The 111422-nt window shown below is 71.6% G+C and carries 103 protein-coding genes, 8 pseudogenes and 1 riboswitch (1 of these 112 cut by a window edge); of the genes and pseudogenes, 48 read left to right on the top strand and 63 right to left on the bottom strand.

Features of this window, described 5'->3' with window-relative positions; translation table 11 throughout:
- A protein-coding gene (locus AC07DS_RS28895) for a helix-turn-helix domain-containing protein (protein WP_004002281.1) crosses the window boundary here: on the bottom strand, window positions 1–65 show its beginning. 157 nt of this gene lie to the left of the window's left edge; the window shows 65 of its 222 coding nt (coding positions 1–65); it begins with the start codon at window positions 63–65; the stop codon falls past the left edge of the window.
- 335 nt (window positions 66–400) lie between these two features.
- Window positions 401–1999, bottom strand: coding sequence for an ABC-F family ATP-binding cassette domain-containing protein (locus AC07DS_RS28890; protein WP_479149913.1), 1599 nt, complete (start codon window positions 1997–1999; stop codon window positions 401–403).
- A 282-nt stretch (window positions 2000–2281) separates the two neighbouring features.
- On the opposite strand from AC07DS_RS28890, the gene AC07DS_RS28885 reads away from it, so the two are divergent.
- Entirely contained in the window at window positions 2282–2692 is a 411-nt protein-coding gene (locus tag AC07DS_RS28885) for a VOC family protein (RefSeq protein WP_479149911.1), read from the top strand.
- Window positions 2693–2722: 30 nt separating this feature from the next.
- Here AC07DS_RS28885 and AC07DS_RS28880 read toward each other — a convergent pair whose 3' ends face one another.
- The 3 genes from AC07DS_RS28880 to AC07DS_RS28870 form a co-directional block, all read right to left on the bottom strand.
- Entirely contained in the window at window positions 2723–4141 is a 1419-nt protein-coding gene (locus AC07DS_RS28880) for a hypothetical protein (RefSeq protein ID WP_479149909.1), read from the bottom strand.
- 178 nt (window positions 4142–4319) lie between these two features.
- Window positions 4320–5447: an alpha/beta hydrolase gene (locus tag AC07DS_RS28875; RefSeq protein WP_479149907.1), complete on the bottom strand. Its 1128-nt coding sequence runs from the start codon at window positions 5445–5447 to the stop codon at window positions 4320–4322.
- A gap of 123 nt (window positions 5448–5570) precedes the next feature.
- Window positions 5571–6245 carry a class II aldolase/adducin family protein gene (locus AC07DS_RS28870; protein ID WP_479149905.1) on the bottom strand — a complete coding sequence of 225 codons (675 nt, stop codon included), beginning with the start codon at window positions 6243–6245 and terminating at the stop codon, window positions 5571–5573.
- A gap of 188 nt (window positions 6246–6433) precedes the next feature.
- On the opposite strand from AC07DS_RS28870, the gene AC07DS_RS28865 reads away from it, so the two are divergent.
- The 10 genes from AC07DS_RS28865 (at window position 6434) to cobI (ending at window position 20274) form a co-directional block, all read left to right on the top strand.
- Window positions 6434–7195, top strand: a complete 762-nt coding sequence (locus AC07DS_RS28865; protein ID WP_479149903.1) for a lysozyme — start codon at window positions 6434–6436, stop codon at window positions 7193–7195.
- 142 nt (window positions 7196–7337) lie between these two features.
- Window positions 7338–8585, top strand: a complete 1248-nt coding sequence (locus AC07DS_RS28860) for an inorganic phosphate transporter (protein ID WP_479149902.1) — start codon at window positions 7338–7340, stop codon at window positions 8583–8585.
- A gap of 28 nt (window positions 8586–8613) precedes the next feature.
- Window positions 8614–8841, top strand: a complete 228-nt coding sequence (locus AC07DS_RS28855; protein WP_145874756.1) for a hypothetical protein — start codon at window positions 8614–8616, stop codon at window positions 8839–8841.
- Between the two features lie 341 nt (window positions 8842–9182).
- A riboswitch (cobalamin riboswitch) is annotated at window positions 9183–9322 on the top strand.
- Window positions 9323–9423: 101 nt separating this feature from the next.
- Window positions 9424–10368 (top strand): cobalamin biosynthesis protein, encoded by a 945-nt coding sequence (locus AC07DS_RS28850; RefSeq protein ID WP_479149900.1) that lies wholly within the window; start codon window positions 9424–9426, stop codon window positions 10366–10368.
- Window positions 10365–11897 carry a cobyric acid synthase gene (locus AC07DS_RS28845; RefSeq protein WP_479149898.1) on the top strand — a complete coding sequence of 511 codons (1533 nt, stop codon included), beginning with the start codon at window positions 10365–10367 and terminating at the stop codon, window positions 11895–11897. The genes AC07DS_RS28850 and AC07DS_RS28845 overlap by 4 nt, the downstream gene beginning before the upstream one ends.
- Window positions 11894–15547 (top strand): cobaltochelatase subunit CobN, encoded by a 3654-nt coding sequence (gene cobN, locus AC07DS_RS28840; protein ID WP_479149896.1) that lies wholly within the window; start codon window positions 11894–11896, stop codon window positions 15545–15547. Before AC07DS_RS28845 ends, cobN begins: the two co-directional genes overlap by 4 nt.
- Entirely contained in the window at window positions 15544–17556 is a 2013-nt protein-coding gene (locus tag AC07DS_RS28835; protein WP_479149895.1) for a putative cobaltochelatase, read from the top strand. The genes cobN and AC07DS_RS28835 overlap by 4 nt, the downstream gene beginning before the upstream one ends.
- On the top strand, window positions 17556–18155 hold the full coding sequence (gene cobO, locus AC07DS_RS28830) for a cob(I)yrinic acid a,c-diamide adenosyltransferase (protein WP_479149893.1): 600 nt from the start codon (window positions 17556–17558) through the stop codon (window positions 18153–18155). Before AC07DS_RS28835 ends, cobO begins: the two co-directional genes overlap by 1 nt.
- On the top strand, window positions 18149–19528 hold the full coding sequence (locus AC07DS_RS28825) for a cobyrinate a,c-diamide synthase (RefSeq protein WP_479149891.1): 1380 nt from the start codon (window positions 18149–18151) through the stop codon (window positions 19526–19528). Before cobO ends, AC07DS_RS28825 begins: the two co-directional genes overlap by 7 nt.
- A complete protein-coding gene (cobI, locus tag AC07DS_RS28820) occupies window positions 19525–20274 on the top strand; it encodes a precorrin-2 C(20)-methyltransferase (protein WP_479149890.1) in 750 nt (249 codons plus the stop codon). Before AC07DS_RS28825 ends, cobI begins: the two co-directional genes overlap by 4 nt.
- Before the next feature lie 11 nt (window positions 20275–20285).
- Here cobI and AC07DS_RS28815 read toward each other — a convergent pair whose 3' ends face one another.
- On the bottom strand, window positions 20286–21017 hold the full coding sequence (locus AC07DS_RS28815; protein WP_479149888.1) for a ZIP family metal transporter: 732 nt from the start codon (window positions 21015–21017) through the stop codon (window positions 20286–20288).
- Between the two features lie 118 nt (window positions 21018–21135).
- Here AC07DS_RS28815 and cobM point away from each other — a divergent pair, with 118 nt between their 5' ends.
- The 6 genes from cobM to cobC are packed head-to-tail and all read left to right on the top strand — an operon-like array spanning window position 21136 to window position 27465.
- Window positions 21136–21954, top strand: coding sequence for a precorrin-4 C(11)-methyltransferase (cobM, locus tag AC07DS_RS28810; protein ID WP_479149886.1), 819 nt, complete (start codon window positions 21136–21138; stop codon window positions 21952–21954).
- A complete protein-coding gene (gene cbiE / locus AC07DS_RS28805) occupies window positions 21951–23183 on the top strand; it encodes a precorrin-6y C5,15-methyltransferase (decarboxylating) subunit CbiE (RefSeq protein ID WP_479149884.1) in 1233 nt (410 codons plus the stop codon). The genes cobM and cbiE overlap by 4 nt, the downstream gene beginning before the upstream one ends.
- Window positions 23180–24895: a precorrin-3B C(17)-methyltransferase gene (cobJ, locus tag AC07DS_RS28800; RefSeq protein WP_479149882.1), complete on the top strand. Its 1716-nt coding sequence runs from the start codon at window positions 23180–23182 to the stop codon at window positions 24893–24895. Before cbiE ends, cobJ begins: the two co-directional genes overlap by 4 nt.
- A 5-nt stretch (window positions 24896–24900) precedes the next feature.
- Entirely contained in the window at window positions 24901–25488 is a 588-nt protein-coding gene (locus tag AC07DS_RS28795) for a precorrin-8X methylmutase (RefSeq protein ID WP_145875651.1), read from the top strand.
- Window positions 25485–26420, top strand: coding sequence for a sirohydrochlorin chelatase (locus AC07DS_RS28790; protein ID WP_145874776.1), 936 nt, complete (start codon window positions 25485–25487; stop codon window positions 26418–26420). Before AC07DS_RS28795 ends, AC07DS_RS28790 begins: the two co-directional genes overlap by 4 nt.
- Complete coding sequence (cobC, locus tag AC07DS_RS28785; protein WP_479149880.1) at window positions 26410–27465, top strand: Rv2231c family pyridoxal phosphate-dependent protein CobC; 1056 nt, start codon at window positions 26410–26412, stop codon at window positions 27463–27465. The genes AC07DS_RS28790 and cobC overlap by 11 nt, the downstream gene beginning before the upstream one ends.
- A gap of 16 nt (window positions 27466–27481) precedes the next feature.
- Here cobC and AC07DS_RS28780 read toward each other — a convergent pair whose 3' ends face one another.
- From AC07DS_RS28780 to AC07DS_RS28760, 5 genes are all read right to left on the bottom strand, one after another.
- The gene (locus AC07DS_RS28780) at window positions 27482–28384 is read right to left on the bottom strand and encodes an SCO1860 family LAETG-anchored protein (RefSeq protein ID WP_479149878.1); all 903 of its coding nucleotides are present in this window, start codon (window positions 28382–28384) and stop codon (window positions 27482–27484) included.
- 143 nt (window positions 28385–28527) lie between these two features.
- Window positions 28528–29619: an amidohydrolase family protein gene (locus AC07DS_RS28775; RefSeq protein ID WP_479149876.1), complete on the bottom strand. Its 1092-nt coding sequence runs from the start codon at window positions 29617–29619 to the stop codon at window positions 28528–28530.
- Between the two features lie 42 nt (window positions 29620–29661).
- Complete coding sequence (locus AC07DS_RS28770) at window positions 29662–30456, bottom strand: amino acid ABC transporter ATP-binding protein (protein ID WP_479149874.1); 795 nt, start codon at window positions 30454–30456, stop codon at window positions 29662–29664.
- Entirely contained in the window at window positions 30453–31286 is an 834-nt protein-coding gene (locus tag AC07DS_RS28765; RefSeq protein WP_479149872.1) for an amino acid ABC transporter permease, read from the bottom strand. The genes AC07DS_RS28770 and AC07DS_RS28765 overlap by 4 nt, the downstream gene beginning before the upstream one ends.
- A 4-nt stretch (window positions 31287–31290) precedes the next feature.
- On the bottom strand, window positions 31291–32136 hold the full coding sequence (locus AC07DS_RS28760; RefSeq protein ID WP_479149870.1) for a transporter substrate-binding domain-containing protein: 846 nt from the start codon (window positions 32134–32136) through the stop codon (window positions 31291–31293).
- A gap of 148 nt (window positions 32137–32284) precedes the next feature.
- Between AC07DS_RS28760 and AC07DS_RS28755 the strand changes: the two genes are divergently transcribed.
- The 5 genes and pseudogenes from AC07DS_RS28755 to thpD form a co-directional block, all read left to right on the top strand.
- Window positions 32285–33388 (top strand): pyridoxal-phosphate-dependent aminotransferase family protein, encoded by a 1104-nt coding sequence (locus AC07DS_RS28755; protein WP_479149868.1) that lies wholly within the window; start codon window positions 32285–32287, stop codon window positions 33386–33388.
- Between the two features lie 329 nt (window positions 33389–33717).
- Entirely contained in the window at window positions 33718–34233 is a 516-nt protein-coding gene (ectA, locus tag AC07DS_RS28750; RefSeq protein WP_479149866.1) for a diaminobutyrate acetyltransferase, read from the top strand.
- Window positions 34234–34246: 13 nt separating this feature from the next.
- Complete coding sequence (ectB, locus tag AC07DS_RS28745; RefSeq protein WP_479149864.1) at window positions 34247–35518, top strand: diaminobutyrate--2-oxoglutarate transaminase; 1272 nt, start codon at window positions 34247–34249, stop codon at window positions 35516–35518.
- Window positions 35519–35538: 20 nt separating this feature from the next.
- The gene (locus AC07DS_RS28740; protein WP_145874792.1) at window positions 35539–35943 is read left to right on the top strand and encodes an ectoine synthase; all 405 of its coding nucleotides are present in this window, start codon (window positions 35539–35541) and stop codon (window positions 35941–35943) included.
- A 5-nt stretch (window positions 35944–35948) separates the two neighbouring features.
- Window positions 35949–36833: pseudogene (thpD, locus tag AC07DS_RS28735) on the top strand (ectoine hydroxylase); the annotation flags it as partial.
- 144 nt (window positions 36834–36977) lie between these two features.
- Here thpD and AC07DS_RS28730 read toward each other — a convergent pair.
- The 5 genes from AC07DS_RS28730 to AC07DS_RS28710 form a co-directional block, all read right to left on the bottom strand.
- Window positions 36978–38039 carry an aminotransferase class V-fold PLP-dependent enzyme gene (locus AC07DS_RS28730; RefSeq protein ID WP_479149862.1) on the bottom strand — a complete coding sequence of 354 codons (1062 nt, stop codon included), beginning with the start codon at window positions 38037–38039 and terminating at the stop codon, window positions 36978–36980.
- A gap of 97 nt (window positions 38040–38136) precedes the next feature.
- Complete coding sequence (locus tag AC07DS_RS28725) at window positions 38137–38853, bottom strand: DsbA family oxidoreductase (RefSeq protein WP_479149860.1); 717 nt, start codon at window positions 38851–38853, stop codon at window positions 38137–38139.
- 75 nt (window positions 38854–38928) lie between these two features.
- Window positions 38929–39432, bottom strand: a complete 504-nt coding sequence (locus AC07DS_RS28720) for an N-acetyltransferase family protein (protein WP_479149858.1) — start codon at window positions 39430–39432, stop codon at window positions 38929–38931.
- Between the two features lie 58 nt (window positions 39433–39490).
- Window positions 39491–40099: a DUF1349 domain-containing protein gene (locus AC07DS_RS28715; RefSeq protein ID WP_479149856.1), complete on the bottom strand. Its 609-nt coding sequence runs from the start codon at window positions 40097–40099 to the stop codon at window positions 39491–39493.
- A gap of 45 nt (window positions 40100–40144) precedes the next feature.
- Window positions 40145–41674 carry an aldehyde dehydrogenase (NADP(+)) gene (locus AC07DS_RS28710; RefSeq protein WP_479149854.1) on the bottom strand — a complete coding sequence of 510 codons (1530 nt, stop codon included), beginning with the start codon at window positions 41672–41674 and terminating at the stop codon, window positions 40145–40147.
- Window positions 41675–41814: 140 nt separating this feature from the next.
- On the opposite strand from AC07DS_RS28710, the gene AC07DS_RS28705 reads away from it, so the two are divergent.
- From AC07DS_RS28705 to AC07DS_RS28685, 5 genes are all read left to right on the top strand, one after another.
- Window positions 41815–42585: an IclR family transcriptional regulator gene (locus AC07DS_RS28705; protein WP_145874802.1), complete on the top strand. Its 771-nt coding sequence runs from the start codon at window positions 41815–41817 to the stop codon at window positions 42583–42585.
- An 86-nt stretch (window positions 42586–42671) separates the two neighbouring features.
- Window positions 42672–43619: a hypothetical protein gene (locus AC07DS_RS28700; protein WP_479149852.1), complete on the top strand. Its 948-nt coding sequence runs from the start codon at window positions 42672–42674 to the stop codon at window positions 43617–43619.
- Window positions 43616–44860 (top strand): sensor histidine kinase, encoded by a 1245-nt coding sequence (locus tag AC07DS_RS28695; protein ID WP_479149850.1) that lies wholly within the window; start codon window positions 43616–43618, stop codon window positions 44858–44860. The genes AC07DS_RS28700 and AC07DS_RS28695 overlap by 4 nt, the downstream gene beginning before the upstream one ends.
- 17 nt (window positions 44861–44877) lie before the next feature.
- A complete protein-coding gene (locus tag AC07DS_RS28690) occupies window positions 44878–45537 on the top strand; it encodes a response regulator (protein ID WP_479150021.1) in 660 nt (219 codons plus the stop codon).
- Window positions 45538–45592: 55 nt separating this feature from the next.
- On the top strand, window positions 45593–47047 hold the full coding sequence (locus tag AC07DS_RS28685) for a peptidoglycan D,D-transpeptidase FtsI family protein (protein WP_479149848.1): 1455 nt from the start codon (window positions 45593–45595) through the stop codon (window positions 47045–47047).
- Between the two features lie 45 nt (window positions 47048–47092).
- On the opposite strand, the gene AC07DS_RS28680 is transcribed toward AC07DS_RS28685, so the two are convergent.
- Window positions 47093–48544, bottom strand: coding sequence for an NCS2 family permease (locus AC07DS_RS28680; protein ID WP_479149846.1), 1452 nt, complete (start codon window positions 48542–48544; stop codon window positions 47093–47095).
- A 245-nt stretch (window positions 48545–48789) separates the two neighbouring features.
- Between AC07DS_RS28680 and AC07DS_RS28675 the strand changes: the two genes are divergently transcribed.
- Both AC07DS_RS28675 and AC07DS_RS28670 read left to right on the top strand, forming a co-directional pair.
- Complete coding sequence (locus tag AC07DS_RS28675) at window positions 48790–49356, top strand: SigE family RNA polymerase sigma factor (protein ID WP_479149844.1); 567 nt, start codon at window positions 48790–48792, stop codon at window positions 49354–49356.
- Window positions 49353–50198: a hypothetical protein gene (locus AC07DS_RS28670; protein ID WP_479149842.1), complete on the top strand. Its 846-nt coding sequence runs from the start codon at window positions 49353–49355 to the stop codon at window positions 50196–50198. The genes AC07DS_RS28675 and AC07DS_RS28670 overlap by 4 nt, the downstream gene beginning before the upstream one ends.
- Window positions 50199–50412: 214 nt before the next feature.
- Here AC07DS_RS28670 and AC07DS_RS28665 read toward each other — a convergent pair.
- A pseudogene (locus tag AC07DS_RS28665) lies at window positions 50413–51054 on the bottom strand (right-handed parallel beta-helix repeat-containing protein); the annotation flags it as partial.
- Window positions 51055–51294: 240 nt separating this feature from the next.
- Between AC07DS_RS28665 and AC07DS_RS28660 the strand changes: the two are divergent.
- Window positions 51295–52338 (top strand): annotated as a pseudogene (locus tag AC07DS_RS28660) (glycoside hydrolase family 43 protein); the annotation flags it as partial.
- Between the two features lie 9 nt (window positions 52339–52347).
- Here the strand turns inward: AC07DS_RS28660 and AC07DS_RS28655 are convergent.
- The 12 genes and pseudogenes from AC07DS_RS28655 to AC07DS_RS28600 all read right to left on the bottom strand — a co-directional run bounded on the left by AC07DS_RS28655 (window position 52348) and on the right by AC07DS_RS28600 (window position 64628).
- A complete protein-coding gene (locus AC07DS_RS28655) occupies window positions 52348–53145 on the bottom strand; it encodes an HAD family acid phosphatase (RefSeq protein WP_479149840.1) in 798 nt (265 codons plus the stop codon).
- An 85-nt stretch (window positions 53146–53230) separates the two neighbouring features.
- Window positions 53231–57736 carry a caspase, EACC1-associated type gene (locus tag AC07DS_RS28650; RefSeq protein WP_479149838.1) on the bottom strand — a complete coding sequence of 1502 codons (4506 nt, stop codon included), beginning with the start codon at window positions 57734–57736 and terminating at the stop codon, window positions 53231–53233.
- Complete coding sequence (locus tag AC07DS_RS28645) at window positions 57733–58128, bottom strand: effector-associated constant component EACC1 (protein ID WP_479149836.1); 396 nt, start codon at window positions 58126–58128, stop codon at window positions 57733–57735. The genes AC07DS_RS28650 and AC07DS_RS28645 overlap by 4 nt, the downstream gene beginning before the upstream one ends.
- A 140-nt stretch (window positions 58129–58268) precedes the next feature.
- Window positions 58269–58406: pseudogene (locus AC07DS_RS28640) on the bottom strand (pectinesterase family protein); the annotation flags it as partial.
- A pseudogene (locus AC07DS_RS28635) lies at window positions 58373–58897 on the bottom strand (carbohydrate ABC transporter permease); the annotation flags it as partial. The pseudogenes AC07DS_RS28640 and AC07DS_RS28635, both read right to left, overlap by 34 nt.
- 97 nt (window positions 58898–58994) lie before the next feature.
- Complete coding sequence (gene araD, locus AC07DS_RS28630; protein WP_479149834.1) at window positions 58995–60725, bottom strand: L-arabinonate dehydratase; 1731 nt, start codon at window positions 60723–60725, stop codon at window positions 58995–58997.
- The gene (locus AC07DS_RS28625) at window positions 60713–61624 is read right to left on the bottom strand and encodes a dihydrodipicolinate synthase family protein (protein ID WP_479149832.1); all 912 of its coding nucleotides are present in this window, start codon (window positions 61622–61624) and stop codon (window positions 60713–60715) included. The genes araD and AC07DS_RS28625 overlap by 13 nt, the downstream gene beginning before the upstream one ends.
- The gene (locus AC07DS_RS28620; protein ID WP_479149830.1) at window positions 61621–62286 is read right to left on the bottom strand and encodes a GntR family transcriptional regulator; all 666 of its coding nucleotides are present in this window, start codon (window positions 62284–62286) and stop codon (window positions 61621–61623) included. Before AC07DS_RS28620 ends, AC07DS_RS28625 begins: the two co-directional genes overlap by 4 nt.
- 130 nt (window positions 62287–62416) lie before the next feature.
- Window positions 62417–63178: an MBL fold metallo-hydrolase gene (locus AC07DS_RS28615; protein WP_479149828.1), complete on the bottom strand. Its 762-nt coding sequence runs from the start codon at window positions 63176–63178 to the stop codon at window positions 62417–62419.
- Window positions 63179–63323: 145 nt separating this feature from the next.
- Window positions 63324–63605, bottom strand: coding sequence for a hypothetical protein (locus AC07DS_RS28610; RefSeq protein WP_479149826.1), 282 nt, complete (start codon window positions 63603–63605; stop codon window positions 63324–63326).
- Between the two features lie 11 nt (window positions 63606–63616).
- Window positions 63617–63922 (bottom strand): antibiotic biosynthesis monooxygenase, encoded by a 306-nt coding sequence (locus AC07DS_RS28605; protein WP_145874826.1) that lies wholly within the window; start codon window positions 63920–63922, stop codon window positions 63617–63619.
- A gap of 118 nt (window positions 63923–64040) precedes the next feature.
- The gene (locus AC07DS_RS28600) at window positions 64041–64628 is read right to left on the bottom strand and encodes a TIGR03086 family metal-binding protein (protein WP_479149824.1); all 588 of its coding nucleotides are present in this window, start codon (window positions 64626–64628) and stop codon (window positions 64041–64043) included.
- 223 nt (window positions 64629–64851) lie between these two features.
- On the opposite strand from AC07DS_RS28600, the gene AC07DS_RS28595 reads away from it, so the two are divergent.
- Window positions 64852–66087, top strand: a complete 1236-nt coding sequence (locus AC07DS_RS28595; RefSeq protein WP_479149822.1) for an MFS transporter — start codon at window positions 64852–64854, stop codon at window positions 66085–66087.
- On the opposite strand, the gene AC07DS_RS28590 is transcribed toward AC07DS_RS28595, so the two are convergent.
- Together AC07DS_RS28590 and AC07DS_RS28585 are read right to left on the bottom strand one after the other, a co-directional pair.
- A complete protein-coding gene (locus AC07DS_RS28590) occupies window positions 66024–67187 on the bottom strand; it encodes a hypothetical protein (RefSeq protein ID WP_479149820.1) in 1164 nt (387 codons plus the stop codon). The two genes, AC07DS_RS28595 and AC07DS_RS28590, sit on opposite strands and share 64 nt — an antisense overlap.
- Window positions 67184–68125, bottom strand: coding sequence for a 5-dehydro-4-deoxyglucarate dehydratase (locus tag AC07DS_RS28585; protein WP_479149818.1), 942 nt, complete (start codon window positions 68123–68125; stop codon window positions 67184–67186). Before AC07DS_RS28585 ends, AC07DS_RS28590 begins: the two co-directional genes overlap by 4 nt.
- A gap of 222 nt (window positions 68126–68347) precedes the next feature.
- On the opposite strand from AC07DS_RS28585, the gene AC07DS_RS28580 reads away from it, so the two are divergent.
- The 6 genes from AC07DS_RS28580 (at window position 68348) to AC07DS_RS28555 (ending at window position 74443) form a co-directional block, all read left to right on the top strand.
- Window positions 68348–69172 (top strand): NAD-dependent epimerase/dehydratase family protein, encoded by an 825-nt coding sequence (locus tag AC07DS_RS28580; RefSeq protein WP_479149816.1) that lies wholly within the window; start codon window positions 68348–68350, stop codon window positions 69170–69172.
- 283 nt (window positions 69173–69455) lie between these two features.
- Window positions 69456–70226 (top strand): DeoR/GlpR family DNA-binding transcription regulator, encoded by a 771-nt coding sequence (locus AC07DS_RS28575; protein WP_479149814.1) that lies wholly within the window; start codon window positions 69456–69458, stop codon window positions 70224–70226.
- A gap of 77 nt (window positions 70227–70303) precedes the next feature.
- Window positions 70304–71677 (top strand): ABC transporter substrate-binding protein, encoded by a 1374-nt coding sequence (locus tag AC07DS_RS28570; RefSeq protein ID WP_479149812.1) that lies wholly within the window; start codon window positions 70304–70306, stop codon window positions 71675–71677.
- A complete protein-coding gene (locus tag AC07DS_RS28565) occupies window positions 71674–72615 on the top strand; it encodes a carbohydrate ABC transporter permease (protein WP_479149810.1) in 942 nt (313 codons plus the stop codon). Before AC07DS_RS28570 ends, AC07DS_RS28565 begins: the two co-directional genes overlap by 4 nt.
- Window positions 72612–73457, top strand: a complete 846-nt coding sequence (locus AC07DS_RS28560) for a carbohydrate ABC transporter permease (RefSeq protein ID WP_479149808.1) — start codon at window positions 72612–72614, stop codon at window positions 73455–73457. The genes AC07DS_RS28565 and AC07DS_RS28560 overlap by 4 nt, the downstream gene beginning before the upstream one ends.
- Window positions 73454–74443, top strand: a complete 990-nt coding sequence (locus tag AC07DS_RS28555; protein ID WP_479149806.1) for a zinc-dependent alcohol dehydrogenase family protein — start codon at window positions 73454–73456, stop codon at window positions 74441–74443. Before AC07DS_RS28560 ends, AC07DS_RS28555 begins: the two co-directional genes overlap by 4 nt.
- A gap of 116 nt (window positions 74444–74559) precedes the next feature.
- Here the strand turns inward: AC07DS_RS28555 and AC07DS_RS28550 are convergent, their stop codons facing one another.
- Both AC07DS_RS28550 and AC07DS_RS28545 read right to left on the bottom strand, forming a co-directional pair.
- A complete protein-coding gene (locus tag AC07DS_RS28550; RefSeq protein ID WP_479149804.1) occupies window positions 74560–77712 on the bottom strand; it encodes a CHAT domain-containing protein in 3153 nt (1050 codons plus the stop codon).
- 12 nt (window positions 77713–77724) lie between these two features.
- Window positions 77725–77928: a hypothetical protein gene (locus tag AC07DS_RS28545; protein WP_479149802.1), complete on the bottom strand. Its 204-nt coding sequence runs from the start codon at window positions 77926–77928 to the stop codon at window positions 77725–77727.
- A 186-nt stretch (window positions 77929–78114) separates the two neighbouring features.
- Between AC07DS_RS28545 and AC07DS_RS28540 the strand changes: the two genes are divergently transcribed.
- The 3 genes from AC07DS_RS28540 to AC07DS_RS28530 all read left to right on the top strand — a co-directional run bounded on the left by AC07DS_RS28540 (window position 78115) and on the right by AC07DS_RS28530 (window position 81276).
- Complete coding sequence (locus AC07DS_RS28540; RefSeq protein ID WP_479149800.1) at window positions 78115–78897, top strand: DUF6338 family protein; 783 nt, start codon at window positions 78115–78117, stop codon at window positions 78895–78897.
- A complete protein-coding gene (locus tag AC07DS_RS28535; RefSeq protein WP_479149799.1) occupies window positions 78887–80023 on the top strand; it encodes a KamA family radical SAM protein in 1137 nt (378 codons plus the stop codon). Before AC07DS_RS28540 ends, AC07DS_RS28535 begins: the two co-directional genes overlap by 11 nt.
- 65 nt (window positions 80024–80088) lie before the next feature.
- Window positions 80089–81276, top strand: a complete 1188-nt coding sequence (locus AC07DS_RS28530; RefSeq protein WP_479149797.1) for a TerD family protein — start codon at window positions 80089–80091, stop codon at window positions 81274–81276.
- A 54-nt stretch (window positions 81277–81330) separates the two neighbouring features.
- Here the strand turns inward: AC07DS_RS28530 and AC07DS_RS28525 are convergent, their stop codons facing one another.
- The 7 genes from AC07DS_RS28525 to AC07DS_RS28495 all read right to left on the bottom strand — a co-directional run bounded on the left by AC07DS_RS28525 (window position 81331) and on the right by AC07DS_RS28495 (window position 89643).
- Window positions 81331–81909 carry a TetR/AcrR family transcriptional regulator gene (locus tag AC07DS_RS28525; RefSeq protein WP_479149795.1) on the bottom strand — a complete coding sequence of 193 codons (579 nt, stop codon included), beginning with the start codon at window positions 81907–81909 and terminating at the stop codon, window positions 81331–81333.
- Window positions 81910–81982: 73 nt separating this feature from the next.
- A complete protein-coding gene (locus AC07DS_RS28520) occupies window positions 81983–82621 on the bottom strand; it encodes a 2'-5' RNA ligase family protein (protein ID WP_479149793.1) in 639 nt (212 codons plus the stop codon).
- 82 nt (window positions 82622–82703) lie between these two features.
- The gene (locus AC07DS_RS28515; protein ID WP_479149792.1) at window positions 82704–83711 is read right to left on the bottom strand and encodes a 1-aminocyclopropane-1-carboxylate deaminase; all 1008 of its coding nucleotides are present in this window, start codon (window positions 83709–83711) and stop codon (window positions 82704–82706) included.
- A 13-nt stretch (window positions 83712–83724) separates the two neighbouring features.
- Complete coding sequence (locus AC07DS_RS28510) at window positions 83725–84372, bottom strand: GntR family transcriptional regulator (RefSeq protein ID WP_479149790.1); 648 nt, start codon at window positions 84370–84372, stop codon at window positions 83725–83727.
- Between the two features lie 90 nt (window positions 84373–84462).
- Window positions 84463–86043 (bottom strand): TROVE domain-containing protein, encoded by a 1581-nt coding sequence (locus AC07DS_RS28505; protein ID WP_479149788.1) that lies wholly within the window; start codon window positions 86041–86043, stop codon window positions 84463–84465.
- Between the two features lie 498 nt (window positions 86044–86541).
- Window positions 86542–87993: an alkaline phosphatase PhoX gene (locus tag AC07DS_RS28500; protein ID WP_479149786.1), complete on the bottom strand. Its 1452-nt coding sequence runs from the start codon at window positions 87991–87993 to the stop codon at window positions 86542–86544.
- A 222-nt stretch (window positions 87994–88215) separates the two neighbouring features.
- A complete protein-coding gene (locus tag AC07DS_RS28495) occupies window positions 88216–89643 on the bottom strand; it encodes a hypothetical protein (protein ID WP_479149785.1) in 1428 nt (475 codons plus the stop codon).
- 266 nt (window positions 89644–89909) lie between these two features.
- Between AC07DS_RS28495 and AC07DS_RS28490 the strand changes: the two genes are divergently transcribed.
- Window positions 89910–91736 (top strand): endonuclease/exonuclease/phosphatase family protein, encoded by a 1827-nt coding sequence (locus AC07DS_RS28490; protein WP_479149783.1) that lies wholly within the window; start codon window positions 89910–89912, stop codon window positions 91734–91736.
- A gap of 15 nt (window positions 91737–91751) precedes the next feature.
- Here AC07DS_RS28490 and AC07DS_RS28485 read toward each other — a convergent pair whose 3' ends face one another.
- The 5 genes from AC07DS_RS28485 to AC07DS_RS28465 form a co-directional block, all read right to left on the bottom strand.
- Window positions 91752–92489, bottom strand: coding sequence for an SRPBCC family protein (locus tag AC07DS_RS28485; RefSeq protein WP_479149781.1), 738 nt, complete (start codon window positions 92487–92489; stop codon window positions 91752–91754).
- 17 nt (window positions 92490–92506) lie between these two features.
- Window positions 92507–93115 (bottom strand): ArsR/SmtB family transcription factor, encoded by a 609-nt coding sequence (locus AC07DS_RS28480; RefSeq protein ID WP_479149779.1) that lies wholly within the window; start codon window positions 93113–93115, stop codon window positions 92507–92509.
- A gap of 99 nt (window positions 93116–93214) precedes the next feature.
- The gene (locus tag AC07DS_RS28475; protein ID WP_479149777.1) at window positions 93215–93505 is read right to left on the bottom strand and encodes a DUF3618 domain-containing protein; all 291 of its coding nucleotides are present in this window, start codon (window positions 93503–93505) and stop codon (window positions 93215–93217) included.
- A gap of 87 nt (window positions 93506–93592) precedes the next feature.
- On the bottom strand, window positions 93593–94291 hold the full coding sequence (locus AC07DS_RS28470) for a hypothetical protein (protein ID WP_479149775.1): 699 nt from the start codon (window positions 94289–94291) through the stop codon (window positions 93593–93595).
- Window positions 94288–94428 carry a hypothetical protein gene (locus AC07DS_RS28465; RefSeq protein ID WP_167444074.1) on the bottom strand — a complete coding sequence of 47 codons (141 nt, stop codon included), beginning with the start codon at window positions 94426–94428 and terminating at the stop codon, window positions 94288–94290. The genes AC07DS_RS28470 and AC07DS_RS28465 overlap by 4 nt, the downstream gene beginning before the upstream one ends.
- Before the next feature lie 172 nt (window positions 94429–94600).
- Here AC07DS_RS28465 and dapA point away from each other — a divergent pair, with 172 nt between their 5' ends.
- Window positions 94601–95497, top strand: coding sequence for a 4-hydroxy-tetrahydrodipicolinate synthase (gene dapA, locus AC07DS_RS28460; protein ID WP_479149773.1), 897 nt, complete (start codon window positions 94601–94603; stop codon window positions 95495–95497).
- Here dapA and AC07DS_RS28455 read toward each other — a convergent pair.
- Both AC07DS_RS28455 and AC07DS_RS28450 read right to left on the bottom strand, forming a co-directional pair.
- Entirely contained in the window at window positions 95484–96692 is a 1209-nt protein-coding gene (locus AC07DS_RS28455; protein ID WP_479149772.1) for a WD40 repeat domain-containing protein, read from the bottom strand. The two genes, dapA and AC07DS_RS28455, sit on opposite strands and share 14 nt — an antisense overlap.
- Entirely contained in the window at window positions 96689–97246 is a 558-nt protein-coding gene (locus tag AC07DS_RS28450) for a SigE family RNA polymerase sigma factor (RefSeq protein ID WP_145874881.1), read from the bottom strand. The genes AC07DS_RS28455 and AC07DS_RS28450 overlap by 4 nt, the downstream gene beginning before the upstream one ends.
- A gap of 77 nt (window positions 97247–97323) precedes the next feature.
- Here AC07DS_RS28450 and AC07DS_RS28445 point away from each other — a divergent pair.
- Together AC07DS_RS28445 and AC07DS_RS28440 are read left to right on the top strand one after the other, a co-directional pair.
- Window positions 97324–97819: pseudogene (locus AC07DS_RS28445) on the top strand (hypothetical protein).
- 136 nt (window positions 97820–97955) lie between these two features.
- The gene (locus AC07DS_RS28440) at window positions 97956–98186 is read left to right on the top strand and encodes a response regulator transcription factor (RefSeq protein WP_145874883.1); all 231 of its coding nucleotides are present in this window, start codon (window positions 97956–97958) and stop codon (window positions 98184–98186) included.
- Window positions 98187–98290: 104 nt separating this feature from the next.
- Here AC07DS_RS28440 and AC07DS_RS28435 read toward each other — a convergent pair.
- A pseudogene (locus AC07DS_RS28435) lies at window positions 98291–99037 on the bottom strand (tyrosine-type recombinase/integrase); the annotation flags it as partial.
- A gap of 264 nt (window positions 99038–99301) precedes the next feature.
- Between AC07DS_RS28435 and AC07DS_RS28430 the strand changes: the two are divergent.
- Entirely contained in the window at window positions 99302–99643 is a 342-nt protein-coding gene (locus tag AC07DS_RS28430; RefSeq protein WP_479149770.1) for a hypothetical protein, read from the top strand.
- Window positions 99644–99799: 156 nt separating this feature from the next.
- On the opposite strand, the gene AC07DS_RS28425 is transcribed toward AC07DS_RS28430, so the two are convergent.
- The 4 genes and pseudogenes from AC07DS_RS28425 to AC07DS_RS28410 form a co-directional block, all read right to left on the bottom strand.
- Entirely contained in the window at window positions 99800–100243 is a 444-nt protein-coding gene (locus AC07DS_RS28425) for a transposase (RefSeq protein WP_479149768.1), read from the bottom strand.
- A 298-nt stretch (window positions 100244–100541) separates the two neighbouring features.
- Window positions 100542–101012, bottom strand: a complete 471-nt coding sequence (locus AC07DS_RS28420; protein WP_479149766.1) for a hypothetical protein — start codon at window positions 101010–101012, stop codon at window positions 100542–100544.
- Entirely contained in the window at window positions 100994–101119 is a 126-nt protein-coding gene (locus AC07DS_RS28415) for a hypothetical protein (protein ID WP_479149764.1), read from the bottom strand. The genes AC07DS_RS28420 and AC07DS_RS28415 overlap by 19 nt, the downstream gene beginning before the upstream one ends.
- Before the next feature lie 173 nt (window positions 101120–101292).
- Window positions 101293–101526: pseudogene (locus tag AC07DS_RS28410) on the bottom strand (transposase); the annotation flags it as partial.
- A gap of 429 nt (window positions 101527–101955) precedes the next feature.
- Here AC07DS_RS28410 and AC07DS_RS28405 point away from each other — a divergent pair.
- On the top strand, window positions 101956–102195 hold the full coding sequence (locus AC07DS_RS28405) for an Imm32 family immunity protein (RefSeq protein ID WP_479149762.1): 240 nt from the start codon (window positions 101956–101958) through the stop codon (window positions 102193–102195).
- A gap of 174 nt (window positions 102196–102369) precedes the next feature.
- On the opposite strand, the gene AC07DS_RS28400 is transcribed toward AC07DS_RS28405, so the two are convergent.
- The 5 genes from AC07DS_RS28400 to AC07DS_RS28380 form a co-directional block, all read right to left on the bottom strand.
- Window positions 102370–102699 carry a hypothetical protein gene (locus AC07DS_RS28400; RefSeq protein WP_479149761.1) on the bottom strand — a complete coding sequence of 110 codons (330 nt, stop codon included), beginning with the start codon at window positions 102697–102699 and terminating at the stop codon, window positions 102370–102372.
- 560 nt (window positions 102700–103259) lie between these two features.
- Window positions 103260–103565, bottom strand: coding sequence for a hypothetical protein (locus AC07DS_RS28395; protein WP_479149759.1), 306 nt, complete (start codon window positions 103563–103565; stop codon window positions 103260–103262).
- Window positions 103562–104302: a GntR family transcriptional regulator gene (locus AC07DS_RS28390; RefSeq protein WP_479150019.1), complete on the bottom strand. Its 741-nt coding sequence runs from the start codon at window positions 104300–104302 to the stop codon at window positions 103562–103564. The genes AC07DS_RS28395 and AC07DS_RS28390 overlap by 4 nt, the downstream gene beginning before the upstream one ends.
- Entirely contained in the window at window positions 104299–104523 is a 225-nt protein-coding gene (locus AC07DS_RS28385) for a hypothetical protein (RefSeq protein ID WP_479149757.1), read from the bottom strand. Before AC07DS_RS28385 ends, AC07DS_RS28390 begins: the two co-directional genes overlap by 4 nt.
- A gap of 514 nt (window positions 104524–105037) precedes the next feature.
- Window positions 105038–105316, bottom strand: a complete 279-nt coding sequence (locus AC07DS_RS28380) for a hypothetical protein (protein ID WP_479149755.1) — start codon at window positions 105314–105316, stop codon at window positions 105038–105040.
- 79 nt (window positions 105317–105395) lie between these two features.
- On the opposite strand from AC07DS_RS28380, the gene AC07DS_RS28375 reads away from it, so the two are divergent.
- The gene (locus tag AC07DS_RS28375) at window positions 105396–106151 is read left to right on the top strand and encodes a GntR family transcriptional regulator (RefSeq protein WP_479149753.1); all 756 of its coding nucleotides are present in this window, start codon (window positions 105396–105398) and stop codon (window positions 106149–106151) included.
- Between the two features lie 497 nt (window positions 106152–106648).
- Here the strand turns inward: AC07DS_RS28375 and dapD are convergent, their stop codons facing one another.
- The 5 genes from dapD to AC07DS_RS28350 form a co-directional block, all read right to left on the bottom strand.
- The gene (gene dapD, locus AC07DS_RS28370; protein WP_479149751.1) at window positions 106649–107635 is read right to left on the bottom strand and encodes a 2,3,4,5-tetrahydropyridine-2,6-dicarboxylate N-succinyltransferase; all 987 of its coding nucleotides are present in this window, start codon (window positions 107633–107635) and stop codon (window positions 106649–106651) included.
- A gap of 157 nt (window positions 107636–107792) precedes the next feature.
- A complete protein-coding gene (locus tag AC07DS_RS28365; RefSeq protein ID WP_479149749.1) occupies window positions 107793–108755 on the bottom strand; it encodes a CU044_5270 family protein in 963 nt (320 codons plus the stop codon).
- Window positions 108756–108757: 2 nt separating this feature from the next.
- Window positions 108758–109363 carry an RNA polymerase sigma factor gene (locus AC07DS_RS28360; protein WP_479149747.1) on the bottom strand — a complete coding sequence of 202 codons (606 nt, stop codon included), beginning with the start codon at window positions 109361–109363 and terminating at the stop codon, window positions 108758–108760.
- Window positions 109364–109474: 111 nt separating this feature from the next.
- Window positions 109475–110011, bottom strand: a complete 537-nt coding sequence (locus AC07DS_RS28355) for a TetR/AcrR family transcriptional regulator (RefSeq protein WP_479149745.1) — start codon at window positions 110009–110011, stop codon at window positions 109475–109477.
- The gene (locus tag AC07DS_RS28350; protein WP_479149743.1) at window positions 110011–110331 is read right to left on the bottom strand and encodes a DMT family transporter; all 321 of its coding nucleotides are present in this window, start codon (window positions 110329–110331) and stop codon (window positions 110011–110013) included. Before AC07DS_RS28350 ends, AC07DS_RS28355 begins: the two co-directional genes overlap by 1 nt.
- 185 nt (window positions 110332–110516) lie before the next feature.
- On the opposite strand from AC07DS_RS28350, the gene AC07DS_RS28345 reads away from it, so the two are divergent.
- A complete protein-coding gene (locus tag AC07DS_RS28345) occupies window positions 110517–111332 on the top strand; it encodes an AbfB domain-containing protein (RefSeq protein WP_479149741.1) in 816 nt (271 codons plus the stop codon).
- Window positions 111333–111422 lie beyond the last annotated feature (90 nt).

Here is a 111422-nt window from a genome sequence, read left to right as displayed (position 1 = left end):
TCTGCCGCGAGCTTGTCGCGCGCGGCGCCGGTCACCCGGCTGCCCTTCTTCAGAGTCTCGGCCACCCGTGCCTCCTCATGGGAAGTGCGCTCTGGTCTCCTCATGATCACCCCTCCAGGGCGCGATGGCCACCCATTCGGCAAGGTCCGTGAGACATCGTCGTGACGACAGGAGCACATCCCCACATACGGAATCTGGGATTCCACAGTGGATCGCCCACGGGGCCGAACGGGTGGATTCACGAAGTGCCAGGTCAGGGACGCGAAGCGGCCGATCCCTTGAGAGCCAAGGGATCGGCCGCGAAATCGATGTACGACACACCTCGATACGAGGAGATCTCACACAGATGATGGATCACGGATCGGCCGAATGATCCATACACAGTGGATCAGTCTTTGGATCAAGCGAGAGCCACGAGATCCGCGTAGTCGGCGCCCCACAGGTCCTCGACACCGTCGGGCAGCAGGATGATCCGCTCGGGCTGGAGCGCCTCGACGGCGCCCTCGTCGTGGGTGACGAGGACGACCGCGCCCTTGTAGGTGCGCAGGGCGCCGAGGATCTCCTCGCGGCTGGCGGGGTCGAGGTTGTTGGTCGGCTCGTCCAGGAGGAGCACGTTCGCGGAGGAGACGACCAGGGTGGCGAGGGCGAGGCGGGTCTTCTCGCCGCCGGAGAGGACGCCGGCGGGCTTGTCGACGTCGTCGCCGGAGAACAGGAACGAGCCGAGCACCTTGCGGACCTCCACGAGGTCCATGTCGGGGGCGGCCGAGCGCATGTTCTCCAGGACCGTGCGGTCGGGGTCCAGCGTCTCGTGCTCCTGGGCGTAGTAGCCCATCTTGAGGCCGTGGCCGGGGCGGACCTCGCCGGTGTCGGGCTGCTCCACCCCGCCGAGCAGACGCAGCAGGGTGGTCTTGCCGGCACCGTTGAGACCGAGGATCACGACGCGCGAGCCCTTGTCGATGGCCAGGTCGACGTCGGTGAAGATCTCCAGGGAGCCGTACGACTTCGACAGGCCCTCCGCCATCAGCGGGGTCTTGCCGCAGGGCGCCGGTTCCGGGAAGCGGAGCTTGGCGACCTTGTCGGACTGGCGGACCGCCTCCAGGCCGGACAGCAGCTTGTCCGCCCGGCGGGCCATGTTCTGCGCGGCGACGGTCTTGGTGGCCTTGGCGCGCATCTTGTCGGCCTGCGCGTTGAGGGCGGCGGCCTTCTTCTCGGCGTTGGCGCGCTCGCGCTTGCGGCGCTTCTCGTCGGCCTCGCGCTGCTGCTGGTAGAGCTTCCAGCCCATGTTGTAGAAGTCGATCTGGGAGCGGTTGGCATCCAGGTAGAACACCTTGTTGACGACCGTCTCGACCAGGTCGACGTCGTGGGAGATCACGATGAAGCCGCCGCGGTAGGTCTTCAGGTAGTCGCGCAGCCAGACGATCGAGTCGGCGTCGAGGTGGTTCGTCGGCTCGTCGAGCAGCAGCGTGTCGGCGTCGGAGAAGAGGATCCGGGCCAGCTCGACACGGCGGCGCTGACCGCCGGAGAGCGTGTGCAGGGGCTGGCCGAGCACCCGGTCGGGCAGGTTGAGCGCGGCGGCGATGGTGGCGGCCTCGGCCTCGGCGGCGTACCCGCCCTTGGTGAGGAACTCGGTCTCCTGGCGCTCGTACTGCTTGAGGGCCTTCTCGCGGGTCGCGCCCTGGCCGTTGGCGATCCGCTGCTCGTTGTCGCGCATCTTGCGGATCAGCACGTCGAGGCCGCGCGCGGAGAGGATGCGGTCACGGGCGAGGACGTCGAGGTCGCCGGTGCGGGGGTCCTGCGGGAGGTAGCCGACCTCGCCGGAGCGGGCGACGTTGCCGGCGGCCGGGATGCCTTCACCGGCGAGGACCTTGGTGAGGGTGGTCTTGCCTGCGCCGTTGCGGCCGACGAGGCCGATGCGGTCGCCCTTGGCGACACGGAAGGTGGCGTTCTCGATGAGGACGCGCGCACCGGCGCGCAGCTCGATACCGGAGGCGGAGATCACGGACAGACTCCAGGGCGTACGGGATTGGGCGGTGGGCGGCTGAGGACGTTCCCGCCGTCTAATGCGCGAGGAGAATGGCCATGGGCCAAGTCTAACGGGGCCGTGCAAGCGGTTTTTCTACGTCCGCGTGTTCGGGCCGCCGTCCAGGGGCTGTTGCCCGGGAGGCGATGCCGTGACATGCACCACACTCGGGTCCGCCGAGGCGTTGTCAGTGGCGGCTGCAAGACTCGATGCGAGGACCGGACCCACGCACGAAGACCGACGCACCAAGGAGTGATCGGCATGGCAGGCACGGGCGGACGGCCGAGCATCTTTCCGACGCTGCTGTACGCGGACGCGAAGGCGGCGATCAGACAGCTCACGGAGGCCTTCGGCTTCACCGAGCTGTCGGTGTACGAGACGGAGGACGGCTCGGTGATGCACGCCGAGCTGGTCCAGGGCAACGGCGCGGTGATGGTCGGCTCCAAGGGCCGCGGCGGCCTCTTCGACACGGCGATGAAGGACGCCGGGCCCGCGGGGGTGTACGTCGTCGTGGACGATGTCGACGCCCACCACCAGCGGGCCGTGGAGCACGGCGCGGAGATCCTGATGCCCCCGACGGACCAGGACTACGGCTCGCGGGACTACATGGCCCGGGACGCCGAGGGCAACATCTGGAGCTTCGGGACGTACGCCCCCGAGATCGGCGGCTGAGCGGACCGGTCACGCGGCCCACCGGGAGACCTATCCGCCGGTGTGCACCTGGAAGGCGGCCCGGCGCACGGCCTTGGCCAGGGCGGGGTCGGGGTGGGCGGCGGCAAGCGCGACCAGGACCTGCACGGTGCGCGGGTGGCCGACGGCGCGGACCTCGTCCAGCAGCGTGGGGACGGTGGGCTGCACGGCGGCCTCCAGGTGCCGTACCAGCATCTCCGTCTCGCCGTGGTCGGCGACGGCGGCGGCGGTGTCGACCCACAGCCAGGTGGCCTCCTCACGGGTGAGGACCTCGTGGGCGTCCTCCGGGTCGACGCCGTCGTGCTCGGCGAGCCACAGCAGGGCGTACGGCCGCAGGGCCGGGTCGTCGAGCACGGCGTGCACGTCGGGCTCGGCGGGGGCACCGACGACGCGCAGTGCCTCGAAGGCGAGGCCGCGCAGCAGGGCGTCCTCGCCGCGGGCGGCGCCGAGCAGCTCGGTGACGGCGCTGCCGACGGGGCGCGCGGCGAGCCAGGCGCGGTACTCGGCGCGGGCCGCGTTGGGGCGGAGCTGGGCGCAGCCGCGGAGCATGTCCTCGGCGGCCTGCTCGATGTTGCCGGCCGGGCTCTGCGCGGCCACGCAGATCTGCTCCAGCTTGACCCAGACCGCCCAGCTGCCCAGCGGGGTGAGCGTGGCCTGGCCGTCGCCGTAGGTCAGGGCGCCGACGGCGGCCAGGGCCCGGAGGGCCCAGTCGAGCAGGGGGGCGAGCGGGGTGTCCCCGACCGGTGCGGGTTCGGCCGGGCCCAGAGCCCCCTCGGGCCCTGCGGAGCCGGGCCCGTAGGGGATCTCGCAGCGCTCGGTGCGCAGTTCGGTGACCCGCTGCTGGAGCAGGTCGAGGAGCTGCTCGACCGGGACGGGGCCGGCGGACAGCTGGAGGAAGGAGAGCACCTGGGGCATGGCCGAGACGACCTCGGCGACGGAGGCCGGCTCGTGGTCCGCGGGTTCCGGGCTGGCCAGCGACCAGGCGTCGAAGAGGGCGACCCAGCCGCGCAGCACGGCACTGTCGTCACGGTCCCAGGCGCGCAGGCGCCAGCCGGGGCGCGCGCTGTCCCCGTGCACCTCGACGAGTCCGGCGAGGCGGGCGGTGTCCCACTCGGCGCGCACCTGAGCGCTGCTCAGGTCGAGGTCGGCGGCGGCGCGCTCGGCGCTCGTGTCGGAGAGGGTGGCCTTGCCGTCGGCGGTGGCACCGTCGCGGCCGGGGCCGAGGGCGGCGTCGGCCCAGCGGGCGACGCGGACCGCACCGCCCAGTCCGGTGCGCGCCATTCTGGCCAGTTCGGCGGGGGCCGGGGTGCCCTCCGGCGGCCGGGGTGCGGGGCGGCGTGGGCGCCGCTGGTTCACAGCTCTGGGGGCGGCGGCCAGGGGTCGCGGTCGGACGAGTCGAAGCCTGGAGTCGCGCGGGATACGGGACGTCACGGGTGCAGTCTTCCGGTTGACGGTCCGAAAACCCAAACGGAATGTCACGGGGGGCTACGGGGCTGGCCAACGCACCGGGGGCGATGACGGGCGAGGAGACATGATCAGGCCAGTCGTTCGGACTTAAACGGAACGCCTGGAACCGGGGCTTCCGACTTGTACCGGCGGAGCGGGGACCTCACATCAGCGGGGTGAGGAAGCGGCGCAGACGCTCCTCGTACTCCTTCGGGTCCGCGTTCCACATCGCCCCGTGCGGAGCCTGCGGCACTGTGTGCAGGGCGACGCGGTCGGGGCGGCGGGCGGCCAGGCGCCGGGAGTACTCCCACGGGGCGACCGTGTCGTCCGGGCCGTGGATGATCAGGGTCGGCACGCCGAGCAGCCCCGGGTCGGCGGTCTCCCCCGCCCCGTCGGCGTTGAGACCGGCCCGGCCCTGCGCGGCCCACACGGCGAGCGGCAGCAGGGGTTCGGGGGTGTGGCGGGCCTGGGCGAGGGCGCGCAGGGTGGCCGGCCAGCTGAGCACCGGCGAGTCGAGGACCAGCCCGGCGACCCGTTCGCGCACGACGGAGTGCTCGGCGGCGCGCAGGGCCATGGTGGCGCCGGTGGACCAGCCGAGCAGGATGACCCGGCGGGCGCCGTAGCGGACGGCGTAGCGGATCGCGGCGTCCACATCGCGCCACTCGGTCTCGCCGAGGTGGCTCAGGCCGTCCGGCGGGCGTGGGGCGCCGAGGTCGCCGCGGTAGGCGAGCGCGAGGATCGGCAGGCGGCGGCCGTGCAGGAACTCCATGACGTTCATGGCGTGCTCGCGGGTGGTGCCGAGGCCGTGCACGGCGATCACCCAGGTGTCCCGGTAGCCGGGCACGAACCAGGCGGGCAGGTTCCCGAGTTCACCGGGCACGTCGATGTCGGCGTGTTCGAGGCCGAGGGCGGCGTCCGGGTTGCCGACGTGCACGTTCGGGGTGAGCCACACGGCGTCGCCGGCGGCGAGGGTGCCGTGCGTGACGCGTACGAGGCGGCGTACGACGGTGTCGGCGGTGTGCGCGGCAGCGGCCAGGACGGGACCGACGACCGCGTGGGACCCGTCGCCGGCCAGGCCGTAGGTGCCGGGGCGCAGCGAGGCCAGGTCGCGGGTGAGGATGATCTGTCCCGCTGCCGTGCCGTGCACGGTCAGCCGGGGTTCGGTGGGCAGCGGGCGGCCTGGGGGAGCCTTCAGCGCGGCGTCACTGGCGAGCCGCCCGGCGGCCACTGAGGCCGCGCCGGCGGCCAGAACCGCGGTGAGTGCGGCGGCGGTCGCTCTGACGGTTCCCACGGGTTCCAGTGTCGTGCGGGTTCTCGATACGGGCCAGCGGAACGGCGAGGGTGGCCGGGATCCGGCGGGGTACGGGAGGGCGCGGCATCGCCGCAGGCGTGCGCGGCGGCCGGGCCGCCGGGGTCAGCCGCGTTGGCCGTAGCTCTTCAGGCGCGTGCCGGCCTCCTCCATCTGTCCGTCCGTCAGCAGGGAGGGCGTCAGGCCGGGCACGGACGATGCCGTCAGCCACAGGCGGCACATCCACTCCAGCTGGGCGGTGCGGTCGTAGGCCTGGTCGAGGCTGGTGCCGTAGGTGATCGTGCCGTGGTTCTGCAGGAGGCAGCCGGAGCGGTCGGCGAGGGCGTCGAGCATGTTCGCAGCCAGCTCGTCGGTGCCGTAGGTCGCGTAGCGGGCGACGCGCACGCGGCCGCCGAGGGCGCCGGCCATGTAGTGGATCGGCGGCAGCTCGGTCACGAGGGTGGAGACGGCCGTGGCGTGCACGGCGTGGGTGTGGACCACGGCCCGGGCGTCGGTGGTGCGGTGGACGGCGAGGTGCATGGGCAGTTCGCTGGTCGGCGCGAGCGTGCCGAGCACCTGCCGCCCGTCGAGGTCGACGCCGGTGATGTCGTCCGGGCCCAGCCGGTCGTAGGGCACACCCGAAGGGGTGACCAGCACGACGTCCCCTACGCGTGCCGAGACGTTTCCCGAGGTGCCGACGACCAGTCCGTCGGCTACCGTCCGGCGGGCCGTGGCGACCAGCGCCGCCCAGACGCGCGCCGCTTCCGCTTCCCGTTCCGCTTCCCGCCGCTGTTCAGCCATGCCGCGATCCTGCCAGCCGGCCCGGCCCGGAGCCGTCCCTCGGCGTGCTTCCGGCCGGAACCCGCACCACCGAACGGGTGAAGACGGCCGCAAAACACCCGAAAACATCATGCTTCAAGTGATCATCAGGCATTCAATGATCCTCCTTACTCGCCGGCCGACGTTCCACCGCCACTCCAGGGGGACACATGCCTCGTGCTCGCACCGCCTCCCGCACCCGTCGCCGCGCGGGCGTTCTCGCTGCCGCCACCGCCGCGCTCGCCCTCTCGGGCACCCAGGCCGTGGCAGCCGGGTCACCGGCGTCCGCCGTGGGCCCCCTCCGGGGCCACGACGTGTCGTCCCACCAGAAGCACGTCGACTTCCCCGCCGCCCGGTCGGACGGCGCACGGTTCACCTACATCAAGGCGACCGAGGCCACGAGCTACCGCAACCCCTACTTCGACCGGCAGTACGAGGGCGCGCGCGAGGCGGGCCTGGTCCGGGGCGCGTACCACTTCGCCCGGCCGGACCGCTCCTCGGGCGCCGAGCAGGCCGCGTACTTCGTGCAGCACGGCGGGGACTGGCGGGCGGACGGCTGGACGCTGCCGCCCGCGCTCGACATCGAGTACAACCCGTACGACGACGAGCACAAGTGCTACGGGCTGGACCGGGAGCGGATGGTCGACTGGATCCGCTCCTTCAGCGACGAGGTCGAGCGGGAGACCGGCCGGCGCCCGGTCATCTACACCACCGCGCACTGGTGGGAGGCCTGCACCGGCGACAGCCGCGCCTTCGCGGCCGACCATCCCCTGTGGATCGCCCGGCACGGCACGTCGGACCCGGGAGAACTGCCGGGCGGCTGGACGCACTGGACCTTCTGGCAGTTCGGCACCGAGGGCGGTCTGCCGGGTGACCAGAATCTCTTCAACGGGCCGCCGAGCCGGCTGCGGGCCTTCGCGCGGGGCTGGTAGCCAAGGGGCGCCTGGAGTCCCGACTCGAACGAAATTCCAGCCATCCCTTGATGACACCCTGACGCCCGCCCCAGTTCACCTTCCGTTCACCCAGGTTGCCTACGGTCCAACAGCCAATGACCTCGAACGATTGCCTGGGTAAATGGAAAACTTCTCGCTGATCCTCGCGATTGTGGTGGTAACCGCACTCGCGTTCGATTTCACGAACGGTTTTCATGACACCGCCAACGCGATGGCCACCACCATCTCGACCGGTGCGCTCAAGCCCAAGGTCGCGGTGGTCATGTCCGCCGCCCTCAACCTTGTAGGCGCTTTCCTCTCCGTGGAGGTCGCCAACACGATCTCCAAGGGCCTTGTCGATGAGAACGGCATCCGTCCCGAGGTCATATTCGCCGCCCTGGTCGGCGCGATCCTCTGGAACCTGCTGACCTGGCTGGTGGGACTGCCGTCCAGCTCCTCGCACGCCCTGATGGGCGGCCTGATCGGCGCCACCGTCGCCTCCGCGGGCTTCGGTGCCGTCCACAGTGACGTACTGGTCACCAAGGTGCTGCTCCCGGCGGTCGCCGCGCCGATCGTCGCGGGTCTCGCCGCGATGCTGGCCACCCGCTTCTCCTACGGCATCGGCAAGAACGCCGAGGGCGAGGCCACCCGCAAGGGCTACCGCGCCGGTCAGATCGCCTCCGCCGGTCTGGTCTCCCTCGCCCACGGCACCAACGACGCGCAGAAGACGATGGGCATCATCACCCTCGCCCTCATCGCGGGCGGTGCCATCGCCCCCGGCTCCAACCCTCCCACCTGGGTCATCCTCTCCGCGGGTCTGGCCATCGCGCTCGGCACCTACATCGGCGGCTGGCGCATCATCCGCACCATGGGCAAGGGCCTGACCGACCTCGAGCCGCGACAGGGCTTCGCCGCCCAGACCAGCGCGGCCACGGCCATCCTGGCCTCCTCGCACCTCGGCTTCTCCCTCTCCACCACCCACGTCGTCTCCGGCTCGGTGATGGGCGCTGGTCTGGGCCGCAGGGGCGGTGTGGTCCGCTGGTCCACCGCGACCCGCATGTTCATCGCCTGGGCGCTGACCCTGCCGGCCGCCGCGCTGGTCGGCGCGGGCGCCGAGTCCGTCACGGACCTGGGTGACTGGGGCACCGCGGCCGTCGCCGTCTTCCTGGTCGGCGCCAGCGCCGCGATCTGGAAGATCTCCCGCCGCGAGGTCGTCGACCACACCAACGTCGTCGACGACACGGTGGAGCCGGCCGGTGTGGTGACCACCGCCATCGCCGCGGTGATCCCGCCGCCCACGGGCACGGTCGCCGAGGACCTGTCGGCCACGATCCCGGCTCAGGCCACCACCGAACCGGCTCCGGCGGCTCCGCCGGCCGCCGCAGTCTGACCGCCCGGAAACTGAAGGAAGCATCCCCATGAAGATCGACTGGGCGGCCCTCGGCTCCGTCTTCGGCGTCAGCCTCGCGTTCACGGTGGGCCTGGTGGCCCTGTTCACCCTCGGCGTCAACGGCCTGTCGCGCCGCGAGAAGGCCACGGAGCAGGGCGGGTCCGCCGCGCTGGCCGTGACCGGTGCGTACGTGTGCTTCGCGGCCTGTGCCGCTGCGGTGGCGTACGGGATCTATCTGATCGTGGCGAAGCCCTGACGCCGTAGTCCACATCGTCCGCCCTGTCGGTACCGCTTCAGCGGGAACGACAGGGCGGACGCATGTCCGCATGTCCGCAGGCTCCGGCAGCACCACCCGGCCGTCGCCCGGCAGCATCTCGCCCATGTACGCCACGGTGTGTCCCCTCCGATGACCGTTGGACCCCGTACAAGACCTATGCACCCGTGCGGGTGGTGACGGTCCGTGAGCACGGGCGGGATCCCCGATTGCCGCCCGAGGGAACTGAATTCACCGCGACCCGGCCTCGCGGTGCCGCCCGGCGTGCCGGCGATGTGGGCCTCAGCACAGTCCGGCATCCCAGGTCAAAGGCAAGTTGACGGCCCTTCCGGGCGCGTGGTGGACTGCCCGGGCCATGTACGGCGGCAGAGAGGAAGCCGGTGCGAATCCGGCGCGGTCCCGCCACTGTCACCGGGGAAGAACACCCCCGGGAGCCAGGAACTCTCACCGCCGGTCTAGTCGAACCAGGGCGTGGACACCCTGAGTGAGGACATATCGCCATGCGCGGCTGCCGATTGAGGTTCAGTAACCAGGCCCTGCCTGCCCCCACGGCCGGCTGAGCCGATGGGTGCCGATCGCTTCTACGCGTACGGCGCCGCCGCCGGCCTCGTCGGCGACCTGGTCCTCGGTGATCCGCGCCGTGGGCATCCGGTCGCCGCGTTCGGGCGGGCTGCCGCCGCCGTGGAGCGCGCGCTGTGGCACGACCACCGCGGCTGGGGTGCGCTGCACACCGCCGTGTGCGCCGGAGGCGCCGTCGCGCTGGGGGCCGTGGCCGAGCGAGCCGTGCGCCGTTCCCCCGTCGCTTCCGTCGCGCTGACCGCCGCCGCCACCTGGGCCGTGGTCGGGGGTACTTCGCTCGCCCGGGAGGCACGGACCGTCGGGCGTGCGCTGGAGGCCGGGGACGTCGAGGCGGCCCGGGCGCGGCTGCCGCATCTGTGCGGACGGGACCCGCAGGCCCTCGACGCCGACGGGATCGCCCGGGCCGTGGTCGAGTCCGTCGCCGAGAACACGTCGGACGCCGTCGTGGGCGCGCTCGTCTGGGGTGCCGTGGGCGGGGTACCGGGGCTGCTCGGGTTCCGGGCCGTCAACACCCTGGACGCGATGGTGGGCCACAGGTCGGTCCGCTTCCGGCGCTACGGCTGGGCCTCCGCCCGGCTCGACGACCTCGCCGGCTGGCCGGGGGCGCGGCTGACCGCCGTGCTCGCCGCCGCTGCCGGACCGGACCCCCGCGGCGCCGTGCGGGCCTGGCGGGCCGACGCCCGCAGGCACCCGAGTCCCAACGCCGGGCCCGTCGAGGCCTCGTTCGCGGGTGCCCTCGGCGTGCGGCTGGGCGGGACGCTCTCCTACGGCGGGCGCGTCGAACACCGGCCCCTGCTCAACGGGGACACCGGGCGGGCCGTCCGGGTCACCGACATCGACCGGGCCGTACGGCTCTCCCGCCGGGTCGGCCTGCTCGCGCTCGGCGTCACGGTCGCCGCGCGCCGAATCGTGAAGGGACGTGGGAAGTGAACGGTGGTCTCCTCGTGGCCGGCACCACCTCCGACGCCGGCAAGAGCGTCGTGACGGCAGGTATCTGCCGGTGGCTGGTGCGCCGGGGCGTCAAGGTCGCGCCGTTCAAGGCGCAGAACATGTCCCTCAACTCGTTCGTGACCCGGGAGGGCGCCGAGATCGGACGGGCTCAGGCCATGCAGGCCCAGGCCTGCCGTGTCGAGCCGACCGCGCTGATGAATCCCGTGCTGCTCAAGCCCGGTGGCGAGCAGAGCAGCCAGGTCGTGCTGCTCGGCAAGCCGGTGGGCGAGCTGAGCGCGCGCGGGTACCACGGGGGGCGCCAGCAGCGGCTGCTCGGCACGGTGCTGGACTGTCTTGCCGAGTTGCGGGGCACGTATGACGCGGTGATCTGTGAGGGGGCCGGTTCGCCCGCGGAGATCAATCTGCGGCGCACCGACATCGTGAACATGGGGATCGCGCGCAACGCGCGGCTGCCCGTGCTGGTGGTGGGCGACATCGACCGCGGAGGCGTGTTCGCCTCCTTCTTCGGGACCGTCGCGCTGCTGTCCCGGGAGGACCAGGAGCTGGTCGCCGGGTTCCTGGTCAACAAGTTCCGGGGTGATGTCGGCCTGCTGGAGCCGGGGTTGGACATGCTGCACGGGCTCACCGGGCGGCACACCTACGGCGTGCTGCCGTTCCGGCACGGGCTCGGCATCGACGAGGAGGACGGGCTCCGTGTCTCCCTGCGCGGAACCGTGCGGGAGTCGAACACCGCCCCGCCCGTCGGCGAGGACGTGCTGCGGGTCGCCGTCTGCGCGGTCCCGCTCATGTCCAACTTCACGGACGTGGACTCGCTGGCCGCCGAACCGGGCGTCGTCGTGCGGTTCGTGGACCGGCCGGAGGAGCTGGCGGACGCCGACCTCGTGGTGATCCCTGGGACCCGGGGTACGGTCCGGGCGCTCGCCTGGCTGCGCGAGCGGGGTCTCGCGGACGCCCTCGTCAGAAGGGCCGCGGAGGGACGCCCGGTCCTCGGCGTCTGCGGCGGCTTCCAGATCCTCGGCGAGCACATCGAGGACGAGGTCGAGTCGCGCGCCGGCAGTGTCCCGGGCCTCGGAGTGCTCCCCGTGCGGGTGCGGTTCGCCCGCGAGAAGACCCTCACCCGGCCGACCGGGGAAGCCCTCGGGGAGCGGGTCGAAGGCTACGAGATCCACCACGGCATCGCCTCCGTCGAGGGCGGGGAGCCGTTCATCTCCGACGGCGCAGGACAGAGCCTGGACGGCTGCCGGGTCGGTCAGACCTGGGGCACGCACTGGCACGGCTCGCTGGAGTCGGACGGTTTCCGGCGGGCCTTCCTGCGCGAGGTGGCGGCCGCCGCGGGGCGCCGCTTCGTACCGGCCCCCGACACCTCGTTCGCCGCGCTGCGCGAGGAGCAGCTCGACCGGCTCGGCGACCTGATCGAACAGCACGCGGACACGGACGCGCTCTGGCGGCTCATCGAGTCGGGCGCGCCGCAAGGACTGCCTTTCATTCCACCGGGAGCGCCCGCATGAGCACAGTGTTGTTGTTGTCGACCGCCGACACCGATCTGCTGGCGGCCCGGGCCTCCGGCGCCGGCTACCGGATCGGGAACCCGACCCGGGTGGACGTCGCGGAGGAGCTGCCGGGCCTCGTCGAGGGCGCGGACATCGCCGTCGTGCGGCTGCTGGGCGGCAAGCGCGCCTGGGAGGACGGGCTGGCCGCGCTCCGGGCGTCCGGCGTGCCGACCGTGCTGCTCGGCGGCGAGACCGTGCCGGACGCCGAGCTGATGGCCGAGTCGTCCGTACCGGCGGGTGTCGTGGCGGAGGCCCTGAAGTACCTGGTCGAGGGCGGGCCCGCGAACCTGACCGAGCTGGCCCGGTTCCTGTCCGACACCGTGCTGCTGACCGGCGAGGGCTTCGAAGAGCCGCGGAAGATGCCCGAGTACGGCCTGCACGGCTCGTACGAGATCCGGGACGGCCGGCCGACCGTGGGCGTCCTCTTCTACCGGGCGCACGAACTGAGCGGCAACACCGCCTTCGTGGACACGCTGTGCGAGGCGATCGAGGCGCGGGGGGCCAACGCCCTGCCCGTGTACTGCGGTTCGCTGCGCGGCGCGGACGCCGGGCTGTACGAGCTGCTGGGGCAGGCCGACGCCCTGGTCGCCACCGTCCTGGCGGCCGGCGGTACGCACGCCTCGCAGGCCTCGGCGGGCGGCGACGAGGAGTCCTGGGACATCGGGGCGCTCGCCGACCTGAACGTCCCGGTGCTGCAGGGCCTGTGCCTCACCTCCTCGCGGGCCGCCTGGGACGAGTCGGACGCCGCCCTCTCCCCCATGGACGCGGCGATGCAGGTCGCGATCCCGGAGTTCGACGGCCGGCTCGTCACGGTGCCGTTCTCCTTCAAGGAGCAGGGGCCGGACGAGGTCCCGGTGTACGTCGCCGACCCCGAGCGGGCGTCGCGGGTGGCCGGGATCGCCGTACGGCACGCGCAGTTGAAGCACAGGCCGAACGCGGACAAGAAGATCGCGCTGGTCTTCACCGCGTACCCGACCAAGCACTCCCGGGTCGGCAACGCGGTCGGCCTGGACACGCCCGCGTCGGCGGTGCGCGTCCTGGACGCCCTGAAGGAAGCGGGGTACGGGCTCACCACGTACCCGGACGACGGCGACGAGTTGATCCACCGGCTGATCGAGGCCGGCGGGCACGACGTCGAGTGGCTCACCGAGGAGCAGCTGGCCGCCGCCCCGGCGCGGGTGCCGCTCGCCGACTACCGGGCGTGGTTCGACAAGCTCGACCCGGAGCTGCGGGACGCGATGCTGGAGGCGTGGGGCGAGCCGCCGGGCAGCCTGTACGTCGACGGGGACGAGATCGTGCTCGCGTCCCTGCAGTTCGGGAACGTCGTCGTGATGATCCAGCCGCCGCGCGGCTTCGGCGAGAACCCGATCGCGATCTACCACGACCCCGACATGCCGCCGTCGCACCACTACATGGCGGCCTACCGCTGGCTCGACAACAGCTTCGGCGCCGACGCGATCGTGCACATGGGCAAGCACGGCACGATGGAGTGGCTGCCGGGCAAGGGGCTCGGTCTGAGCGCCCGTTGCGCCCCGGACGCCGTCCTCGGCGAGCTGCCCCTCATCTACCCGTTCATCGTCAACGACCCCGGCGAGGGCACGCAGGCCAAGCGGCGCGGGCACGCCACGGTGGTCGACCACCTGGTGCCGCCGATGGCCCGTGCCGACACCTACGGCGACCTGGCCAAGCTGGAGCAGCTGCTGGACGAGTACGCGCTCGTCTCCGACCTGGACCCGGCGAAGGCACCGGCCGTGCGGGCCCAGATCTGGACGCTGGTCAAGGCGGCCGAGCTGCACCACGACCTGCATGTGGACGAGCAGCCGGAGGACGACGACTTCGACGAGTTCGTCATGCACATCGACGGCTATCTGTGCGAGATCAAGGACGTGCAGATCAGGGACGGGCTGCACATCCTGGGCGGCGGTCCGGTCGGCGAGCCGCGCGTGAACCTGGTCCTCGCCGTGCTGCGCGCCTCGCAGGTGTGGGGCGGGCAGGCGAACGCGCTGCCGGGGCTGCGGGCCTCGCTGGCCGAGTACTTCGGGCTCGTCGAGAAGGAGTTGCTCGCCGAACCGGGCGCGCCGGTGAAGGTGCCGGTCGAGCTGACGGACCTCGTGGAAGGCCCGTCCCGTACGGCCGCCGACGCGATCGATCTGCTGGAGCAGCTGTGCCGGCGGATCGCGGAGGGCATGGAGGCCCGCGACTGGGCGGTCGCCGAGAGCGTGCCGCTCATCCGTGAGGTCCTCGGCACCGAACTCCCGGACGCGGTCGCGGTACTGGAGTTCGCGTGCACCGAGGTGGTCCCCCGGCTCGCCCGCACGACCGACGAGATCGGGCACATCCTGCGGGCGCTGGACGGCGGTTACGTGCCCGCGGGTCCCTCCGGCTCCCCCACCCGCGGTCTGGTCAACGTGCTGCCGACCGGCCGCAACTTCTACTCGGTCGACCCCAAGGCCATTCCCTCCCGGCTGAGCTGGGAGGTCGGCCAGTCGCTCGCCGACTCGCTGGTGCAGCGGTATCTGCAGGACACGGGCGAGTACCCGAAGTCCGTCGGCCTCACGGTGTGGGGCACCTCGGCGATGCGCACCCAGGGCGACGACATCGCCGAGATCCTGGCGCTGCTGGGCTGCCGCCCGGTGTGGGACGAGGCCTCGCGCCGGGTGACGGGGTTCGAGGTGATTCCCCTGGCCGAGCTGGGGCGGCCGCGCATCGACGTCACGGTCCGCATCTCCGGCTTCTTCCGGGACGCGTTCCCGCATGTGGTCGGGCTGATCGACGACGCGGTGCGGGCGGTGGCCGAGCTGGACGAGCCGGCCGGGCAGAACTTCGTGAAGGCCCACGCCGACGAGGACACCGCCGAGCACGGTGACCGGCGGCGCGCCACGGCCCGGGTCTTCGGCTCCAAGCCGGGCGCGTACGGTGCCGGTCTGCTGCCGCTGATCGACGCGCGCAACTGGCGCTCCGACGCCGACCTCGCCGAGGTGTACGCGGTGTGGGGCGGCTACGCGTACGGGCGCGGGCTCGACGGGCGGGCGGCGCGCGGGGACATGGAGACCGCGTTCAAGCGGATCGCGGTCGCCGCGAAGAACGTCGACACCCGCGAGCACGATCTGGTCGACGCCGATGACTACTTCCAGTACCACGGCGGCATGGTCGCCATGGTCCGTCACCTGACCGGCGCCAACCCCGAGGCCTACGTGGGTGACAGCGCCGTGCCCGACCAGGTGAAGACCCGCACGCTCGGCGAGGAGACGCACCGCGTCTTCCGTGCGCGGGTGGTCAACCCGCGCTGGATGGCGGCGATGCGCCGGCACGGCTACAAGGGCGCCTTCGAGATGGCGGCGACCGTGGACTACCTGTTCGGCTACGACGCGACGGCGGGCGTGGTCGACGACTGGATGTACGAGAAGCTCAGCGCGGAGTACGTCTTCGACCCGGAGAACCGGGACTTCATGAAGAAGTCCAACCCGTGGGCGCTGCGCGGGGTCACCGAGCGGCTGCTCGAGGCGGCGGACCGCGGACTGTGGGCCGAGCCGGACGCGGAAACGCTGGAGCGGCTGCGCGCCACCTACCTGGAGCTCGAAGGCGACTTGGAGGGCGACGAGAAGTGAGTACCCCGTTTCCGTTCACGGCCGTCGTCGGCCAGGACGACCTGCGGCTCGCGCTGCTGCTGAACGCCGTGTCGCCGGCGGTCGGCGGTGTGCTGGTGCGCGGCGAGAAGGGCACCGCCAAGTCGACGGCCGTACGGGCCCTTTCGGCGCTGCTGCCCAAGGTGTCCGTGGTCGCCGGATGCCGTTTCTCCTGTGACCCGGCGGCGCCGGACCCGTCCTGCCCGGACGGCCCGCACGAGGCCGGGGCCGGTGCGGCGCGGCCCGCGCGGATGGTCGAGCTGCCCGTCGGCGCCTCCGAGGACCGGCTGGTGGGCGCGCTGGACATCGAGCGGGCGCTGGCGGAGGGCGTGAAGGCTTTCGAGCCGGGCCTGCTGGCCGACGCGCACCGCGGGATCCTCTACGTCGACGAGGTCAACCTGCTCCACGACCACCTGGTCGATCTGCTGCTGGACGCGGCGGCGATGGGCGCGTCCTACGTCGAGCGCGAGGGCATCTCGGTGCGGCACGCGGCCCGGTTCCTGCTCGTCGGCACCATGAACCCGGAGGAGGGCGAGCTGCGGCCGCAGCTGCTCGACCGGTTCGGGCTGACCGTGGAGGTCGCGGCCTCGCGGGAGCCCGACCAGCGGGTGGAGGTCGTACGGCGGCGGCTCGCCTACGACGACGACCCGGCGGGCTTCGCCGCCCGGTGGGCCGACGAGGAGGCCGCCGTACGGGCCCGGATCGTGGCCGCGCGCCGGCTGCTGCCGCAGGTGCGGCTGGGCGACGGGGCGCTGCGGCAGATCGCGGCGACCTGCGCGGCCTTCGAGGTGGACGGCATGCGTGCCGACATCGTCATGGCGCGTACGGCGACCGCACTGGCCGCCTGGGCCGGGCGGACGGACGTGCTCGCCGAGGACGTGCGGCAGGCGGCGCTGCTGGCGCTGCCGCACCGGCGCCGGCGCAATCCGTTCGACGCGCCGGGTCTCGACGAGGACAAGCTGGACGAGACCCTGGAGGAGTTCGGCGGCTCGGACGACGAGGACCCCGACCCCGACCCCGACGGCCCCGGCGGGGGCGGTGGGCAGCCGCCGCAGTCCGACGGCGGTCCGCAGGGCGGCGGCGACACCGCCGCGCGACCCGAGGCCGATGAGGGCGGGCAGCCGCAGGCCTCCGGCGCACAGGAGCAGCAGGCCGTACGGGCCGCCGAGCCGTTCCGTACGAAGGTGCTGAGCGTGCCCGGGATCGGCGAGGGTGCCGCCGGGCGGCGCTCGCGCGCGCGGACCGAGCACGGGCGGACCACCGGGGCCCGGCGGCCGCGCGGCACGCTCACCAAGCTGCACCTGGCGGCGACCGTGCTGGCCGCGGCCCCGCACCAGCGGGCGCGCGGGCGGTCCGGGCCCGGGCTGGTGCTGCGGCGGGACGATCTGCGGCAGGCGACGCGGGAGGGGCGCGAGGGGAACCTCGTGCTGTTCGTGGTCGACGCGTCCGGGTCGATGGCGGCACGGCAGCGGATGAGCGCCGTGAAGGGTGCCGTGCTGTCCCTGCTGCTGGACGCCTACCAGCGGCGGGACAAGGTGGGTCTGGTGACCTTCCGGGGCGCGGCGGCGGATGTGGCCCTGCCGCCGACCTCGTCGGTGGACGCCGCGGCGGCCCGGCTGGAGTCGCTGCCGACGGGCGGCCGTACGCCGCTGGCGGCGGGGCTGCTCAAGGCGCACGAGGTGCTGCGGGTGGAGCGGCTGCGGGATCCGGCGCGGCGGGCGCTGGTCGTGGTCGTGACCGACGGGCGGGCCACCGGTGGCCCGGAGCCCGTCGCGCTGGCGGGGAGGGCGGCCCGGCTGTTCGCGGCCGAGGGCGTCGCCTCGGTGGTCGTGGACTGCGAGTCGGGGCCGGTGCGGCTCGGGCTCGCCGGGCAGCTCGCGGGTGAGCTGGGCGGTACGGCCGTCACGCTGGACGAGCTGCGGGCCGAATCGATCGCCGGGCTGGTCAGGGATGTGCAGGGGACGCACGGGACTTCGAGGAGGGCCGCGTAATGCCGCAGGGGCAGCCGAATGTGGTACCGGACGACGGGCTGACGACCCGGCAGCGGCGCAACCGTCCGCTGGTCGTCGTGCACACGGGCATCGGCAAGGGCAAGTCGACCGCGGCCTTCGGGCTCGCGCTGCGCGCCTGGAACCAGGGGTGGCCGATCGGGGTGTTCCAGTTCGTCAAGTCGGCGAAGTGGAAGGTCGGCGAGGAGAACGCGCTGCGCGTGCTCGGTGCCTCCGGTGAGGGCGGCACCGTCGACTGGCACAAGATGGGCGAGGGCTGGTCCTGGGTCCAACGGGATGCCCAGATGGACAACGAGGAGAAGGCCCGGGAGGGCTGGGAGCAGGTCAAGCGGGACCTGGCGGCCGAGACCTACCGGCTGTACGTGCTGGACGAGTTCGCCTACCCGATGCACTGGGGGTGGGTGGACACGGACGAGGTCGTGGACGTCCTGCGGAGCCGGCCGGGTACCCAGCATGTGGTGATCACCGGCCGTAACGCGCCCGAGAAGCTGGTGGAGTTCGCCGACCTCGTCACCGACATGTCCAAGGTCAAGCACCCGATGGACGCGGGGCAGAAGGGCCAGAAGGGCATCGAGTGGTGACGTTCGTTCCCCGGCTGGTCATTGCCGCGCCGTCGTCCGGCAGCGGCAAGACCACCGTCGCCACGGGGCTGATGGCCGCGTTCGCCGCGCGGGGGCTCGCCGTGTCCGCGCACAAGGTCGGGCCCGACTACATCGACCCCGGGTATCACGCGCTCGCGACCGGGCGGGTGGGGCGCAACCTGGACGCCTACCTGTGCGGCCCCGAGCTGGTCGCTCCGCTGTTCCTGCACGGGGCGTCCGGGTGTGACCTCGCGGTCGTCGAGGGTGTGATGGGGCTGTACGACGGGGCCGCGGGCGAGGGGGAACTCGCGTCCACGGCTCATGTCGCGAAGTTGTTGCGGGCGCCGGTGGTGCTGGTCGTGGACGCGTCGTCACAGTCGCGGTCGGTGGCTGCGCTGGTGCACGGGTTCGCCTCCTGGGATCCGGAGGTGCGGATCGGGGGCGTGATCCTGAACAAGGTGGGCTCCGACCGGCACGAGGAACTGCTGCGGGACGCGTTGGACGCGGCCGGGGTGCCGGTGCTGGGTGTGCTGCGGCGGGCTGCTCAGGTGGACACGCCTTCCCGGCATCTGGGGCTGGTGCCGGTTGCCGAGCGGCACTCCGCGGCGGTCGGCTCCGTCGGAGCCATGGCGGCGCAGGTGGCTCGAGGGTGCGACCTGGCCGCGCTGGAGGCGTTGGCACGTTCCGCCGGTCCGTTGCCAGGGGGCTCCGCCCCGTGGACCCCCGGCCTGCCCACCCACGACCACCCGACCTGGTCGGCTGAAAAGCCAGGGCCCGTGGTTGCCGTCGCCGGCGGGGAAGCGTTCACCTTCTCCTACGCCGAGCACACCGAGCTGCTGACCGCGGCCGGTGCCGAAGTGGTCACCTTCGATCCGCTCCGGGACGAGCAACTGCCCGAAGGTACAGCCGGGTTGGTCATCGGGGGCGGTTTCCCCGAGGTGTACGCCGCCGAGCTGTCCGCCAACGAACCCCTTCGCAAGGCCGTCGCCGCACTCGCGGAGCGGGGTGCTCCCGTCGCCGCCGAGTGTGCCGGGCTGCTCTATCTCTGCCGGGAGTTGGACGGCAAGCCCATGTGCGGGGTGCTGGACGCCACCGCGCGGATGAGTGAACGGCTCACTCTGGGGTACCGGGACGCGGTCGCCGTCGGGGACAGTGTGCTGGCCGTCGCGGGAACGCGGATGCGGGGGCACGAGTTCCACCGCACTCTCGTCGAGCCCGGGGCGGGGCCCGCGCCCGCCTGGGGGGTGCGCACCCCGGTGCGACGGGTCGAAGGTTTCGTACAGCAGGGCGTGCACGCGAGTTATCTGCACACGCACTGGGCGTCCGAGCCCGGTGTGGCCCGTCGGTTCGTGGAGAGGTGCCGGACGTCATGAGCAGCAGGCTGGTCGGTGTCGGGGTCGGTCCCGGTGATCCGGAGCTGGTGACCGTCAAGGGGGTCAACGCGCTGCGCGCGGCGGACGTCGTCGTCGTACCCGTGATGGCCGCGGCCGACGGGAAGGACGGCGGGGAGCCCGGGCGGGCCGAGGCGACCGTGTTGCACTACGTGCCCGCGGAGAAGGTCGTCCGGGTGGTGTTCGCGCTGAACGAGCGGACCGACCGGGCGCGGCGGGAGGCCGCCTGGGACGCGGCGGGCGAGCAGGTCGCCGGGCTGCTGCGGCGGCACGGGTCCGTCGCCTTCGCGACCATCGGGGATCCGAACGTGTACTCGACGTTCACGTATCTCGCGCAGACGATCACGGAGCTGGTGCCGGGTGTCGCGGTGGAGACCGTGCCCGGGATCACCGCCATGCAGGATCTGGCGGCCAGGTCCGGGGCGGTGCTGACCGAGGGCACCGAACCGCTGACGCTCGTGCCGGTGACGGCGGGCTCGGCGGTGCTCAAGGAGGCGCTGGCCGGGCCGGGGACCGTCGTGGCGTACAAGTTCGGGCGACAGGCCGCCGAGGTCGCCGAGGTGCTGCGGGAGACCGGGCGGATCGGGGACGCCGTGTGGGGCTCGGCGCTCGGGCTGCCGGAGGAGTCGGTGCGGGCGGCCGCCGAGCTGGACGGGGAGCCGTTGCCGTACCTGTCGACGCTGATCGCGCCGCCGCGGCGGGACGGCGGGCGGGGCGGAAAGCTGTGAGGGCGCTGCGGTCAGCCGCCGGAGATGCCGACCACCAGCCAGATGAAGGCCACGCCGGCCACCGTGCACAGCAGGGTGGAGCGGGCGGGGTGCTCGTGGTGGGCCTCGGGGAGGATCTCGGCCGCGGCGAGATAGAGCAGGACGCCGCCGAAGAGGCCGAGATAGCCGCCGAGCAGCGGTTCGGGGATGTGGAGGAACGCGGTCGACAGCGCGCCCACGACGGGTGCGAAGGCGTCGGCGACGAGCATGCCTATCGCCCGGCGCCGCGCGTTGCCGTACAGGCTCGTGATCGTGAAGGTGTTGAAGCCGTCGGCGAAGTCGTGCGCGATCACGGCGAGCGCGACGGAGGCACCCATGCCGCCGCCCACCTGGAAGGCCGCGCCGATGGCCACCCCGTCCATCGCGCTGTGGCCGACCATCGCGGCGGCCGCCGTCAGGCCCACCTCGGGCGCGCGGTGGTTGTGCTCGTCGCCCCCGTGCGACGCCTGGCGCGCCGCCAGCGTGCGCTCCACCAGGTGGGCCAGCAGGAAACCGGCCACGAACAGCAGCAGCGCCGCGGGTACGCCGAAGATCTCGCGGTCGGCGGCGTGCAGCGCCTCCGGCAGCAGGTCCAGGCCGACCACACCCAGCATCAGACCGCCGGCCAGACCCAGGACCAGGTGGCGACGGTCGGTCACGCGCTGTGCCGTCCAGCCGCCGGCCAGCGTCATCAGGAACGCGCCGAGCGCGACAAAGACCGCCATAGGCCCTTGCTATCCGATGAAGGCGCCTTCGCGCACATCCGGCGCCTTCCGCATGCCACCAGACCCTGACATATCCCCCGATTTCAACTCGCACTCCCGCACGAGAGGACCCCTTCCCATGGCCGATGCTCCCACCGGCAAGGTGACGTTCGTCGGTGCCGGCCCCGGCGCCGCCGACCTGCTGACGTTCCGCGCCGCACACGCGATCGCCGAGGCCGACGTGGTGATCTGGGCGGCGAGCCTGGTCCAGGCGGAGGTGCTCGAGCACGCGCGCGCGGACGCGGAGATCCTGGACTCGGCGACCATGTCCCTGGAGGACGTCGTGGCCGTCTACCGGCGGGCCCTGACCGAGGGCCTGAAGGTCGCGCGGATCCACTCCGGCGACCCGGCGCTGTGGGGCGGCACGCAGGAGCAGCTGGACCGGTGCGCCGAGATCGGGATCGAGACCGAGATCGTGCCGGGTGTCTCGTCCTTCTCCGCCGTCGCCGCCCTCGCACAGCGCGAGCTGACCATCCCGGAGGTCGCCCAGTCCGTGGTGCTGACCCGGCTCGGCGGCGGCAAGACGCCGATGCCGCCCGGCGAGGAGGTGCGCGAGTTCGCCCGGCACGGCACCACCATGGCGATCTTCCTGTCGGCGGCGCGCAGCGGCCAGCTGGTGCGGGAGCTGCTTGAGGGCGGCTACCCCACGGACACCCCCGTGGTCATCGCCTACCAGGCGACCTGGCCGGAGGAGCTGGTCGTGAAGTGCACGATCAACACCCTGGAGGAGACGGTCAAGGAGCACAAGCTCTGGAAGCACACGCTCTTCCTGGTCGGCCCGGCGCTGGACGCCCACGGGACGCGTTCGCACCTGTACCACCCCGGTCACTTCCACGGGTACCGCAAGGCGGACCCCGAGGCGCGGCGGGCGCTGCGCGAGCGGGGTGCGAACAGTTGATCACGGTGGTCGGTACGGGGACGGGGGCGCCGGTTCCCGCGGACGTCCTCACCGGTGCCGCTCTGGTCGTCGGCGGGCGGCGCCATCTGGACGCCGTACGGCTGCCCGAGGGCGCGGAGCGGATCGTGCTCGGGCCGCTGGCGCCCGCCCTGGAGACGATCGCGGAGTACGTCGGCAAGGAGCTGCCGGTGGTCGTGCTGGCCTCCGGGGATCCCGGGTTCTTCGGGATCGTGCGGGTGCTGGCCGAGCGGTTCGGGACCGGGTTGCTGGACGTGCGGCCCGGGGTGTCGTCGGTGGCGGCGGCGTTCGCGCGGATCGGGCTGCCGTGGGACGACGCGGTCGTGGTGAGCGCGCACGGCCGTGACCTGCGCACGGCCGTCAACGTGTGCCGGGCGCACCCGAAGGTGGCCGTGCTGACCGGGCCCGGTGCCGGTCCGGCCGAGCTGGGCGCCGCGCTCGGCGACGGCCGGGTCCTCGTCGTGGCGAGCGCGCTCGGCGATCCGGAGCGCGAGCGGGTGGAGCGGGTGACGCCCGCCGAGGCCGCTGCCCGGGACTGGGGTACGGCGGTGAGCGTGGTGCTGTGCCTGGACGAGACCCGGGCGCCGGGCGGGCTGCGCACCGTCGCCGGAGTGCCCGCTCAGCCGGACCGGTGGGCGCTGGACGAGAGCGACTTCGCGCACCGCGACTCGATGATCACCAAGTTCGAGGTGCGGGCGCTGGCGCTGGCCCGGCTCGGGCCGCGCCTGGGCGACCTGGTGTGGGACGTCGGCGCGGGTTCGGGTTCGGTCGCCGTGGAGTGCGCGCGGCTCGGCGCGGCCGTCGTGGCCGTCGAGAAGAGCCCGGACGGGGTCGAGCGGATCCACGCCAACGCACGGGCGCACCGGGTCGACGTCCGGGTGGTGCACGGCTCGGCACCGGACGTGCTCGGTGAACTCGACGATCCCGACGCGGTGTTCGTCGGCGGCGGCGGACGTGAACTGCCCGCCGTCGTCGGCGCGTGCGCGCGGCGGGCGCGACGGACCGTCGTCGTCGCCCTGGCGGCGCTGGACCGGGTGCCGGCGGCGCGTCAGGCGCTGACGAGTGCCGGTTTCACCTGCGACGGAGTGCTGTTGCAGTCGTCGCGGCTGGCTCCGCTGCCGGGTGACGTGACCCGGCTCGCGGCGGCCAATCCCGTTTTCCTGCTGTGGGGCGTCAGAACCCCGGCGTCTAGTGAAGGAGTTGCTCAGTGATCGGCCTCATTTCCGCCACCGCGGCGGGGGCGGCGGCACGCGACCGGCTGGCCGCGGCCTGGCCGGACCGTACGCGGGTGTACGACGGTCCCGTCGGGGAGGCCGTCCGGGCCGCGTTCGCGGAGTGCGGGCAGCTGGTGTGCTTCCTGGCGACGGGCGCGACGGTACGGCTGCTCGCGCCGCTGCTCGGCGACAAGGCGGCGGACCCGGGTGTGGTGTGCGTGGACGAGGGCGGCCGCTTCGCGGTGTCGCTGGTCGGCGGGCACGGCGGCGGCGCCAACGAACTCGCCCGTGAGGTGGGCGCGTTGCTGGGCGCGGAGCCGGTCGTGACGACCGCGACGGACGCCGTGGGGCTGCCGGGTCTCGACACCCTCGGGTTCCCGTTCGAGGGCTCGGTCGCCACGGTGTCCCGGGCTCTGCTGGACGGCGAACCCGTCGCCCTGGAGGCCGAGATGCCGTGGCCGCTGCCCCCGCTGCCGACCTCGCCGCAGGGGTCGTACACCGTCCGGCTCACGGACCGCGCCGTCGAACCGGGCGAGCGGGAGGTGCTGCTCCGGCCGCCGTCCCTGGTGGTCGGGGTCGGCGCCTCCAAGGGCGCACCGGCCGAGGAGGTGCTCGGGCTGGTCGAGGACGCGTTGCGGGAGGCGGGTCTCTCGCCGCAGTCGGTGGCCGAACTCGCCACCGTGGACGCCAAGTCGGAAGAGCCCGGCATCGTCGCGGCCGCCGGGCGGCTGGGGGTGCCGCTGGTGACGTACCCGGCCGAGGAGCTGGCGGCCGTGCGGGTGCCCAACCCGTCCAACGCCCCGCTCGCGGCCGTCGGCACCCCCTCCGTCGCCGAGGCGGCGGCGCTGGTGCGCGGCGGTGAACTCCTCGTGCCCAAGCGGAAGTCCGAGCGTGCCGACGGGCAGCCGGCCATGGCGACCTGTGCCGTCGTACGGCGCCCCGGGCGCGGGCGGCTCGCGGTGGTCGGGCTCGGCCCCGGCGCCCGGGACCTGCTCACCCCGCGCGCGGCGGCGGAGCTGCGGCGGGCGTCCGTGCTGGTGGGCCTCGACCAGTACGTCGACCAGATCCGCGACCTGCTGCCGCCCGGCACCCGGGTGCTGGAGTCGGGGCTCGGCGCCGAGGAGGAGCGGGCCCGCACGGCGGTCGCCGAGGCCCGCAAGGGGCATGCGGTGGCGCTGATCGGCAGCGGGGACGCGGGCGTGTACGCCATGGCCTCCCCCGCACTCGCCGAGGCGTCCGACGACATCGACGTGGTCGGTGTGCCCGGTGTGACGGCCGCGCTGGCCGCCGGGGCCGTCCTGGGTGCGCCGCTGGGCCACGACCACGTGTCGATCAGCCTGTCCGACCTGCACACGCCGTGGGAGGTCATCGAGCGGCGGGTGCGGGCTGCGGCCGAGGCCGACATCGTGGTCACCTTCTACAACCCGCGCTCCCGGGGCCGCGACTGGCAGCTGCCCGAGGCGCTCGCGATCCTCGCCGGGCACCGGGAGCCGACGACGCCCGTCGGTGTCGTACGCAACGCCTCGCGGCCGGACCAGTCGAGCCGGCTGACGACGCTGGCCGCACTCGACCCGGCGACGGTCGACATGATGACGGTCGTGACCGTGGGCAACACCGCGACCCGGGACATCGCGGGGCGCATGGTGACCCCGCGCGGCTACCGCTGGCAGGAGAGCACTCAGGTGAGCACGGAGGAGGGCGCCCGGTGAACCCCGTGGCCCGTGTGGTCCATCCCATCGAGCAGGAGTCCTTCCGCCGGCTGCGCGCCCGGCTGGACACCTCGCACTTCCCGCCGCTGACCCGGGCGGTGGTGGAGCGGGTCATCCACTCCGCCGCCGACCTGGAGTACGCGACCGACCTCGTCACGGACGAGAGCGACCTGGTGAAGGCGCATGCCGCGCTGCACGCCGGGGCGCCCGTCGTCGTGGACGTGGAGATGGTCGCGGCCGGCATCACCCGCCGGGAGACCGTGTGCCGGCTGAAGGACGCCGCGGCCGGGCCGGGGCTCACCCGTTCCGCCCACGCCATCCGGCTCGCGTACGAGGAGGTCGGGCCCGGCGCCCTGTGGGTGATCGGCTGTGCGCCGACCGCCCTGGAGGAGCTGCTGACCCTGGACGCCTCGCCCGCGCTCGTCATCGGCCTGCCCGTCGGCTTCGTCGGCGCGGCCGAGTCCAAGGAGGCGTTGCGGGCGAGCGGGCTGCCCGCCGTGAGCAACGTGTCCGAGAAGGGCGGCTCGGCGGTCGCCGCCGCCGCGCTCAACGCCCTGCTGTACCACCCGATTTCCACCGAGGAGAAGCCGTGACCACCCCGCCGCCCGCCCTGCTCATCGCCGGCCACGGCACCCGGGACGAGGCCGGAGCCGAGGCGTTCCGCGACTTCGTACGCGAGCTGGGCCGCCGCCACCCCGAACTGCCCGTCGCGGGCGGTTTCATCGAGCTGTCCCCGCCGCCGCTGGGCGAGGCCGTCACCGACCTGGTCGAGCGAGGCGTGCGCCGGTTCGCTGCCGTGCCGCTGATGCTGGTGTCCGCCGGCCACGCCAAGGGGGACATCCCGGCCGCGCTGGCCCGCGAGAAGGAGCGGCACCCCGGGATCTCGTACACCTACGGCCGTCCGCTCGGACCGCACCCGTCGCTGCTGAACGTGCTGGAGCGGCGGCTGGACGAGGCCCTCGGGGGCACGGCCCGTACGCCCGAGGACCGGGCCGGCGTGACCGTGCTGCTGGTGGGCCGGGGCTCCACCGACCCGGACGCCAACGCCGAGGTGTGCAAGGCGGCCCGGCTGCTGTGGGAGGGGCGCGGCTACGCCGGTGTGGAGACGGCGTTCGTGTCGCTGGCGGCGCCGGACGTGCCGAGCGGTCTCGACCGGTGCGCGAAGCTGGGGGCGAAGCGGATCGTCGTCCTCCCCTACTTCCTGTTCACCGGCATCCTGCCGGACCGGGTGCGGCAGCAGACCGAGGGCTGGGCGGCCGCCCACCCGGAGGTCGAGGTGCGCTCGGCGGACGTCATCGGACCCGAGCCCGAGCTGCTGGATCTGGTGATGGAGCGGTACGAGGAGGCCGTCAAGGGCGACCTCCGGATGAACTGCGACTCCTGCGTGTACCGGATCGCACTGCCGGGCTTCGAGGACAAGGTGGGACTGCCGCAGCAGCCGCACTTCCACCCGGACGACGACGGCCACCACCACGGGCACGGGCACCACCATCACGGGGGGCACACGCACAGCCATGCACACTGACGACACCGGGCACGATCTGCGGCATCACGGGGACGCCGAGGTCCGTGACGACGGGGCCGCGCTGGTCGACCTCGCGGTCAACGTCCGCGCGGACACGCCTCCGACGTGGCTGCGGGAGCAGATCGCCGGGTCGCTGTCGTCGCTCGCGGCCTACCCGGACGGGCGGGCCGCGCGGGCGGCGGTGGCGGCGCGGCACGGGCTGCCGGTGGAGCGGGTGCTGCTGACGGCCGGGGCGGCGGAGGCGTTCGTGCTGCTGGCGCGGGCGCTGAAGGTGCGCCGGCCGGTCGTCGTGCACCCGCAGTTCACGGAGCCGGAGGCGGCGCTGCGGGATGCGGGGCACACCGTGGACCGGGTGCTGCTGCGCGAGAGGGACGGCTTCCGGCTGGACCCGGCGGCCGTCCCCGAGGACGCCGACCTGGTCGTGATCGGGAACCCGACCAATCCGACGTCGGTCCTGCACCCGGCCGCCACGATCGCCGGACTCGCCCGCCCTGGGCGGACGCTGGTCGTCGACGAGGCGTTCATGGACGCGGTGCCCGGCGAGCGCGAGGCGCTGGCCGGGCGGACCGACGTACCCGGCCTGGTCGTGCTGCGCAGCCTGACCAAGACCTGGGGCCTGGCCGGGCTGCGCATCGGCTACGTACTGGCCGCGCCGGAGACGATCACCGAGCTGGAGCGGGCCCAGCCGCTGTGGCCGGTGTCGACACCGGCACTGGCCGCGGCGCAGGCGTGCGTGGCGCCGCGGGCACTGGCCGAGGCGGCACACGCGGCCCACCGGGTCTCGGCGGACCGGGCCCATCTGGTGGCGGGGCTTTCCGCCTTCGCCGACCGGGGTGTGCGGGTGGCCGGTCCCGCCGAAGGACCGTTCGTGCTGGTGCACGTGCCGGACGCCGCCGCGGTACGCCGGCGACTGCGTGAGCTGGGATACGCGGTGCGGCGCGGGGACACGTTTCCCGGGCTGGACGCCGACTGGATACGCATGGCCGTACGGGACAGGGCCACGGTGAACGGATTCCTGGCGGGGCTGGAGCGGGCACTGGGCTGACCCCGCCAGGGGTCCGTCAGCTCTTCCGGCGCCGGGCCACCGTCACCGCTCCCCCGCCCACCAGCAGCAGCGCCAGCGCGCCGCCCGCGATGTACGGCGTCGTCGCGCTGCCGCCCGTCTCGGCCAGGTCGGCGCGGGCGCCCTGGGGCTTCACGTCGGTCGCCGGGTCGTGGTTCGGGGCCGGGTGTCCGGTGGGCGGGGCCATCGGGGACTCGCAGGTGGCCCTGGCCAGAGTGATCGTTCCTGCCACGTCGGCCACGTTGAGCTTCAGCGGGTTGACGGAGACCTTGAGTTCGAGGGCCGTCGCGGCTGCCGTGCGGGTCGTGGTCGTGTGCCGGGAGAGGTCGAGGCGGACCTCGCCGACGCCGGGCACCTTCACCTCGGTCGGGCCGCCCGCGGTCAGCGTGACCCGCTTGCCGAGGACCGTGACCGCGCCGAGGACGTCGGCGGAGGCGACGGGCCGCTTGCCGACCGCGCAGGTCGCCTTCGCGGTGACCGTGTCGACCTCCACGAGGGAGAGCAGGGGCAGGCCCGGGACGTGCACCTTGGCGTGGACGACGCGGACCGAGCCCTCGGCGAGCTTCTTGTCCACCGTGGCCCTGGCCGCGGCGACGTCCGCGCCGAGGACCGTGAACGGCTTGCCGCCGTTCACGCCGTCGAGCCGGGCGGAGAGCACGGTTCTGTCGGCGCTCCGGGGCGCCTGGACCTCGTTGAGGGTGACCGCGAGCGGGACGTTCACGGTCTTGTTGAGCAGGGACACGTCGAGCCCGGTCCGGAGCACGACGGCGAAGGCGCGACCGTGGCCGGTGGTCGCGTGCGCGGCGCCCGCGCCCAGGACCGCGGGACCTGCGGCCAGGGCGGTGACCGTCGCGACCGTGGCGAGACGGCGTGCGGGCATACGGAAGTTGTTGCTGTTCAAGGCGGTGGGACCCCCAGACGGAACTTGCTTGGGACCCGTCAACCTTGTACGCACTGTGGGTGAACGGTCAGCTATCCAGAGTTACTTCACTCAAACGTGGATATTCCGCACGCCTCTTCGAATCACCGGGCACACGCGTTCCCTTACTCGACCACGGTCCCGTTGAGCACCACCCGGCGCGGCGCCGCCAGCACCCGTACGTCCGCCCGCGGGTCGGACTCGTACACCACCAGGTCGGCCGGTGCACCCTCCTCCAGACCGGGGCGGCCCAGCCAGGCCCGGGCCCCCCAGCTGGTGGCCGACAGGGCCGCGACCGGCGGGATGCCCGCGGCGACGAGTTCGGAGACCTCGCCCGCCACCAGGCCATGGGCCAGAGAGCCGCCCGCGTCCGTGCCGACGTACACCGGGATACCGGCGTCGTAGGCGCCGCGCACGGTGTCGTAGCGGCGCTCGTGCAGCCGGCGCATATGGGCCGACCAGCGCGGGTACTTGGTCTCGCCGCCCGCCGCGAGCTGCGGGAAGGTGGCGATGTTGACGAGGGTCGGCACGATCGCCACACCGCGCTCGGCGAAGAGCGGGATCAGGTCCTCGGTGAGGCCCGTGGCGTGCTCGATGCAGTCGATGCCCGCCTCCACCAGGTCGCGCAGCGAACTCTCGGCGAAGCAGTGCGCGGTGACGCGGGCGCCGAGCCGGTGGGCCTCGGCGATGGCCGCCTCCACCGCCTCGCGCGGCCAGCAGGCGGAGAGGTCACCGAGGTCGCGGTCGATCCAGTCGCCGACCAGCTTGACCCAGCCGTCGCCGCGCCGGGCCTCCTGCGCGACGTACGCGACGAGTTCGTCCGGCTCGATCTCGTGGGCGTAGCTCCTCATGTACCGGCGGGTGCGGGCGATGTGCCGGCCGGCCCGGATGATCTTCGGGAGGTCGTCGCGGTCGTCGACCCAGCGGGTGTCGGAGGGCGAGCCCGCGTCGCGGATCAGCAGGGTGCCGGTCTCCCGGTCGGTCAGCGCCTGCTTCTCGGCGGTGTCCGCGTCCACCGGGCCGTCCGCGCCGAGTCCGACGTGGCAGTGCGCGTCGACCAGGCCGGGCAGCGCCCAGCCCTCGACGGTCCGGACGTCCCGGGCCCCGGCGGGGCGGTCGTGGCAGACGCGCCCGCCGACCACCCACAGCTCGTCGCGGACGTCCTCGGGGCCCACCAGGACCCGGCCCTTCACGTGCAGCACCGCGTGATCGCTCATGCACCGCACCTTAGTGAGCCGGGACCCGGTCCTGACAGTGACCTACGACTCGGCCTTGCCCGCCCGGTCCGGGGCCGCCTCCTCCACCTCGGCCATCGCCGGGTCGAGCAGACGGGAGAGGAAGTGGCGGGTGCGCTCGTGGCGGGGGCTGCCGATGACCTGGTCGGGGCTGCCGTCCTCGACGATCACGCCGCCGTCCATGAAGACGACCCGGTCGGCGACCTCGCGGGCGAAGGTCATCTCGTGGGTGACGACCATCATGGTCATGCCCTCGGTGGCGAGCATGCGCATGACGGCGAGGACGTCGCCGACCAGCTCCGGGTCGAGCGCCGAGGTCGGCTCGTCGAAGAGCATCACCTCGGGGCCCATCGCCAGCGCGCGGGCGATGGCCACGCGCTGCTGCTGGCCGCCGGAGAGGGAGGACGGGTAGGCGTCCGCCTTCTCGGACAGGCCGACCCGGGCGAGGTTCTCGGCGGCGGTCCTCGCGGCCGTGGCCTTGTCCCGCTTGAGGACCCGGCGCTGCGGGAGCGTGAGGTTCTCGGTGACGGTCAGGTGCGGGAAGAGGTTGAACTGCTGGAAGACCATGCCGATGCGGCGGCGGGCGGCGTCGATGTCGACGTCCGGGTCGGTGATCTCGGTGCCGCCGACGAAGACCTGGCCCTGACCCGGCTCCTCCAGGAGGTTCACACACCGCAGCAGCGTCGACTTGCCGGACCCGGAGGGGCCGATGACGCAGACGACCTCGCCCTGGCCGATCTCCAGGTCGATGCCGCGCAGGACGTGGTTGTCGCCGAAGGACTTGTGCAGGCCCTGGACGCGGATCTCCGGGCGGCTCATCGGATCGCCTCCTTGGAACCGGACTCCATGCGGCGCACGACGAAGCCGAGCGGGATGGTGATGAGCAGGTAGCACAGACCCGCGACCAGGATCGGGGTGGAGTTGGCGGTCGTACTGGCCAGGTCGTTGCCGAACTTGGACAGCTCGCGCTCCTCCAGGGTGACGCCGAGGAACAGCACCAGCGAGGAGTCCTTGAAGAGCAGGACCAGCTCGTTGGTCAGCGGCGGCAGGATGATCCGGAAGGCCTGCGGGATGATGATGGAGATCATGGCCCGGGTGGGCGAGAAGCCCAGGGAACGGGCCGCCTCCATCTGCCCCTTGGGCACCGCCTGGATTCCGGCGCGGATCGTCTCCGCCATGTACGCGGCGGAGACCAGGCCGAGGGCGACCGCGACCTTGCCGTAGGTGCCGCCGGGGTACTGGATGTCCGGGAAGGCCAGTGGCACGCCGACGCCGACGAAGATGAAGATCAGCAGGGCGGGCAGGCCGCGGAAGATCTCGATGTAGATGCCGGCGACCCAGCGGTACGGCCCCACGGAGGACAGCCGCATCAGGGCGACGACCATGCCGAGCGCGAGGCCCACGACGAAGCCGGACAGGGTGTACAGCACGGTGTTCTTGAGCGCCACCGTGATGACGTCCGGGAACATCTGCTCGGCGATGTGGGCCTGCGCGAACTGGTTCTTCAGCCGTCCCCAGTCCGCCGCGGCCGCGAACGCGGCCACGGCGGCGACGAAGACGGCGTACTGCGTCGCGCGCGAAAGCCTGCGCTTCTGGCGGCGCGTCAGGCCCGTCTTCCTCGGCTGGATCTGCGTGTCCGTCTCGGTCATGGGGTCAGGAGGCGGACGGCGAGGCGGCGGAGGCGTCGTACGGGCCGATCCACTGCTCGTAGATCTTCTTGTAGGTGCCGTCGGCCTTGGCGTCCTTGAGGGCCTTGTTGACGGCGGCGAGCAGCGCGGTGTTGCCCTTCTTCACCGTGAAGCCGTACTGCTCACCGGTGTTGAGGTTGTCGACGATCTTGAAGGCGTCGGCGTTGGCCTTGTCCTTCAGCCAGCCCTGGACGACCGGGTAGTCGATGACGACGGCCTGGACCTGGCCGGTGCGCAGACCGTTGAGGACCGCGTCGGAGGAGTGGAAGGAGACCGGGTCGAAGCCCTTGCTCTTGGCGTAGTCCTCGCCCGTCGTCTGCGCCTGGGCGCCGAGCTTCTTGCCCTTGGCCTTGACGTCGGCGAGCGAGTTCACGCCGGCCTTCTTGTCGACGAGGACGGCCTGGGTGGCGTCGAAGTACGGGTCGGAGAAGTCGACGTTCTTCTTGCGCTCGGCGGTGATGGTCATGCCGGCGGCGGCGAGGTCGCACTGCCCGGAATTGAGGAAGGCACCGGTCTTGAAGTTCTCGAACGGTGTGTCGAGGATCTGCTGCTTGACGCCCAGGTTCTTGGCGACGAGGTCGATCAGGGAGACGTCGAAGCCCTGCACCTTGCCGTTGATCTCCGACTGGAACGGCGGGTACGGCAGGTGGGTGCAGGTGGTCAGCTGACCGGCCTTGACGAGGTGGACGCCCTTGACGGTGGTCTTGCCGCTCTCCGAGCCGCCGGAGGAGCAGCCGGCCACGAGCACGAGCCCGGCCGTCGCGGTGGTGGCGGCCAGGATGCGGGTCCGGCGTCCGAGGAGCGTTTTCATGGGGGGATCTCCCTGTGGGGGAACTGTGGGTTCCGATTATAAGGAAGAGTTTGAGTCTCTCAAACCAAACCGATGGTTACGGAGCCTTTCGACTTAAGATCGATGGAGTCGCACCCGTTGGACGCCCCTGAACGAAGAGAGCAGCGCCGTGAGCCACCCCTTCCTCGATCTGCCCCCGCTGAGCGCCGAACGGTTCGCGGCCGTCGAGGACCGGGTGGCCCGGCTGCTGGACACCCGGCAGGACGTCGTGATCACCCAGGGTGAGGCGCTGCTGCCGCTGGAGGGCGCCATCCGCGCGGCCGCCGGCCCCGGCACGACGGCACTGAACGTGATCACGGGCCCGTACGGCCGGACGTTCGGCGACTGGCTCCGGGACGCGGGCGCGACGGTGCACGACCTCGCGGTGCCCTTCCGCACCGCGGTGACGGCCGAGCTGGTCCGGGAGGCCTTCGCCGCCCACCCGGAGATCGACTTCGTGTCCCTCGTCCACGCGGAGGCGGCGACCGGCAACACCAACCCGGTCGCGGAGATCGGCGAGGTACGGGAGCACGGCGCGCTGTTCTACCTGGACGCGGTCGCCTCCGTCGGGGCGGAGCCGGTGCTGCCGGACGCGTGGGGCGTGGACCTGTGCGTGATCGGCGCACAGAAGGCGATGGGCGGCCCGGCGGGCGTGTCGGCGATCTCGGTGAGCGAGCGGGCGTGGGCCCGCATGGCGGCCAACCCGAACGCCCCGCGCCGCTCCTACCTCTCTCTCCTCGACTGGAAGGAGCGCTGGATCGACGGCGGCCGCAAGGCGCTGCTGCACGCACCCGCCCAGCTGGAGATGCTGGCGCTGGAGGCGTGCCTGGAGCGGATCGAGTCGGTGGGCCTCGGGACGGTGATGGCCCGGCACCGCGACGCCGCGCTGGCCGTGCGCGCCGGTGTGACGGCCCTCGGTGGAGGCCTGGAGCCGTACGTGTACGAGGCGAAGCACGCGGCGCCGGTGGCGACGACGCTGCGGACTCCGGCGGGTGTGGTGGCCTCGGAGCTGGTGGCACGGGCGCTGGCGGCCGACCCGGCACTGCCGCTGGCCGCGGGTGGCGGGGCCCTGGCCGAGGAGATGATCCGGGTCAACCACTACGGCGCGGACGCCACGCCGGGCGCGGTGCGCAGCTGCCTCACGGCACTGGGCGCCGCACTGGCCGAGCGGGGGCTGGACGTGGACGTGCCGGGTGCCCTGCGGGCGGCCGAAGGGGCCGAGCCGGCCGCGTGAGCCCTCGGCTCCGGTGATGCGCATACCGCCCTTCGCCTCCACCCCGCCCCTCACCTCGCTGCATTCGGGCTCAATTCACACGACCCACATAAATTACGGCCTCTATTTCCGGAATTCATTCGAGCGCAGCTTCCCGTATTCTTCTGCCCGCTTTTTGCAAGACTAAACAACAAGATTCCGTAGGGATTTCCGGGCTGTGACACACTCCACATCGAGGGCGTTTTGTCATAGTTTGATGTGGGATAACTCGGACATTTCTCTGACCTCGGCGACCGCCTCCGCCAACCCTGCCGTGCAATTTTGAATTTGCCTCGCTAAATTTCTGCGGCATGACTGCCCGACCAGCAGACCTACTCATCGACCGACCGACGGTGTCCGACGGAGCCGCACTCTGGCGTCTCGCCAAGGAATCGAAAACCCTCGACCTGAACTCCTCGTACAGCTATCTGCTGTGGTGCCGGGACTTCGCCGGCACCTCGGCGGTGGCGCGCGGCGCGGACGGCGAGCCCGTCGGTTTCGTCACCGGGTACGTGCGGCCGGACCGCCCCGGCACCCTGCTCGTCTGGCAGGTCGCCGTCGACTCCGCCCACCGGGGTCTGGGCATCGCCGCCGCCCTGCTGGACGGACTGACCGCCCGGCTCGCCGCCGAGCTCGGCATCACCCGCGTCGAGACCACCATCACCCCCGGGAACACCGCCTCCGAGCGGCTGTTCGCCTCGTTCGCCACCCGCCACGGAGCGGACCTGGCCCGTGAGGTGCTGTTCCCCGCCGACCTGTTCCCGGACGGCCCGCACGACCCCGAAGTGCTGTACCGCATCGGCCCGCTGACCCCCACCGCGCACTGAGGAGCAATTCACCGTGACCATCACCCAGCCCGACCTCAGCGTCTTCGAGACGGTCGAGTCCGAGGTGCGCAGCTACTGCCGCAACTGGCCCACCGTGTTCGACCGTGCGCAGGGCAGCCGGATGTACGACGAGGACGGCCACGCGTACCTCGACTTCTTCGCCGGGGCCGGCTCACTCAACTACGGCCACAACAACCCGGTCCTGAAACGGGCGCTGATCGACTATCTGTCCCGGGACGGCGTCACCCACGGCCTGGACATGTCGACCACGGCCAAGCGGAGCTTCCTGCAGACCTTCCAGAATCTGGTGCTGCGCCCGCGCGACCTGCCGTACAAGGTCATGTTCCCGGGCCCGACCGGCACCAACGCCGTCGAGTCCGCGCTGAAGCTCGCCCGGAAGGTGAAGGGGCGGGAGGCGATCGTGTCGTTCACGAACGCCTTCCACGGCATGTCGCTGGGCTCCCTCGCCGTCACCGGCAACGCCTTCAAGCGGGCCGGCGCCGGCATCCCGCTGGTGCACGGCACGCCCATGCCGTTCGACAACTACTTCGACGGCACGGTCCCGGACTTCCTCTGGTTCGAGCGGCTGTTGGAGGACCAGGGGTCCGGCCTCAACAAGCCCGCGGCCGTGATCGTGGAGACCGTGCAGGGCGAGGGCGGCATCAACGTCGCCCGCCCGGAGTGGCTGCGGGCGCTCGCCGAGCTGTGCGAGCGGCAGGACATGCTGCTCATCGTCGACGACATCCAGATGGGCTGCGGCCGTACGGGCGCGTTCTTCTCCTTCGAGGAGGCGGGCATCACGCCCGACATCGTCACGGTGTCCAAGTCGATCAGCGGATACGGACTGCCGATGTCGCTGTGCCTGTTCAAGCCCGAACTCGACGTCTGGGAGCCGGGCGAGCACAACGGCACCTTCCGCGGCAACAACCCCGCGTTCGTCACCGCCACCGCGGCCCTGGAGACGTACTGGACCGACGGCTCCGCGATGGAGAAGCAGACCCGCGCCCGCGGCGAGCAGATCGAACAGGCGCTGATCTCCATCACCGAGGAGAACCTCGCCGACGTGAAGGAGTACCGCGGCCGCGGTCTCGTCTGGGGCCTGGAGTTCCACGACAAGGAACGGGCCGGGCGGGTCGCCCGGCGGGCCTTCGAACTCGGGCTGCTCATCGAGACGTCCGGCCCGGAGGGCGAGGTCGTCAAGCTGCTGCCCGCCCTCACCGTCACCGCCGACGAACTGGACGAGGGGCTGAGCACCCTCGCCCGTGCCGTCCGGGAAACCATCTAGCAAGGAGGCTGTGCACCACCGTGATCGTCCGATCTTTCAAGGACATCGAAGGCACCGACCGGCATGTGCGGGCGAAGTCCGGCACCTGGGAGAGCAAGCGGATCGTCCTCGCCAAGGAGCGCGTCGGCTTCTCCCTGCACGAAACCGTCCTGTACGCCGGGACCGAGACGTCGATGTGGTACGCCAACCACATCGAGGCCGTCGTCTGCGTCGAGGGCGAGGCCGAACTCACCGACCGTGAGACCGGGAAGACGTACACGATCACTCCCGGCACCATGTACCTCCTCGACGGGCACGAGCGGCACACCCTGCGCGTCAAGGAGGACTTCCGCTGCATCTGCGTCTTCAACCCGCCCGTCACCGGACGGGAGGACCACGACGAGAACGGCGTCTATCCCCTGCTCACCGAGCCCGAGGAGGTGTGACTCCCATGACCGACGTCACCGACCTGTACCCCAGCCGGGGCCCCGCCGAGGTGACCGTCCCCCGCCAGGACCCGGTCGTGTGGGGCTCCCCGGAGACGCCCGGCCCGATCGCGACCGCCGACCTCCAGTCGTTCGAGCGTGACGGGTTCCTCGCCATCGACCAGCTGATCACCCCCGGCGAGGTCGAGGTCTACAAGGCCGAGCTGGACCGGCTGATCGCGGACCCGGCGACCCGGGCCGACGAGCGCTCGATCGTCGAACCGAAGTCGCAGGAGATCCGCTCCGTCTTCGAGGTGCACCGGATCAGCCAGGTGTTCGCGAACCTGGTCCGCGACGAGCGGGTGGTCGGCCGTGCCCGGCAGATCCTCGGCTCCGACGTCTACGTCCACCAGTCCCGGATCAACGTCAAGCCGGGCTTCGGGGCGAGCGGCTTCTACTGGCACTCGGACTTCGAGACCTGGCACGCCGAGGACGGTCTGCCGAACATGCGCACGGTGTCCGTCTCGATCGCGCTGACCGAGAACCACGACACCAACGGCGGCCTGATGATCATGCCGGGCTCGCACCGGACGTTCCTGGGCTGCGCCGGGGCCACGCCCGAGGACAACTACAAGAAGTCGCTGCAGATGCAGGACGCGGGCACCCCGTCCGACGAGGCGCTGACCAAGATGGCGAGCGAGTACGGCATCCGGCTGTTCACCGGCAGGGCCGGCTCGGCGACCTGGTTCGACTGCAACTGCATGCACGGGTCCGGCGACAACATCACGCCGTTCCCGCGCAGCAACGTCTTCATCGTGTTCAACAGCGTGGAGAACGCGGCGGTGGAGCCGTTCGCGGCGCCGGTGCGCCGGCCCACGTTCATCGGAGCAAGGGATTTCACTCCTCTTCGGTCAGCCGGATCCGGCCGGGGGTCCGGGGGTTGCCCCCCGGAAGATGCAGCATCGGTGCACGGGACTTCACGCCGGTGAAGTAACCCCCGAGAGCACCGGGCCGGGGCCTCCTCGTGTGGGACGGGAGGTCCCGGTCCGGTCGTGTCAGCCGGACAGCGCGTCCAGCAGGCGGTCCACGTCCGCGGACGTGTTGAACAGGTGGAAGGACGCGCGCAGGTTGCCCGCGCGGTCGGAGACCTCGATGCCGGCGCGGCTCAGCCCGGGCTGGCGGCCGCCGAGCCCGGGGACCGAGACGATCGCCGATCCGGGGGCGGGCACCGGTGCGTGGCCGAGAGTGGCGAGCCCGGCCCGGAACCGGTCGGCGAGGGCCACGTCGTGGGCGTGGACGGCGGCCATGCCGAGCTCCTCGATGAGTTCGAGGGAGCGGCGCAGCCCTGCGTAGGTGAACAGGGCGTGGGTGAGGTCGAACCGCCGGGCGGAGTGGGCGAGTTCGCCGACCGGGCCGTAGCAGCTGTCCCACGGCTGCTCGGCCGCGACCCAGCCCGCGAGCAGCGGGGTGAGCCCGCCGAGGTCCTCGGGGACCGTGAGGAAGGCCGCGCCGTGCGGGCCGAGCAGCCACTTGAAGGAGACCGTGGCGGTGAAGTCGTAGGCGTCCGCGTCCATCGGCAGCCAGCCGGCGGCCTGGGAGAAGTCGACGTAGGTGCGCGCCCCGTGCGCGCGGGCGGCCTCCCGCAGAGCGGCCAGGTCGGCCACGCGGCCGTCGGCGGACTGGGCGGCGCTCACCGCGACCAGTGCGGTGTCCGGGCGGACGGACTCGGCGACGCGCTCCAGCGGCACCGCGCGGACCTTGAGGTCGCCGCGGACGTGGAAGGGGTTCAGCACGGAGGTGAAGTCGTCCTCGGCGGTGAGGACTTCGGCCCCGGCGGGCAGCGAGGCGGCGATCACGCCGGAGTGCGCGGCGACCGAGGCGCCCGCCGCGACCCGGGTGGCCGGGACTCCGGCGATCCGGGCGTATGCGGCCCGGCAGGCCTCGACGTCCTCGAACAGCGGGGTCAGCGGACGGCCCTCGGCCCGCAGCAGCGCCGCCTCGTGGAGGGCGGCGACGGTACGGGCCGGCAGCAGGCTGTTGCTGGCCGTGTTGAGGTAGGTGGTCTTCGGGGTGAACTCGGCGCGGACGAGGCTCTCGAACGTCTCCGTGGTCTCCATGGGTCCACTCTGCGGCCGGATGAAGTCGTAGTCCATTGCCGATTTTTACGTGGATCCGCTTAGAGACGCTTATACGTCCGCGCCGACCTGCGGTTTCTCAGTGCTGCGGCACCGCGCACCCGTCCGGGCCGCAGGCTTCGGCGTCACCCTGGTCGACCAGCTTCAGCGGGGAGCGCTCGCCCCAGGCCTGGGTGAGCGCCTGGGTGAAGACCTCGGCGGGCTGGGCGCCGGAGACGCCGTACGTGCGGTCCAGGACGAAGAAGGGGACGCCGTTCGCGCCGAGCCGGGCGGCCTCGCGCTCGTCGGCGCGGACCTCGTCGGCGTACGCGTCCGGGTCGGCGAGCACCGTGCGGGCGGCCTCGGCGTCCAGTCCGGCCTCGGCGGCCAGCTCCACCAGGCGCTCGTCGCCCCCGGTGAACACGGACGGCTCCTCGGCGAAGTTCGCCCGGTACAGGATCTGGATCAGCTCGTCCTGCCTGCCCTGGTCCTTGGCGAAGTGCAGCAGACGGTGCATGTCGAAGGTGTTGCCGTGGTCGCGGTCGCGGGTGCGGTAGTCCAGGCCCTCCGCGGCGGCCTGGGCGCCCAGGTTGTCCTCGCCGGCCTGGGCCTGCGCCTCGCTCATGCCGTACTTCCTGGTGAGCATGGTGATCACCGGCTGGACGTCGCCCTTGGCACGGTCCGGGTCCAGCTCGAAGGAGCGGTGCACCACCTCGACGTCGTCGCGGTGCGGGAAGGCAGCCAGCGCCTTCTCGAAGCGGGCCTTGCCCACGTAGCACCAGGGGCAGGCGATGTCGCTCCAGATCTCGACGCGCATGTCTTCGGCTCTCTCCAGGTCGTACGGGCACGGAGGCTCTCTCCAGCCAGTACGTGAACGTTCAAGCAGCGATGTTCATTCCCCGGCCACGGAGAAGCGCAGGTAGAGGTGGTGATCGTCCTCGGCGGGCGGGTTCTCCGGGTCGGGGATCCAGCCCTGCCGGGTGTAGAAGTCCTGGGCCCGGGCGTTGTCCACATGGACGTCGAGCACGGCGGTCCGCTTGCCGTCGGCCCGCCACTCCTCCACGCAGGCCGCGTGCAGGGCCGTACCGATACCCGCGCGCCAGTGGCCGGGGTCGACGTGGAACTGGAACAGCTTGACCGTTTCCGCTGGTGCGCCGTCGCCGGTGCGGAAGGAGGCGACGCCGACGATCCGGCCCTGTTCGACGGCGCACAGCACATGGCCGTCGGGCCGCCGGATGGAGCCGCGCCAGGCCTCGGCCCAGTCGACGTCACCCTGGGGGACGCCGTCCGGGTAGTACGTCGACCTGGCCCGGAAGTGCAGATCGGCGATGGTCTCGGCCTCCACGGGCAGGGCGGTGCGGATCACCAGGGCGCCGTTCACGCGTTCACTGATCATGCAACGGAGGACGTGGGGGGCACCGGCCCCGGTTCCACGCCCGCCCCGCCCCTCACCCTCAGCTGCCGTCCCGCAGATCGTCCGGCCAGCCGAGCCGGAACTCGATGTGGTCGTAGGTCACCACACACCCCTCGCCCATCGGCGACTGGGTCATGAAGCCGATCAGCGCCGCGCCGGTCTCCTTCTCCTCGCCGAGGGTGAAGAGCCGGACGAAGGTCCAGCGCTCGCCGTCCCGGGAGGCGTGGAAGGCGAAGGCCCGTCCGGTCCGGCTGACCCGCAACCACACCGAACTCCCCTCCACGGTGAAGGAGTTCGCGTCGTCGGAGTGTCCGCGGGTGACCACCGTGCAGACGGCGGGCACGTCCGGGGAGTACTCCAGGCAGAGCTTGGCCCAGGCGCGTTCGCCGACGTGGACGTAGAGCACTCCGGCGTCGAAGGCGGCGCCGAACCCGACGGTGACCCGTGCTATCAGCTGGAAGTCGCCCTCGGGCGCCCCGAGCAGCCGGGGCGCGTCGGAGGCGGGCTCCAGGGCCTCACCGGTGGGCGTGACGAACCGGTCCTGCCGGGGCCCGGCCCATCCGGTGAGCACACCTCCCTCGTAGGACCAGTTGCCGTCGAGCCCGTAGGTCCGAAGAGGGAAAGGGAGTTCGGGAAGTTCCACGTCCATTCCGCGAGTCTCGCAGGTTCCCTTTTATCCGTCTCGTGAACGCGTTCAGCGCTCGAGGCCGCCGTTGAACCGCCGCGGGAGACCCAGCGGGTTGTCGTCCCGCAGCTCCGGCGGCAGCAGGGCCACCGGCGCGCCCTGGTAGGTGACGGGCCGCAGCCACCGCTCGACGGCCGTGCCGCCCACGGACGTGGACGTGGAGGTGGTCGCCGGGTACGGACCGCCGTGGTGCTGGGCCGGAGCCACGGCCACGCCCGTCGGCCATCCGTTCACCAGCACGCGCCCGGCCAGCGGAGTCAGCTCGGCGAGCAGCTCGGCGCCCCTGCCCTCCCCGGCGGCCTCCTCGGCCGACAGCTGGACGGTCGCCGTGAGGTTGCCCGGCAGCCGGGACAGGACCGCCGTCGCCTCGCCCTCGTCCTCGTACCTGGCCACCACGGTCACCGGTCCGAAGCACTCCTCCAGCAGCAGGTCGTGGGCGCCCCGCTCGGCCAGCCTGCTCGCGGGCACCGTGAGGAACCCCGCGCTGACCGTGTGCTCGCCGCCCGCGCCCGGCGTGACCGGCGAGTCCACCTCGGGCAGCTGCGCCCGCTCGGCGACGCCCGCGACGAAGTTGTCCCGCATGCGGTGGTCGAGGAGGACACCCGCGTCGGTGTCGCTGACGGCGTCCGTGAGCGCCTTGACCAGGCCGTCGCCCGCCGCACCGGACGGCACCAGCACCAGACCCGGCTTGACGCAGAACTGGCCGACGCCCAGCGTCATGGAACCGGCGAGACCGGACCCGATCGCCTCCGCCCGCTCGGCCGCCGCCGCCTCGGTCACCAGGACCGGGTTCAGCGAGCCCAGCTCACCGTGGAACGGGATCGGCACCGGGCGCGCGGCTGCCGCGTCGAACAGGGCACGCCCACCGCGCACGGAGCCGGTGAAGCCCGCGGCGGCGACCAGCGGGTGCCCGATCAGCTCGACGCCCGCCTCGAAGCCGTGCACCAGGCCGACGACCCCTTCGGGGATGCCGTGCTCGGCGGCGGCCCGGCGCAGCACCTTGGCGACCAGCTCGGACAGGGCCGGGTGGTCCGGGTGGGCCTTGACGACCACCGGGCAGCCCGCGGCGAGCGCGCTCGCGGTGTCGCCGCCCGCCACGGAGAAGGCGAAGGGGAAGTTGGAGGCGGAGTAGACGGCCACGACGCCCAGCGGGACCTTGTAGCGGCGCAGGTCCGGTATGGGCGGGGTGGCGGTGTCGTCGGGGTGGTCGATGATGACGTCCAGGAAGGCGCCCTCGTCGACGATGTCGGCGAAGGCCCGCAACTGGTATGCCGTACGGGCGAGTTCGCCGGTCAGCCGGACCGGGCCGAGGGCGGTCTCGGCGTCGGCGGTCTCGATCAGGCCGTCCTTCGCCGCGTTCAGGCCCGCGGCGGCCGAGCGCAGGAAGGCGGAGCGGACGGTGCGGTCGGCGAGGGCACCGCGCACGGCGTGTGCCGCCCTGACGGTCGCGTCCACCTCCTGGGCTGTGGCCTCCACCGCAACCTGTTCACGCTGCTTCCCGGTGCGCGGGTCGACACTCCAGACTGGTGCTGCTGCCACCGCGGGTCCCTCCAAGTAAGGCCGCACTTCCTGGGTCAACCATCAGTCGCGTTCGATATACTGAACGCTGTCTCTGATGATGAATACGCTGCTCGGAGACTATATATCCAGGTCCTCGTCGAACGAAGGGGTCAACGGCGATGTCGGCAGGCGAGACAGGCGGGGCGCAGGTCAAGTCCGCGGTGCGGACCGTTGAATTGCTCGAGTACTTCGCCGGCAAGCCCGGTATGCACTCCCTCGCGGCCGTCCAGGAGGCCGTGGGCTACCCCAAGTCCAGCCTGTACATGCTGCTGCGCACGCTCGTGGAGCTGGGCTGGGTGGAGACGGACGCGACGGGGACGCGGTACGGCATCGGGGTGCGGGCACTGCTCGTGGGCACCTCCTACATCGACGGCGACGAGGTGGTGGCGGCGGCCCGCCCGACCCTGGACCGCCTCTCCGACGACACCACGGAGACCATCCACCTGGCCCGCCTGGACGGTACGAACGTCGTCTATCTGGCCACCCGCCAGTCCCAGCACTACCTGCGCCCCTTCACCCGCGTCGGCCGCCGGCTGCCCGCCCACTCCACCTCGCTCGGCAAGGCGCTGCTCGCCACCCACACCGACGAGCAGGTCCGCAAGCTCCTCCCGGAGACCCTCCCCGCCCTGACCGAGCACACGATCACCGACCGCGAGAAGCTGATCGAGGAACTCCACCAGGTACGCGAGCAGGGCTTCGCCGTGGACCGCGAGGAGAACACGCTGGGCCTGCGCTGCTTCGGCGTGGCCATCCCGTACCGCACCCCCGCCCGCGACGCCATCAGCTGCTCGGTCCCGGTGGCCCGCCTGACCCCCGCCCACGAACAGATGATCAAGGACGCCCTGTTCGACGCGCGGGACCGCCTGACGCTGGCCACCCGGAGGCTGTGAGGAGGACGGCGTCTCCGCCGGGCGGCGGAGACGGATCGTCGTCACGCAGGAAGTGGGCAGGCCCGTGTCCGCGGGAGCGTTGAGGCATGACTTCCTCGACCACCACCGACGCCGCCGGCCTGCGGCTCCGCCCCGTGCTGCGGCTCGTGGCCATCGTCTCCTGTCTGCCCTATCTGTCGCTCAAGCTCGCCTGGATCGCCGGGAGTCATCTCGGCATCCCGGACGGGAGTCCGCTGCTGGAGCACCGCATGGTCATGGCGCTGGCCAACGGGCTCACCGTACTGATGGACGCCGCCGTCATCGTGCTGGCGCTGTTGCTCACCCAGGCGTGGGGGCGGCGGGTGCCCGCCTGGGTGCTCGCGGTGCCGATGTGGATCGCCACGGGACTGCTCGCACCGATCATGGTGGGCTTTCCGCTCCAGATGGTCGTGCAGGGGGGCTCGGACAGCGGTGCCGACCGGCCGTTCCTCGACGGGTGGGTGTTCGGGGTCGTGTACGGGGGGTTCATCGTGCAGGGGCTCGCTCTCGGGGTGCTCTTCGTCGGGTACGCCCGCGAGCGGTGGGGCCATCTGTGGCGGGGACGGGTGCGGGAGCTGCCCGCGCACGGCACGGCGGCCGCGCAGCGGACCACCGTCGTGACGGCGGCACTGCTCGCGCTCGTCCCGGGCACGCTGCGGCTGCTGTGGGCCTGCGGGGTCACCTCCGGGCGGAACATCGGCGGCGGCCGGCTCATGGAGGCCGTCTACGCCGGATTCCTCGCCGCCGCCGTCACCGGCGCCTGGCAGCTCGCCTTCCGCCGCGGCCGCGGACTGCCGGTCACCGTGCCGCTCGCCCTGGCCTGGGTCGGATCCGGGGCGGTCGCCTGCTGGGGCGGCTGGATGGCGCTCGGCGCCCTGGTGACCTCACACGATCTCGCCCATCGCCCGACACCGGCGATGAGCCTCACCTACGCTGTGCAGATGATCGTCGGCCTGCTCGTGGCGACCGTCGCCGCCCACCACTTCGCGGACCGTTCGGCCAGGACCCCACGGTGAACCGGGCGCCCGGACTCCTCTTCGGCGGGCGGGCCCGGCGCCGCTGGATCCATCTGATCCTCGGCGGCGCGCTCGCGATGCCGTACGTCCTCGTCGGCTCGGTGATCGTCGGTCCGCTCACCGGTGTGGACGACGTGTTCGGGTCCCTGCCCCTGCAACTCGGCTCGTTCGTGGTCGGGTTGCCGATCGCCACCGTGACCTCGCTGTTTCCGCTGACCCGCCCGCTCGAGGCCGGCGCCGCCCGCGCCCTGTGCGGCATCGAGGGGGACGCCCTCGCCCACGGACCGGCCCGGACGCGGTCCGAACGGGGGCGTACGGCCGCCTGGTTCACCCTGCACCTGGGCCTCGGCGGGATCATCTCCGGGATGTCGCTGGCCGTACCGCCGTTCGCGGTGTTCCTCATGCTGCTGCCCCTGTTCCAGGAACTGCGCGACACCCGGCTCGGCACACCCGAAGTCCTTGAGCACGGCTGGGCGTTGGCGCTCTGTCCGGTCGCCGGACTCGCCATGCTGATCGCCCTCGCCGGCTGCGTCGCCGTCTGCGGCGCGCTGCTCGCCCACTGGGCGCCCGCCCTGCTCGGGCCCGGCCCCGCCGACCGGCTCGCCGCGGCCGAGGCCCGGGCCGCCGACCTCGCCGTACGCAACCGGCTCGCCCGCGAGCTGCACGACTCCGTCGGACACGCGCTGAGCGCCGTGACCCTGCAGGCGAGCGCCGCCCGCCGCGTCCTGGACACCGACCCGGACTTCGTCCGCGAGGCGCTGGCCGCCATCGAGGACACCACCCGGCGCACGGTCGGCGAACTGGACGCCGTACTGGGCGTGTTGCGGGACGGCGACGCCCCGGGCACCGCTCCCGCCCCGACCCTGGCGGCGGACCTGGACGGGCTGCTGCGCCGGACCCGGGCGGGCGGGCAGCGGGTCACCGCCACCGTCGACACCGGGCCCGCCGCCCTGCCCCCGATGGTCTCCCGGGAGGCGTACCGGATCGTCCAGGAGGGTCTGAACAACGCCCTCAAGCACGCCGGCGAACCGGTCGCCCTCCGCATCGCCACCGTCGACGGCCACCTGGACATCTCCGTCGAGAACCCCCTCGGCGTCCGCCCCGCTCCCCGGCCCGGCGGCGGCCACGGTCTGCGCGGCATCGCCGACCGGGTACGGCTGCTCGGCGGCACCTCCCGGGCGGTGGCCGAGAACGGCACCTGGCACCTGCACGTCCGACTGCCGCTGAAGGGATCCACGTGACCGACGAAAGGGCGGGCATGACCCGGCCCGCCATCCGGATCGTCCTCGCCGACGACGAGCGCATGGTCCGCACCGCCCTGCGCGCCATCCTCTCCGCCGAGCCCGGCCTGGAGGTGGTCGGCGAGGCGGCGACCGGCGCCGAGGCGGTGTCCGTGGTCCGTGAGCTGCGCCCCGACGTCGTCCTCATGGACGTGCGGATGCCGGAGGTGGACGGCATCCGGGCCACCGAGCAGATCCTCGCCACCCTCGACGAGCCGCCCCGGGTCGTGGTCGTGACCACCTTCGAGAACGACTCCTACGTGTACGACGCGCTGCGCGCCGGAGCCGCCGGGTTCCTGCTGAAGCGGGCGGACGCCGACGCGCTCGTCCAGGCGGTACGGCTGGTCGCGCACACCGACAGCCTGCTGTTCCCGTCGGCCGTACGCGCCCTCGCGGCCGAGCACGCGCGCACGGCGCCCGCACCTCCGGCGTGGGTGAGCAGGCTCACCGGACGGGAGAACGAGGTGCTGCGGCACATGGCCGCCGGGCTGACCAACGCGGAGATCGCCCGGCGCATGGACGTCGGCCCCGCCACCGTCAAGTCGCACGTCGCGGCGGTGCTGGCCAAGACGGGTGCCCGGGACCGGACCCAGGCGGTGATCGCCGCGTACGAGGCCGGTTTTCTGAACGTGCGATGAGAAAAAGGGACGTACGGGAACGATCGCCCCGGTCTCGCTCGTCTTCACGAACGGCATGAACAAGACGATCAGGCGGGCGTCCGTCTTCGCTCTGCTGCTCGTGCTCGCCCTGCTGGTCAGGGCGACCTGGGTGCAGTTCTACGACGGCAAGGCCCTCGCGGACGACAACGACAACCGGCGCAACGTCATCGAGACGTACTCACAGCCGCTCGGGAACATCATCGTGGCCGGGGACGCGATCACCGGCTCGGCGCGGACGAAGGGCAGCGACCTCGCGTACAAACGGACGTACAAGAACGGCAGGCTGTACGCGCCGGTGACGGGCTACGCCTCGCAGGCCTACGCCCCGACCCAGCTGGAGGGCATCTACCAGGACCTCCTCAACGGCACGGACAACCGGCTCAAGAGCGTGATGGACACGGTCACCGGTGAGCGTGCCGACCCGGGCGACGTGCTCACCACGATCGATCCGGCCGTCCAGAGGGCGGCCTACGACGCCCTCGGCGGCAACAAGGGCGCGGCGGTCGCCGTCGACCCGAAGACCGGCAAGATCCTCGCCGTGGTGTCGACCCCGTCCTACGACCCCGCGCAGCTGACCGACGCGAACACGGCGGGGGTGGCCTGGAAGAAGCTCAACGCGGACAAGGACAAGCCGCTCACCAACCGGGCGCTGCGCCAGCCGCTGCCACCGGGCTCGACGTTCAAGCTGGTCGTGGCGGCCGCCGCGCTGGAGGACGGGCTGTACAAGAACGTGGACGCCCCCACCGACAGCCCGGACCCGTACACCCTGCCGGGCACCACACGGGTGCTGGAGAACGAGAACAAGTCGGCCCCGTGCAAGAACGCGTCCATCCGGGTCGCGCTGCGCTACTCCTGCAACAACGTCTTCGGCAAGATGGCCGTCGACCTCGGCCAGGACAAGGTGAGGGCGATGGCCGAGAAGTTCGGCTTCAACGACGACGAGCAGGACGTGCCGGTGCGGGCCTACGCCAGCGTCTACCCCTCGAACCTGGACAAGGCGCAGACGGCCCTTTCGGGCATCGGCCAGTTCGACGTCACCGCCACCCCGCTCCAGATGGCCATGGTGTCCGCGGCCATAGCCAACGGCGGCAAGCTGGTCTCGCCGCACATGGTCTCGCAGATCACCGACAGCGGCGGCGATGTGCTCAAGGACTACGACGACAGCGCGGACACCAAGGAGATCGTGAGCTCCTCCACCGCCGAGCAGCTGCGGTCGGCGATGGAGACGGTGGTGAAGGACGGCACCGGCACGAACGCGCTGATCGACGGGGTGACCGTCGGCGGCAAGACCGGTACCGCCCAGCACGGCGAGAACAACAGCAAGACGCCGTACGCCTGGTTCACCTCGTACGGCAAGTCGGACAGCAGCGGCAAGGAGGTCGCCGTCGCGGTGATGGTGGAGCAGTCGGACGCGGCACGGTCCGAGGTGAGCGGTAACGGGCTGGCGGCGCCGGTGGCGAAGGCGATGATGCAGGCAGCGCTCAAGTAGCCGGCGGGACGGGGGCGGCCCGGCACGACCGCCCCCGCCTCCGTTCTACTTCACGCCCAGGATCTGCTCCACCGGATCGATCGCGAAGTAGACCAGGAACAGCGCCGAGACGCCCCAGAGCAGCCAGTTGACCTCCTTCGCCTTGCCGAGGACCGTCTTGATGACCACGTAGGACAGGAAGCCGGCGCCGATGCCGTCGGTTATCGAGTACGTGAACGGCATCGCGGCGATGGTGAGGAACGCCGGGACGGCGATCTCGTACTCGTCCCAGTCGATGTGCTTGACGTGGGTCATCATCAGGAAGCCCACCGCGATCAGCGCGGGCGCCGCCGCCTGCAGCGGGACGATCGTCAGCAGCGGGGTGAGGAAGAGCGCGAGGCCGAAGAGGCCGCCGGTGACCAGGTTGGCGAAGCCGGTGCGGGCGCCCTCTCCGACACCGGCCGCGGACTCGATGTAGGCGGTGTTGGAGGAGGCGGAGCCGACACCGCCGGCGACGGCGGCGGCGCCGTCGATGAACAGCACGCGGCCGATGCCGGGCACCTGCCCCTTCTCGTCGAGCAGTCCGGCCTCCGCGCTGATGCCGACGATGGTGCCCATGGCGTCGAAGAAGTCGGACAGGATGAGGGTGAAGACCAGCAGGACGGCGGTGAGGACGCCGGCCTTGGCGAAGCCGCCGAACAGGCTGAAGTGACCGACGAGCCCGAAGTCCGGGGTGGCGACGAGCTTGTCCGGGACCTTCGGGGTGGTCAGGCCCCAGTTCTTGATGTCGGCGACGGCGTCGATGCCGATCGCGACGACCGTCATCGTCACGATGCTGATGAGGATCGCCCCCTTCACCTTGCGGGCGAGCAGCGCGACGGTCAGCAGGACGCCGAGGCAGAAGACCAGCACGGGCCAGCCGGTGAGGCGGCCCACGGCGCCGAGCTGCACCGGGACGGTGGTGTGCGCGGCGTCCGGGATGCGGCTGACGAACCCGGCGTCGACGAAGCCGATGAAGGCGATGAACAGGCCGATACCGACGCCGATGGCCTGCTTCAGCTGCTGCGGGATCGCGTTCATGATCGCTTCCCGGAGCCCGGTGAGGACCAGCAGGCAGATCACGAGGCCTTCCAGGACCACCAGGCCCATCGCGTCGGACCAGCTCATCAGCGGGGCGAGCTGGAAGGCGACGACGGCGTTGAGGCCGAGGCCGGCGGCGATCGCGAGCGGGAGGTTGCCGCCGACACCCATGATGATCGTCATCACGCAGGCCACCAGCGCGGTGGCGGTGACGAGTTGGCCGGTGTCGAGGGAGTGGCCGAACTTGTCCTTGGCGCTGCCCAGGATGATCGGATTCAGGACAAGGATGTAGGCCATGGTGAAGAACGTGGCGAAGCCGCCGCGTATCTCCCGGCCGAAGGTCGATCCCCGCTCGGAGATTCTGAAGTACCGGTCGACGCTGTTCCCGGCAGGTGGCGCGGCATCCGGCCGCTGGTCCACCTTCTGCGTCTCAGACATGGTCCCACTCCTCGTTGCCTGATGAGCGTGTGCGGATGCTGGCTGGATTGTTCCCGTGTTGAACCCGTTTCAGGTTTTCGACGTGTTACGGAATCGGGTTCGGTGTGCCATACGGCGTCCGGCCCCCCGTACGGCTGGCAGAAAGCGTTCACTGCTACGCTTCCGGATCTCCGTCCTGGGCTCCGCCGGACGTTCGCATGTCATTCACATGACACTCACAGAGTTGCACCGAGAAGAGGTCACACGTGGGCTCTGTCGTCGACGACGCCGCCTCCGTGGAGTTCCATGCCTTCTTCGCACAGCACTACGCCGAACTCTCCCGTCTCGCCCACCTGTTGACCGGCGAGGCCGACGCCTCCGACGACCTGGCCGCGGACGCGCTGCTGGCGCTGTGGCACCGCTGGGACCGGGTGCGCGCGGCCGACCACCCGGTGGCGTACGCGCGGGGCGTGGTCGCCAACCTGGCCCGCACCCGGATCCGCAGCGCGGTGCGCGAGCGGCGCCGGATCGCGCTGTTCTGGTCGCACCGCGAGGAGAAGACCGAGAACCCGGACGTCGCGGGCGTGGTGGACGTGCAGTCCGCGCTGCGCCGCCTGCCCTTCCGCAAACGCGCATGTGTGGTACTTCGGCATGCGTTCGACCTGTCGGAAAAGGACACCGCACTCGCCCTCGGAGTGTCGGTGGGTACGGTGAAGAGCCAGACGTCCAAGGGCATGGCCGAATTGCAGCGCCTGCTCGGCACCCAGGGTGTTCCGCAGAGGGTGCACGCGGCGATGGCGCGCGGCGGCGAGAGCGGAGGAGGGAACCGATGAGGCAGCAGGACGTGCACGACGAGCTGCGCGCCCGGCTGCACGAGGCGGCCGAGGCCCACGAACCCGACCGCGCGCGCATCCTGGCCCGAATCGAGCGGGGCATGGCCGCGAAGGGCCGCCCCGACCACCGGGCCGTACGACCGCCGGTGTTCGGCTGGGTGCGCGTGGCCGGCGCCACCGCTGCGGTCGCCGGGGTCCTCGCGATCGGCGGGTACGCGGTGGCGGCCGCGGTCAAGGACCACACCACCGCCCCGCAGCAGACGGTCGCGGTCTCACCGACGCCCACACCCTCGCCGGACACGACGAGCCGGGCCCCGGCTCTGCCGGTGGACCCGGCGCCGAGCAGGGCGCCCAGGACGCACAGGCCGAGCAACTCCCCCTCCTCGACGCCCTCCGCCTCCGCCCCCGTCGTGCCGCCGGCCGCCGGCGAGACGGACGGCCCGCTGTGGTCGGACGGCTCGGTGGACCCGCACAGCAACGACTTCTGGGCGCAGAGCAACGTCACGCTCAAGGCGAGCGAGCAGCTCACCTCCCTCACCGTGCAGCTGAAGGTGGCGCAGACCGGCGGGGTCGGCTCGGCCGGCGCCTGGCGCTCGCTGCCGGAGCAGGACTTCACCCTGACCGTCGGCGAACGGGACGGCTTCCTGGTCTACACCTGGGTGCTCAAGGAGGGCCGTACGGTACCCAAGGGCGAGTGGGTGTTCGCCGGGCAGTACAACCACGAGCGCGGCGGCCGGGACGCGAAGGACGACAGCTACACGGTCAGGGCCACGGCGGACGGCACACAGCGCGCGGTGGGCGGCGACTTCGCGGCGCACACGGACGGCGCGGGCGACTCGTAGAAGATCTCGAAGGGGTTCGTACTCGCACCGGGGAGACAACCACACGTTCGAGTCCGACGTCTCTTCCAGTGCGTGGAAGGCACGTCGTCCGACCACATGGACCTGTCGGCCTGAGCCCCCCTCGGCCGGCAGTGGAACGCCCCCGCCGGTGACGACCGGCGGGGGCGTTCGCACGGCGACGTGCGGCTCTGTCAGAACTCGGCGCTCGGAGCGGCTAGTTCATCGTCGAGCCGATCGTGGTGGAGCCCGTGGTGAGGAAGGTCGTCGTCGGCAGGGAGCCGTCCGCCCTGCGGGCGCCGTGCGCCGTCGTGGCATCCGTGGACCTGAACGCGGGCGTACTCACCTCGTTGTCCCAGTTGTCGGCGGCGGAGACAGTGCGCGAACTCAGCTTCGCCGGGCCCCCCTTGTTGCCCACCGCCAGGTTCCGCGCCGGCCGGGCCTTCCCGGTCTCGAAGAAGAAGCCAGCCTGAGCGTTCGCGTACGCGGTGTTGCGGTTCAGCACGATCGCGCCGGTGTTGGAGTTCTCGGTGAACCCGTTGAGAGAGTTGCCCCAGGCCGCGTTGTTGTTGACGGCATGCGCGACCGCGACACCTCCCCCGCCCAGTTTGAACCCGTTGCCGTTGCCCTCGAAGGCGGAGTCCCCCCACCGGTTCCTGCCGTTGCCGAAGGCCCAGCTGTGCTCGACGGTGACGGGTGAGGAGAACTGCCACAGGTCGAGGCCGTCGTCGGAGTTGTTGTACAGACGGGCGCCGGTGACCCGGTTGCCGGTGCCGGAGCCGAACTCGATGGCGATGCCGTCGGCGTTCTGGCCGTGCCCGGAGGCGTCGTAGTTGCCGTGACTGTCCAGGTTCGAGAGGGTGCGCGTCCTGCGGTGACGTCCGGTGCTCTGCCGCACCGGCCTTTCCTTTCCTGGGCGGTTGGGACGCAGTCCAGTCGCCGCAACGGCCGGAACAGGTTGCCGCGCCCCGCGCGAAAACAACCGAAACTTTCGACTGCCCCGCTCGCCCGCACACCGATTGACGCGCTGTTCCTCACTGGCCACACTCCGAGAGCGCGCACCGATCAACAGAAATCCCCAAACCCACACAGGACTGCCATGCGCCTCAGAACCAGAACCCTGCTGGCCCCTCTTCTGGCCGCCCTCTTCTTCACCCTGCTGACCGCCCCGCCGGGCTCCGCGCAGCCACGGCACCCCCGGTACGCGGGCTATCTCTTCGCCTACTTCACCGGCGAGGGCACCGCCGACGGCGAGCAGATCCGCTACGCCCTCAGCCAGGGCAACGACCCGCTGCACTGGCGGGAGCTGAACGCGGGCGAACCGGTGCTGACGTCGACCATCGGCGAGAAGGGCCTGCGCGATCCGTTCGTGATCCGCTCCCCCAAGGGCGACAGGTTCTATCTGATCGCCACCGACCTGCGGATGTACCGGAACAGCAGCGGCAGCTGGGACTACGTCCAGCGGCACGGCAGCAAGTCCGTCATGGTCCGGGAGTCCACCGACCTGGTGCACTGGACCGACCAGCGGCTGGTGCAGGTGGCCCCGGACAACGCGGGCAACACCTGGGCCCCGGAGGCCTACTGGGACGACCGGCTGCACGAGTACGTGCTCTTCTGGGCGTCGAAGCTGTACGCCGCCGACGACCCCGGCCACACCGGCTCGACGTACAACCGGATGCTCTACGCGACGACCAGGGACTTCCGCACCTTCAGCGAGCCGAAGGTCTGGGACGACCCGGGCTACTCGGTCATCGACTCGACGGTGATCAAGGACAAGGGGACGTACTACCGCTTCACCAAGGACGAGCGGGACCCGAGCTCCAGCTCGCCCTGCTCGAAGTTCATCACGGCGGAGAAGTCGCGGAACCTGACCGACACGACGTACGACTTCGTCTCCGACTGCATCGGCAGCGGCTCCGTCCAGCGGGGCGAGGGACCGACCGTGTTCAGGTCCAACACCGGGAAGAAGTGGTACCTGTTCATCGACGAGTACGGCCTGCGCGGCTACGTACCCTTCGAGACCACCGACCTGGCCTCGGGCAGGTGGACCCGGTCCACGGACTACGCGCTGCCCGCCAGCCCCCGCCACGGCACGGTTCTGCCGGTGACGGGGGCCGAGTACGAGCGGCTGCTCAGGACCTACGGATGACCGTCAGGAGACGAAGTAGGTCGGGTTCGGCAGCTTGTAGGTACGGTCGGCGTAGCCGCCGTCCAGGTCCGAGTACTGGTCGCCGAAGTTGGCGATGACCTCGTACCCCAGGTCGTCCTCGATGTGCTTGCGGGTACCGGACTTGTACTGCACCGTCGTGCAGGTCCAGGTGCCCGGGGTGGCGCAGTCGCCCAGGTAGGCCGGCGGGTTGGCCTTGTCCTTGAGGAACATGTGGTCGGCGTCGAGGTTCACATCGGCGCCGATCTTCTTCAGGTTCTCGACGGCGGCGGTGCGCTGCGCCTCGCTGAGACCGGAGTTGTAGAAGACCTCGACGCCCCTGGACTCGGCGTACTGGACCAGCTCGGGGCTGCCGAACACGGCCGGACGGTCGGCCTTGTTCACGTAGTCGGCCCAGGTGGTGCCGTTGTACGTGTAGTTGTAGCGCTTCTCGTAGTCGAGGCTGAGCAGCAGCGTGTCGTCGATGTCGAAGACGACGGCCGGCTTCTCGCCGTGGCGGTGCGCCTTGCGGGCCGCCTTGTCGATGTAGCGCTTGGCGTCGGCGTCGATGCGCGCCAGGTCCTTGGCGTACGGGCTGTCCGGGGACGCCTGGTAGACGCCGTTGCTGTCGGCGGTGGTGCCGTAGTAGGTGTCGATGTCCTTCACCAGGAGCCCGATGTTGTAGGGCTCGTGGGTCGAGTTCGCCGTCGACTGACCGGCCGTGGCCGCGCCGGCGCCGTACAGGGCGCCACCGGCGAGCGCGCAGGCGGCAGCGATCGCCGCGATCCGCTGTGATTTATGCATGACAGGTTTCTACGCGCGTCACCCAGCCCAAAGCGAGATCCGTTGCCTGATCGATACACACCAATTTGGTTGAAGGCGGGGGCAGTCAGTGGCAGGGCGGGTCGTAGGGCTCGCCGGGGACGTAGGCCTTCCACTCGGGCTCGGTGATCACGTCGCCGTAGCTCTTGCAGATCAGGTACTTCAGGTCCTGAGGGTTGGTGGACCAGACGTCGACGGTCGCTCCGGTGGCAACCAGCAGGGGCTTCCCCTCCGTGCTGTACGACAGGCCCCCGAAGCCCCCGAGGCCCCCGGCGTCGTAGGCGAACGCACCCGCGTAGAGCGGAGTCCGCGGGTGGCTGACGTCCCACAGTTCGACGTGAGCTTTGACCTCCCCGGTGCCAGCTTCCAGGTCGCCGGCGCTTCCCCAGGCGAGGGTCCGGCCGTCGGGGCTGAAGGCGAGGTCTCCTGTCGAGCCGACTGTGCGCATCACGACCGGGTAGTGCCTGTGGTCGTTCGTGATCCGGCCGTCCTCGACCGCCCACAGTCGCGTGGTGTCCCCGGAGTCGGTGACGGCGAGCAGATTGCCGTCGGGACTGAAGGCGGACCCCGACACACCGGCACCTCGGGTGAGCCACCGGGTCGGCTGGGACACCGGATGCCGTGGGTCGGTCACGGTCCAGGAGAGCAGCGTGTCGGCGGTGTTGGCGACCAGGAGCCGGCCCTTCGGGGCGAAGGTGACGCGGTAGACATCGCCCTTCATGGACGTGGTCTGCCGGGGACGGGAGACGGCGGTGACGTCGAACACCTTGACCGAGGGTGGCTCGCTGCGGACGTCGAGGTGGTCGTTGCTGTCGGCCACGGCCAGCAGGTGGCCGTCCGCGCTGAAGGAGATGTCCTCCACGCCGTTGGCGATGTCCGTGATGGTGGCGATGACGGGTGCGCCGGAACGCCGGGTGTCGCGCAGCCGGACGACATGCTTGTTTCCACTCAGCTCGCTGAGTGCGAGGATCCGCCCGTCGGGACTGAAGGCCGCCCCCTCCGCACCGATGTCGCCGCTGCCCGGCAGCCGGGCCAGACTCTTGTGGAGCGTCGCCGCACCACTCAGGTCCCACAGGGCACCACCGTCAGCACCATGAATGACGAGCAGCCGCTTGGAGCCGCCGCTGAACGCCGTGGTCGTCTGGAAGCCGGACGGGGGGTCGCCGAAGCTGGCAGCGGCGGTGGGCCGCGCCGTGTTCTCCACGTACCACAGCAGCACTCCGCGGCCCGAGGCCCGCAGCAACCGGTGACCGGTCGACGTGAAGAGGGCGGGACCGGCCATCCCGTCGCCGTCTGCGAAACCCTGCAGCTGAGCGGACTTTCGCAAGTGGGGACCTGATCCGACCTTCCAGAGGTAGGTGTTCTTGCCGCAGGCGGTGGCAAGAATCTTCCCGTCCGGACTGAACGCGGTGGAGTTCAGGCCCGTCGAACAGTCGGTCAGAAACTTTTCCTGCGCCGTACCCGCGGACGTCGGCTGCCCCTCGTCCCGCAGCCGCCACAACCGGGCCCCGATCTGCTTCCCGTCGCCCGGTCCGGCCAGCATCCGGCCGTCCGGGCTGAACGCGACCTGGTGCAGCGGCCTTCCGTTCAGGTCGTAGGTCTGTGAGCCCAGTTTGAGGCCGGGAAGGACCGCGAGGGCCGAGGTACGCCGCCGGTCCGACGTGTCCCAGAGCCGTACCTTGCCGTCACTGCCGGCACTCGCCAGGAGGCGCCCGGACGGGGCGAAGGCGACCGAGTGGACGGCTCCGGTGTGACCGCTCAGGGCGCGCAGCGGACGTGGGGCGGACCGGTGGGCGATGTCCCACAGCTGGACGGTTCCGTCGGCACGGCCGAGAGCGAGCATGCGGCCGTCGGGGCTGATCGCCAGCGACAGCGCCTTGGTCTGTTGCTCGGGGACGGCAATGCGGCGCGGCCGGTCCGGCGCGGTGACATCCCACAGCCCCAGCGATCCACTGACCGTGCTGCCCGCCCGCACTGCGGCCACGAGCCGACCGTCCCCGCTGAGTGCCACGGCACCGGTCCGCATCTGGCCCAGGTTCCCCGACTTCTTACCGTGCGCCGTGTCCCACAGGACGACATCAGAGCCGGTCGAGATGGCCATCCGGTCGCCTCGGGCGTCCAGGGAGATGTCGCCGGCGGGGGCATCGCCCATGAAAACGCCCGGCAGGCCCAGACCGGCGATCATGGAGGCCGTACCGGTCTTCGGGTCCAGCCGGTTCGCGACCAGGCTGAGCTGCTTGGCCAGCCCAGGGCGGTTTCCCTGCAGCCTCTCCGCCTCCGCCGTGACCAGCCGCGCGACAGCCTGCCGACGCTGAGCCGCCTCCTTCTGCCCCGACCACCAGGCCAGGCCCCCGCCCGCCCCGGCCAGCAGTGTCAGCACGCACATACAGGCGATCACGGCCCTGCGGATGTGCACCCCACGCCGTTCCTGGCGCCACGACTGGTTCAGGAACTCCGCCAGCCGTGGTTCGAGTTCACCGGCATGCCCCTTGCCCTCGGCGGCAGCGGTCAGACCCGCGCCCTCCAGGCGTTCACGGGTGGCGGCGAGCCGTGGGCCCCGATAGAGCAGCGAGGGATGCCGGTCCGCCTCCCACCAGACGGCGGCGTCGACGGCGACCTGCTGACGCGTGCGCAGCCAGTCCCGGTCCGCGTCGATCCACTCGCGCAGCCGGGGCCAGGCGTGCAGCAGGGCGTTGTGGCTGATGCGGACGGTGTGCTCGTCGAGGACCAGCAGCCGTGCCGCGGCCAGTTGGTTCAGGGCCCGATCGGCGGCTTGGGGGTCCGCGAGGCCATCCAGCAGTACGGTCCGGTCGACGGGGCGGCTGGTGTCCGGGGCGTCGTCGTCGATGTGCACGAGACGCGGCAGCATATGGCGTGCGGCTGCGCGGCCCGCGGTGTCCAGGTGGTCGTAGGTGTCGTCGGCGGTCTGTTTGATGGCTTCGTCGATGCCTCCGCTCTCGCGGTAGCCGGCGACGGTCAGCCGGCTGCCCTGGCGGTGCCGCCAGGTGGACCAGAGTGCGTGGGAGAGCAGCGGCAGGGTGCCGGTCCGGGACCGGGTCAGCCGGGCGGCGCCCAGTTCGTGGATGAGCAGATCGGCGAGGCCCTCGTCGAGTTCCAGGCCGACGGCACCGGCCGGACGCTCGATCGCGGCCCTCAGCTCCTCCTGTTGCATCGGGCTGACGAGCACCTGGTCGGACCGCAGCACCGCGTCCAGCTCGGGCAGGGCCTGGGCGTGGCCGTAGAAGTCGGCGCGCAGGGCGACGACGACGAGCGTTCCGGCCTCGGCCAGGGCCGTCAACGCGGCGAGGAACGCGGTGCGTTCGGTCCGGCTGCGGCAGAGGGTGAACAGCTCCTCCAGCTGGTCCACCACCAGCACCAGGCGCCGCCGGTCCGGGACGAGGTCGTGGACCCAGCCGACGGCGGCTTTCGGGTCCTCTGCCGACAGGACGGTGTCACCCCGCAGGGCGGTGGTCAGGCTGCGGAGGGGGTGTTCGCCGGGGGTCAGGACAAGGCCGGGCCAGGCTGCCGAGCCGGGCAGCAGCGGGGCTCCGGCCCGTAACGCCGCGAGGAGTCCGGCGTGCAGCAGTGAGGTCTTGCCGGCACCGGACGGCCCGACCACCGCCAGTGGCCGGCCCTGCCCGACTGCCTGGTGGCAGCCGCGGAGCAGCTCCTCGACCAGCTTCTCCCGGCCGTGGAAGAACCCGGCGTCGTCCACGGTGAACGCGTCGAGGCCCGGGTACGGGCAGGGACCCGGTGCGGGTTCCTCGGCCGTGGTGGCGTCCGGCTCGCCGGTCGTCGGTGCGGCCGCATTGACGGCGACGACCAGCCCGCCCGAGCGGTCGCCGGCCTGGCGGCGGGGCAGCGGCCCGCCCCGGGCCCGTAACGCGCGGAAGAGGTGGTCGTAGACGTCGTCCAGGGTGAGCAGGCGTGGTGCGCGTGGCTCGCCGCGGCGCAGGAGGGTGATCAACTCGCCGGTGAGGGCGGTGTGTTCGGCGTCGTCGGGGGCCAGCGCCAACTGCTCGGCGGATCCCAGCAGGTACATCCCGTGCCCGGCGGGCAGGCTGAAGGCCGCGGGCTGGGGTGTGCCGTTGCCCAGCCGGGCGCGTCCGGAGAAGCAGCAGTCCAGGATGACGATCACGGACGCGGCGCGGCACAGGGTGAGTGCCTCGCGCAGGGCCGAGAACGAGAGCGCCTGGTGTGCAGCGAGGCCCGGAGTCAGCCGGTCGGTGGCGCTCGCGGCGAGGTACAGCTCGTCGCCGGGGCCGATGAGGCCGTGTCCCACGTAGTACACGAGCAGGGTGCTCTCGGCCTCCTGCGCCGCGTCGGCGACGGCCAGGGCCATCGTGCGGGCGTCCGCCGGGTCGACGAGCGTGCGCAGCCGGTCGGAGGTCACTCCGCAGCGTTCGGCCAGGGTGGCCGCCAGGGCCTCCACGCTGCGTGGCACCGCCGGTACGGAGGTCAGCGTGGGGCCGTGATGGGTGCCGGTGCCGATGAGCAGCACCCGGGCGCCGGAGGACGCCAGCGCGGTGCCGGGCGTGGGGAGGGCCGGTGACTCGGCGGACCCGGTGGTCATAACGCGCCGCCGTCCGCTTCCCGGCCGCTCTCCAGGATCCGGGAGGTGTCGGTCACGAAGGTGCGCAGTTCCCGGGGGGTCATCGGCCCGACGAGCTTCGTGGAGATCTCCAGCGAGGCGCCGTCGGGCCGGGTCGCCTTGACGGTGACGTTGCTGTGCCGGCTGCGGATCCAGGCCACCAGGGCGGTGGTGAGTCCGGTGACCGCGCCGCCGGAGCCGAGCGCGACCACCAGGCCGTCCAGGACCGGGCCCAGTGTGCCGGGCACCGGTGGTCCCTCCTGTGGAGTGACTCTGCCGCGCAGCTCGTCCGCCTCGGTGAGCCAGGCGAGCAGTGACCGCGTCTCGTCCGCGGCTGTGCCGTCTTCGGCACCCTCCGCGAGATGGACATCCACGTGTACGTCCACAGGCTCCCCCGATCCTGCATCCTGTCCCAACGGTCCGTCAGGCAACAGCGTAGGGGGATCGGGAGGAACCTGACCCGGGAATTCCGGTCACTGGTCCGCCTTCCGCTTCGCCTCGGGCGGGCCGGTCGGGGATGCCGGTCGCCGAGACAGGCCGCCGGGGTGTGCAGCGCGGCCCCGGCGTCGGTGAGCCGGGGCCGGTCGGCGGGGACGGTGATCGCCGCGCCCGGACCCGGGTTGCGGTACTCGGCGAACCGCTGGTCCTGCCACCGTACGAACCGATCCCCGCGTCGGCGAGATAACGCGTGATGCCCGTCTGGGAGTTGTAGAGCAGCACCCAGATCGCGGAGGTCAGCACGCCGGAGACGGCCCAGGGCGAGAACACCAGCGCCCGGCCCAGCGCCCGCCCCACGAAGGACTGGTTGACGATGAGCGCCAGCGCGAGCCCGAACAGCAGCTGCAGCCCGACTTCCACCACGACCCACTTGGCGCTGAAGGTCAGCGTGTCCCAGAACTGCGGGTCGTGCGCGAAGGCCCGGGTGAAGTTGTCGAAGCCCGCGAAGCCGTTCCGCCACGGCTTGGTGGGGTTGTAGTTGTGCAGGCTGTAGTAGAAGACGCTGAGCACCGGGTAGGCGATGAAGCCCAGCATGAGCAGGGCCGCCGGGGCGATCAGCAGGTACGGCAGCCTGCGCGGGGTCGCGGAGGCACGGCGCCGCCCGGCCGGCGCGGGCGGTTTCGCCACGGCTGTGGCTTGGGCCATGGCTGTTCTCCGTTCGCAGTGGGGCTTTTGCAGCGGGTGCAGGAAGCGCTTGCTCCATACACATGCGTGAGCGCTTCGCCAGGGGTCGGGCGGGGGTTCAGCCGGCGTACGGGTCCGGCACCGTGCCCGGGCGGGCCAGGAACTCGAAGTCGCAGCCGGTGTCGGCCTGGGTGATCTGTTCGCTGTAGAGGGCGCCGTAGCCGCGCTCGTAACGGGCGGGCGGCGGGGTCCACTCGGCCCGCCTGCGCTCCAGCTCCTCGTCGCCCACGTGGAGATGGAGGGTGCGTGCCTCGACGTCCAGGGTGATGGGGTCCCCGGTGCGCACCAGCGCCAGCGGACCGCCGACGTACGACTCCGGTGCCACGTGCAGCACGCAGGCGCCGTAACTCGTGCCGCTCATCCGGGCGTCGGAGATCCGCACCATGTCCCGCACGCCCTGCCTGAGCAGGTGGTCCGGGATCGGGAGCATGCCGTACTCGGGCATGCCCGGGCCGCCCTGGGGGCCGGCGTTGCGCAGCACGAGCACGCTGTCGGCGGTGATGCCGAGGGACGGGTCGTCGATGGTGCGCTGCATGGTCCGGTAGTCGTCGAAGACGACGGCCGGGCCGGTGTGCTCGAGCAGCCGGGGCTCGGCGGCGATGTGCTTGATGACGGCGCCGTCGGGGCAGAGGTTGCCGCGCAGCACCGCGACCCCGCCCTCGCTCGCGACCGGGTTGCCGCGGGGGCGGATGACGTCGTCGTCGTGCACCTGCGCGCCGTCCAGCTGCTCGCGCAGGGTGTCGTACGACACCGTCGGCCGGTCCAGGTGGAGCAGGTCCGGGATGCGGGAGAGGAAGCCGGGCAGGCCGCCCGCGAAGTGGAAGTCCTCCATGAGGTGGCGCTGTCCGCCGGGGCGGACGTCGGCGAGGACCGGGACCGTGCGGGCGATGCGGTCGAAGTCGTCCAGCGTCAGTTTCACTCCGGCCCGGCCCGCCATGGCGATCAGGTGGATCACGGCGTTGGTGGAGCCGCCGAGGCCGAGCACGGTGGTGACCGCGTCCGCGAAGGCCTCCCGGGTGAGGATCTCGCTCAGCCTGCGGTCCCTGTGGACCAGTTCGACGATGGTCAGGCCCGCCCTGGCGGCCATCCGGTCGTGTCCGGAGTCGACCGCCGGGATGCTGGACGCGCCGGGCACGGTGACGCCGAGCGCCTCGGCGGCCGCGGTCAGCGTGGACGCCGTCCCCATGGTCATGCAGTGGCCCGGCGAGCGGGCCAGGCCGCTCTCCAGCTCGGCCATCTCGCAGTCCCCGACGAGGCCGGCCCGCTTCTGGTCCCAGTACTTCCACATGTCGGTGCCGGAGCCGAGGACCTCGCCCCGCCAGTGGCCCGGGAGCATGGGCCCGGCCGGCACGAAGACGGCGGGCAGGTCCACCGAGGCGGCGCCCATCAGCAGGGCGGGCGTGGACTTGTCGCAGCCGCCCATCAGGACGGCGCCGTCGACCGGGTACGACCGCAGCAGTTCCTCGGTCTCCATCGCGAGCAGGTTGCGGTAGAGCATCGGGGTCGGCTTCTGGAAGGTCTCGCTGAGCGTGGAGACCGGGAACTCCAGCGGGAAGCCCCCGGCCTGCCAGACCCCGCGCTTCACGGCCTGCGCCCGGTCCCGCAGGTGCACATGGCAGGGGTTGATGTCCGACCAGGTGTTGAGGATCGCGACGACCGGCTTGCCCAGGTGCTCCTCGGGCAGGTAGCCGAGCTGGCGGGTACGGGCGCGGTGGCTGAAGGAGCGCAGGCCGTCGCTGCCGTACCACTGGTGGCTCCGCAGCTCGTGCGGCTGCTTCATATCGACCATCCGGCGGCGATGGCGGCGACCTCGGCGCGCTCGTCCTCGGGCAGCTGCCTGCTCGGCGGGCGGACGTCCCGGCGGCACAGGCCGAGCGCGGCGAGGGCCTCCTTGACGACGGTGACGTTGTCGGCGGAGCCGTGGGCGGCGCGCAGTTCCTCGAAGCGGCGGATCTGCTCCCAGACCTTCATGGCGGCCGGGTAGTCACCGGACCGAAGCGCTTCGATCATGTGCAGCGAAACGGCCGGGGCGACGTTCACGAGCCCCGAGGTGAAGCCGGTGGCGCCCGCGGAGAAGTAGGAGGGTGCGTACGGTTCGGCCAGGCCCGCCACCCAGACGAAGCGGTCCAGGCCTGCGTCCCGTGCGAAGGCCGCGAAGCGTGCGGCGTCCGGGACGGCGTACTTCACGCCGATGACGTTGGGGCAGTGGTCGGCGAGTTCGGCGAGGCGGGCGCCGGGCAGCTGGGCGTTGCGGATGTAGGGGACCACGCCCAGTTCGGGCACGGCCTCGGCGATGGCACGGTGGTAGTCGACCCAGCCGGCCGCCGAGACGTACGGGTGGACGGGCTGGTGGACCATCACCATCTGCGCGCCGAGTGCGCGGGCGTGCCGGGCGGAGGCGGTCGCGGTGGGCAGGTCGTGGCCGACGCCGGCCAGGATCACGGCGCGGTCGCCGGCCTCGTCGACGGTCGACTCGGCGACCAGGAGGCGCTCTTCGGGGGTGAGGGCGTAGAACTCGCCGGTGTTGCCGTTCGGGGTGAGGGTGCGGATCCCGCCGTCGAGCAGGCGGCGCAGCAGGGCCCGGTGGGTGTCCCGCGCGACGGAGCCGTCCTCGGCGAAGGGGGTCACCGGGATGGCCACCACGTCGGCCAGGGCCGCCCGTTGGGTCTCGAACGTCACGCTGCTCATCGATGACCTTCCGCCGGGTCGGGCTCGGTGTCCGAGGGGAAGGCGCGCCGTACGAACGAGGCGATGTGGGAGTGCAGGGCGCTCGCCGCGCCGTCCGCGTCGCCGTCCAGCGCGAGCCGCAGGATCTCCCGGTGCTCGGCGGCCTCCCGCTCCCAGGAGGGGTCGGCCGCCCAGGCGACGGCGGAGACGAGGGCGGCCTGGTCGCGGACCTCGTCCAGCATCCTGCCGAGCAGCGGGTTGCCGCACGGCAGGTAGAGGGCGCGGTGGAACTCCCGGTTGGCCAGGGAGCGTTCGGCGGTGTCGCCGGCGGCGTCGGCCCGGGTGAGCGCGTCGCGGGCGGCGTCGAGGGAGGCTTCGCGCCGCACCGCCCGGCGCAGCGCCTCGGGCTCCAGCAGCAGCCGCACGTCGTAGACCTCGCGCGCCATGTCCGCGTCCACCATGCGCACCGTGACGCCCTTGTACTGGCTCATCACGACGAGCCCGGTCCCGGCGAGGGTCTTCAGCGCCTCCCGCACCGGGGTCTTGGACACCCCGAACTGTGCGGCCAGCTCCGTCTCGACCAGGGCCTGGCCGGGCGTCAGCAGGCCGGTCAGGATGCGGTGTTTGATCGCGTCCAGCACGTACTGCGTGCGGGACGGGATCGGGGTGGGCACAGAGGTCATGCGGCCCTCTCGGATCTCACATATCGCGTCTCATATATGACGTACGAAGTACGACGCGTTGAAGGTAGGAGGGGGCCCGTGATTCGTCAATGCTTCTGACAAAGGAAGTCGGGGTGCCTGGGCAACCGGCTCAGACGGTGCGGGTGTCGCCCTCGACGGCGGTGTACGTGGGCCGGCCGGAGACCGCGGCGGCTCGCGCGGTGGCCGCCTCGCGGGTGAGCGTGGGGCCGACGTGGGTGACGAGCAGCTCGCGCACATGTGCGTCCCGCGCGATACGGCCGGCGTCCTCGGGTGTCAGGTGGACCTGCCGGGGGTATTCGCCGACGCGATGCTCGTCGAGGTCCGCCTCGCACAGGAACAGGTCGGCACGGGAGGCGAGTTCGACGAGTGCGGGGCAGGGTCCGCTGTCTCCCGAGTAGGCGAGGACACTGCCCTGGGCCTCGGCGCGCAGCCCGTACGCCTCGGTGCCGTGGGCGACGGCGCGGGTGGTCAGACGCAGGTTCCAGTGCCGGACGTCGTGGCCGTCGTACAGGGCCCGGAAGTCGAAGACGCCCTTCAGGAACTCGATGTCGGGACGGCCGAAGAAACCGGCCAGCCGGCGCGCGCAGTCCTGGGGCGCGTACACCGGGATCGGCGCGTTCGGGGTCATGCCGCCGAAGGCGAAGGCGTAGGCGGCGGCGAGCAGGTCGGCGCTGTGGTCGGCGTGCAGATGCGAGATCCAGATCGCGGTGAGCCGGGCGGGATCCGTGTGCCGCTGCAACGCGGCGAACGTGCCGGGCCCCGCGTCCACCCACACCTCGGCGCCGCCGCCGGACACCAGATAGCCGGAGCAGGGCCGGTCGGGGCCCGGGTGCGGCGAGGCGGTACCGAGGACGGTGAGGGTGAGCGGCATGGCAGGAGGGTACGACGCCTTTCGCCCGGCTCCGGCTCATTTCGCCAAGCGGGGCCCGGGGGTGGCGCGGCCGGGCGGCGAGGAACCCGGCGCCGGCGGGGAACCGCCACGGCGCCGCCGCTCCCCGTCCGGACCGGGACCCTGCTCAGACCTCCATCACTGCATCGCATTCGGGGCAGACCACGGACGCGTACTCGGCGGGGTACCACGGCGCCCCGGCGTGCTCGGAGGGCGTCCACCGGGCCGGTTCCATGGCGAAGGTGTCCTTGCCGCAAAGTGTCCGCGGTCCGGCGGCGTCCGGCCTGCCGGGTGCGGTGGGCACCGCGTGCACCCGGCGCGGGAGGCGTTCCTCGCCGGGCGCGCCGGGCGGGGAGGGGTGGGCGGCCGCCGGGCGGTCGAGCTCGTACACGACCACGATCCCGCTCATGTCGGCCGCGCTCACCCGTGGCCGACGCCGGGGAGGGTGAGTTCGCGGCCGCGGTAGAAGCCCTCGCTCTCCGAGACGACGTACGGGGCCATGGCCGCCCGCCGCTGTGCCTCCGGGTCGGAGCCCCGCCACGCGTCGCACGACTCCTGGGTGTCCCAGAACGACACGCCGGTGATCTCCTGCCCGTCCTCGGACCAGTACGCGTAGGCGCGGTGCAGGCCCGGCGGGGCGGGGGCCGGGCGCCATGCCCGCTCGAACTCCTGCAACGCCCCCGGCTGAAGGCGGCGCGTCGTCACCCACACGTAGTGCTCCTGCATGGCGGCATCCTCCGTAGTACCTGTACGGCCTGCCCCCCCCCTCTCAGGTCACCGTAGGGCCGATGCGCCGCTTCCGCCGCCCGGAGTTCGCCGGCGTGCCCGCGGCACCGGGGGGCTTCTAGCGGCGCCACCCGGGATCCCGCCCGCTCAGCCCCACCGCCCGGTCCAGCAGCGGCGCCTCGGCCGGGACGGGGACGACCGGGCCGAAGGGGCCCTTGCCGCGGTTCGGGTCGCCGGCCGCAGCGAGGAGGAAGCCGTGGGCGGAGGTGAGGGCCGCGGGGTCGGGGGTGTAGGGGCTGCCGGTGGCGCGGGCCAGGTCCCAGCCGTGGATCACCAGCTCGTCGGCGGCGACCGCACCCGCGACCGCGCCGGGCAGGTCCACCCCGCCCGCGCGGGTCATGCCGGTCCAGGCGGCCGGGTCGCGCCAGGCGTCGGCGAGTTCGTCCAGCACCTTGGGCAGCTCCTCGCGCCAGCCGGGGCCGATGTCCGGGACGACGGTGTTCGGGGGCGTGTCGGTGTTCGGGCCCAGGTCCTTGCGGGCGGCGTCACGGAAGGCGACGGACAGGCCCAGCAGATGGCCGAGCAGATTGCGTACGGCCAGGTCAGGGCACGGGGTGGGGACCGACAGCTGCTCGTCGGTCACGGATTCCGCGAGCCGTACGAGGATCCGGGTCTGTGCTCCGAGGTCGAGGATCGGGTCGGTCATGTCCTGCTCCTTGGTGGGTTGCTCTGCCCCTACGGAGGGGTGACCGGCCGGCCCGGCGAAACTCATCGGTGCCCTGCGCCGGCGCGTGGGACGTCCTGCACCGTCTCAAGGGTCACCCGGTCATCACCGCCGTGGCCCCCGCTTGTCGCCGCCGTGGTCCCGGGCCCGGATAGGGCACGTGACCGATCCGCGCGCACCCCCCTTAGAGCCACGATGACCTGGCATGACGACTTCCTGGACCGTGCTCCGCGTGCTGCGGGACCGCACTGCGGGGCTGTTTCTGACGGGTGTGGTCGTGTCCGGTTTCGGCACGTCCTCGCTGTGGCTGGCGTCGGGCGTGTGGGTCAAGGACCTCACCCGTTCCGACGGCCTGGCCGCCCTGTGCATGCTCGCCATGTGGGCACCCACCCTGGCCGGGCCGGCGCTCGGCACCCTCGCCGACCGGTTCCGCCGCAAACCCCTGCTCATCACGGTCAACCTCGCCCTGGCCGCCCTCCTGCTCACCCTGTTCGCGGTGGACTCCCCCGGCCGCCTGTGGCTGCTGTTCGCCGTGCTGTGCGGGTACGGCGCCGCCGGCGTCGTCCATGACGCGGCCGAGTCGGCGCTGGTCACCGCCGCCGTCGGCCCGGACCTGCGGGGCGACTTCAACGGGCTGCGCATGACCGCCAACGAGGGCATGAAGCTGGTCGCCCCGCTGACCGGGGCGGGCCTGTACGCGGCCTTCGGCGGGCCGGCCGTCGCCTGTCTCGACGCGGTCACCTTCGTGCTCGCGGCCGGGCTGTGCGCCCTCGTACGCGTCCCCGAGGAACGGCCCGCCCGGTCGGGCGAGGGCTGGTGGCGGGAGACCACCGAGGGCGTCCGACGTCTGTGGGGGCATCCGGGGCTGCGCCCGCTGGTCCGGGCGGGCGGTACGACAATGCTCCTGGCCTCGCTGGGCAGCACCACGGTGTACGCCGTCGTGGACCGTCTCGGGCACTCCCCCGCCTACGCGGGTGTGCTCTACGCCGTCCAGGGCGCGGGCTCGGTGGTGGCCGGGCTGGTGTCCGGGCCGGCGCTGCGGCGGCTGGGCGGGCGCCGGTTCGCGGCGGCCGGGATCGCGCTGACGGCGGCCGGGGTGGCCGCGCGGGCCGTGCCGTCGGATCCGGTGGCCCTGGTGGCCGGGGCCGCCGTCGGTCTCGGTCTGCCCTGTGTGCTGATCGCCGCGCTCACCGCCGTGCAGGACGAGACCCCGGGTCCGCTGCTGGGCCGGGCGACCGCCACCGCCCACACGCTGATGTTCACTCCGAACGTGGCCGGGCTGGCCGTCGGGGCCGGCCTGGTGGGACTGGCCGGCCCCGGGCTGCTGCTGCCCGTGTACGGCCTGGGACTGCTCCTGACGGCCGCCGCGCTCGCGGCTCAGCGCGCGCCGAGCGCCTCGCGCACCGCCACGAGGTCCCCGTCCGACGCCAACCCGGCGTGATACAGCCGCAGTTCCGTCGCGCCCCGGGCACGCGCGCGGGCCGCGTCGGCCGCGAGGGTGCCGGGGCTGCCGCCCATCCCGGAGACCACGGTGAAGTTGGCGGCCAGCACCGTCCCCTCGCGCGCCTGCTCGGCGAAGGGCGCCAGCAGGTCCGTACCGCCCGTGCACGGCACCACCACGCCGTCCGCGACGGAGAGGACGTGGGCGGGGTCGACGCCGGCGTTGGCACCGCAGTGGTACGGCACCGGGTCGGCGTGCAGCAGGACCTGGAAGCCGTCGGGCGCGGCGGCGCGTACGGCGGTGACGGCCTGCTCCTGGAGGGTGCGGGCGGTGGTGTCGCGCCACGCGCGCGTGGCGGCAGCGGTGTCCTGGCCGAGGAGCTTGTCGACCGTCGGCCAGCCCCCGTCGTCGGCCGCGCCCCGCCACAGCGGCTCCAGGGCGTCCCGTACGGCGACCGCCAACGCGTCGGCGTCCACGCCCTGTTCGCCGTACCCGGCGCGGCAGGCGGGGCAGAAGCAGAGCGACATCAGGTACTGCCCGGCGTCCCCGAGAGCCACCCCGGCGGTCTTGTCGTGGGCGTGCAGATGCTGGAGCCCGTACCAGCCGAGGGACTCCAGTTCGGTGCCGTGCGCGCCGGGGCGTACGGCGGCCTCGGCGGCCAGGTCGACCAGGTACGCGCGCGTTGCGGGCTGGGCGATGCAGGGGGCCCACGGGTAGCGGTCGCCGTAGGCGTTGACGACCGAGGTGTCCGGATGTTCGGCGCCCAGGCGGGAGTTGTGCGCGAGGACGACCCAGGTGTGCACCTCGAGTCCGGCCGCGGCGAGCGCCCCGGCGGCCTCTCCGTAGGCGTCCGACGGTGCCCAGCGCCCGGCGGTGTACGGTCGCAGGCCGCGGCCTGCCCAGCGGTTGCCGGCCGGGTACAGGACGGCCGCGTACTCGGCGGTGACGATCCGGTGGCGCGGGTGGCGGGGGGTCAGGGCGCGGGTGGAGTGGTAGGCGGACGCGAGGGTCGCCTGCCGTACGCCGAGTGCGGCGATGCGGGCGGGGGCCTCGGGGTCGCCGTTGACGTCCCAGGGGTAGACGAACGCCGACGCCTTCACGCGTCCTCCTCCAGCAGCGCGTGGCCGCGCTCGATCAGCCGGGCGAGCTGCTTGACGTGGTCCTCGCCGGGCTCGTCCAGCGGGGGCCGGACCTCGCCGACGTCCAGGCCGCGCAGCCGGACGCCCGCCTTGACGAGCGAGACGGCGTAGCCGCGGCCCTGGGCGCGCAGCTCCACGAACGGGCGGTAGAAACCGTCCAGGAGGCGGCGCACGGTGTCGCGGTCGCCCGTCCGGAGGGCCCGGTGGAAGGCGAGGGCGATCTCCGGGGCGAAGCAGAACACGGCCGAGGAGTACAGGGTGATGCCGAGGGCCTGGTAGGCGAGCTGGGTCTGCTCGGCGGTGGGCAGGCCGTTGAAGTACAGGAAGTCGCCGGGGACCTCGGTGCGCACGGCGCTGACGATCCGCTGCATCAGGTCCAGGTCGCCGAGGCCGTCCTTGAGACCGATGACGCCCTCGGTGCGGGCCAGCGCGACCACGGTGTGCGGGGTGAAGACGGCGTTGTCCCGCTGGTAGACGATCACCGGCAGGGCGGTGGCGGCGGCGACCTCCCGGTAGTGCCGCAGCAGGCCCTCCTGGCCGGCCGACACGAGGTACGGCGGCATGGCGAGGAGCCCGTCGGCGCCCGCGCCCTCGGCGAGACGCGCGTAGCGGACGGCCAGCGCGGTGCCGTAGCCCGCCCCCGCGATCACCGGGACGCGCCCCTCGGCCGCCTCGACGGCCGCCCGCACGCAGGCCTCGAACTCCTCCGGCAGCAGCGCGTGGAACTCCCCGGTGCCGCAGCAGGCGAACACGGCGGCGGCACCGGCCGCGACGCCCCGGCGCACATGGGTGCGGTAGACGTCGAGGTCGAGGGAGCCGTCCGGGCCGTAGGCCGTGACGGGGAAGAACAGCGGCCCGCTCGGGTCGCGGAGCCGGGCGGCGAGAGGGGCTGGCGTCACGGGCGCTCCCTGTCGGTGCACGTTTCTGATCAGTGTCCATATTTCTGAACAGCCTCACGCTACGGGCCGGTCTCGGTGCGGGTCAAGCGGGCAATCCCGCGACACGGCAACGGACTTCCCCACTCCACGGCACACTTGACTTGATCCGCCGTCGCTCCCTAGCGTGTCCATGAATGTGAATCCTGTCCATGCACGCGGCCGCTGTCGCCAAGGAGACCGAGGATGCCCGCTCCCCGCACCGTGCTGCTCACCGGCGCCGCCGGCGGGCTCGGCACCCTGATGCGGTCCCTGCTGCCGGAGTACGGCTACACGCTGCGCCTGTTCGACGTGCGCCCCGTCGAGGACGCGCCGGACGCCGTCACCGCGGACCTCACCGACAAGGAGGCGCTGCGCGAGGCGGTGCGGGGCGTGGACGCGGTCCTGCACCTCGCGGGCATCTCCCTGGAGGCGCCCTTCGAGAAGATCCTCAGGTCGAACATCGAGGGCACCTACAACCTGTACGAGGCCGCCCGCCTGGAAGGCGTGCCGCGGATCGTCTTCGCCTCCTCCAACCACGCCGTCGGCTTCACGCCGGCCCCGCGCCCGGGCACACCTCTTGATTCAAGAGCGCTGATCCCGATCGACACCCCACACCGCCCCGACACCTTCTACGGCCTGTCCAAGGCCTTCGGCGAGGACCTCGCCCAGCTCTACTGGGACCGGCACGGCCTGGAGACCGTCTCGGTGCGCATCGGCTCCTGCTTCCCGGAGCCGACCGGCGTGCGCATGCTCTCGGTCTGGATGAGCCCGGCCGACGGCGCCCGCCTCTTCCACGCGGCCCTCACCGCCGAGGACGTCGGCCACACCGTGGTCTACGGCTCATCGGCCAACACCCGCCTCTGGTGGGACCTCACGACCGCGCGGTCGCTCGGCTACGAGCCGCAGGACGACTCGGAGCCGTACGCCGAGAAGCTGATCGCGGAGCAGGGCGAGCTGGACCCGCAGAACCCGGCCCACAGCCACCTGGGCGGGCACTTCGTGAACGACCCGCCCATCTGGCCGCACTGACCCTCGGGCGGGACCGGGGTCCGCTGTGACGGCGGAAAACGATCGCTCATCGCGGCGGGCGGGCACCGAACGGGCCCGCCCGCCGCCGTGTTCGGGCATCCGGGCCGCCCGATCCCACTCCTCTCCCGGCAGCCGCGCAGGTCCGAGGCGGGCACACCGCTTCGCAAACGGGCACACACGGGCAGTATCGGACCCGCAACAGGCCTGGTCAGCGCCGCACACCCGCTGTAGAACTTCCCCCATGGGCCCGAACGGGCAGCTCCACAGGGAAGTGGGTGACGGCATGAGCACGAGGACGGCGGAAGAACGCCAGCGCGAGATCGTGCTGGCCGCGCGCGCCACGGGCTCGGTCGACGTCACCGCACTCGCCACCCGGCTGGGCGTGGCCAAGGAGACCATCCGGCGCGATCTGCGCGCCCTGGAGGACCACGGGCTGGTCCGTCGCACCCACGGCGGCGCCTACCCGGTCGAGAGCGCCGGCTTCGAGACGACACTCGCCTTCCGCGCCACCAGCCACGTCCCCGAGAAGCGCCGGATCGCGGCCGCCGCGGCCGAGCTGCTGGGGGACGCGGAGACGGTCTTCGTCGACGAGGGCTTCACCCCGCAGCTCATCGCCGAGGCCCTGCCGACGGACCGGCCGCTGACCGTGGTCACCGCGTCCCTGCCCGTCGCGGGCGCCCTCGCCGAGGCCGAGAACATGTCGGTCCTGCTCCTCGGCGGACGGGTCCGCGCCGGCACCCTGGCGACCGTCGACCACTGGACGACCAGGATGCTGTCCGGCTTCGTGCTCGACCTCGCCTTCATCGGCGCCAACGGCATCGCCCGCGAACACGGCCTGACCACCCCCGACCCCGCCGTCAGCGAGGTCAAGGCCCAGGCCATCCGCGCCGCGCGAAGGACGGTCTTCGCGGGCGTGCACACCAAGTTCGGGGCGGTCAGCTTCTGCCGGTTCGCCGAGGTCGGCGCGCTGGAGGCGATCGTGACGAGCACGCTGCTCCCGGCGGCCGAGGCCCACCGCTACTCCCTGCTGGGCCCGCAGGTCATCCGGGTCTGAAGAACCGAACACCGTCCCCAGGGGCACACCCACACCCATAGACGCCCGTTATCTCCCCATACGTTCAGGAGTACTCCATGCGAACCCAGAGCCGCCGAACGCCCCGCGCCCTGTTTGCCGTGGCCGCCGCAGGAACGCTGATCACCCCACTGCTCGCCGGCTGCTCGGGCGCCGGAGGCGCCGGCGGCGGGTCCTCCGCCCACTCCGTCAACGTCCTGATGGTGAACAACCCGCAGATGGTGGAGTTGCAGAAGCTCACCGCCGACAACTTCACCAAGGACACCGGGATCAAGGTGAACTTCACCGTCCTGCCGGAGAACGACGTCAGAGACAAGATCAGCCAGGACTTCGCCAACCAGGCGGGCCAGTACGACGTCGCCACGCTCAGCAACTACGAGATCCCCGTCTACGCCAAGAACGGCTGGCTCCACCCGATCGACTCGTACGTCAAGAGCGACACCGCCTTCGACCAGCAGGACGTCCTCGCCCCGATGCGGCAGGCCCTCACCGCCGCGGACGGCAAGCTCTACGGCGAGCCCTTCTACGGCGAGTCCTCCTTCCTGATGTACCGCAAGGACGTCTTCCGGAAGAAGGGCCTGACCATGCCGGCCAAGCCCACCTGGAAGCAGGTCGCCGGCCTGGCAGCCAAGGCTGACGGCGCCGAGTCCGGGATGAAGGGCATCTGTCTGCGCGGGCTGCCGGGCTGGGGCGAGGTGATGGCTCCGCTGACCACCGTCGTCAACACCTTCGGCGGCACCTGGTTCGACAAGGACTGGAAGGCACAGGTGGACTCCCCGGAGTTCAAGCGGGCCACGCAGTTCTACGTCGACCTGGTCCGCAGGCACGGCGAGTCCGGCGCCGCGCAGTCCGGCTTCGCCGAGTGCCTGAACGACATGACGCAGGGCAAGACGGCCATGTGGTACGACGCCACGTCCGCCGCGGGTTCGCTGGAGGCCTCCGGTTCCCCGGTCAAGGGCAGGATCGGCTACGTCCAGGCCCCGGTCGAGAAGACCGACAGCTCCGGCTGGCTCTACACCTGGGCGTGGGGCATCCAGAAGGCGTCCAAGAACCCCGACGACGCCTGGAAGTTCATCTCGTGGGCTTCCGGCAAGGGCTACGAGAACCTCGTGGGCAGGACGGCGGGCTGGGCCGACGTGCCCGCCGGCAAGCGCTCTTCGACGTACGACATCCCGGAGTACCGCAAGGAGGCGGCCGCCTTCGCGGACGTCACCCGGAACGCCATAGCCGGTGCCAAGCCGAACGACCCGGGTGTGCAGCCCCGCCCCGCGCCCGGCATCCAGTTCGTCGGCATCCCCGAGTTCACCGACCTCGGCACCAAGGTCTCCCAGGAGATCAGCTCCGCCATAGCCGGCCGGGAGTCCGTCGACAGCGCGCTGCAGAAGTCGCAGCAGCTCGCCGAGGCCGTCGCCAAGAAGTACGAGGGATCATGACCGTCACGACCTCTTCCGCCCGAGTCGCCGCCGCCGGCGCGCGGCCGGCGACCCGGCCGTCGAACCGTATGCGGGCCTGGGCCGTCCGGGCCCCTCTGCTCCCCGCCCTGGTCTTCATGATCGTGGTGACCCAGCTGCCGTTCGTGGCGACCGTGGTGATCTCGTTCTTCCACTGGAACGCCCTCTATCCGAAGGCCCGTCACTTCGCCGGCACCGACAACTACCGCCAGGTCCTGACCGACCCGGACCTGCGCGCCTCGGTGTGGACGACGATCCTGCTGACGGTCACGGTGGTCCTGGTCAGCCTGGTCCTGGGCCTCGGCATCGCACTGCTGCTCAACCGGAGGTTCCGGGGCCGCAGCCTGGTCCGCACCCTGCTGATCGCCCCCTTCCTGCTGGTCCCGGTCGCCGCGGCCCTGCTGTGGAAGCACGTGCTCTACAACCCCGAATACGGCCTGTTCAACGGGTTGTTGCACTATGTGGGCGGCCCCCAGCCGGACTGGATCTCGAACACCCCCCTGCTCGCGGTCGAGGCCTCCCTGATCTGGCAGTGGACGCCGTTCATGATGCTGATCCTGCTGGCGGGACTGCAGAGCCGCGACCCCGAGCAGCTGGAGGCGGCCCGGGTGGACGGCGCGAGCGACTGGCAGATCTTCCGCCACCTCACGCTCCCGCATCTGCGCCGCTACCTCGAACTGGGCGCCTTGCTGGGCTCGATCTACATCGTCCAGAACTTCGACGCGGTCTTCACGATCACTTCCGGCGGCCTGGGTACCGCGAACCTTCCCTACACCGTCTACCAGAGCTTCTACCAGGCCCATGAGAACGGCCTCGCCTCGGCGGCCGGCGTCCTGGTCGTCATCGGCTCGATCGTCATCGCGACCTTCGCCCTGCGCGTGGTGTCGTCCCTGTTCCGCGAGGAGGTGTCCCGCGCATGAGCGCAGTCGCCGCACGCGTCCGCAGCCGCCGCGGAACGGGCCTCGGCCTGCTGGCCTGGCTGGTCGGGCTGCTGTTCTTCCTGCCCATCGCCTGGATGGTCCTGACCTCCTTCCACTCGGAGGCCGACGCCGCCACGAATCCCCCGTCCTTCGGTGCGGCCCTGACCCTGGACGGCTACCGCGACTTCTTCGGCACGGGCGGGGGCGCAAGCCCCTGGCCGGCGTTGATCAACTCGACCATGGCATCGGTGGCCTCGACGCTGTTCGTGCTCCTGCTGGCCTTCCCGGCGGCGTACGCGCTCTCCATCCGCCGGGTGAGGAAGTGGACGGACGTCCTGTTCTTCTTCCTGTCCACCAAGATGCTGCCGGTGGTGGCGGGCCTGCTGCCCGTCTACCTGTTCGCCAAGAACACCGGGATGCTCGACAACATCTGGCTGCTCGTCATCCTCTACACCTCCATGAACCTGCCGATCGCGGTGTGGATGATGCAGTCCTTCCTCGCCGAGGTCCCGGTGGCGGTGATCGAGGCGGCGCAGATCGACGGCGCCCGCCTGCCGACGATCCTCGCCCGCGTGGTGGCCCCCATCGCCCTGCCCGGCATCGCCGCCACCGCCCTGATCTGCTTCATCTTCAGCTGGAACGAACTGCTCTTCGCCCGGGTCCTGACGGGCGTGGTCGCCGAGACCGCTCCGGTCTTCCTGACCGGCTTCATCACCAGCCAGGGCCTGTTCCTGGCGAAGGTGTGCGCCGCGTCGCTCGTCATCTCCCTGCCGGTGCTCGCCGCGGGGTTCGCCGCCCAGGACAAGCTGGTCCAGGGCCTGTCGTTGGGAGCCGTGAAATGAAGGCCGCCGTCATCGAGTCCGTGGGCCGCGCCGTCGTCACCGAGGTCCCGGACCCGACGCCGGGCCCCCGCGAGGTCGTCGTCGAGGTCGCCGCCTGCGGCCTGTGCGGCACCGATCTGCACATCCTCCAGGGCGAGTTCGCGCCCAAGCTGCCGATCGTCCCCGGGCACGAGTTCGCGGGCGAGGTGGTCGGGGTCGGCACCCAGGTCACCGAGGTCACGGTCGGCGACCGCGTGGCCGTGGACCCCTCGCTGTACTGCTACGAGTGCCGCTACTGCCGTACCGGCCACAACAACCTGTGCGAGCGCTGGGCGGCGATCGGTGTGACGGCGGCCGGCGGCGCGGCCCGGTACGCGGTGGCGCCGGTGGCGAACTGCGTGAAGCTCCCCGAACACGTCCGCACCCAGGACGCGGCCCTGGTCGAACCCCTGTCCTGCGCGGTACGCGGCTACGACGTCCTCCGCGCCCGGCTCGGCGCCCACGTCCTGATCTACGGCTCCGGGACCATGGGCCTGATGATGCTGGAACTGGCCAAACGCACCGGCGCGGCGAGCGTGGACGTCGTGGACCTCAACCCGTCCCGCCTGGAGACGGCCCGCCGCCTCGGCGTCTCGGCGGCCGCCGCCGGCGCGGACGAACTGGACCGCCCGCAGGGCTGGGACGTGGTCGTCGACGCGACCGGCAACGCTGCGGCCATCCAGGACGGCCTGGACCGGGTGGCGAAGGCGGGCACGTTCCTGCAGTTCGGGGTGGCCGACTACGCGACGCGCGTGACGATAGACCCGTACCGCATCTACAACCAGGAGATCACCATCACCGGTTCGATGGCGGTCCTGCACAGCTTCGAACGGGCCGCAGAACTGTTCGCGAACGGGGTTTTGGACCCCGAGGTGTTCATCAGCGACCGGATCCCGCTGGAGCGGTACCCCGAGGCGCTGGAACAGTTCGCGGCGGGCGTGGGGCGGAAGATCGTGGTGGTGCCGTAGCGGATCGGGGGGGGGGGGGGGGCCCCCCCCCACCCCCCCCCCCCCCCCCCCCCCCCCCCCCCCCCCCCCGCCTTCCCCCCCCCCCCCCCCCCCCCCCCCCCCCCCCCCGCGACCGCTCAGCCGCCGAAGTGGATCAGCGTCGCCCAGCGGCTGGGCCGGTCCGGCCAGCCGCCCGAGGTCCACTCCGCCAACTGGTTCAGCAACTCGGCGGGCTCCACGGCTTCGCCCCGGCTCAGCCGCCGGGCCAACGCCCGGTGGAACCTGCCCGCGAGATACGTGGCCGCCGCGTCGTCGACCGGCCACAGCGTCCCGACCGCATGCCTGAATCCGGCCAGCACCAGACCGGCGCAGAGCGTGATGGCCTCGTCCGTGAGGACGGTGCCGCCCCGGGCCGTGTCGCAGGCCGACAGATACGCCAGGAAGGCGTGCCCCTCCAGGTCCTGGGCCGACAGCTCGGCCACGGACAACGTGCCGTCGGCGAGCAGCAGGCCGCTTCGGGAGGGGTCGTCCGGCACGTTGCCGGCATGGCAGGCGAAGTGCGCGATCGCCGCACGCGACAGCGCCGAGGCCACCGCGGCGTGCGTCGCGTCCTTCCCGACGAGCGGAACCGAGCCGGGATAGCAGTCGGCCACCGCCTTCGCCTCCTTCAGTACGCCCGGCAGGTCCGTCTCTCCCGGCGTCACCGGCATCGCCACCACGCACGCCGACCGGCCCTGCACGGCCGGCATCGCGGGTTTCCGCAGCGCCGCGAGGGTGGGGGTGTAGGAGGAGACGACGCATTCCAGCGCGCACAGCTTCGCGGCGGAGCCGTCGGCGGGCCGCAGCGCGGCATGCAGCGGAAGCAGCGTCAACGCGCCGGTCGGTGACCACCACAGGCGCGGGCGCGACCCCGCGGGCGACCGGTGGTCCCATCCGAGCGCGGCCAGGACGGGCGCGACAACGGCGTCCCAGGTCCATGCGAGGACGGACGCCACGGCCCGCTCGGGCTCCTCCCGGCCGCCCGCATCGGCCTTGGCGGAACCACGCCGGCGCAGCGCGGCGTAGAGGGCACGGACCTGCTCCGCCACACTGTCCGGCGTCACCAACGGCAGGGGCACCACGACCGGTTGGCCGCCACCGGCCCCCACGATGATCGCGTCGCTGCGGTAGCGGCTCAGGTTCAGCACCACGGCGGTCCGGGTCGGCGTATCCGTCGCGCGGGGCGCGCCGGTCGCCGGGAAGTCCGCGAGACCGGGCAGGGTCCTGATGTGTTCGATCAGGTCCCGGAGTTCCTCGGCGGCTTCGATACGGCGTGCCGTGTCCCCGATGGAGCGGACCAACTGCAGCGAGCCGTCGTCCTGATCGAGGGTCCTGCGCAGGGCCACGTACGTGTCGACAAGGCTGGGCGCCTTCTCGCGCAGCTCCTCGACCGCTGCTGCCCGGAGCATCGCATGGCGCAGCAGCACGCCCCGCCCCGATTCCAGCAGCTCCAGCGCGAGTTCGGCCTGCCCGGCATGGAGAGCGGCCGCAGCCCCGTCGCGCAGTGCGTCGCCCAGCCTGATCAGCTGGAGCTCGCGGTCCCGGCGCCGTACCAGCTCGCCGCCGGCCAGCGGGATCAGCCCGACCAGGCGGACACAGCCCTGCGCCGCCGACTCCCAGGCCGCTGCCGCCGTCGCGGTTTCCACCCAGCTGTAGGCGGAGTTCCACCGCACCCACAGGGGTGAGGCCTCGTACTCGGCCGATTGGCGGTAGGCCTCCACGGCGGCATCCAGGTCCGCGGTGTCGTGGTGCCGCTCGTATCGGAGGGCGTGGGCCCGGCCCAGATGGTTGAGCCGGTGACCAAGTTCGGGGCTGCCCTCGGGGGTCGTTTCCACCGACTCGGTGGCCAGGGCCGTCAGCTCGTCGGCCTCGGCCGCGGACAGGACGGTGCCGTGGTCGGCCGGCGCCCACAGCGAGGCCACCAGGTTGGCCAGCACGCGCGGCCGTATCGCGTCGCCGGGTCCGACCAGGGTCAGCGCGTGCCGCAGCACGGTCGCGGACTCCCGGGCGGCCGAGCCGTCGCCGTAGGGCATGGACTGCAGGGCGATACCGAAGTCGTTGAGCGCCGGGGCCAGCCGCGGGCTGTGCGGTGGGATCTCGTCCAGGAGATCCCGGAACATCCGGACGGAGTCGTTCCCCGCGTCGGGATTGTGCGAGTACTGCCACCAGCTGTGGATCGTGGTGGCCTGCGACCAGCGGATCTCGAACATCTGCTGTTGCGGCCAGCCGTGCTCCTCGGCCTCGCGCAGGGCCCACTCGTGCACACCCATCGCTTCGGAGATCGATCCCCCGTCCGAGGCCAGCACTCCGCGATCACGCAGAACCGTGCCCAGGTTCCATATCCATCCCGGCCGGATCGAGGGGTTCAGCGCGGGGTGGGCGATGACGTGGGGCAGTCGCGCCAGCGCCTCGTCGAGCGCCGTGACGTCCGTGTTCCGGCCGTAGGTCCACAGCCCGGCACAGAGATCGCCCTCGATGTTCGGGTGGGCCGGCGAGTTCTCGTCCACCATGTCCAGGGCGGCGCGGCGCACCTCGATGGCCCGCAGGATCGTGTCCTGGTCGAGAGTCAGGTCGTAGAGGGTGTCCAGGTGGCTGCTGAGCCGGACCAGGTTCTGGGGTTCCGGTTCCGGGTCCCGGTCGCAGGCCCACTCCAGCAGAGCGACCGACAGTACGGCCATCCGCAGGTCGTGCTCGGTCTTGGCGTTCCCGCCCAGCCAGGCGCCGAACTCCACCGCCGCGCGCAGGTGGGCGGGGTCGGTGCCGTCGGACTCCAGCAGTTTGGCCACGGCCTGCTCCAGGAGCGAGGGATCGCCCTCGACGGAGTGGGCGTTGATCAGTTCCTGGACCTGCCCGATCAGGGCGTCGTCGGTCGCCTCCGCCTCGTCCGGCTCGTCCGGCACCAGCGGGGAGCCGTCCGGTCCGATCAGCCGTCCGGTGCTCATGTCGAAGACGACGGTGCTGTCGTCGCTCGGATCGAGGTCGTCGTTCCACCCCGGAGACACCACCCCCAGCAGTCGTCGCCAGACTTCCAGCGCCGCGGTGCCTGCCGGGCCGTCGTCGAAAGCCCTGTTGTAGTAGTAGCGCAGCAGTTCGGTGCGCTCCTGCGACTCCTGACGCAGGTCCGTCACCGCCATCAACCGCACTGCTGCGGCCTCCGCCTCGTCGCTGAGCAGGCCGAAGCGGGCCAGTGCCGTACGCAGTTCGGCCAGCGCCCGCTCGGTCGGGCGCCGTACTTCCCCCTCGCCCCCCATCTGACCCCGCCCTCAGTCCGTGGTCGCCGGGTCGGACGGCTGCGCCGCCGGCGCCGGGGGCGCCGGAGGCAGGGGGATGCCGACCGCGAAGTCCGGCAACACCTCCTCGTCGACCGTGGCATGACCGCCGCGCAGGTCGCTTTCGGGCAGCTCGGGGACATCCCCCTCGAAGTCGGATGGACCGGAGTTCAAGCCGTCGTCGGCTTCGTCGGCCATGGACAAACCTCCGCACCTGAAGGCCCGGTGACAGTCTCGACACCGAGCCACTACCGTGGGCGCCGGGCCTTGTACCCACTGCCACGGTCATCGACACCGGCCCGGAAAACGGCCCCGGCCCCGTCACATCGATCCTGATTTCGGCACCTCGTCCACGCCCGGTCGACCAAGCTCCGAGAGGATTCGATGCCGACCAACCTGACCGGCCTGGTCCTGTTCCTCACGTTGCTGGCCCCCGGATTCGTGTACCAGCGCCGCCATGCGCGTGACGTGCCGGCCTACGATCGCTCGGCCCTGGCCGAGACCGCCTCGATCGTGCTCGTGAGCGTCCTGGCGGACTGGGTGGTCGGCGTCGCGTTCCTGCTGTTCGCGCACCTCGCGCCGCACGCCGTCCCCGATGTGAGGGCACTGCGTGGCGATCCCGCCCACCTGGGCGGGAACACCCTGTCCGTGGCCCTGTGGGGAGCCGGGCTCCTGGGACTCGCGACCGCGCTGGGCCATGGACTCGCCGTGGTCCGGCGGGGCGACGACCGTGCCGAGCGGCCGGGGTGGTGGTGGGCCTTCCAGGCGTACCCGGCCCGGCACCGTATCCACGACTACGTCGATTCGAGGATCTATGTCGGCTGCCAGCTGCGGGACGGTTCTCATGTGGCCGGGACGCTGCTCAGCCACAGCCGGCTGTCGGCCGAGACCGGGGACCGTGATCTGCTGCTGCGCGGCGAGATCAGGCTGAGATCCGGCGGCGCGACGGAGGAGACGGCACTTCCCGAGGCCCACGTGATGATCGTGAGCGCCCGGGACATCGTGTGGATGACGGTGACCTACAGCCGGGGCACGGTCCTCAAGAACGGTGTTCCGCCACCCGCTTCGGCGTCCGGGCCCGGCTCCGGAACCGCGCCGGGACAGGCCCCGGCGGCCACGATCACGGCGGGCGGCGACGGACAGGGGAGTGGGAGCAATGGCGCGTGAGCACCGTCCGACCACGGTGATCAGGGATCTGTCCCTGATCGAGGGCCTGCCGCCGGACGAGGCCCGGGCGCGCGCGGCGGTCGTTCGCGAGTTCGAGTTCCGTATCACCCCCTACTACGCCGGCCTCATCGACTGGAGCGATCCGCGTGATCCGCTGCGGCTGATCGTCATGCCGGAGGTCGAGGAACTGTCCGACACCCTCGACTTCGATCCGAGTGACGAGGCCGCCAACACCCGGGTGCGCGGTCTGCAGCACAAGTACCCGCCGACAGCCCTGCTGCTGCTCACCGACGTCTGCGCGACCTACTGCCGCTTCTGCTTCCGCAAGCGTTTCACCCTCGCCACCGACCCCGCGCACCAGCTGCGTCCGGAGGGCGAACTGGACAGCGCGGAACGCGAGACGACCTTCGACATCAGCGAGGGCGTGCGCTACATCCACGCCCATCCGGAGATCGACAACGTCCTCCTCACCGGCGGTGATCCCCTGATGCTCTCGCCGTCCCGGCTGGCCTCCGCACTGGCCGAGGTCCGCTCCGTGCCCCACGTCGACGTCATCCGCATCGGCACCAAGGTGCCCGCCTTCGATCCCGCGCGGATCACTCCGGAGCTGGCCGGCACCCTCGCCTCGGCCGCCCGCGCCGACGCCCGCACCCATGTGATGTGCCACTTCAGCCACAGCCGGGAACTCACCCCCGAGGCCCTGGCCGCCACGACCCGGCTCCAGGACGCGGGCCTCGTCCTGACCAACCAGACCCCCCTCCTGCGCGGCGTCAACGACGACCCCGAGGAGCTCGCCCGGCTGCAACACCGCCTGGCCTCGGCCGGCCTGGCGCCCTACTACGTGTTCCTGTGCCGGCCGACCCACGGCAACGAGCGCTACGCCGTGCCGCTCGCGGAGGCCATGGACATCATCACGGCCGCGCGCGCCCGTCTCAACGGCCTGGCCAAGCGCTTCCGCCTCGTCGCCTCGCACGCCACCGGCAAGATCGAGATCCTCGGCCGCCACGCCCACGACCTCGTCTTCCGCTATCACGAAGCCCGTGACCCCGCCGACCAGGACCGGCTCCTGACGTGGCCCGCCGAGCGGCCGCTGACCTGGCTGGACGAGGTCGTCGCCGCCAACTGAGCGGACCGTTCCCCGGGTAAGGGAACGGTAAAGCGCTTCCGCTCGTTACCTCAGGCATGACAGCTATGACCCCAGGCTCGAACATCTCCCTGTCGGCCACCCGCGTGACGGTGGACGTCTCCGCGCCGGTGCGGCTCGACGTGTCGGGCCTGCTGCTCACCGGCGACGGCAAGGTGCGCTCCGACGACGACTTCATCTTCTACAACCAGCCCGCCGGCCCGGGCGTGACGTACACGTCCGGTGGTGGCGCGGCGCCCGACGCGATCACGGTCGACACCGGTGCCGTGCCGCCGGACATCGAGAAGATCGTGGTCACGGCCAGCCCGGACGCGGCCGGCCAGACCTTCCAGGGCATCGAGCCGACGGCCACGATCCGGGACGCGGACGGCGGCTCGGTCCTGGCCACGTTCACCCCGCCGCAGCTCGGTACGGAGACGGCGCTGGTGATCGTGGAGATCTACCGGCGCAACGGCCAGTGGAAGGCCCGCGCCGTCGGCCAGGGGTACGCCAACGGCCTGGCCGGTATCGCGACGGACTTCGGTGTGACGGTGGAGGAGCCCGCCGCGGCACCGGCGGCGGCAACGGCCGCACCGCCGGCACCCGCCGCGCAGGCACCGCTCGCACCGCCCGCTCCCGCGGCACCGCCCGCCCCGCCGGCCCCAGTGCCCGGCGCCGGGAAGGTCAACCTGGACAAGGGCCGGGTCAGCCTCCAGAAGAACCAGACCGTGGCCCTGGTCAAGGGCGGCCGCCCGCTGCTCTCCGTGGTGCAGATGGGCCTCGGCTGGGAGCCCGCGTTCCGCGGCAAAGACATCGACCTGGACGCCTCGGTCATCGCCTACGGCCCGCAGCGCAACGCCGTCGACAGCTGCTACTTCGGCAAGCTGACGATCCTGAACGGCGCGATCAAGCACTCCGGTGACAACCTCACCGGCGAGGGCGGCGGCGACGACGAGGTGATCATGGTCGACCTCGGCCGCATCCCCCAGGAGGTCACCGGCCTGGTTTTCACGGTCAACTCCTTCTCCGGCCAGAAGTTCACGGAGGTCGCCAAGGCCTACTGCCGCCTCGTGGACGCGGCCACGGGAGAGGAGCTGGTCCGCTTCGACCTCACCAGCGCCGAGCCGCAGACGGGCGTCATGATGGCCAAGCTGATCCGCCAGTTCTCCGGTGAGTGGGACATGACGGCGATGGGCGACTTCGTGAAGGCACGCACGGTGCGCAACATGGTCGAGCCGGGGGCCCGCGCCCTGTAAGCGGCCGTACGACACAGCCATCGGCGCCCCCGTCCGTCAGGGGGCGCCCGGTTGTCAGGCCTCCCCGCGCGGGCGCAGTCCCTCCGTCAGCAACGCGAGATAGCGGCGTATCTGCTCCCCCTGCCCGCTCGCCAGCTCCGACGCCGACGCCACGCCGTGCGCCAGCCGCAGCACCTCGACCGGCTCGACATCCCCGCGCAGGCTGCCCTCCCGCTGCGCCGCCTCCACCAGCCGCCGCACCGCCTCGTGCAGATGCGTGCCGCAGGCCGTGGCCGCCACGGAGCTGCCGTCGGTGACGGCCGAGCCCAGGAGCGTCTTCATACCGCGCACCTGGATCGTCCCGACGCACACCTCGTTGAGCCACTCCACCAGTGCCTCGCCCGGCGGAAGTTCCGCTGCGTACTCGTCGGCCCGGGCCGCCATGGCCTGGATACGGTCCACGTACGCGGCCTCCAGCAGCGCCTGCCGGGTCGGGAAGTGCCGGTAGAGCGTGCCGGAGCCGACGCCGGCGCGCTTGGCGATGTCGTCCAGCGACGCGTTCTCCCCGTGCTCGGCGAAGGCTTCGGCCGCCACCCTCAGCAACCGCTCGTGGTTGCGCCGAGCGTCCGCACGCATGGGCCTGACCTGCGCCATCCAGATGCTCCTTGCCGACCGGGGATCCTCTGCGCAGATTATCGAGCACCACGAAGGGCGCTCCGCCGTCCGGTCAGGCGCGCATCGGTGGCTCGTACCCGCCGTCGGCCGGGTCCGGCCCGGGAATGCCGCGTGTCTCGCCGGTGCCCAGGCCGATCGTGGCGCGCGTCCGCATGGGGCCGTCACCGCGGCGGGAGAGCAGTTCGATCTCGGCCACGCGCGCGTGCAGCACGTCGAGCCGGGCGGCGCATTCGGCCGCGAGGACGCGCGGGGCCCGGGTGCGCCCGAGCGAGAGGTGCGGGGTGAAGCGCGGAAAGCGGTCCGCGCAGTACGGGAAGGGCTCCACGAGCGCGCGCTGCAGCTCCGTCCAGGGCGCCGCACCGGCCGCGGCGGGGTCGAGCCACACGGTGGCGTAGGACCGGTGGCGGAAGAAGCGGACCCCGCAGAGCCGGATGTCGAAGGGCTCGCATCCGGCGGCCGCCTCGGCCAGCAGCGGGAGCGCCGCCGGGAAGTCCTCCTCCGGTACGAAGCCGAAGACCAGGTTCACATGGGGCGGCCAGCGGCGGATCTGCGGGTCGTGCTCGGCTCGGATGCGCTGGATGGCCGGCCACAGTCCGGCCGGGGGAAGCCAGGCCACGGCGGTCCGGGGCGTGGGGGCCGACTCCAGGCGGCCGAGGGCGTCGCCCGGGCCGGGCGTCGAGGAGCAGGGCACACCGCCATCATGGCCCCGCCCGTCGGCGGCCGCTGCCCGTCCACACCCGGGCCGTCCGCGTGCACCGCCCCCCGTGCACCGCCTAGAACAGCGCGCTGTAGGCGTTGAGCGCGGGCTGGCCCCCCAGGTGGGCGTAGAGCACCGTCGAGTCCGCGCCGATCTCGCCGCGCCGGACGAGGTCGACGAGCCCGGCCATCGACTTGCCCTCGTAGACGGGGTCGGTGACCATGCCCTCGGTCCGCGCGGCGAGCCGCATCGCGTCCAGGGTGGACTCGTCGGGGATGCCGTACGTCCCCGCGTGGTACCGCTCGTCCAGCTCGACGGTCAACTCTCCCTTGACGCCGATGAGACGGCCGGTGGCGTCGGCGATCCGGGCGATCTGCCCGCGAGTGCGAGCGGGCTCGGCCGAGGCGTCGATGCCGAGCACCCGGCGCGGCCGGCCGCCCGCCTCCTCCAGGGCGCGGAATCCGGCGATCATGCCCGCCTGGGTCGAGCCGGTGACCGAGCACACGACCACCGTGTCGAAGAAGACGCCCGACTCCTCCTCCTGCTCGGCGACTTCATGGGCCCAGCGGGCGAAGCCGAGACCACCGAGCGGATGGTCGGAGGCGCCGGCCGGGATGGCGTACGGCTTCCCGCCCGCCTCCTCCACGTCCCTCAGCGCCTGCTCCCAGCTCTCCTTGAACCCGATCCCGAACCCGGCCCGCACCAGCCGCACCTCGGCCCCGGCCAGCCGGCTGATCAGGATGTTGCCGACCTTGTCGTACACGGAGTCCGGCCACTCCACCCAGCTCTCCTGCACCAGCACGCACCCCAGCCCGGCACGGGCCGCGACGGCGGCGACCTGGCGGGTGTGGTTGGACTGCACCCCGCCGATCGAGACGAGCGTGTCGCAGCCCTGCGCGAGCGCGTCGGCGACCAGGTACTCCAGCTTGCGGGTCTTGTTCCCGCCGTAGGCGATCCCGGAGTTGCAGTCCTCCCGCTTGGCCCACAGCGTGGCGCCGCCGAGGTGGGCGGTAAGGCGCTCCAGGGGGTGCACGGGCGAGGGGCCGAACAGCAGCGGACAGCGGGCGTAGGAAGACAGGGACACGGGACCTCCAGGATCAGTCGGGGTCGGCCAGGTCTGCGAGGGTGCGCCAGATCTCCGCCGTGACCCGGACCGCGCCGTCCACGTCCCCGTCGGCGCACGCCTCTGTCAGCCGCTCGTGCAGCCCGGCCGAACGGCACGAGCCGCCCTCGCCGAAGCGCTGCCGCTCCAGGCGGCGGATGAGCGGGGTGTAGCGGGCGACGGTCGCGGCGGCCGCGCGGTTTCCGCTGACCTGGACCAGGACGTCGTGCAGCTCGTCGTCGGCACGCAGGGCCTCGTCCACGTCACCGGCGCGTACGGCCGCGGCGAACCGGTCGCCCGCCGCGCGCATCCGGTCGAGGTCCGCCGGGCCCAGCCGGGGTACCGCGATCCGGGTCACCAGTTCGTGCATGGCACCGACCACCGCCGCCGCGTCCCGTACGTCGGCGGCGAGGAGCGGGGTGACCCGGGTGTAGCTCTGCGGCTTGCTCTCCAGCAGCCCCTCGTCCACGAGCCGCGCGAAGGCCTCGCGCACGGGCGCCCGGGACAGCCCCAGCCGCTCGGCGAGGTCGGCGTCGCGCACCACCGCGCCGGGCTCGATCTCCCCGGCCACGATGGCGTCCCGGATCGCCGCGCAGGCGCGGTCCCGGAGCAGGGTGCGGGGAACGGGTCGCAGGGTCTCCACAACTGAAATGTTAGATACCAGTGTCGCGGCAGACAAGAGTGCGGCCCGCACCCCCGGGGGAGTGCGGGCCACGATCGGACCGGCCGCCGGTCAGGCCTGCCACGGCCAGCGGGAGTCACGAGCGTCCTCCAGCAGGGACACCATCCGGAATGCCGCGTCCGAAAGACCGCCGAAGGTGTGCCTGTTGTCCGTGCCCGACGGACCGTGGCCCGCCCGGTAGCCCTCCAGGTTCCAGGTGTAGACCGGGACACGGGAGGGGATCTGGGCGGTCGGGTCGCCCTGCTGGTGCGGGGCGTACTGCTCGTCGGTGACGATCAGCACCCGGTCGTGCTTCCGGTAGTGCCGGCGAACCGCCTCCGTGGTGTCGGTGCCACCGAGGTTGCCGAAGCGCTCCAGGATCTTCAGCACCGACTCGCCCTTGCGGAACTCCACCGGCGCGCTGGTCGAGCCGAACTCGACCAGGTCGGCGTCCGCCGCCCGCAGCGCGAGCGCGGTACCGAAGATCGCCGCCGCGTCGGCCCGGGTGAGCCGGTCACGCTCGGACACCGGCGACCAGAACATCGAGCCCGACCGGTCGACCAGCACCAGCGTCCGGCCCGGCAGCGCGGGCACGTTGGCCAGCGAGTGGCCGAGCGCCTGCTCCAGCGGGTACGCCCAGCGCAGCGAGGGCGCGTGCCGGTAGGCGGCCAGGTAGCGGAAGGGGAACTGCCGCGAACGTGCCACCTGCTCCGGGTCGCTGATCTTCGCCGCGACCCGGGCGGCGACCTCGTCCGAGACACCCGCCCCGTCGAAGTTCCGCAGGTTGCGGACCAGCGCCATGGCACCCATGGACGGGATCACGGCCTCCCAGGCCGCCTTGTCCATCGGGCCCTGCAGCCACCCGGCCAGCGCCTCCCAGGTGATACCGGCCGCCGCCAGCCGCTCGGCGCCGCCGGGCGCGGTGACGACCGCCCGCCGCTCCCCGACGGGCAGCGCCATCAGCTCGCGGTGCGTGGTGAGCACCGGGCTCGACGCCGGCGGCACGGCCGTGTCCGGGTTGTACCGCCGGTCGAGCGCGTACCGGAACAGGTCGCCCTGCCACGGCTTGTCCGCGTCCGGCGACGCGTGCACCAGGTTGAGGATGTCGCCGAAGCGGTAGCCCTTGGACGCGGTGTCGTACTTGAGCAGCGACTTGGCGTGGTAGAGCCGTCGTACGGCGTCGGCGACACCGCGCTTGACGGGCTTGGGGACGGCCCGGCCGTACGTCGCCGTCCAGTACGCGAGCAGCTCACCGGGCTCGTCCGGGCGCTGGAGCACGGATGCCACGACCTGCCGGTTGGACGGGCCGTCGGTGGCGCCCGCGGTCAGCCGGGCGTGCACGTACTCGGCGGCGCCCACGATCGAGGCCGTCCGCATGTTGCCCTCACCGCGCAGCCAGCCGAGCAGGCCGGCCGTCCACTCCGGGTCGCTGACGGCGAGGTCGCGGAGCAGGCGGGTGAACCGGTCGTCGCGGTTCTTGGCGTCCTCGTAGAAGGTGTCCGTGAGGAAGTGGGATACCGCCAGCAGGAACAGTTCCGAGCGCGGCTCGCGCTCCTGACCCCGGCCGCCCTCGTAGGTCCGCAGGATGCGGCCCGTCGACGTCACCGCCGACTTCAGCTGCGCCTTGGCGGCACGCGTGTTGAATCGCGCCATGGTGAATTCCCCCGAATTCATTGGTGTTTCGGAGGGAGGCACAGCAAATGGAGGGTGCCCGAGATCAGGACTCGGCGGCGGACTTTCCCAGGTGCTCTACCGATTGAGCTACACCGACCCGAAGTCGATGACGGGATTTGAACCCGCAACCGCCCGATCCCATGAAGTAACCGCTGCCTGCGCACCGGACACCCACCATGTGCTGCGCCTCCCGAGATCAATTCGGCGGCGGTCGTGGATTCTCTGTGGAAAAGAAGTAACCGCAGCCTGCGCACCGGGAGGTGCATGAAGTTTTCGGTGTCCAGAGATCGAGGTCGGCGGAACCGACGGTTGGCGCTCTATCCCCTGAGCTACACCGGCCCGTGGAGCCGGTGGCGGGACTCGAACCCGCGGCCTCCCCATTAAGAGTGGAAGTAGGTCCTGCCTTCGCACCTGGACGTGGATCACTCTAGGAGGGAAGCCGCGGGACAAGCGAGCGAATTAATTACCGCGCGGGCGTCAGGCGCACTTCTGCCGCTTCCAGGGCCCCGTGATGGCGAGCATGATGCCGGGCTCCTGGATGTTGGCGAACAGGGTGCGGCCGTCGGGCGAGAAGGTGACGCCGGTGAACTCGCTGTACTCGGGCTTCTCCGCGGTGCCGATGTTCAGGTCGTTGCGGGCGATCGGGTAGGTGCGGCCGCTCTCGGTGGCGCCGAACAGGTGCTGGACACCCTCGCCGTCCTCGGCGATGACCAGTCCGCCGTACGGGGAGACGGTGATGTTGTCGGGGCCGTCGAAGTTGCCGTTGTCGGCGGACGGGTCGGGGTTGACGCCGAGGAGGACCTTGAGGGTCAGGGTGCGACGCTTCGGGTCGTAGAACCAGACGGCGCCGTCGTGCTGGACGGGGCTCTCGGTGCGGGCGTAGGAGGAGACGATGTAGGTGCCGCCGTCACCCCACCACATGCCCTCCAGCTTGCGGGCGCGGGTGACCTGGCCCTCGGTGAACTGCTTGCGGACGGAGGTCGTCCGCGCGTCGCGGTCCGGGACGTCCATCCAGTCGACGCCGTAGACGGTGCCGATCTTCGTCGCGCGGGAGAGGTCGTCGATGAACTTGCCGCCGGAGTCGAAGCACTTGAAGGCCTGCAGGACACCGGCGTCGTCGGCGAGGGTGCGCAGCCTGCCGCGGCCGTGGCGGTAGCCCTCCGGCGGGGTCCAGCGGTAGAGCAGGCCGTTCGGGCCGGCCGCGTCCTCGGTGAGGTAGAGGTGGCCGCGCTTGGGGTCGACGACGACGGCCTCGTGGGCGTAGCGGCCGAGCGCCTTGACGGGCTTGGGGTCGCGGTTGGCCCGGCGGTCCTCGGGGTCGACCTCGAAGACGTAGCCGTGGTCCTTTGTCATGCCGTTCTGGCCGGCCTTGTCCTCGGTCTCCTCGCAGGTCAGCCAGGTGCCCCACGGGGTGTTGCCGCCCGCGCAGTTGGTGGAGGTGCCGGCGATGCCGACCCACTCGGCGACGTGGTCGCGGCGCACCTCGACCACCGTGCAGCCACCGGAGGCGGCGGGGTCGTAGACGAGGCCCTCGGTGAGCGGGACCGGGTACTTCCAGCCGGTGCGCGGGCCCTTCAGCTCGTGGTTGTTGACGAGGAGGGTGGCGCCGCGGGGACCGTCGAAGGTGGAGGTGCCGTCGTGGTTGGACGGGGTGAACTCGCCCGACTCCAGCTTGGTCCTGCCGCTGTAGGTGATGACCCGGTACGTGAAGCCCTCGGGCAGCGCGAGGATGCCGTCCGGGTCCGGGGTCAGCGGGCCGTAGCCGACGCCGTGGTGTCCGTGCGCCGACTCGCCGTCCACGGTCTCGATGTCGTCCGTGGCGGCGAGGGCGTTCGGGGCGGTGGCGAGGGCGCCGACGCTGCCCGCCAGGGCGACTCCGGCACCGGTGATCGCGGATTTCCTGGCGAAGTCCCTACGGCTGAGCGACATGGTGTCTCCTGTGACGGTGGGCGTGCCGGGTGGAGGGTGGCGGCCTCGTTGCGGCGCTCACGCTCCCGCCATCTTTTGAACGGCGGTTGAACACCCGGCTACTTCAGAGACCCCTGTTCCATGAATCCGTATACACAGCCCCATGGCCGGCCAAAACACCGGTCACGTTCTCCCCCGGCGTCACCAGCTCTTCTCCGCCGCAGCAGCGATCGGCGGGGACGCTCAGCCCCCTTGCGCCGACCGCGCCTTGAAGGCCGCCTTGCGCGCTTCCTTCGCCACCTTCTTGTCCGGGTGCAGCCGCCCCATCGCCTCCAGCACGTCGGCGGTGGCGGGGTGCTCCACGCGCCAGGCCGCCGCGAAGAACCCGCTGTGCTGTTCGGCCAGCCCTTCCACCAGCGCGCGCAGTTCCTCCGAGTTCCCCTCGGCCTGGAGCTGCGCGGCCAGGGTGTCGACGGTCAGCCAGAACACCAGCTCCTGCGAGGGCGCGGGCACGTCGGAGGCGCCGCGCTCGCTCAGCCACACCCGGGCGAGCCCGCCCAGCTCGGGATCGTCCAGCACCTCCCGCAGCGCGGCCTCGGCCTCCAGGCCGACGAGGGACAGCGCCTGCTGGCAGCGCAGTCTGCGCAACGGCGCCCCGGCGTCGGCGCCCCGGGCCGCGGCCAGCAACTCCCGTGCCGCGGCGAGCGGTTCCCGTCCGGCCACCCACTCCTCGGTCTCGGCCTGGGCGGCGGACGGCCCGAAGTGGGCGGTGCCGTCGAGCAGCACGTCGGCGCCCTTGTCGGCGAGTTCACCGACCGCGGGCGCCTCGAACCCGGCCTCCAGCAGCCGCGCCCGCAGCCCGTAGGCGCCGAGCGGGGTCAGCCGGACCATGCCGTAGCGGGAGACGTCGGTGTCGTCCGCCGGGGCCGCGGGCTCTTCCTCCCCGTCGGCCATCAGCGTCTCGTCCACCGGCTGGTACTCGACCAGACCGACCGGCTCCAGCAGCCGGAACTGGTCGTCGAGGCGCATCATCGCGTCGGAGACCTGTTCCAGGACGTCGTTGGTGGGCTCGCCCATGTCGCTCGGGACGATCATCGAGGCGGCGAGGGCGGGCAGCGGCACTGGTGCGTCGCCGGAGCCGTCCTCACTGACGGTCAGCAGGTAGAGGTTGCCGAGGACGCCGTCGAGGAACTCCGCCTCGGCCTCCGGGTCCCAGTCGAGTGACGAGAAATCGACCTCGCCGCCCTCGTCCATCGCGTCGACCAGACCGTCCAGGTCGGGCACGCTCGCGTCGGCGACGACGGTCTCCAGGGCGGAGAGCCAGACGGTGAGCACGTCGTGCGGGGAGCCGCCGGTGAGCAGCGCCAGCTCCTCCCCGGCCGCCACGGTCCCGGCTTCCTCGTCGGTGATCTCGACCAGTCCGGCGTCCACGGCCACCCGCCAGGCCTCGCTGGCGTACGCGGCGGCGTCGTCCCCGCTCAGCCCGAGCAGCTCGGCGGCGGCCGGAAGCTGCTCCTCCGCCAGTCCGCCGCCGGCGTCCACCCGGGTGCCGGGTCCGGCCCAGCGGGCGAGGCGGGCGGCGCGGGAGAGCAACGGCGTGGACAGCGCGGCGCGCGCCAGCTCCGCTTCGGGGTGCAGCCGTACGGGCGGCAGGGGGGAGCTGTCTGACATCGGCTGGTTCTCCTCGGGCCGTGAAATGACTCGGCCGCTCAGCCTAGACGGATTTCCACCCATGCCGCCCGGTTCATCTCCCCGCCAGCGCTCGTACATGGCCGAAACCTTGACAACTCCCGGGCGCAGGCAGGAGATTGACGCGCGTAGAAGTTGGGGGGACAACTGTTCACTCTGCTCTACGCGTGTCACGCAGGGCTACATGCCCCGCACGCTTCCGTCACCACCTCGTCCCGGCGCTCATGTACGCCCCCGGAGGGATTCCCTTGCCGAGCAGGTCTTCCGCGCGCCTCGCCGCGCTCACCGTCGCCGCCGTCTGTTCCGCCGCGTCGGCCGTCGTCCTCACCTCGCCCGCGCACGCCGACTCGGTGCGCATCCACGACATCCAGGGCAGCACCCGGATATCGCCGTTCGCGGGCCAGAAGGTCACGGACGTGCCCGGCATCGTCACGGCCACGCGCACCTACGGCTCCTCCAGAGGTTTCTGGATCCAGGACCCGACCCCGGACGACAACCCGGCCACCAGTGAGGGCGTGTTCGTCTTCACCAGCTCCACGCCGAAGGTCGCCGTCGGCGACTCGGTCACGGTGACCGGCACGGTCTCCGAGTACGTCCCGGGCGGTGCCTCCTCGGGCAACCAGTCGGTGACGGAGATCACCAAGCCGACGGTCGCCACCGTCTCCACGGGCAACGCGGTCCCGGCGCCGGTCGTGGTCGACGAGGACTCGGTGCCGGACGTGTACGCCCCGCAGGGCGACACCGCCGCCGCGGGCTCGATCAACGGCCTGACCCTCGACCCGTCGGCGTACGCCCTGGACTACTACGAGTCCCTCGAGGGCATGAACGTCCAGGTCGAGGACACCCGCGTGGTCACCGCGACCGACCCGTACAGCGAGCTGTGGGTCACGGTGAAGCCGTGGGAGCACCACAACCGCCGCGGCGGCACGGTCTACGGCTCCTACGCCTCCCAGAACACCGGCCGGCTGCAGATCCAGTCGCTGGGCTCGACCGCCGACTTCCCCAAGGCGAACGTCGGCGACACCCTGGAGGGCGCCACCACCGGCCCGCTGGACTTCAACCAGTTCGGCGGCTACACCCTGGTCGCGAGCAAGCTCGGCACGCTGGAGAGCGGCGGCCTGGAGCGCGAGACCACGCAGAAGCAGTCGCACCGCGAGCTGGCGGTGGCGACCTACAACGTCGAGAACCTTGACCCGTCGGACGCCACCTTCGACAAGCACGCCGCCGCGATCGTGAACAACCTGCAGTCGCCCGACATCGTGTCCCTGGAGGAGATCCAGGACAACAACGGTGCCAAGGACGACGGCACGGTCGACGCGAGCCAGACCGTGAACAAGCTGATCGACGCGATCGTCGCGGCGGGCGGCCCGAAGTACGACTGGCGCTCGATCAACCCGGTCAACGACCAGGACGGCGGCGAGCCCGGCGGCAACATCCGCCAGGTGTTCCTGTTCAACCCCGAGCGGGTCTCCTTCGTGGACCGCGCGGGCGGCGACTCCACCACCGCCGTCGGCGTCACCAAGGTGAACGGCAAGGCTCAGCTGACGGCCTCCCCGGGTCGTATCGACCCGGCGAACGCGGCCTGGAACAGCAGCCGCAAGCCGCTGGCCGGCGAGTTCGTCTTCCGCGGCAAGACCGTGTTCGTGATCGCCAACCACCTCAACTCCAAGGGCGGTGACCAGGGTCTGGCCTCGCAGTACCAGCCGCCGGTGCGCAGCTCGGAGATCCAGCGCCACGCGCAGGCGACCGAGGTGAACGCGTTCGTCAAGGACATCCTGTCCGTGCAGAAGAACGCGAACGTCATCGCGCTCGGCGACATGAACGACTTCGAGTTCTCCGGGACCGCGAAGATCCTCGAGGGCGACGGCGAGCTGTGGTCGGCGATCAAGTCGCTGCCGCGGAGCGAGCGTTACACCTACGACTACCAGGGCAACCAGCAGGTCCTGGACCAGATCCTGATCAGCCCGTCGATCCGGCGCGGCTGCGACTTCGAGTACGACAGCGTGCACATCAACTCGGAGTTCAACGACCAGATCTCCGACCACGACCCGCAGGTGCTGCGGTTCCGCCCGTAACCCGGTCCGGGGGCCTCAGGACTGGCCGAACACGCCGTTCAGCCAGTCCTGCCAGGCGGTCTCGTTCGCCCGGGCGTCGGCGTCCGGCGCGAAGTCGTGGACGCTGATGCCGAGCGGCGCGCCCCAGTGGCCGCGTCCGAAGAAGCGGATGAGGGCGTTGTCGGTGCGCAGCCCGATGAAGTACGGGTTGCGGTAGTCGAGTACGGCGTCCAGGGTCTGCCCGCCGGGCCCCCGGACGCCGACCTTCGTGCCCGCGGCCGTCTCGTCCGCCAGGCCGAGCGCGTGGCCGGCGGCGGCGAGCGCCCGCGGGGACTGCGAGGCCGCGGGCCCCTGCAGCTGGGCGAAGGCGACCGGGCGGGGCGCGAAGTGCGTGAGGTACTCGCACAGGGTGTGCAGATAGAAGTTGGTGTGCTTGCTCGCGCCGTCGTACTGGTTGTTCCAGTCGTCGGTGAAGATGCCGCTGTGCACGTAGCGCACCCAGGCGCGGCGGCCTTCGTCCCGGGGCTCGATGGTGTAGTCGAGCTGGTTGGCCGACTGGACCGGGAAGCCGACGTCCTCACTGCGGTTCGTGTAGTGGTGGGGCGGATCCCAGGCGGTGACGGTGGACCCGAAGGGGCCGCTGCCGCCCACCCGGGGCTCGGGCGGGTCCATCGGCCAGAGGTAGCCGCCGGTGCCGGTGGTGATCGCCTCCCACACCTTCTCGGGCGGGACGTCGACCTCGAACTCGCGGACGATCTCGAATTCCTTGGACATGGTGGGGCTCCTGCTGCTTACCGATCGGGTTCGGGGGTGGGCTGGTCCTTGACCGTGGGGTGGAGGGCGACGACGATCCGGTGGTCGCGGCCGCCCTCGGCGTCGGGGGCGTCGTACTTGCGGATCAGGGCGCTCACGCCCGCCGTCAGCTCCTGCACGAAGGCCGCGCGGTCGGCGGCGGAGGCGAAGCGGACCTCGCCGTCCAGGGCGTAGGTCGCCAGCCGTTTGCGGGCTCTTTCGGCGCCGGTGATCAGCGCGCCGACGTCCCGCACCAGGCGGGCGCCGAGCGCCAGCAGCCAGCGCGCGGAGAGCTGGTCACGGAAGCGGTCCGGGTCCGGCTGCACGGGGGCGAGCGCGGCGGGCGAGATGACGTACGACGCGGCCGTCGCGCGCATCAGCCGCTCGGTGACATTGCCCTTGCGGCGCTCCCCGGCCAGCTCGACCAGGCCGTGCCGCTCCAGCGCCTTGAGGTGATAGTTCACCTTCTGCCGGGGCAGTCCGACCTTGCCGGCCAGCATCGTGGCCGACGCGGGTCCGGCGGCCAGTTCGGCGAGCAGCCGGGCTCGTATCGGGTCGAGCGATACGGCCGCCGCCTCGGGGTCCTCGATCACGGTCACGTCCAGCATGGGTCCACCCTCGCACCGAAAACTTTTTTTGTCCAGGTGGGCAGAGTTTTCGGTGGGAGGGTGCACGGAACCCTCGCGCCGCCGTGGGCCGGGGCGCGGTCAGTGGTGCCGGCGACGCAGCACGCCTGCCGTGGCCAGGGCGGCGGCACCCGCCGCGCCCGCGATCAGCAGCGGGCCCGGGTGTGCGGCGGCGCTCGTGCGCAGCTGGACGGTCATGGCGCCGGCCCTGTCCTTCAGGTCGGCGGCCCGGGTGGACGCCCGGCCCTTCACGTCGGCCCTGTCCTTCCACTGGGCGACGCTGTGGCCGAGCCGGCTGCGGGTCTGTTCGAACTGGTGCCGCAGCTCGTCGGGGCCCTTGGCGCCCGAGCCGTGCGGGATCCTGTGCTTCATCGGTGTGCCCTTTCCCTGATCACATCGCCGGCAGGCAGTTCCGCATCCTCTCCCTGCGGAACATCCGGGTACCCCCACCGAAGACCGTCAGTCGTACTCCGCTCCCCCGGCCCCGCGGTTGCCGAGCCGTGCGAGTTGGGTCTGGAACCAGTCGAGCCGGGCCTGCAACAGGGCGGCCTCCGCGACGAGTTCGGGCACGCCCAGCTCGCCGTCGGCCGTCAACCCGGCGTTCCGAGCCGCCGTACCGGCACCGCCCGCCAGCACCCGCAGCCCCTCCCCGGCCAGCCGGGCGAATCCGGCGAGCGAGACGGAGGTGCGACCCCGTACGCAGCCCGCGCACGCGGGGGCGAGACCCCGCCAGCCGGGCCGGCCCCACTCGTCGTCGGCTGCGAGCGCGACCGCGGTGACACCGCAGGCGCAGGGACCGACTGTCGCCGTGCGCACCCGTTGGCGGGCGTAGCGGAAGCCGCGCTCGAAGCGGATGTACGAGCCGAGCACGGAGACTTCCAGCAGGACCGCGGCCCGGTGTTCCGCCGCGCACAGCAGGGCCTCGGCGGCCGCCCGGTCGTGCACGCAGTGGAAGCCGCAGTCGCACAGCCGCGCGGGCGCGCGGTGTCTGCGCCCGTAGACGCACGAGGCGTCGTCGAGCACGCCGTACGGCAGCGCGCTGCCCAGCGACACGCCGGTGAACCCGGCCCGGGTGCCGTCCTGGGACAGCACCGGGCGGGCGATCTTGTATCCGGTCGGCGGCTCCGTCGGGCGTTCGGCCGGGAGCCGCAGCCTCATCGGGCCGCCGGTACCTCTTCGCGGGCCGGCTCGGCCGGTGCGCTGAGGGTGGTCTCCTCGGGGAGCCGGGGCTCCTCCTCGTGGACGAGCGGCCGCTCTTCGGCGACCCCGGTGGCCAGTGCCTTGCCGAGCTTCATGGTGCCTCCCATGACCGACATCGATGACCGTCCCGGCCATGGTGACGCATGAAGGACCGAATTGCCCATAGGGACTTCGGCCGCCCATCCCCCTAATCCATCAGCATTGCTTAGCAATATCTCGTAGAAGAATTAAGTAGAGCTTCACCATTTCCCTGCCGAGACTACTCCCATGACGAATCGACGCCGGCCCTTCGGGCGCACGCTCTGCGCGATGATCACCCCGTTCACCGAGGCGGGCACGCTCGACGTGGAGGGAGCACGGCGGCTGGCCGGCCGGCTGGTGGCCGAGGGCTGCGACGGCCTGGTGCTCAGCGGCACCACGGGCGAGTCGCCGACCACCACGGACGCGGAGAAGGCGGAGCTGATCGCGGCCGTGCGGGAGACGGTCGGCGACGGCATCCCGCTGGTCGCCGGTGTCGGCACCGCCGACACCCGGCACACGATCGAGCTGGCCCTGGCCGCCGAGAAGGCGGGCGCGGACGGTGTGCTGGTGGTGACGCCGTACTACAGCAGGCCGCCGCAGGAGTCGCTGGAGGCGCACTTCCGCCAGATCGCCGACGCGAGCGGGCTGCCGGTGATGCTCTACGACATCCCGGGCCGCACGGGCACCCGGATCGAGCCGGAGACGATGATCCGTCTCGCGGGGCATCCGCGGATCGTGGCGGTCAAGGACTGCTCCTACGACTTCCTCGGCACCCTGAAGGTGCTGGCGCAGACGGAGCTGGCGTACTACGCGGGCTGCGACGAGCACGTCCTCGCGCTGTACGCGGTGGGTGCGGCCGGGTGCGTGAGCACGGTCGCCAACGCCGTGCCCGGGCACATCGCGGCCGTGCTCGACGCGTTCGACGCGGGTGACACGGCCCGCGCGACCGAACTCCAGCTGCGGGCCACGCCGTTGATCGAGGCGATGATGGGCGCGGGCCTGCCCGGCACGGTCACCGCCAAGGCGCTCCTCGGTGCACTCGGCCTGCCCGCGGGCCCGGTGCGGGCACCGCTGCTGCCCGCCGGCCGGGAGATGGCCGACGGGCTGCTGGCCCGGTACGAGGAGCTGGTCAGCGGGTCGTGAACAGCGGTTCCCAGCGGCCGGCGCCGTCGAACTTCGGCGAGCGGAAGCCGCTGATCGGCTGCACCTTGTCGCTGCCCACGGTGACGAGGACCAGCCGCTGGTGGAACTCGTTGCCGTCGCCGCCGATGCCCCAGGCGATCAGCCGCTTGCCGTCGGCCCAGGCCAGCAGCTGCTGACCGGGAACCTTGGTGATCATCTTGCCGGTGACGGGGTCGATGATGGCGGAGGCGATCACCTTGCCGTGCCCGGCGAAGTCACCAGCCGCGTACTTCCCGTCGGGCGAGAGGCCGGCGGCGACGTAGGGCGACACGTACTTCTCCGCTGCGGGCGTCCGGACGTCGGTGCCGTCGAAGGCGTGGTACTGGCGGAACGGCTTCTCGATCAAGGGTTCCCAGAGGTACTTCCCGTCGTGACTGAACTCCAGATCCGTGCGTGCGTTGCCGATCCCATATGTGTCCTTCCAGAAGGGCAGCTTGTGCCACTGCCCCGTGCCCGAGGCGACGTCGAGCAGGGTGAACCCGGTACGACTGGGCACCCGTTGCGGCTCCATCTTGTTGTTGACGTCGACCTTGGCGCTCCAGAAGGCGCGGTCGGGGTTCTTGGCGTAGGTGGTGACGGCCAGCTTGGTCCCGTCCGGCGAGAAGGCGGCTCCGCCGGCCCCCTGTGGCACCGGGATCCACCGCTTGACCTCGCCGCTGTCCAGGTCGAGCAGCCCCACCCGGGTGGCCGGCAGCTCGCGCTCCAGCACGGCGGCCGTGCGCGCGCCCGGCGCGACGGTCACGAAGGACCAGCGGTCGTCCTTCTTGTATTTGCCGGACCCGGGATCCAGCAGCCGGTAGGTCGGGGTGTAGATCCAGTCCTTGTTCGCCAGCTTCACGGTCTTCACCGTGCTGTACCCGGCCATGACGGCGTCCCCGGCGCCGATCAGGTCGCGCGGCGGCGACTGGTCGGGGTGGGCCACGACCCGGCCGTCGGTGACGGCAGCGGGCCGTACGTCCCGGCCACCGGCGTCGAGCAGCGGCACACCCACGGCGACGGCGACCACGGCCGCGGCGGACGCGGCGACCACGGCGATCCGGCGGGTACGACGCCTGCGGCGCAGCACGAACACGCGGTCGGCGAGGTTCGCGGACGCGGGCTGCGTCCGTCCCGCCATCTCCTTCAGGGAGTCGCGCACCAGTTCTTCGACGTTCACGGACGCACCTCCACGGGTGAGAAGTCACGGGACGGCCGCTGGTCGTCGCCGTCCGGGCCGAGCGCGGCCAGCTCGGGCGCGAGGGTGCGCAGCCGGGCCAGGGAGCGGTGGGTGGTGGACCGTACGGTGCCGACGGAGCAGCCGAGCAGCCGGGCCACGTCGGCCTCGGGCAGGTCCTCGAAGTAGCGCAGCACCAGCACGGTGCGCTGGCGGGCGGTGAGCCGGGACAGGGCGGTGCGCAGCACGAGCCGCAGCTCGGCGGTGCCGGACGCGTCCGGGGCCGCCGCGGCCTCCGGCAGCTCGGCGACCGTGACCTCCCGGCGCCGCCACTTCAGCCGCCAGCGGCTGACCTGCTGCCGGTAGAGGATCCGCCGGACGTAGGCCTCCGGTTCGTCGATCCGCTGCCACCGCCCGGCCGCCTTGACCAGCGCGTTCTGGAGCAGATCCTCCGCCGCGTGCTGATCGCCGCCGCTCAGCAGGACGGCCGTCTTCAGCAGCGCCGAGGACCTGCCGGCCACGAACTGTCGAAAACTCTCCTGCGCTTGGGCATCCATCGTCACCTTCTCTTCCCCCGGGCCGACCTGCTGTCCGAGCCCTGTACCCCATGTGACGTGCGGGGCGACCCGCCGCTATGCCTGCCCGCCACAGAAAAATCAGAAGATCACCCGGCCCCGCCGCCGTACGGTGCCCCGAGGGATACACGACGATCAGGGCGTCCCTGCGCCCGGGCCACCCACCGCGGGTCTGGCTGAACCCGTCCCACGACCCGGCGCTGCTGTCGCTCGGCTACGACCTGCGCCGGGCGACGACCTGGACGGCGGAGGGCCAACCGCTGGATCGCGCCGGCCGTCGGCCTGCCCGAACTGCCGTACGTCGACTTCGGCGCGGACTTGTTCGCCGAGCGGCCGGACGGGGTCCGCTGGAAGACGGCGGCGATCGTGGCGTACGCGGCGGGGCGCCCCTTCGTCCGGGTGGACGACGAGCAGAGCCCGGCGGACACCGCCTACGCGGCGGCGCACCACCCCGGGCCCGCGCTGCTGCACCACGTCGATCCGCGGCTCGGACTGCGCGAGGAGGACTTCACGGCGCCGGCAAACGCTCTGGGCGGGCTCGTGACACGGCTGTGACAGTCGGCGGACACGGCCATGACGTCGCCATCCCAAACTCGAAGAAAGAGGGCGAAAAGCCGATATTCGGACATTTGCCCACTGCTTCCGAGGACGCGAGCAGCGACGACCGAGTCGACCCGCCGAAGGAAATCCCATGAGCCCCACTCTCACCACCACCATCGCCGAAGCCCCCGCCCCCGAGCTGGCTCCGCGCGAGCGGGAGACCCTGCGGCACATCGCGGCCGGCCGCACCTACCTGCAGACCGCCCGCCACATGGGACTCTCCAAGCACACGGTCGACGCCTACCTGCGCCGCATCCGGGCCAAGCTCGACATCAACAGCACGGCCGAGCTGACCCGGCTGGCGATCTCCATGGGCCTGTGACGGACACACACGAACAGCAACGGCGGCCGCATCCGCGGCCGCCGTTGCTGTTCGTGTCGTCTGCGTCAGTTGTGGCTGTTCTGAGGTTTGCGCAGGTCACGGGCTCATGTTGCCTCAAGGGCCGTTCCGGGGCCGTCGGCGGTGTCGCCCGGGTCCCGGAAGACCCGATCCACGGCGGCCCGGGTGCGGGTCTCGCTGTTCGGCATGAGGTGCATGTACGTGCGGAGCGTGAAGCTCGGGTCGTGATGACCGAGGTACTCGCTCAGTGCCTTGATGCTCTCCCCCGCGTCCAGGAGCACGGAGGCGTAGAAGTGGCGGAGCGCGTGCATGCCGTTCTCGCGTCCGAAGGGGATGCCGGCGGAGGTCAGCGCCGGACGCCACACCGACTCGTTGAAGCGCAACCGGTTCAGCGCCCGGCCCTGGTCCTTGACGAAGAGCAGCGAGGCCGTGACGGGTGGGCCGTCGAGCGTCTTCCACGGCAAGGTGATCTCGACCGGTTGGTGTTGGGTGATGTGCGCGGCCAGCGCGAAGGAGACCGACTCGGGCAACGGCACATGCCGTTCCTTGCCGCCTTTGGGCGGACCGAAGACCGCCTGGGTGCCGCGCAGGAGCTTGACCTGCCGGACGACGTGGACCGTGCCGCCGAGGAAATCGACGTCTTCGAGAGCGAGGCCGAAGATTTCGCCTTGCCGCAGGCCGCAGCCCGCTCCCAGGGAGACCATCTCTTGGTAGGCGCCCGGCAACGCGTCGTGCGCGGCCATCACACGCTCGATGGTCCACGGCTTGACCTTGCGCCCGTCGAGAGACGGCGCCCGCACCGAACGAGCACGGCACCTTCTCTCCTTCATCAAGCACCCGGCTCCGCTCGGGGCGCCGCTCCTGCCTCCGGCCCGCTCCGCCCCGGCTGCGCCGACGCCCGCCCACTGTGGATAGGCCCGGAGGACATGAGTCAAGCACCCGACGTTCACGGCCCACGGTCACAGACGATGCCTCCGGCGGGGGATCGGCCGGCACCGGGATGGAGGGGGCGCCGTTCCCGGCCGCGGGCACATCGTGGCGAGCGTGGTGGGTGAGGGCGGGTGCCTGGCCGCTAAGGTGCGGAGTGGGGTGATCCAGTGCACGGAAGTCTGCCGGTTAAGAATGCGGGGAGCGTCCCGCTGTGCCTCTTCGTCGAGCCCTACGGTGAGGACTTCTGGCTTGAGCCGGGCGAGGCCGTCACCGTTTCGTCGGTCAGCGACGGCATCAACGTCCAGTTCGCGGTAACCGTGGCGGCCGAGCTGTTGAGCGTGTGGCTCTACGAGGACGGCGACCCGAACAGGGTCATCTCGGAATCCCAGGTGATCGATGCGTCTGGTACCCCGTTGAAGTGTGGACACCAGCGTCACGACCGGCGAATTCCTGGACCGTTCTTGCAGCGGGGTGTCAAGCCCGATGATTCTCCTGACACCAGCGCCTGACACCAACAAGGGCGGACAGCGGCGGTTGACGCCGAACCTCAGCGGACAGTCAGCCGAGGACCAGGGAGGGTTGAAGCAGGACCCCGACCCCGCGTGATCGACCTGATAAGGATGAGGCCAGTTCTTCAGGTCTGTGCCGCCCGGAGGGTGCGTGGATCAGTTGAGGTGGATCACGCCGCGAGGGTCTCGTCTCGTTCGACGAGGAGGCCGTTCTCGAAGCGGGCGCCCCCAGTCCTCGTCGACCAGCTCGTCCAGCAGGTGCGGGGTAGTGCCGGCGGCATCCTCCAGCGCGGCGCGGACCGCCTCGGTGACCATCTCCAGCCGGGTTAGGTCGCGGACCACGGCCAGGACGTGAGTGGAGTCGGTGCACTGGGTGGTGCGCTCCCGCACCAGACCGGCCTCCTTCAGGCGGGCCAGCGCGAGGTCGAGGAGGCGGTCGGCGCGGTTGCCCTCGGTGAGACGGTCGCGGAAGTCGGCCAGCACACTGTGGTGGAAGCCGGGATCGTCCAGCTCCATGGCCATGGCGTACGTGAAGTCGATGCGGCAGCGCACCACCTCGGCAGCCTGCCGGTCCGACACACCGAGCACGAACTGCAGCACACAGACAGTGGCCAGCTGGGCAGGCGAGAGACCGGACGCCCGTCACGCGGATACCAGTCAGCGAAGTCCTCGTCACGCCACAACCCGTCCAGGCGGTCTCTCACCCACATCGCCGCCGTACCGCCCGGGTTGCTCGCCCGCGCGCTCTGCGCGGTCAGAAGCGGGACTTGCTCACCCGAACGAGGACGGAGCGACAACACACACCTCGACAACGGCATAGGCTCTCGGAACACCCCGAACATGCCCACCAATCACGCCGACGCACCGGGCGCCTCCAAGATCCCCGACAGAGTCAAGCTCAGCTATGGACTGTCTGTTTGACGCCGTCCTTGTCGGTGATGCTGACGGAAACGCGCCACCGCGTCCGCTTGTCGACCTCGATCCTGACCGTACCGCCGAACTTCCGGCCATCCAGGTCTTTCGCCTTCATCGAGGCACCGTAGGTGGTGCTGTCGTCACACACTTCGATCCCGGCGCGCAGCGCTGTCCCATTACTGACCTTCAGACCACCCGAGGGACCGAGACAGTCATACCGCACGGACAATGCGGCTATCCGGTCCGCAGCCACGGGCAGCTTCACCGTCCCCGGACCCAGCCGGCCCGGTTTCTTAGCGCCCTTCTCAGGATTGTCCGGATCGGACACCAGCGCCGCCTTCGAGGCACTCGGCGAAGGCGGCGTACTCTTCCCGCCGCTGCACCCGGACACCGCAGCGGCGGACACCACCAGCAGAACGATCCCTGCGCTGCGCATCAGCTTTTCCCGTGCCACGTCTCGCGGCCCTTGTAGACCAGCCGCGCCGATCCCTTGCGCAGCACCTTGGTTTTGCAGTTGGGCTCGGTCTTGTTGTAGTTCCACTTCGTGTACCTGACCTTCACCCCGGCGTGCATGAAAGCGGCCCCGTCGACCGCCAGGAACTGACCCTAGGGCGCAACTTTTCTTCCGGGCACGGCAGTTGAGTGAAACGTGAGGTTCAGGTCACCCTAAGGGTTGTCCCGTAAGTCATCTTGGAGTTGTCGTGGATGCGGCGACCGGAGCGCGATCGGCTCCGCTATCCGTTGAGGGCGAGGTTGTGCAGGCGGGCGATGCCGAGCATGGCGTAATGGACGCCGTCGCCTTTCAGGCGGCAGTCGCGGAGGATCTTCCAGCCCTTCATGCGGGCGAAGGTGTGCTCGACGCGGGCGCGAACTCGCTTGTGGGAGCGGTTGTGTTCCTCCTTCCAGGCGGGGAGTGCCTCGCCCTTCGTCCCTCAGTGCGGGATGACGAGTCCGGTGCCCTGGCAGCCGTGGATCTTGAGAGTGACCCACCGGCATCCTGCTGTACAGCAGCCAGATACAGCAACCACAGCAACCGGTCCCACCCCGTAGCGTCCCCTTGGGGCCGATGCGCGACCTGTATGACCGTCTCCGATCGAACTCTGTAGAGCTACGGATCAGAAGGTCGCACCAGGTGGAGATGGTCTGGCCTCGTGCCAGGCCGTCTCAGTTTCCGTCTCATTCAGCTACGTTCACCGACGTTCGGGCGGGACCATCCACAGGTGCCGTCCCAACGCTCTCACGAGCATGAACGCAGGTGAACGGTCGTGGCCACACCCCTCGCCCACACCACTTGGAAAGCGTGCGCCCTCGGTGCCTGGCGGTCCCTGAGTACGCGATACTTGGGTATGGCCCCTGAACCCAGCGCCGCACCGTCGATGACCACTCAGGTGAATGCGGTGACCGACGGAACCACCAGAGTCTTCAGGTGGGAGGAAGACGCACGCATCGAGGTCCGCAACCTCGGCCGAGAGATCGTCATCGAAGCCAACGCCGCCGGGCTGAAGACCCTGGCCGGCCATCTCCTCGCACTTGCCCAGGACGGCACACCGGATGGCGCTCACTTCCACCTGGAGGAGCACAACGGACTCGAAGAGGGCTCCGCAAGCCTGGTCTTGGAGAGGTGCGACGGCGAATGACTCGTGCCAGACACGTGCCAGATCGTGCGGGGAGCCACGGGGAACAGCGGGGAACCCATCTACAGTCCACCTGGCGTCTACGTCCCTCAGCCGCAGGCGAGGCCTGGAGCCAGCCCTAGATGCCCTTAGCTTCCCAAGCTGATAGCCACCTGCAGACCGAAACGGAGTAAGGCGCTACAGGCGAGCGATGCCGTGAGCGTCCAGGTACTTGTCCGCCAGCGCCCGGTACACGACGTCCTCGTCTTCACCGGTCTCCTCCAGCCAGGCATTCAGCATCAGACGTGCCATGAAGTGTTCGGGGTGCTTTCTCTTCCGCTGCTGTCCCTTGGCGTTGGGCTTGGCCATTACCGCACGATCGACCCGACGGCGGATCTCTTCTGGAATGAACGTGCAACCAGCCCCGGTCAGGAAGTTGATCGCGTACTGGCAGGGATACATGCGCGAGTCGTAGGTGGGCACGGTCGGCGGTACCCACTTCGCGAGCACTTCGGTCACCTTCTGCATAACTGCAGCCTTGCACTGCCGTGCGTTGGGCGGACGCGAACCGGGAAAATAGCGAGTCATCGACCAGCGTTGCTGCTGAGACGGCCCTGCCGTGCATTAGTGAGGTACGACGCGATGAGGGGGGTGGGGTTGGCGGCCTGCAACATAGTCCCGAGGTGGCTCCCGGGGCCCTTCACGCCCCCCTTGAGAAGAGGGCGAGCAAGCGTCGCAGGAAGTGAGCCAACCCCACCGTCGCAGCAATCAGGCAGGTCCTGCCGCTGCTCACGGGACCGGCCGTCACGGTTTCTGTCTCGACGGCACCCGGCAGCGTGGCTGAGGCCGGTGGGGGTGCAGCGGGGCACACGCGTGCGTGGTCAGTCGGCGCACCCGCCGTCGTGGCTGACTGTCGTCGGCCGGTGTTCAGGCAGTCGGGCAGGGTGCTTTTCTGCGGCGGTCAACGCAGTGTCCTTCAGGGGTGGTGCGACACTGCGGGGAGAGGAGCCCGTGTGGGGGACCGGGCTCCTCTCCCCGTGGTGGTAGAGGGAAGGTTGTCGTGGGCGGTTCCGCTCTCGACAGCCGCTTCAGGGGTGCTGAGGTTCGCTCGCCGCCAGGAGGTGACCGCGGCTGGTCGCAACCCGGAGCACGTCCCGCAAAGAACCGGTCAGTTCCTTCGCCAACTGTCGCAGGTCTTCCGGGCCCGAGTCCCCTTTGCCGAGGGTTTCCGCAGCCTCCTCCAAAAGCTCAGCAGCAGTGCCGAGTTGGACCGCTTCGATGTTGTCCGCTAGGCGGGACATGTAGCCGCCCTTGTCGTTGGTGTTGAGGTAGCAGGGTTTGCCTTCCGGACCCGACCACGGGAGGAGGCGCAGTTCGTTCCGTGCCGTCGTCATTGCGTCTGCCTCTCATCGATCACGTGGTGGGTGGTGAAGACGGCGTCGACGCGATCCCCCGGGAACACTAGGAGCCCGGCTTCGACGACTCGACCGGTGGAGTCGGTCGCGACGCGTGTGATCGCGAGGACCGCCGAGGCGGAGCCGATCCGGAGACCCAACGCTTCGTCCGGGGTTGGGGGGCGGGCACATACCGTCTCCCGGATACCGGTCGGTGGCGGACCGAGAACGGCGAATCTCGTGACCGCATCCCGACCCGCCGATGCGTCGTCGAGCACGCCGTCCGGGGCCAGGTCGCGCGGGATGTAGATGCGGGCCAGGCCGTGCGGTGAGTCTCCTTCGTGGCTGATGCAGGTGAACTCGACGAGTGGGCTGCCAGTGGGCACCTTCAGCAAGGTCGTCAGGTGTCCGTGTGCCTGGAGTGTTGTGCTGCGGACAGTGACGCGCAGGGCCGCTTCGGCGGCGGTCCACGGGTCCAGCGTCCCCCAGCCTCCGACGTACATGATCTTGCGGAGAGGGCGGCGGACGAAGTTGCCCTTGCCGTGGATCTTCTCGACGAGGCCCTCCCCCTGGAGCACCGCGAGGGCGCGCCGCAGTGTCACCGTGCTGACCTTGTACTGGACGGCCAGCCCGGACTCTGGCGGAAGGCGTTCGCCGGGTTTGATGCGACCGGTCGTGATCTGCTGTCGGAGGTCATCGGCGATGGCGTGATGGCGTGAAGGCACAGCCCCGGTCACCACCCTCTCAGCATGCGCACGGCGACGAGCCGGGTCCGCGTGGTGATGGTCAGCAGCTCCCCCGACTCGAAGAGGATCTGCTTGGCGCCGTGGGGCAGTTGGAAGAGGTTGCTCACGTAGCACGCTCGGCCGCCGACCTGGATGATGTCGCCGCGTTGCACGGTGGTCGCAGTGACCTCGATGTTGTAGACCAGCGCTCCGCGGGGTGCTCGGTCGCTCACTGCTCGGCCTCCACACACGTGGCCTGGTCGGGCGCCGAGTGGCACGGGCAGGCGCACGCTTCGTAGACCACCGGGATGGCTGCCGGCGCCGGGGCAGGGGAGGACTCCGTGCAGGCGCGGTGCGTGCCGATCCGGCAGGCGATCGATCGGTAGGGGACGCTTGAGGTGTCCGTGATGCGCGGCTGTGGGCGATGAGACATCAGCGAACCCCCGCGAGGGCCGAACGAGCCTCGGCCGGCAGGTGGGGCGCGACGAGCAAGGAGCGCGTCCGTACGCGCCTCTCCCAGGCCAGCACGTACGGGCGGACAAGTGCCACGTCCTCACCCGCGAGCAAGCGTCTGTGTGGCGGGTGGTCGGAGGTGTGTTCCAGGACGACCGTCGGCACATCCGGGGTGGCGGGAACGGTCCGCGGCTGGGCGGACGGTAACGGGCGGCGGTGCCTGCCCTTGGCGGAGTGCCGCGCTCTGGCGAATGCGACGGCTCGGCGGATACGGTTGAGCACGCTGCTCAGCTCCTATCGCTGATGGCCCGGTCCCCCGACATCGCCCGTCGCGGGGACCGCTTTGCGTACGACCGCCCAGAGGGTGCGGCCGTTCAGGCTGGTGGCGAGGAGCCCGAACCGATCGGCCTCCGCCACCACTTCCAGGACCTCCCGCCAGGACTCGACGGAGAGGGATTCCGGTACCTCCGCTTCGACCGACGTGTACCGGTCGTGCTCCTCCACTCGCGTGGGGAGCCCGACGGCGGACAGCCGGGCGGCGATGGCCGCCGCGCTAACTCCCGAAGCGGGCACAGGACAGCCTCCGTCACCGGCGAATCACTTTCAGTGAAGCTAGTTAACTAAATTAGAGCTAGTGGACTAGATTTTCCATATGCCTGAACAGCCGCCCTATCTCCGCATCGCCGACGAACTCCGGCGGCGGATCGCGGAGCACGTGTGGGAGCCGGGGGACCGCCTGCCCTCCCGCACCCAGATCGGCCAGGAATGCGGCGTGGGCGAGAACGTGGTCCGGCGGGCACAGGAACTGCTGATCTCCCAGGGTGTGCTGGAGGGTCGTGCCGGATCGGGCACGTACGTCGCCGAGCCCCGGCAAAGAGTCCGCGTCGTCCGGTCATCGGCCCGCGAGCAGCCCAGCGGATCGCCGTTCCGCGCGGACATGAAGGCCGTCGGCAGGCAAGGCGGTTGGGAGAGCCGAACCGATGCCAAAGTGCCGGCCACAGCGGACATCGCTACGCGTCTTGGCATCGCCGAGGGCGATCTGTGCGTCCGGACGGCGTACGAGTTCCTTGCCGACGGCAGGCCAGTACAGCTGTCCACGAGCTGGGAGCCGTACGACCTCACCGCCGGCACTCTCGTCGTGCTGCCGGAGGGCGGGCCCCACGCGGGCGCCGGAGTGGTGAACCGGATGGCCGCGATCGGGGTCACGGTGAGCCACGCGGTGGAGCAGCCTGAGCCGCGGACGGCGACCGCCGAGGAGGCGTCGCTGCTCGGCATCCAGAAGGCCGCGCTCGTCACGCACATCCGGCGGACGTACTACAGCGACCAGGGACGGCCCGTGGAGACGGCGGACATCGTGGTGCCTGCGGCTCACTGCGAGATCGTCTATGAGATCCCGATCAGCCGGTAACCCCGTCTAGGGTTCGCCGTATGACCGACGACGCTCCGCCCTGCCCCGAGTGCAGGCAGCCCCTGAGGTCGGGGGGGCTGGTGCTCGCCGGGCGGGATGACGATGGCCGACGGACCTGCCGGTCGTTGTGGCGGTGCGCCGACCGGCATACGTGGTGGCAGTGGGCGGACCGGCCAGAGGAATCGTTGGAGGCCTGCCCGGTCCCGGAGCTGTTTCGCTGATATCCCATGCTGACGTCAGCAGGGCCGGACGGAGGCATTCGGCAACGCCTCGGGCGACCGCCGGACCAGCCGACGACGGCACCGGGGCGGGGTGTGGACCCGACACCCAAAGCGGTGCTCATGGTGGGCTTCCCTGCGACAGACAAGCGCCCTCCCGGGCCGTCCTGGGGCCGTGGAAGGGCGCTCGATGGTGACAAACGTCGACAGCTGCCGACAGCTCAGCAGCAGGTCAGGACGTTGATCGATGAGGCGGCCGCACGTCACGGCCGCCATGCGTCAGTTGTGGCTGTGCAGGATGTCGTTCAGACCGCCCCAGACCGCGTTGTTCGGACGGGCCTCGACGACACCGGTGACCGAGTTGCGGCGGAAGAGGATGTTGGAGGCGCCGTTGAGCTCGCGGGCCTTGACGATCTGGCCGTCGGGCATCGTCACCCGGGTGCCCGCGGTGACGTACAGGCCGGCCTCGATCACGCACTCGTCGCCGAGCGCGATGCCGACACCCGCCTCGGCGCCGATCAGGCAGCGCTCGCCGATGGAGATGATCACGTTGCCGCCGCCGGACAGCGTGCCCATGGTGGAGGCACCGCCGCCGATGTCCGAGCCGTTGCCGACCACGACACCCGCGGAGATACGGCCCTCGACCATGGAGGTGCCGAGCGTGCCGGCGTTGAAGTTCACGAAGCCCTCGTGCATGACCGTGGTGCCCTCGGCGAGGTGCGCGCCGAGCCGGACCCGGTCGGCGTCGGCGATACGGACACCCTTGGGGGCGACGTAGTCCGTCATCCGCGGGAACTTGTCGATCGAGGTGACCTGGAGGTGCAGGCCCTCGGCGCGGGCGTTCAGCCGCACCTTCTCGACGTCGTCCACGGCGACCGGGCCGAGCGAGGTCCAGGCGACGTTGGCGAGGTGCCCGAAGATGCCCTCCAGGTTCTGGCCGTGCGGCTTGACCAGGCGGTGCGAGAGCAGGTGCAGGCGCAGGTAGACGTCGTGCGCGTCGAGCGGCTTGCCGTCGAGGGAGGCGATGACCGTACGGACCGCGACCACCTCGACACCCCGGCGGGCGTCCGGGCCGATCGCCGCGGCGGCGCCGCTGCCGAGCAGCTCCACGGCCTGCTCGGCGGAGAGCCGCTCGGTGCCGGCGGGGCCGGGCTCAGCGACGAGCTCGGGGGCCGGGAACCAGGTGTCGAGAACGGTGCCGTCGGAGGCGAGGGTGGCGAGGCCGGCGGCGACGGCGCCGGTGGTGCGGGAAGCAGTGTCGGTCATGTAGGAAACCTAACGTGGGGGAGGTCGTGCGGGCGAACCCGTGCCCAGGGCGTCTCATGTGCCGGGCGGAATCGTCTCCGCGGTGTCTCTCCCGCCGGGGCGGGACAGGGGCGGCCCGCACTCCCCTGTGGTGCGGGCCGCCCGGGACCGTGGATGGTCAGCCGCGGTCGCCCGCCCGGTCCACCACAGCCGTCGTGACAACCGAGTTGCCGCCCATGACCTGGCCGCCGCCGACCAGCCGCATGCCGACGATCCGGTAGGTCGTCGGGTCGATCAGCCACTGGTCATGCATCGGCTCACCGGTCTTGGGGTTGTCCTCGCGGCCGTATTCCAGGGCGATCGCCCGGCGTCCGGCGGCGGTCTCGACGAGGTGGCCGGCGACCTTCCCTCCCGGCAGGAGCGCGAGGGCGCGGTAGAGAGAGGCCAGGCCCTTGGCCGGCATCACGTCGGCCGACAGCAGGACGCTGATCTCGACGTAGTCGTTGCGCGCCTGGGAGACCGCCTTGCTGTCGGCGATGGCGTTCTGCTCACGGAGCGCCTTCAGCGTCGCCTCGCCCTCGGCCGGCAGAGCGACGAGGACCCGGTACATCTCGCGCGGGGAGCGGTCGTCACCCTCGCCGCCGTTCTCCAGATGCATCTTGGTGACGTCGAGCGGCTCGTCCCCCGTCCGTGAGGCGCTGGCGGAGCCGTCGTACCGGATCCAGCTCTCGTGCCGGCCCAGCAGGCGCCGGGACTTCTCCAGGGGCTCCTCCGCCGCCTTGGTGTAGATCCACTGCTTCGCCGTCGGCACGGCGCCGTCCGGCTGTGCCTCGACCGCGTCGGCGGCCTGCCGCAGGAACTCGGCCGCGCTCACCCCCTTGAAGCGCACGCTCGGCGTGGCCGCGGGCTGCACCTTGCGTCCCGTGCCCGTCCCGCCCACCAGCAGGGTGGCGGTGACGGCGACGGCGGTCACCGCGGCCACGACCGCGACGATCACGAACTCCCGCCGTCGCCACAACGCGCGGCGCAGCTCCCCGGCCCGCGCGGCCTCGGTGAGCCGCGCCCGTCCCGGCGCGAGCCGGGCCCGGTCGGGCATCGGCGCGTGGGCGCGCAGCTCGCGCACCTCGGTCATCTCGTCCATGGCTACGCCACCTCCGCCGCGTCGGTCACGAATGCGGGATCGGCGCCCAGCGCCGTACGTACCTTGCGTCGCGCCCGGTTGAGCCGCGAGCGAACCGTGCCGACCGGTATGTCCAATGCCTCCGCGACCTCCTGGTACGTGAGTTCGGCCCAGGCGACGAGCAGCAGGACGTGCCGGTCGGGCGCCGACAGCCCGGCGAGGGCGCCGGCCAGCGGGCCCTGCGCCGCGATCCGGCTGTCGGTGTCCTCGACCCAGAACTCGCCCCAGGACGCGGCGACCGGGTCGTGGCCGGTGCGGGCGAGTGCCCTGAGCGCCCGTACCTCGGCGCGGCGCTGCTTGCCGATGAGGTTTCCGGCGATGCCGTACAGCCAGGGACGCGCGTTGGGGCGCGTACGGTCGTAGCGGGACCGGATCCGGAACGCGACCAGGAAGGTGTCGGCGGTGATGTCGTCGGCAGCGGCGTCGCCCAGGCGGCGAGCCGCGTAGCGGTGGATGTCGGGGGCGTAGCGGTCGTAGAGCAGGGCGAACAGCTCCGGCTGCTCCAGCGACTGCGCGACTACCTCCGCGTCGTCCTCTGTCCGTATCGTGGACGGCGGTGGTCCGCTCACAAGGCTCCCCTGATTCGTCGGTGAGTGCGTGTCACCTCCTGTTCCCCGATGGGCATCGGAGAGTTCACGGTTTTCCGGAAGTCTTCGTTCGACCGCTGAAGACGCGGGTGATCAGGGAATCACCCGCTTCAGCACCTCGCGCGCGTACTCCTCGTCGTACGAACCGCCCGTCAGCAGCACCTGCAGACAGATTCCGTCCATCAGTGCGAGCAGCGCCCGCGCCGTCACCGGATCGGTGCGTGCGGCGAGCCGCGCGGCCGTCTCCTCAGTCCACTGGGCGGCGACGGGACGCAGCGCGGGGCGCCTGAGGGCCGCGAGATACAGCTCGTACTCCAGCTCGACACCCGGCCGGTCGCCGCCCAGCCACTCACCGAGGATCCGGGCGAGGCCCGCCGCGAGATCACCGTCGGCGTCGGCCAGCACCTCACTGGCGTCGAGCACCTTGGCGAAGCCCTCGTTGGCCTGGCACAGGGCGGCCACCAGGAGGTCGTCCAGGGTGGCGAAGTGGTAGGTCGTGGAGCCGAGCGGGACGTCCGCCTCGGCGGCGACCGTGCGGTGACTCAGCCCGGCGATGCCCTTGTCCCCCACGACCCGGATCGCCGCGTCGATGATCCGCTGCCGCCGCTCGGGGTCGTAGCGGCGGGGCATCAGTGCGCCCCGCCCAGGTTCAGCACCACCACTCCCCCGACGATCAGCAGGATCCCGGCGACCTTGGTCACGCTCAGCCCCTCCCCGAAGAGCATCAGGCCTATGACGGCGATGGTCGCGGTGCCCACTCCGGCCCAGATCGCGTACGCCGTGCCGATCGACACGGTCTTCAGCGTCTGGGCAAGCAACGCGAAGGAGACGAGGTAGCCCAGAGCCGTCACGAGCGAGGGCCCGAGCCTGCTGAAGCCCTCGCTGTACTTCATCGCCGTCGTGGCGGCGACCTCGGCGGCGATGGCGCCGGCGAGCAACAGGTATCCCATGAGGACAAGCGTACCCAGCGTTGTGTACGGCCGTACGCAACGAGAAAGTTTCAGTTTCACAGAAACCGCTCACTACGGCACCGCGCTCCACTAATGTGCAGCCCCTCGGCACCACTTTGTCTTCACGCTTCACCCACCTCACCCACACACCCCGGCCGCCGCCCCGGGCGGCGGTGGAGAACCGCATGCCTGAAAACACCCCCCACCCCCCGCAGCGCCAGTCCTGGGACAACGGCTGGAACCCGGACTCCTCCCGGGCCCCCGGCACCCGAAGACTCTGGCTGGCAGCCGCACTTGTCGTGGCCGCCATCGCGGCCTGTGTGACGGCGACAGCCGTGACCGGCCAGACCCGCGAGCCGCGGGCCGCCCGGCCCGCGGCCGGAGCCTCCACGGACAGCGGCCCCGGCCTGCTCTCCTTCGCCTCCCCTTCGGCGAGTACGCCCGCCGCGCCGAAGGGCAGGACGAGCATGACCTCAACCTCGCCCGCCACGACCGGGTCCCCCGCACCCACCCGCCCGGCCGGCTCGAAGCCCGCCCCCGGCAAGTCGCCGGCTCATCAAGGCAGTTCCCCGAAGCCGACCACCGACCGGCGCTCCGTCCGCGCCCTGAACTACCCCGACCGCTACTGGCACGTCGTCGGCGACTACGTGAAGCTCGACCCGGCCGGCTCACCCGCCGCCCGCCGCGCCGCAACCTTCGAACTCGTCAAGGGCCTCTCCGACGCCCGCTGTTACTCCTTCGCCACGGCGGACGGCGGCTACCTGCGCCACCGCGACTTCCTCCTGCGGGCCGAACACGACGACGGCTCCCGCCTGTTCGAGCAGGACGCCACGTTCTGCCCCCGCACATCGCCCTTCACCGGCGCGACCATGCTGGAGTCGGTCAACTACCCGGGCCGCTTCCTGCGGCACCAGAACTTCCGGCTGAGGCTGGACCCGTACCAGAACACCGACCTGTACCGGGCCGACTCGGCGTTCCTGCTGGTGGACGGGCTCGCCTGAACACACGAAAGCGGGGGGGACCCCCCAGGGGGGTGCCCCTTCCTTCGCTTTCTCGTCTCCCCCCCCCCCAACCGGCAAAGAGCCTCGTCG

The organism is Streptomyces sp. NPDC044064 (assembly GCF_056434245.1).
Note: the sequence above shows the minus strand (reverse complement) of the source record. Positions and strands in the feature narration are given on the sequence as shown.

Coding starts and splice junctions, on each gene's coding strand:
- AC07DS_RS28885 (WP_479149911.1), top strand. CDS start 2,282: ATGGCAGGCACGGGCGGACGGCCGAGCATCTTTCCGACGCTGCTGTAC.
- AC07DS_RS28870 (WP_479149905.1), bottom strand. CDS start 6,245: ATGGCTGAACAGCGGCGGGAAGCGGAACGGGAAGCGGAAGCGGCGCGC.
- AC07DS_RS28865 (WP_479149903.1), top strand. CDS start 6,434: ATGCCTCGTGCTCGCACCGCCTCCCGCACCCGTCGCCGCGCGGGCGTT.
- AC07DS_RS28860 (WP_479149902.1), top strand. CDS start 7,338: ATGGAAAACTTCTCGCTGATCCTCGCGATTGTGGTGGTAACCGCACTC.
- AC07DS_RS28855 (WP_145874756.1), top strand. CDS start 8,614: ATGAAGATCGACTGGGCGGCCCTCGGCTCCGTCTTCGGCGTCAGCCTC.
- AC07DS_RS28850 (WP_479149900.1), top strand. CDS start 9,424: ATGGGTGCCGATCGCTTCTACGCGTACGGCGCCGCCGCCGGCCTCGTC.
- cobN (WP_479149896.1), top strand. CDS start 11,894: ATGAGCACAGTGTTGTTGTTGTCGACCGCCGACACCGATCTGCTGGCG.
- cobO (WP_479149893.1), top strand. CDS start 17,556: ATGCCGCAGGGGCAGCCGAATGTGGTACCGGACGACGGGCTGACGACC.
- cobI (WP_479149890.1), top strand. CDS start 19,525: ATGAGCAGCAGGCTGGTCGGTGTCGGGGTCGGTCCCGGTGATCCGGAG.
- AC07DS_RS28815 (WP_479149888.1), bottom strand. CDS start 21,017: ATGGCGGTCTTTGTCGCGCTCGGCGCGTTCCTGATGACGCTGGCCGGC.
- cobM (WP_479149886.1), top strand. CDS start 21,136: ATGGCCGATGCTCCCACCGGCAAGGTGACGTTCGTCGGTGCCGGCCCC.
- cobC (WP_479149880.1), top strand. CDS start 26,410: ATGCACACTGACGACACCGGGCACGATCTGCGGCATCACGGGGACGCC.
- AC07DS_RS28775 (WP_479149876.1), bottom strand. CDS start 29,619: ATGAGCGATCACGCGGTGCTGCACGTGAAGGGCCGGGTCCTGGTGGGC.
- AC07DS_RS28770 (WP_479149874.1), bottom strand. CDS start 30,456: ATGAGCCGCCCGGAGATCCGCGTCCAGGGCCTGCACAAGTCCTTCGGC.
- AC07DS_RS28765 (WP_479149872.1), bottom strand. CDS start 31,286: ATGACCGAGACGGACACGCAGATCCAGCCGAGGAAGACGGGCCTGACG.
- AC07DS_RS28760 (WP_479149870.1), bottom strand. CDS start 32,136: ATGAAAACGCTCCTCGGACGCCGGACCCGCATCCTGGCCGCCACCACC.
- ectA (WP_479149866.1), top strand. CDS start 33,718: ATGACTGCCCGACCAGCAGACCTACTCATCGACCGACCGACGGTGTCC.
- AC07DS_RS28730 (WP_479149862.1), bottom strand. CDS start 38,039: ATGGAGACCACGGAGACGTTCGAGAGCCTCGTCCGCGCCGAGTTCACC.
- AC07DS_RS28725 (WP_479149860.1), bottom strand. CDS start 38,853: ATGCGCGTCGAGATCTGGAGCGACATCGCCTGCCCCTGGTGCTACGTG.
- AC07DS_RS28720 (WP_479149858.1), bottom strand. CDS start 39,432: ATGATCAGTGAACGCGTGAACGGCGCCCTGGTGATCCGCACCGCCCTG.
- AC07DS_RS28715 (WP_479149856.1), bottom strand. CDS start 40,099: ATGGACGTGGAACTTCCCGAACTCCCTTTCCCTCTTCGGACCTACGGG.
- AC07DS_RS28705 (WP_145874802.1), top strand. CDS start 41,815: ATGTCGGCAGGCGAGACAGGCGGGGCGCAGGTCAAGTCCGCGGTGCGG.
- AC07DS_RS28700 (WP_479149852.1), top strand. CDS start 42,672: ATGACTTCCTCGACCACCACCGACGCCGCCGGCCTGCGGCTCCGCCCC.
- AC07DS_RS28690 (WP_479150021.1), top strand. CDS start 44,878: ATGACCCGGCCCGCCATCCGGATCGTCCTCGCCGACGACGAGCGCATG.
- AC07DS_RS28685 (WP_479149848.1), top strand. CDS start 45,593: ATGAACAAGACGATCAGGCGGGCGTCCGTCTTCGCTCTGCTGCTCGTG.
- AC07DS_RS28680 (WP_479149846.1), bottom strand. CDS start 48,544: ATGTCTGAGACGCAGAAGGTGGACCAGCGGCCGGATGCCGCGCCACCT.
- AC07DS_RS28670 (WP_479149842.1), top strand. CDS start 49,353: ATGAGGCAGCAGGACGTGCACGACGAGCTGCGCGCCCGGCTGCACGAG.
- AC07DS_RS28655 (WP_479149840.1), bottom strand. CDS start 53,145: ATGCATAAATCACAGCGGATCGCGGCGATCGCTGCCGCCTGCGCGCTC.
- AC07DS_RS28650 (WP_479149838.1), bottom strand. CDS start 57,736: ATGACCACCGGGTCCGCCGAGTCACCGGCCCTCCCCACGCCCGGCACC.
- araD (WP_479149834.1), bottom strand. CDS start 60,725: ATGGTCGATATGAAGCAGCCGCACGAGCTGCGGAGCCACCAGTGGTAC.
- AC07DS_RS28625 (WP_479149832.1), bottom strand. CDS start 61,624: ATGAGCAGCGTGACGTTCGAGACCCAACGGGCGGCCCTGGCCGACGTG.
- AC07DS_RS28620 (WP_479149830.1), bottom strand. CDS start 62,286: ATGACCTCTGTGCCCACCCCGATCCCGTCCCGCACGCAGTACGTGCTG.
- AC07DS_RS28615 (WP_479149828.1), bottom strand. CDS start 63,178: ATGCCGCTCACCCTCACCGTCCTCGGTACCGCCTCGCCGCACCCGGGC.
- AC07DS_RS28610 (WP_479149826.1), bottom strand. CDS start 63,605: ATGAGCGGGATCGTGGTCGTGTACGAGCTCGACCGCCCGGCGGCCGCC.
- AC07DS_RS28605 (WP_145874826.1), bottom strand. CDS start 63,922: ATGCAGGAGCACTACGTGTGGGTGACGACGCGCCGCCTTCAGCCGGGG.
- AC07DS_RS28600 (WP_479149824.1), bottom strand. CDS start 64,628: ATGACCGACCCGATCCTCGACCTCGGAGCACAGACCCGGATCCTCGTA.
- AC07DS_RS28595 (WP_479149822.1), top strand. CDS start 64,852: ATGACGACTTCCTGGACCGTGCTCCGCGTGCTGCGGGACCGCACTGCG.
- AC07DS_RS28580 (WP_479149816.1), top strand. CDS start 68,348: ATGCCCGCTCCCCGCACCGTGCTGCTCACCGGCGCCGCCGGCGGGCTC.
- AC07DS_RS28575 (WP_479149814.1), top strand. CDS start 69,456: ATGAGCACGAGGACGGCGGAAGAACGCCAGCGCGAGATCGTGCTGGCC.
- AC07DS_RS28570 (WP_479149812.1), top strand. CDS start 70,304: ATGCGAACCCAGAGCCGCCGAACGCCCCGCGCCCTGTTTGCCGTGGCC.
- AC07DS_RS28565 (WP_479149810.1), top strand. CDS start 71,674: ATGACCGTCACGACCTCTTCCGCCCGAGTCGCCGCCGCCGGCGCGCGG.
- AC07DS_RS28560 (WP_479149808.1), top strand. CDS start 72,612: ATGAGCGCAGTCGCCGCACGCGTCCGCAGCCGCCGCGGAACGGGCCTC.
- AC07DS_RS28555 (WP_479149806.1), top strand. CDS start 73,454: ATGAAGGCCGCCGTCATCGAGTCCGTGGGCCGCGCCGTCGTCACCGAG.
- AC07DS_RS28550 (WP_479149804.1), bottom strand. CDS start 77,712: ATGGGGGGCGAGGGGGAAGTACGGCGCCCGACCGAGCGGGCGCTGGCC.
- AC07DS_RS28545 (WP_479149802.1), bottom strand. CDS start 77,928: ATGGCCGACGAAGCCGACGACGGCTTGAACTCCGGTCCATCCGACTTC.
- AC07DS_RS28540 (WP_479149800.1), top strand. CDS start 78,115: ATGCCGACCAACCTGACCGGCCTGGTCCTGTTCCTCACGTTGCTGGCC.
- AC07DS_RS28535 (WP_479149799.1), top strand. CDS start 78,887: ATGGCGCGTGAGCACCGTCCGACCACGGTGATCAGGGATCTGTCCCTG.
- AC07DS_RS28530 (WP_479149797.1), top strand. CDS start 80,089: ATGACCCCAGGCTCGAACATCTCCCTGTCGGCCACCCGCGTGACGGTG.
- AC07DS_RS28525 (WP_479149795.1), bottom strand. CDS start 81,909: ATGGCGCAGGTCAGGCCCATGCGTGCGGACGCTCGGCGCAACCACGAG.
- AC07DS_RS28505 (WP_479149788.1), bottom strand. CDS start 86,043: ATGGCGCGATTCAACACGCGTGCCGCCAAGGCGCAGCTGAAGTCGGCG.
- AC07DS_RS28500 (WP_479149786.1), bottom strand. CDS start 87,993: ATGTCGCTCAGCCGTAGGGACTTCGCCAGGAAATCCGCGATCACCGGT.
- AC07DS_RS28495 (WP_479149785.1), bottom strand. CDS start 89,643: ATGTCAGACAGCTCCCCCCTGCCGCCCGTACGGCTGCACCCCGAAGCG.
- AC07DS_RS28485 (WP_479149781.1), bottom strand. CDS start 92,489: ATGTCCAAGGAATTCGAGATCGTCCGCGAGTTCGAGGTCGACGTCCCG.
- AC07DS_RS28480 (WP_479149779.1), bottom strand. CDS start 93,115: ATGCTGGACGTGACCGTGATCGAGGACCCCGAGGCGGCGGCCGTATCG.
- AC07DS_RS28475 (WP_479149777.1), bottom strand. CDS start 93,505: ATGAAGCACAGGATCCCGCACGGCTCGGGCGCCAAGGGCCCCGACGAG.
- AC07DS_RS28470 (WP_479149775.1), bottom strand. CDS start 94,291: ATGAGGCTGCGGCTCCCGGCCGAACGCCCGACGGAGCCGCCGACCGGA.
- AC07DS_RS28465 (WP_167444074.1), bottom strand. CDS start 94,428: ATGAAGCTCGGCAAGGCACTGGCCACCGGGGTCGCCGAAGAGCGGCCG.
- dapA (WP_479149773.1), top strand. CDS start 94,601: ATGACGAATCGACGCCGGCCCTTCGGGCGCACGCTCTGCGCGATGATC.
- AC07DS_RS28450 (WP_145874881.1), bottom strand. CDS start 97,246: ATGGATGCCCAAGCGCAGGAGAGTTTTCGACAGTTCGTGGCCGGCAGG.
- AC07DS_RS28440 (WP_145874883.1), top strand. CDS start 97,956: ATGAGCCCCACTCTCACCACCACCATCGCCGAAGCCCCCGCCCCCGAG.
- AC07DS_RS28400 (WP_479149761.1), bottom strand. CDS start 102,699: ATGCAGAAGGTGACCGAAGTGCTCGCGAAGTGGGTACCGCCGACCGTG.
- AC07DS_RS28395 (WP_479149759.1), bottom strand. CDS start 103,565: ATGACGACGGCACGGAACGAACTGCGCCTCCTCCCGTGGTCGGGTCCG.
- AC07DS_RS28375 (WP_479149753.1), top strand. CDS start 105,396: ATGCCTGAACAGCCGCCCTATCTCCGCATCGCCGACGAACTCCGGCGG.
- dapD (WP_479149751.1), bottom strand. CDS start 107,635: ATGACCGACACTGCTTCCCGCACCACCGGCGCCGTCGCCGCCGGCCTC.
- AC07DS_RS28365 (WP_479149749.1), bottom strand. CDS start 108,755: ATGGACGAGATGACCGAGGTGCGCGAGCTGCGCGCCCACGCGCCGATG.
- AC07DS_RS28355 (WP_479149745.1), bottom strand. CDS start 110,011: ATGCCCCGCCGCTACGACCCCGAGCGGCGGCAGCGGATCATCGACGCG.
- AC07DS_RS28350 (WP_479149743.1), bottom strand. CDS start 110,331: ATGGGATACCTGTTGCTCGCCGGCGCCATCGCCGCCGAGGTCGCCGCC.
- AC07DS_RS28345 (WP_479149741.1), top strand. CDS start 110,517: ATGCCTGAAAACACCCCCCACCCCCCGCAGCGCCAGTCCTGGGACAAC.